Origin of the sequence: Paenibacillus sp. LBL (genome assembly GCF_029893715.1) — a bacterium.
Classification (GTDB): Bacteria; Bacillota; Bacilli; order Paenibacillales; family Paenibacillaceae; genus Paenibacillus_AQ; species Paenibacillus_AQ glucanolyticus.
Map to the genome: position 1 here is coordinate 230,686 of NZ_JARXYU010000006.1, position 108,858 is coordinate 339,543.

General features: G+C 48.1%; 101 protein-coding genes, 5 pseudogenes, 2 CRISPR repeat arrays and 1 riboswitch (1 of these 109 only partly in view). Of the genes and pseudogenes, 28 read left to right on the plus strand and 78 right to left on the minus strand.

What is annotated here, in order from left to right; translation table 11 throughout:
* The 3 genes in view from M2277_RS15915 to M2277_RS15925 are tightly spaced (at most 57 nt apart) and all read right to left on the minus strand, a layout consistent with a single transcriptional unit that may run on beyond the window.
* Window positions 1–479: the 5' portion of a carbohydrate ABC transporter permease gene (locus M2277_RS15915; RefSeq protein ID WP_006208494.1), read on the minus strand. It extends 346 nt beyond the left edge of the window; 479 of the gene's 825 nt are visible here — the first part of the coding sequence; its start codon is at window positions 477–479; the stop codon falls past the left edge of the window.
* A 57-nt stretch (window positions 480–536) separates the two neighbouring features.
* On the minus strand, window positions 537–1,502 hold the full coding sequence (locus M2277_RS15920; RefSeq protein ID WP_280755148.1) for a carbohydrate ABC transporter permease: 966 nt from the start codon (window positions 1,500–1,502) through the stop codon (window positions 537–539).
* Between the two features lie 29 nt (window positions 1,503–1,531).
* Entirely contained in the window at window positions 1,532–2,893 is a 1,362-nt protein-coding gene (locus tag M2277_RS15925) for an ABC transporter substrate-binding protein (protein ID WP_063478740.1), read from the minus strand.
* A 194-nt stretch (window positions 2,894–3,087) separates the two neighbouring features.
* Here M2277_RS15925 and M2277_RS15930 point away from each other — a divergent pair, with 194 nt between their 5' ends.
* Both M2277_RS15930 and M2277_RS15935 read left to right on the plus strand, forming a co-directional pair.
* Window positions 3,088–4,956 (plus strand): sensor histidine kinase, encoded by a 1,869-nt coding sequence (locus tag M2277_RS15930; protein ID WP_152826843.1) that lies wholly within the window; start codon window positions 3,088–3,090, stop codon window positions 4,954–4,956.
* Window positions 4,934–5,998, plus strand: coding sequence for a response regulator transcription factor (locus M2277_RS15935; RefSeq protein ID WP_148248078.1), 1,065 nt, complete (start codon window positions 4,934–4,936; stop codon window positions 5,996–5,998). Before M2277_RS15930 ends, M2277_RS15935 begins: the two co-directional genes overlap by 23 nt.
* A 16-nt stretch (window positions 5,999–6,014) precedes the next feature.
* Here M2277_RS15935 and M2277_RS15940 read toward each other — a convergent pair whose 3' ends face one another.
* Complete coding sequence (locus M2277_RS15940; protein WP_148248079.1) at window positions 6,015–6,227, minus strand: hypothetical protein; 213 nt, start codon at window positions 6,225–6,227, stop codon at window positions 6,015–6,017.
* Between the two features lie 175 nt (window positions 6,228–6,402).
* Window positions 6,403–6,951, minus strand: coding sequence for an NAD(P)H-dependent oxidoreductase (locus M2277_RS15945; RefSeq protein ID WP_063478737.1), 549 nt, complete (start codon window positions 6,949–6,951; stop codon window positions 6,403–6,405).
* Window positions 6,952–7,200: 249 nt separating this feature from the next.
* Between M2277_RS15945 and M2277_RS15950 the strand changes: the two genes are divergently transcribed.
* From M2277_RS15950 to M2277_RS15965, 4 genes are all read left to right on the plus strand, one after another.
* Window positions 7,201–7,587: a winged helix-turn-helix transcriptional regulator gene (locus M2277_RS15950; protein WP_006208486.1), complete on the plus strand. Its 387-nt coding sequence runs from the start codon at window positions 7,201–7,203 to the stop codon at window positions 7,585–7,587.
* Between the two features lie 202 nt (window positions 7,588–7,789).
* Window positions 7,790–8,335, plus strand: coding sequence for a PadR family transcriptional regulator (locus tag M2277_RS15955; protein WP_280755149.1), 546 nt, complete (start codon window positions 7,790–7,792; stop codon window positions 8,333–8,335).
* 42 nt (window positions 8,336–8,377) lie between these two features.
* Complete coding sequence (locus tag M2277_RS15960) at window positions 8,378–9,529, plus strand: MFS transporter (RefSeq protein ID WP_148248080.1); 1,152 nt, start codon at window positions 8,378–8,380, stop codon at window positions 9,527–9,529.
* Window positions 9,530–9,627: 98 nt separating this feature from the next.
* Window positions 9,628–10,254 (plus strand): DUF3298 and DUF4163 domain-containing protein, encoded by a 627-nt coding sequence (locus M2277_RS15965; protein WP_280755150.1) that lies wholly within the window; start codon window positions 9,628–9,630, stop codon window positions 10,252–10,254.
* Between the two features lie 121 nt (window positions 10,255–10,375).
* Here the strand turns inward: M2277_RS15965 and htpG are convergent, their stop codons facing one another.
* The 7 genes from htpG to M2277_RS16000 all read right to left on the minus strand — a co-directional run bounded on the left by htpG (window position 10,376) and on the right by M2277_RS16000 (window position 17,141).
* Window positions 10,376–12,253, minus strand: a complete 1,878-nt coding sequence (htpG, locus tag M2277_RS15970) for a molecular chaperone HtpG (RefSeq protein WP_036641029.1) — start codon at window positions 12,251–12,253, stop codon at window positions 10,376–10,378.
* A 254-nt stretch (window positions 12,254–12,507) separates the two neighbouring features.
* Complete coding sequence (locus tag M2277_RS15975) at window positions 12,508–12,894, minus strand: MFS transporter (RefSeq protein WP_036641026.1); 387 nt, start codon at window positions 12,892–12,894, stop codon at window positions 12,508–12,510.
* A 145-nt stretch (window positions 12,895–13,039) separates the two neighbouring features.
* The gene (locus M2277_RS15980) at window positions 13,040–13,237 is read right to left on the minus strand and encodes a hypothetical protein (RefSeq protein WP_006208479.1); all 198 of its coding nucleotides are present in this window, start codon (window positions 13,235–13,237) and stop codon (window positions 13,040–13,042) included.
* Between the two features lie 18 nt (window positions 13,238–13,255).
* Window positions 13,256–14,464 carry a hypothetical protein gene (locus tag M2277_RS15985; protein ID WP_006208478.1) on the minus strand — a complete coding sequence of 403 codons (1,209 nt, stop codon included), beginning with the start codon at window positions 14,462–14,464 and terminating at the stop codon, window positions 13,256–13,258.
* Window positions 14,461–14,928, minus strand: a complete 468-nt coding sequence (locus M2277_RS15990; protein ID WP_006208477.1) for an RNA polymerase sigma factor — start codon at window positions 14,926–14,928, stop codon at window positions 14,461–14,463. The genes M2277_RS15985 and M2277_RS15990 overlap by 4 nt, the downstream gene beginning before the upstream one ends.
* Before the next feature lie 602 nt (window positions 14,929–15,530).
* On the minus strand, window positions 15,531–16,487 hold the full coding sequence (locus M2277_RS15995; protein ID WP_280755151.1) for an NAD-dependent epimerase/dehydratase family protein: 957 nt from the start codon (window positions 16,485–16,487) through the stop codon (window positions 15,531–15,533).
* A 135-nt stretch (window positions 16,488–16,622) separates the two neighbouring features.
* A complete protein-coding gene (locus M2277_RS16000) occupies window positions 16,623–17,141 on the minus strand; it encodes a TetR/AcrR family transcriptional regulator (RefSeq protein WP_280755198.1) in 519 nt (172 codons plus the stop codon).
* Window positions 17,142–17,479: 338 nt separating this feature from the next.
* Between M2277_RS16000 and M2277_RS16005 the strand changes: the two are divergent.
* Window positions 17,480–17,766, plus strand: a pseudogene (locus tag M2277_RS16005) (TipAS antibiotic-recognition domain-containing protein); the annotation flags it as partial.
* Window positions 17,767–17,923: 157 nt separating this feature from the next.
* The gene (locus M2277_RS16010; protein WP_006208472.1) at window positions 17,924–18,394 is read left to right on the plus strand and encodes a DinB family protein; all 471 of its coding nucleotides are present in this window, start codon (window positions 17,924–17,926) and stop codon (window positions 18,392–18,394) included.
* Between the two features lie 171 nt (window positions 18,395–18,565).
* Here M2277_RS16010 and M2277_RS16015 read toward each other — a convergent pair whose 3' ends face one another.
* From M2277_RS16015 to M2277_RS16050, 8 genes are all read right to left on the minus strand, one after another.
* Window positions 18,566–19,297 (minus strand): nucleoside phosphorylase, encoded by a 732-nt coding sequence (locus M2277_RS16015; protein WP_063478722.1) that lies wholly within the window; start codon window positions 19,295–19,297, stop codon window positions 18,566–18,568.
* 1 nt (window position 19,298) lies between these two features.
* Window positions 19,299–19,973: a sulfite oxidase-like oxidoreductase gene (locus M2277_RS16020; RefSeq protein WP_036641015.1), complete on the minus strand. Its 675-nt coding sequence runs from the start codon at window positions 19,971–19,973 to the stop codon at window positions 19,299–19,301.
* A gap of 90 nt (window positions 19,974–20,063) precedes the next feature.
* Window positions 20,064–20,987: an ABC transporter permease gene (locus M2277_RS16025; RefSeq protein ID WP_036641013.1), complete on the minus strand. Its 924-nt coding sequence runs from the start codon at window positions 20,985–20,987 to the stop codon at window positions 20,064–20,066.
* Window positions 20,971–22,038 (minus strand): ABC transporter permease, encoded by a 1,068-nt coding sequence (locus M2277_RS16030; protein ID WP_036641012.1) that lies wholly within the window; start codon window positions 22,036–22,038, stop codon window positions 20,971–20,973. Before M2277_RS16030 ends, M2277_RS16025 begins: the two co-directional genes overlap by 17 nt.
* On the minus strand, window positions 22,038–23,531 hold the full coding sequence (locus tag M2277_RS16035; RefSeq protein ID WP_036641010.1) for an ABC transporter ATP-binding protein: 1,494 nt from the start codon (window positions 23,529–23,531) through the stop codon (window positions 22,038–22,040). The genes M2277_RS16030 and M2277_RS16035 overlap by 1 nt, the downstream gene beginning before the upstream one ends.
* A gap of 71 nt (window positions 23,532–23,602) precedes the next feature.
* Window positions 23,603–24,646 carry a BMP family lipoprotein gene (locus tag M2277_RS16040; protein WP_036641008.1) on the minus strand — a complete coding sequence of 348 codons (1,044 nt, stop codon included), beginning with the start codon at window positions 24,644–24,646 and terminating at the stop codon, window positions 23,603–23,605.
* A 337-nt stretch (window positions 24,647–24,983) separates the two neighbouring features.
* Window positions 24,984–26,939, minus strand: coding sequence for an S-layer homology domain-containing protein (locus tag M2277_RS16045; protein WP_280755152.1), 1,956 nt, complete (start codon window positions 26,937–26,939; stop codon window positions 24,984–24,986).
* The gene (locus tag M2277_RS16050; RefSeq protein ID WP_280755153.1) at window positions 26,936–28,897 is read right to left on the minus strand and encodes an RCC1 domain-containing protein; all 1,962 of its coding nucleotides are present in this window, start codon (window positions 28,895–28,897) and stop codon (window positions 26,936–26,938) included. The genes M2277_RS16045 and M2277_RS16050 overlap by 4 nt, the downstream gene beginning before the upstream one ends.
* A gap of 190 nt (window positions 28,898–29,087) precedes the next feature.
* Between M2277_RS16050 and M2277_RS16055 the strand changes: the two genes are divergently transcribed.
* Window positions 29,088–31,709: a winged helix-turn-helix domain-containing protein gene (locus tag M2277_RS16055; RefSeq protein WP_280755154.1), complete on the plus strand. Its 2,622-nt coding sequence runs from the start codon at window positions 29,088–29,090 to the stop codon at window positions 31,707–31,709.
* 87 nt (window positions 31,710–31,796) lie between these two features.
* Here M2277_RS16055 and M2277_RS16060 read toward each other — a convergent pair whose 3' ends face one another.
* On the minus strand, window positions 31,797–33,149 hold the full coding sequence (locus M2277_RS16060; protein ID WP_006208464.1) for an MATE family efflux transporter: 1,353 nt from the start codon (window positions 33,147–33,149) through the stop codon (window positions 31,797–31,799).
* Between the two features lie 397 nt (window positions 33,150–33,546).
* On the opposite strand from M2277_RS16060, the gene M2277_RS16065 reads away from it, so the two are divergent.
* Window positions 33,547–34,830 carry a chitinase gene (locus M2277_RS16065; RefSeq protein WP_280755155.1) on the plus strand — a complete coding sequence of 428 codons (1,284 nt, stop codon included), beginning with the start codon at window positions 33,547–33,549 and terminating at the stop codon, window positions 34,828–34,830.
* A gap of 134 nt (window positions 34,831–34,964) precedes the next feature.
* Here the strand turns inward: M2277_RS16065 and M2277_RS16070 are convergent, their stop codons facing one another.
* Entirely contained in the window at window positions 34,965–35,327 is a 363-nt protein-coding gene (locus M2277_RS16070; protein ID WP_063478716.1) for an MmcQ/YjbR family DNA-binding protein, read from the minus strand.
* A 148-nt stretch (window positions 35,328–35,475) separates the two neighbouring features.
* Between M2277_RS16070 and M2277_RS16075 the strand changes: the two genes are divergently transcribed.
* From M2277_RS16075 to M2277_RS16085, 3 genes are all read left to right on the plus strand, one after another.
* Window positions 35,476–35,865 (plus strand): hypothetical protein, encoded by a 390-nt coding sequence (locus M2277_RS16075; protein WP_231888012.1) that lies wholly within the window; start codon window positions 35,476–35,478, stop codon window positions 35,863–35,865.
* 81 nt (window positions 35,866–35,946) lie between these two features.
* Complete coding sequence (locus M2277_RS16080; RefSeq protein WP_006208459.1) at window positions 35,947–36,702, plus strand: YheC/YheD family protein; 756 nt, start codon at window positions 35,947–35,949, stop codon at window positions 36,700–36,702.
* 155 nt (window positions 36,703–36,857) lie between these two features.
* Window positions 36,858–37,787 carry a CAP domain-containing protein gene (locus tag M2277_RS16085; protein WP_280755156.1) on the plus strand — a complete coding sequence of 310 codons (930 nt, stop codon included), beginning with the start codon at window positions 36,858–36,860 and terminating at the stop codon, window positions 37,785–37,787.
* Between the two features lie 2 nt (window positions 37,788–37,789).
* Here M2277_RS16085 and M2277_RS16090 read toward each other — a convergent pair whose 3' ends face one another.
* Window positions 37,790–38,293 carry a CYTH domain-containing protein gene (locus tag M2277_RS16090; RefSeq protein WP_006208456.1) on the minus strand — a complete coding sequence of 168 codons (504 nt, stop codon included), beginning with the start codon at window positions 38,291–38,293 and terminating at the stop codon, window positions 37,790–37,792.
* Window positions 38,294–38,418: 125 nt separating this feature from the next.
* Window positions 38,419–38,883: a DinB family protein gene (locus M2277_RS16095; RefSeq protein ID WP_280755157.1), complete on the minus strand. Its 465-nt coding sequence runs from the start codon at window positions 38,881–38,883 to the stop codon at window positions 38,419–38,421.
* 201 nt (window positions 38,884–39,084) lie between these two features.
* Between M2277_RS16095 and M2277_RS16100 the strand changes: the two genes are divergently transcribed.
* A complete protein-coding gene (locus tag M2277_RS16100; RefSeq protein WP_280755158.1) occupies window positions 39,085–40,059 on the plus strand; it encodes an aldo/keto reductase in 975 nt (324 codons plus the stop codon).
* A gap of 74 nt (window positions 40,060–40,133) precedes the next feature.
* Here M2277_RS16100 and M2277_RS16105 read toward each other — a convergent pair whose 3' ends face one another.
* A complete protein-coding gene (locus M2277_RS16105) occupies window positions 40,134–41,072 on the minus strand; it encodes an aldo/keto reductase family protein (protein WP_280755159.1) in 939 nt (312 codons plus the stop codon).
* Between the two features lie 160 nt (window positions 41,073–41,232).
* Between M2277_RS16105 and M2277_RS16110 the strand changes: the two genes are divergently transcribed.
* Entirely contained in the window at window positions 41,233–41,571 is a 339-nt protein-coding gene (locus M2277_RS16110; protein ID WP_036642884.1) for a winged helix-turn-helix transcriptional regulator, read from the plus strand.
* Between the two features lie 91 nt (window positions 41,572–41,662).
* On the opposite strand, the gene M2277_RS16115 is transcribed toward M2277_RS16110, so the two are convergent.
* From M2277_RS16115 to M2277_RS16155, 9 genes are all read right to left on the minus strand, one after another.
* The gene (locus M2277_RS16115) at window positions 41,663–42,409 is read right to left on the minus strand and encodes a MerR family transcriptional regulator (protein ID WP_280755160.1); all 747 of its coding nucleotides are present in this window, start codon (window positions 42,407–42,409) and stop codon (window positions 41,663–41,665) included.
* A 173-nt stretch (window positions 42,410–42,582) separates the two neighbouring features.
* Entirely contained in the window at window positions 42,583–43,254 is a 672-nt protein-coding gene (locus tag M2277_RS16120; RefSeq protein ID WP_280755161.1) for a ThuA domain-containing protein, read from the minus strand.
* A 58-nt stretch (window positions 43,255–43,312) separates the two neighbouring features.
* Window positions 43,313–44,005: an SDR family NAD(P)-dependent oxidoreductase gene (locus M2277_RS16125; protein WP_348537786.1), complete on the minus strand. Its 693-nt coding sequence runs from the start codon at window positions 44,003–44,005 to the stop codon at window positions 43,313–43,315.
* Between the two features lie 96 nt (window positions 44,006–44,101).
* Entirely contained in the window at window positions 44,102–44,578 is a 477-nt protein-coding gene (locus tag M2277_RS16130; RefSeq protein WP_280755163.1) for a VOC family protein, read from the minus strand.
* A gap of 31 nt (window positions 44,579–44,609) precedes the next feature.
* Window positions 44,610–45,065: a VOC family protein gene (locus M2277_RS16135; RefSeq protein WP_006208446.1), complete on the minus strand. Its 456-nt coding sequence runs from the start codon at window positions 45,063–45,065 to the stop codon at window positions 44,610–44,612.
* Between the two features lie 61 nt (window positions 45,066–45,126).
* Window positions 45,127–46,011, minus strand: a complete 885-nt coding sequence (locus M2277_RS16140) for a carbohydrate ABC transporter permease (RefSeq protein ID WP_006208445.1) — start codon at window positions 46,009–46,011, stop codon at window positions 45,127–45,129.
* An 18-nt stretch (window positions 46,012–46,029) separates the two neighbouring features.
* Complete coding sequence (locus M2277_RS16145; protein ID WP_280755164.1) at window positions 46,030–46,878, minus strand: carbohydrate ABC transporter permease; 849 nt, start codon at window positions 46,876–46,878, stop codon at window positions 46,030–46,032.
* Window positions 46,879–46,950: 72 nt separating this feature from the next.
* Window positions 46,951–48,279, minus strand: coding sequence for an ABC transporter substrate-binding protein (locus tag M2277_RS16150; RefSeq protein WP_006208443.1), 1,329 nt, complete (start codon window positions 48,277–48,279; stop codon window positions 46,951–46,953).
* Between the two features lie 203 nt (window positions 48,280–48,482).
* Window positions 48,483–49,526: a LacI family DNA-binding transcriptional regulator gene (locus tag M2277_RS16155; protein ID WP_006208442.1), complete on the minus strand. Its 1,044-nt coding sequence runs from the start codon at window positions 49,524–49,526 to the stop codon at window positions 48,483–48,485.
* Between the two features lie 331 nt (window positions 49,527–49,857).
* Here M2277_RS16155 and M2277_RS16160 point away from each other — a divergent pair, with 331 nt between their 5' ends.
* On the plus strand, window positions 49,858–50,805 hold the full coding sequence (locus M2277_RS16160; protein WP_280755165.1) for an LCP family protein: 948 nt from the start codon (window positions 49,858–49,860) through the stop codon (window positions 50,803–50,805).
* 44 nt (window positions 50,806–50,849) lie between these two features.
* Here the strand turns inward: M2277_RS16160 and M2277_RS16165 are convergent, their stop codons facing one another.
* Window positions 50,850–51,629 (minus strand): helix-turn-helix transcriptional regulator, encoded by a 780-nt coding sequence (locus M2277_RS16165; RefSeq protein WP_280755166.1) that lies wholly within the window; start codon window positions 51,627–51,629, stop codon window positions 50,850–50,852.
* Between the two features lie 154 nt (window positions 51,630–51,783).
* On the opposite strand from M2277_RS16165, the gene pyk reads away from it, so the two are divergent.
* A complete protein-coding gene (gene pyk, locus M2277_RS16170; RefSeq protein ID WP_006208439.1) occupies window positions 51,784–53,199 on the plus strand; it encodes a pyruvate kinase in 1,416 nt (471 codons plus the stop codon).
* A 144-nt stretch (window positions 53,200–53,343) separates the two neighbouring features.
* Window positions 53,344–54,558 (plus strand): L-dopachrome tautomerase-related protein, encoded by a 1,215-nt coding sequence (locus M2277_RS16175; protein WP_280755167.1) that lies wholly within the window; start codon window positions 53,344–53,346, stop codon window positions 54,556–54,558.
* A gap of 64 nt (window positions 54,559–54,622) precedes the next feature.
* Here M2277_RS16175 and M2277_RS16180 read toward each other — a convergent pair whose 3' ends face one another.
* The 10 genes from M2277_RS16180 to M2277_RS16225 all read right to left on the minus strand — a co-directional run bounded on the left by M2277_RS16180 (window position 54,623) and on the right by M2277_RS16225 (window position 71,452).
* The gene (locus M2277_RS16180; protein WP_280755168.1) at window positions 54,623–56,515 is read right to left on the minus strand and encodes a cyclic nucleotide-binding domain-containing protein; all 1,893 of its coding nucleotides are present in this window, start codon (window positions 56,513–56,515) and stop codon (window positions 54,623–54,625) included.
* A gap of 73 nt (window positions 56,516–56,588) precedes the next feature.
* Window positions 56,589–57,185: a hypothetical protein gene (locus M2277_RS16185; RefSeq protein WP_280755169.1), complete on the minus strand. Its 597-nt coding sequence runs from the start codon at window positions 57,183–57,185 to the stop codon at window positions 56,589–56,591.
* A 402-nt stretch (window positions 57,186–57,587) separates the two neighbouring features.
* A CRISPR array of direct repeats spans window positions 57,588–60,085; the repeat unit is 32 nt; unit sequence ATTTCAATCCACGCACCCACGAAGGGTGCGAC.
* Window positions 60,086–60,252: 167 nt separating this feature from the next.
* Window positions 60,253–60,543: a CRISPR-associated endonuclease Cas2 gene (gene cas2 / locus M2277_RS16190; RefSeq protein ID WP_280755170.1), complete on the minus strand. Its 291-nt coding sequence runs from the start codon at window positions 60,541–60,543 to the stop codon at window positions 60,253–60,255.
* A gap of 9 nt (window positions 60,544–60,552) precedes the next feature.
* Complete coding sequence (cas1c, locus tag M2277_RS16195) at window positions 60,553–61,584, minus strand: type I-C CRISPR-associated endonuclease Cas1c (protein WP_063478704.1); 1,032 nt, start codon at window positions 61,582–61,584, stop codon at window positions 60,553–60,555.
* The gene (gene cas4 / locus M2277_RS16200; protein WP_063478703.1) at window positions 61,581–62,240 is read right to left on the minus strand and encodes a CRISPR-associated protein Cas4; all 660 of its coding nucleotides are present in this window, start codon (window positions 62,238–62,240) and stop codon (window positions 61,581–61,583) included. The genes cas1c and cas4 overlap by 4 nt, the downstream gene beginning before the upstream one ends.
* Complete coding sequence (gene cas7c, locus M2277_RS16205) at window positions 62,230–63,090, minus strand: type I-C CRISPR-associated protein Cas7/Csd2 (RefSeq protein WP_063478702.1); 861 nt, start codon at window positions 63,088–63,090, stop codon at window positions 62,230–62,232. Before cas7c ends, cas4 begins: the two co-directional genes overlap by 11 nt.
* Before the next feature lie 12 nt (window positions 63,091–63,102).
* The gene (gene cas8c, locus M2277_RS16210; protein ID WP_280755171.1) at window positions 63,103–65,028 is read right to left on the minus strand and encodes a type I-C CRISPR-associated protein Cas8c/Csd1; all 1,926 of its coding nucleotides are present in this window, start codon (window positions 65,026–65,028) and stop codon (window positions 63,103–63,105) included.
* On the minus strand, window positions 65,025–65,744 hold the full coding sequence (gene cas5c / locus M2277_RS16215) for a type I-C CRISPR-associated protein Cas5c (protein ID WP_280755172.1): 720 nt from the start codon (window positions 65,742–65,744) through the stop codon (window positions 65,025–65,027). Before cas5c ends, cas8c begins: the two co-directional genes overlap by 4 nt.
* 27 nt (window positions 65,745–65,771) lie before the next feature.
* A complete protein-coding gene (cas3, locus tag M2277_RS16220) occupies window positions 65,772–68,198 on the minus strand; it encodes a CRISPR-associated helicase Cas3' (protein ID WP_280755173.1) in 2,427 nt (808 codons plus the stop codon).
* Between the two features lie 263 nt (window positions 68,199–68,461).
* Window positions 68,462–69,562: direct repeats of the CRISPR family, unit length 32 nt; unit sequence ATTTCAATCCACGCACCCATGCAGGGTGCGAC.
* Between the two features lie 522 nt (window positions 69,563–70,084).
* Complete coding sequence (locus tag M2277_RS16225) at window positions 70,085–71,452, minus strand: helix-turn-helix domain-containing protein (protein WP_280755174.1); 1,368 nt, start codon at window positions 71,450–71,452, stop codon at window positions 70,085–70,087.
* 281 nt (window positions 71,453–71,733) lie between these two features.
* Here M2277_RS16225 and M2277_RS16230 point away from each other — a divergent pair, with 281 nt between their 5' ends.
* Window positions 71,734–72,054, plus strand: a complete 321-nt coding sequence (locus M2277_RS16230) for a helix-turn-helix domain-containing protein (RefSeq protein ID WP_280755175.1) — start codon at window positions 71,734–71,736, stop codon at window positions 72,052–72,054.
* Between the two features lie 104 nt (window positions 72,055–72,158).
* On the opposite strand, the gene M2277_RS16235 is transcribed toward M2277_RS16230, so the two are convergent.
* From M2277_RS16235 to tenA, 9 genes and pseudogenes are all read right to left on the minus strand, one after another.
* On the minus strand, window positions 72,159–72,665 hold the full coding sequence (locus tag M2277_RS16235; protein WP_348537781.1) for a hypothetical protein: 507 nt from the start codon (window positions 72,663–72,665) through the stop codon (window positions 72,159–72,161).
* A 79-nt stretch (window positions 72,666–72,744) separates the two neighbouring features.
* A complete protein-coding gene (locus tag M2277_RS16240) occupies window positions 72,745–73,761 on the minus strand; it encodes a WXG100 family type VII secretion target (protein ID WP_280755177.1) in 1,017 nt (338 codons plus the stop codon).
* Window positions 73,762–73,941: 180 nt separating this feature from the next.
* The gene (locus M2277_RS16245) at window positions 73,942–74,247 is read right to left on the minus strand and encodes a hypothetical protein (RefSeq protein ID WP_280755178.1); all 306 of its coding nucleotides are present in this window, start codon (window positions 74,245–74,247) and stop codon (window positions 73,942–73,944) included.
* Window positions 74,248–74,522: 275 nt separating this feature from the next.
* Entirely contained in the window at window positions 74,523–75,695 is a 1,173-nt protein-coding gene (locus M2277_RS16250; protein WP_280755179.1) for a dicarboxylate/amino acid:cation symporter, read from the minus strand.
* 198 nt (window positions 75,696–75,893) lie between these two features.
* Entirely contained in the window at window positions 75,894–76,553 is a 660-nt protein-coding gene (gene thiE / locus M2277_RS16255) for a thiamine phosphate synthase (protein ID WP_280755180.1), read from the minus strand.
* A pseudogene (locus tag M2277_RS16260) lies at window positions 76,550–76,828 on the minus strand (bifunctional hydroxymethylpyrimidine kinase/phosphomethylpyrimidine kinase); the annotation flags it as partial. The pseudogene M2277_RS16260 and the gene thiE, both read right to left, overlap by 4 nt.
* 342 nt (window positions 76,829–77,170) lie before the next feature.
* Window positions 77,171–77,722 (minus strand): annotated as a pseudogene (thiD, locus tag M2277_RS16265) (bifunctional hydroxymethylpyrimidine kinase/phosphomethylpyrimidine kinase); the annotation flags it as partial.
* Window positions 77,719–78,555: a hydroxyethylthiazole kinase gene (thiM, locus tag M2277_RS16270; protein WP_280755181.1), complete on the minus strand. Its 837-nt coding sequence runs from the start codon at window positions 78,553–78,555 to the stop codon at window positions 77,719–77,721. The gene thiM and the pseudogene thiD, both read right to left, overlap by 4 nt.
* A gap of 49 nt (window positions 78,556–78,604) precedes the next feature.
* Complete coding sequence (tenA, locus tag M2277_RS16275; protein ID WP_148248104.1) at window positions 78,605–79,291, minus strand: thiaminase II; 687 nt, start codon at window positions 79,289–79,291, stop codon at window positions 78,605–78,607.
* A gap of 144 nt (window positions 79,292–79,435) precedes the next feature.
* A riboswitch (TPP riboswitch) is annotated at window positions 79,436–79,539 on the minus strand.
* A gap of 1,817 nt (window positions 79,540–81,356) precedes the next feature.
* Here tenA and M2277_RS16280 point away from each other — a divergent pair.
* Complete coding sequence (locus M2277_RS16280) at window positions 81,357–81,797, plus strand: hypothetical protein (RefSeq protein WP_063478687.1); 441 nt, start codon at window positions 81,357–81,359, stop codon at window positions 81,795–81,797.
* A 173-nt stretch (window positions 81,798–81,970) separates the two neighbouring features.
* Here the strand turns inward: M2277_RS16280 and M2277_RS16285 are convergent, their stop codons facing one another.
* The 5 genes from M2277_RS16285 to M2277_RS16305 form a co-directional block, all read right to left on the minus strand.
* A complete protein-coding gene (locus tag M2277_RS16285) occupies window positions 81,971–82,546 on the minus strand; it encodes a YecA family protein (protein WP_006208423.1) in 576 nt (191 codons plus the stop codon).
* Window positions 82,547–83,115: 569 nt separating this feature from the next.
* The gene (locus tag M2277_RS16290) at window positions 83,116–83,730 is read right to left on the minus strand and encodes a hypothetical protein (RefSeq protein ID WP_280755182.1); all 615 of its coding nucleotides are present in this window, start codon (window positions 83,728–83,730) and stop codon (window positions 83,116–83,118) included.
* Between the two features lie 20 nt (window positions 83,731–83,750).
* Window positions 83,751–84,356 (minus strand): DUF2087 domain-containing protein, encoded by a 606-nt coding sequence (locus tag M2277_RS16295; protein WP_006208420.1) that lies wholly within the window; start codon window positions 84,354–84,356, stop codon window positions 83,751–83,753.
* A gap of 228 nt (window positions 84,357–84,584) precedes the next feature.
* Entirely contained in the window at window positions 84,585–84,773 is a 189-nt protein-coding gene (locus M2277_RS16300; protein ID WP_009593181.1) for a hypothetical protein, read from the minus strand.
* 224 nt (window positions 84,774–84,997) lie between these two features.
* Window positions 84,998–85,543 (minus strand): histidine phosphatase family protein, encoded by a 546-nt coding sequence (locus tag M2277_RS16305; RefSeq protein ID WP_280755183.1) that lies wholly within the window; start codon window positions 85,541–85,543, stop codon window positions 84,998–85,000.
* 190 nt (window positions 85,544–85,733) lie between these two features.
* Between M2277_RS16305 and M2277_RS16310 the strand changes: the two genes are divergently transcribed.
* On the plus strand, window positions 85,734–85,898 hold the full coding sequence (locus tag M2277_RS16310) for a hypothetical protein (RefSeq protein WP_156515044.1): 165 nt from the start codon (window positions 85,734–85,736) through the stop codon (window positions 85,896–85,898).
* Between the two features lie 25 nt (window positions 85,899–85,923).
* Here the strand turns inward: M2277_RS16310 and M2277_RS16315 are convergent, their stop codons facing one another.
* Entirely contained in the window at window positions 85,924–86,568 is a 645-nt protein-coding gene (locus M2277_RS16315) for an MBL fold metallo-hydrolase (RefSeq protein WP_040680308.1), read from the minus strand.
* Between the two features lie 232 nt (window positions 86,569–86,800).
* Here M2277_RS16315 and M2277_RS16320 point away from each other — a divergent pair, with 232 nt between their 5' ends.
* The gene (locus tag M2277_RS16320) at window positions 86,801–87,532 is read left to right on the plus strand and encodes a class I SAM-dependent DNA methyltransferase (RefSeq protein WP_280755184.1); all 732 of its coding nucleotides are present in this window, start codon (window positions 86,801–86,803) and stop codon (window positions 87,530–87,532) included.
* Between the two features lie 134 nt (window positions 87,533–87,666).
* Here the strand turns inward: M2277_RS16320 and M2277_RS16325 are convergent, their stop codons facing one another.
* The 4 genes from M2277_RS16325 to M2277_RS16340 form a co-directional block, all read right to left on the minus strand.
* On the minus strand, window positions 87,667–89,139 hold the full coding sequence (locus M2277_RS16325; protein ID WP_036640912.1) for a DEAD/DEAH box helicase: 1,473 nt from the start codon (window positions 89,137–89,139) through the stop codon (window positions 87,667–87,669).
* A 158-nt stretch (window positions 89,140–89,297) separates the two neighbouring features.
* A complete protein-coding gene (locus M2277_RS16330) occupies window positions 89,298–90,173 on the minus strand; it encodes a radical SAM/SPASM domain-containing protein (RefSeq protein WP_036640775.1) in 876 nt (291 codons plus the stop codon).
* 551 nt (window positions 90,174–90,724) lie between these two features.
* Entirely contained in the window at window positions 90,725–90,952 is a 228-nt protein-coding gene (locus M2277_RS16335) for a glycine zipper domain-containing protein (protein WP_280755185.1), read from the minus strand.
* A 366-nt stretch (window positions 90,953–91,318) separates the two neighbouring features.
* Window positions 91,319–91,729 (minus strand): hypothetical protein, encoded by a 411-nt coding sequence (locus M2277_RS16340; RefSeq protein ID WP_280755186.1) that lies wholly within the window; start codon window positions 91,727–91,729, stop codon window positions 91,319–91,321.
* Window positions 91,730–92,081: 352 nt separating this feature from the next.
* On the opposite strand from M2277_RS16340, the pseudogene M2277_RS31750 reads away from it, so the two are divergent.
* Window positions 92,082–92,541: pseudogene (locus M2277_RS31750) on the plus strand (PucR family transcriptional regulator ligand-binding domain-containing protein); the annotation flags it as partial.
* Window positions 92,542–92,763: 222 nt separating this feature from the next.
* Here the strand turns inward: M2277_RS31750 and M2277_RS16350 are convergent.
* From M2277_RS16350 to M2277_RS16360, 3 genes are all read right to left on the minus strand, one after another.
* On the minus strand, window positions 92,764–93,030 hold the full coding sequence (locus M2277_RS16350; RefSeq protein ID WP_036640777.1) for a recombinase family protein: 267 nt from the start codon (window positions 93,028–93,030) through the stop codon (window positions 92,764–92,766).
* 304 nt (window positions 93,031–93,334) lie between these two features.
* Complete coding sequence (locus tag M2277_RS16355; RefSeq protein WP_036640779.1) at window positions 93,335–94,864, minus strand: DUF4179 domain-containing protein; 1,530 nt, start codon at window positions 94,862–94,864, stop codon at window positions 93,335–93,337.
* Window positions 94,836–95,417, minus strand: coding sequence for an RNA polymerase sigma factor (locus tag M2277_RS16360; protein WP_036640780.1), 582 nt, complete (start codon window positions 95,415–95,417; stop codon window positions 94,836–94,838). Before M2277_RS16360 ends, M2277_RS16355 begins: the two co-directional genes overlap by 29 nt.
* A 142-nt stretch (window positions 95,418–95,559) precedes the next feature.
* Here M2277_RS16360 and M2277_RS16365 point away from each other — a divergent pair, with 142 nt between their 5' ends.
* Window positions 95,560–96,390 (plus strand): hypothetical protein, encoded by an 831-nt coding sequence (locus tag M2277_RS16365; RefSeq protein WP_036640781.1) that lies wholly within the window; start codon window positions 95,560–95,562, stop codon window positions 96,388–96,390.
* A gap of 362 nt (window positions 96,391–96,752) precedes the next feature.
* Here M2277_RS16365 and M2277_RS31655 read toward each other — a convergent pair whose 3' ends face one another.
* The 7 genes and pseudogenes from M2277_RS31655 to M2277_RS16395 form a co-directional block, all read right to left on the minus strand.
* Window positions 96,753–97,013 carry a DUF4241 domain-containing protein gene (locus tag M2277_RS31655; protein WP_348537783.1) on the minus strand — a complete coding sequence of 87 codons (261 nt, stop codon included), beginning with the start codon at window positions 97,011–97,013 and terminating at the stop codon, window positions 96,753–96,755.
* Between the two features lie 5 nt (window positions 97,014–97,018).
* Complete coding sequence (locus M2277_RS31660) at window positions 97,019–97,267, minus strand: hypothetical protein (protein ID WP_348537784.1); 249 nt, start codon at window positions 97,265–97,267, stop codon at window positions 97,019–97,021.
* Between the two features lie 171 nt (window positions 97,268–97,438).
* Window positions 97,439–97,780 (minus strand): endoribonuclease MazF, encoded by a 342-nt coding sequence (gene mazF / locus M2277_RS16375; protein ID WP_006208407.1) that lies wholly within the window; start codon window positions 97,778–97,780, stop codon window positions 97,439–97,441.
* Window positions 97,774–98,004 carry an AbrB/MazE/SpoVT family DNA-binding domain-containing protein gene (locus M2277_RS16380; protein ID WP_006208406.1) on the minus strand — a complete coding sequence of 77 codons (231 nt, stop codon included), beginning with the start codon at window positions 98,002–98,004 and terminating at the stop codon, window positions 97,774–97,776. Before M2277_RS16380 ends, mazF begins: the two co-directional genes overlap by 7 nt.
* A gap of 235 nt (window positions 98,005–98,239) precedes the next feature.
* Window positions 98,240–98,992: a superoxide dismutase family protein gene (locus tag M2277_RS16385; RefSeq protein ID WP_036640785.1), complete on the minus strand. Its 753-nt coding sequence runs from the start codon at window positions 98,990–98,992 to the stop codon at window positions 98,240–98,242.
* A gap of 195 nt (window positions 98,993–99,187) precedes the next feature.
* Window positions 99,188–99,628: a YhfM domain-containing protein gene (locus M2277_RS16390; protein WP_006208404.1), complete on the minus strand. Its 441-nt coding sequence runs from the start codon at window positions 99,626–99,628 to the stop codon at window positions 99,188–99,190.
* A 32-nt stretch (window positions 99,629–99,660) separates the two neighbouring features.
* Window positions 99,661–100,317: pseudogene (locus tag M2277_RS16395) on the minus strand (P-loop NTPase family protein).
* Window positions 100,318–100,520: 203 nt separating this feature from the next.
* Here M2277_RS16395 and M2277_RS16400 point away from each other — a divergent pair.
* The 3 genes from M2277_RS16400 to M2277_RS16410 all read left to right on the plus strand — a co-directional run bounded on the left by M2277_RS16400 (window position 100,521) and on the right by M2277_RS16410 (window position 103,759).
* Window positions 100,521–100,745: a hypothetical protein gene (locus M2277_RS16400; protein WP_006208402.1), complete on the plus strand. Its 225-nt coding sequence runs from the start codon at window positions 100,521–100,523 to the stop codon at window positions 100,743–100,745.
* A 254-nt stretch (window positions 100,746–100,999) separates the two neighbouring features.
* On the plus strand, window positions 101,000–102,364 hold the full coding sequence (guaD, locus tag M2277_RS16405) for a guanine deaminase (RefSeq protein WP_280755188.1): 1,365 nt from the start codon (window positions 101,000–101,002) through the stop codon (window positions 102,362–102,364).
* A gap of 42 nt (window positions 102,365–102,406) precedes the next feature.
* A complete protein-coding gene (locus M2277_RS16410) occupies window positions 102,407–103,759 on the plus strand; it encodes a uracil-xanthine permease family protein (protein WP_280755189.1) in 1,353 nt (450 codons plus the stop codon).
* A gap of 151 nt (window positions 103,760–103,910) precedes the next feature.
* Here the strand turns inward: M2277_RS16410 and M2277_RS16415 are convergent, their stop codons facing one another.
* Together M2277_RS16415 and M2277_RS16420 are read right to left on the minus strand one after the other, a co-directional pair.
* The gene (locus tag M2277_RS16415) at window positions 103,911–104,828 is read right to left on the minus strand and encodes an EamA family transporter (protein WP_280755199.1); all 918 of its coding nucleotides are present in this window, start codon (window positions 104,826–104,828) and stop codon (window positions 103,911–103,913) included.
* Window positions 104,829–105,260: 432 nt separating this feature from the next.
* Window positions 105,261–106,013 (minus strand): superoxide dismutase family protein, encoded by a 753-nt coding sequence (locus tag M2277_RS16420; RefSeq protein WP_280755190.1) that lies wholly within the window; start codon window positions 106,011–106,013, stop codon window positions 105,261–105,263.
* A gap of 600 nt (window positions 106,014–106,613) precedes the next feature.
* On the opposite strand from M2277_RS16420, the gene M2277_RS16425 reads away from it, so the two are divergent.
* The gene (locus M2277_RS16425) at window positions 106,614–107,213 is read left to right on the plus strand and encodes a hypothetical protein (protein ID WP_280755191.1); all 600 of its coding nucleotides are present in this window, start codon (window positions 106,614–106,616) and stop codon (window positions 107,211–107,213) included.
* A 434-nt stretch (window positions 107,214–107,647) separates the two neighbouring features.
* Here M2277_RS16425 and M2277_RS16430 read toward each other — a convergent pair whose 3' ends face one another.
* Window positions 107,648–108,211: an SMI1/KNR4 family protein gene (locus M2277_RS16430; RefSeq protein ID WP_152826830.1), complete on the minus strand. Its 564-nt coding sequence runs from the start codon at window positions 108,209–108,211 to the stop codon at window positions 107,648–107,650.
* A gap of 52 nt (window positions 108,212–108,263) precedes the next feature.
* Complete coding sequence (locus M2277_RS16435; RefSeq protein ID WP_280755192.1) at window positions 108,264–108,740, minus strand: hypothetical protein; 477 nt, start codon at window positions 108,738–108,740, stop codon at window positions 108,264–108,266.
* Window positions 108,741–108,858: the final 118 nt, after the last annotated feature.

The window sequence follows — 108,858 nt, forward strand, 5'->3', positions numbered from 1 at the left end:
AAAGCCTGCCTCATGAGGAAAATACCAAACGGCTGAGCCAGCCATTCGATGATCCACAGCGGCGTGAGGGTATCCAGCATGTTCAGCTTATTAAAAATAATAAAGTGCGGGATGATGATTACGACCGCCGGAATCATCATCGTGCCGAGCACCAGCACGAACAGCGCGCTTTTCAGTGGAAAGCGCAGTCTCGCAAATGCAAAACCGACCATAGAGCAGGAGATCAGGGCGCCGATAACAGACAATAACGCGACAAAGATGCTGTTTAGCGTATATCCGCCAATGTTCCCCAGCTTGAACACGTCCGCGTAATTGGACCACTGGAACACCTCGGGGATCCAGCGAGGCGGAACCGTTGTATATTCCTTATAGGTTTTAAGTGAATTCATGAGCGCCGACAGAAACGGCACGATCATGATCAGGGAGCTGATCCCGATCAGTACATATCCGAAACTCTTTCCCAGCAGCTTTTTTCTCATTCATGTCCCTCCTTCGCTCTGGCGCTGTTCCCCTGATGCGTTCTCTTGTCAACTCGATCAATCATAATGCACCCACTTCTTCTGGGCTCTAAGCTGTACCAGCGTCAACAGGAACAAAATCATGAACAGCACCCAGGCGATGGCGGAAGCATAACCCATACGCATAAATGTGAAGCCTTCCCGGTATAAATACAGCATCATCACCAGACTGGAGTTGTTGGGACCTCCCGCCGAGCTGATGTCCCCTCTGCCAGTCAACACGTAAATCTGCTCAAACGCTTGGAACGTGGAGATCGTACTCATGATGACAACCAGGAAGGTCGTTGGCGAGATCAACGGCACCGTAATATAGCGGAATTTGCGCAAAGCCCCTGCACCATCTATCTCTGCGGCTTCGTACAAATCCCCGGGAACGCTCTGCAGACCTGCCAGATAAATGACCATGATATAACCGATCCCTTTCCAGACCGCGATGAAAACGAGCAGCGGAATGGCGAGTTTCGGGTCCTGCAGCCAGCCTTGCCCCGCCAGCCCCAGCTTGGCAAGCAGTGTGTTCGCCAGACCGAAGCGAGGATTAAATACGGCATCAGCAACGTACAGGATGACGGTCCATGAGGATATGACCGGAATAAAGTGGGCCATTCGAAACCATTTAAGCCCTTTCAAGCGCTGGTTCAGCGCTACGGCCAGCACAAGCGCCAGGAAGGTCTGAAGCGGCACGAACAGGACCGCAAAATACAGTGTGTTCGATAACGAACGCCAGAACATCGAGTCGCCGGCCATGCGCCGGAAATTGTCCAGTCCGCTCCACTCGGGCGGATTCAGCATATCGTAATCGGAAAAGCTGAAGTACAGGGATGCAGCGAGAGGACCCGCCACAAAAATAATAAAGTGGAGAAGATAGGGGGAAGCCATAAGCAGCCCCCATCTCCCCTCATGATCCCATTTCCGTTTTCGGGCGGGCTTTCCTTTCGGCATCGGATCGGCTTTGAGTGCTGCATTGTCGTTTAGCATATTGCCCATTTCACTCCCGCCTTTCTTCCAGCCTTGTTCTATTTTTTATAGAAATCATCGAGGACCGCTTGAACAGCTGCGTCCGCATCACTTAAAGCTTGATCGATTCCGGTATCGCCCAGGAAAGCACGCTCCGCATTCTCATTGAATTTACCGACCCATTCTTCCCACACCGCATTGTTGTCGAGCGTCTGCGCGAACTCCAGACTATCCAGGAATGCCTGGCGGTTAGCCGGCTGTTCTCCGGCCTTCAGGAACACTTCGGATTCCGCTACGGATTTCTTCACCGGCACGGCTTCGCCAAGCTCGGTCCATTGCTTCTGCACCTCGTCCTCCGTAGCCCAGTATTTAATCCATTCCCAGGCAGCCGCCGCTTTTTCCTCACCGGACTTCTGATTAATGACCCATGAATTCGCAATCACCGGAGATACCCGCTTCCCGTCCGGACCCTTAGGCAGGAGCGCTACATCATAATTCAGGCCCGCTTCATTCGCTGCCTGCACCCGGGCGTAAATGCCGATCCGCATGGCAGCCGATCCACTTGGAAATACGGCGGTATTGCTCTGGAAGCTCTTCAGATCTACCGGATCCGTAATGATTCCGCGCTGCATGCCGTCAACCATCCATTCAAACGCCTGCTTGTTCTCGGGTGAATGGATGATGGAGTTCTCCGCCTTCTCATCAAGAGCACCGCCGCCATAGGATTTCATCACGGAGAACCAGCCTTCGGTAATGCTGAAGAAGGTAAGTCCGAACTGGTTGACACTTGCGGCGTCAAAACCGCTGTCCTCGGCCGTTTTTCCGCCCGCATCCACCGTCAGCTTGGCAGCCGATGATTTCAGGTCCTCCCAGGTCCACTCATCCGAAGGATACGCGACCCCTGCTTTATCAAACAGATCCTTGTTGTAGAACAGAACGCCAACCTGAATGCCCTGCGGTACGCCCCAATAGCGCCCGTCTGCGTCCTTGTTGAAATCGAGACCGTAATATTCATCCGCCTTCAGATCCTTGGCTATCCAATCGGTCAGATCCTTGGCCGCGCCGCGCTGGGCATATTTCATCACGTATACGCCGTCGGAGAGCCACACATCCGGTGCTTGACCGGCGGCAATCTGCGTATCCAGCTTCTGATAGAACTGGCCGTAAGGCGCGCTTTGCGTTTTCACCTTAATGTTCGGATGCTGCTTCTCGAACTGTTCGATCAGCTCCTTCATCTTGGCATCGGAGCTGTCGCTGGAATAATATCCGAGCAGGATTTCGACTTTCTTCCCATCGTCGCCTCCGGTACCGGGAGCCGATGTCCCGCCTTTTCCTTCACTGCCACTGCTGCAACCGCTAGCAATCATGGATATCAGCAATAAGGCCGTTAACCAGCTGTAGAACCCTTTTCTCTTTTTCACAAATCCTCGCCCCCTGATTCAATTGAAATGGATTAATGAGATTGTAGTTGATAAGTATCGGCAGCGCCCATGTGCTTTCTTAGCCCACTTGTGATTTCTTGCTGCGGCATCATGTATTTTTATTTACAACTTGTGTTTTTTTGCTACAATGTTCCTTACATTCCCTACTTCAATGCCAGGAAGGCGGAAGAACGATGAACATCCAAGGAATATCCATCGGTAATCTGACCATTAATCAACGCTTGTTCGTTCTGATCATCCTCTTCATCGGTCTTCCTTTCTTTCTGCTGGGCAGCTTCTGGTACCAGTCTTCTACTGAGGCGATTGAACAGTTTGCCGCTGGCGCGAACAAACGCATTATCGAGCAAACGAATGTGTCTCTGGATTCCTACATATCCAATCTGGAGAATTCCACCTATCCCTTTATCCATAACCCGCAGATCCAGCAATTTCTCTCGACCAGCCAGCTCACACCGTATTCCTACTTTCAGCTTGCCACTAAAGTGGAGAACGACTTGTTCGCCCAGATGATTTACGGCCGGTCCGACATCATTGGCATCTCGCTTGTCGCCGATAACAAGCGGCAAATCACCGATTACGAAAGTGCGCCCGGACTGCTTGATATGAGTGAAATCCGCAAACGCAATCTATCCTTCCAGGCACAACTGGACCAATTCAGCGATTTCCAGATCATCGGCCTCAGCCGGGTAGGAAAAACTCCTGCCCTTACCGTAGCACGAAAGCTGTACGACAACTCCTCATTTCTCTATAAAGGCCTGTTGATTGTCGATCTTAACCTGAAGCAAATCGGGGCAATCTGCTCCAACGATTCACTGGGCGGCTTTGACGTCTGGATTATGGGCAGAGGCGGACAGGTCATCTACCATCCAGACTCGAATCTGGTTGGGTCCATCGTCGAACAGGGGCTGTTTGCACGTATTCAGAACCAGAACTCTTCCTTCTTCCGTCATCAAGACGCAGCCTCCAGCACTGAAAAAATGGTTCTGCATGAACGTTCTCAGATCACCGGCTGGACGGTCGTCGCCGATCTGCCGCTGAACAACCTTATCGGCGGCTTGATCACCCAGCGCAATTACTCGCTTGCCGCCGCAGCTATGCTTATGATTATTGCATTGGCGCTTGTGGGCGGTTTCTCCTTATCCTTGACAAGGCCGCTCTCCATGCTGCAAAAATTAATGGCTCGTGTTGAGCGGGGCGATTTTGTTCTTCCTACCAAAATGAACCGGTTCCGCAACCATGAAATGACCGCCGTATTCCAGAGTTTCTACAGCATGACGGGAGAATTGAAGCGGCTCATCCGGGAGGTTCACGATTCCCGGCTGAAGGAACGGGAGCTTATGATCAGGCAGAAGGAATCCGAGCTCCGCTCCATGCAATCCCACATCAATCCGCATTTCTTGTACAATTCACTGGAGATTATTAATTCATATGCCATCGCGGATGATCATATGGATATCAGCCGCATGACGCGGGCGCTTGCCCACATGTTCCGTTACAATATCGGCCACGCCGGATCAGTTGTACCGCTCCGGGAGGAGATGAGGCATGTCCAGTTTTATCTGGATCTTCAAAGTGCCCGGTTCCGCAAACTGCAGATCGATATAGATGTGGATGAACACGACTTGGATCGCGTGAAGGCCGTGAGGCTCACGCTGCAGCCGATCATAGAGAATGTGTTCATCCACGGATACCGCGGTAAGAAACCCCGCTACCTCGGGATTAGCACCCGTGCGGAGGGGCACTATTTTGCCGTCGTGATTCAAGATAAGGGGATTGGGATGAATTCGGAGAAGAAACGGCATATAAGAGGCATCCTGCAAACTCCCGAGAATCCGGAAGACGAATTACGGAGCAACGAGGGGGAGGAACCCACCAGCGGAATCGGTCTCCTGAACGTCCATCAACGACTGCAGCTTACCTTCGGTGCGGAATATGGCTTGCACCTTGTGCAGTCCGTGCCTGATGAAGGCACCCAGTTTGAAGTCAGGCTGCCATATATGACTAGCGAGGAGGCACATCATGTACCGGTTAATGATGATTGACGACGAATATGCCATTCATTTGAGTATGCGAAAGCTTGTCGAAAGGTCCGGTCTCCAGGTTGAGATCACGGGAGAGGCGGAAGACGGGGCTGAGGCGCTTCAGATGCTGGAGGACAGCCGGCCGGATCTGATTGTAACCGACATTTGCATGCCTGAAATGGACGGACTGGAATTTATCCGCCGGGTCAGAGAAACTCATGCACACATGCAATTCATTATTTTGTCCGGTCACGATAATTTCGAATTTGCACGTCAGGCCATGCGCTACGGCGTGTCGGATTTCCTGCTGAAGCCCATCGATCCGGAACAGTTCCATACGACACTTAAACGTGCCTGCAAGGAACTCGATAACCGAAAGGCGAGTTTCTCCCGGCAAACGGAATGGACGCTTGCACAGCAGCGATACAAAACCAGGCTTGCTGAGCTGCTGTGGTCTGTTGAGGAACAGGATGCCTTGGAACTAACCGATGAAATGGTCACCCATTTTGAAACGATGGGACCTATTGGAGTCAGCTTATCACAGTATGCCCCTATGCTGATGCAGGAGTTGCTGTCTGCGCTTGAAGAACGCGGCCTGGTGCTGGGTATGACAATCGGCGAGCACCCGTGGTCGCAGGATGACCGTGCTGCCTGCCGCCGTCAAATGACAGAGAAGATTCAGGAGATGCTTGAGTTAATTAAGGGCTCCAGAAATCTTGGCGCTCACCACAATATTGTGAAAGCCAAGCGGTACATTGAGGAAAACTACGCGATGGAGGATTTGTCCTTGCAGGAGGTGGCAGACTCACTGGGGATGTCGGTGACGTATTTAAGCCGTACCTTCAAGAATGAAACAAATATGAACTTTGTGAAATACCTGGTCCAGATCCGTATGGAAAAAGCGAGGGAACTGCTTGCGGAGTCTGAGCTATCCGCTCAGGAAACGGCCTATCGTGTCGGTTTCTCGGACTATGTCCATTTCAGCAAAACATTTAAAAAATATCATGGCCTTACACCATCCGAATACCGAAAACAATGTAAGGCCATGAATGGAGGAAAATGAGACGGCGGGTGCTTCTTCAGCTTGTTCTCCCGTTCATCCATCTCTCAGCCCTGACAAGAAGCTGCTCAACAAACGCATTCTTCTCGTCGGAATATTGGAGCAGGCCCCGGGCCCCTTGTGAAACGATCCTTCGTTTGATCTCACTGACTAACCCCTGCTGTTCATCGATAAACCATTCCGCCCACTGCTCATCATAGGACTCCAAATGAATGGCTTCATCAATCGTCATGATGGACCCTCCTGAAAGCGCTGTAAGTGTGTGCCAGGAATTTCGATCCCAAACCGTATGGACTGCTCCAAAAACGTATAACATTGCTTCAGATCAAATCCTGTGACTCTATCATGCCCTTCATCGTTTGAGTTGGCAAGAGCCCATGTTCTATCCGTTATTGTTCACGCGTGTCTTAATATCGACTCTCCACAATGGCCGGTGCAAGTACCTGGTCCGCATACCTGTGAGCCTCTGCCTGAAGTACTTCGTCACTTATCCGATCGACGTTATACGCCACGAATGCAGGCAGATAATTCACTTTGCACCGGTTCAACGTGGCTTGAATCGGACGCAGCAGTTCACTGGCGGTATACCAATTGTCGCCACCTGCACGATACCCTTGTTCCAAGCCTGCCGCCGTGGTCGCCAGCATAAATTCCTTCCCCCTCAGACTGTTGCCTTCCGGTCCGAACGCCCACCCGAAGGTGAGCACGTCATCGAACCATTTCTTCAGCAGGGGCGGGCAGCTGTACCAGTAAAACGGAAATTGGAACACCACCCGATCATACTGGAGAATAAGCTGTTGCTCCCGCTCGATATCAATATTCCAGTCCGGATACTCCTTATAAAGATCCCGAATATCTACATTTCCATTTGTATTCTGCTTGGCTTGCTGCATCAAGGCGCGATTGGCACGCGAGTTCTCTAGATTCGGATGAGCCACAATCACCATAATTTTCATAATCAGTTCTCCTGTCCGGTTTGGTTTGTTTGACACCCCCATTATGTTTCGGATTGGCAGCTTTGAAAAGTACGCTCTTTTTATGTACTTAGTCCGGTTCATCGTACATATTCATGCCATGCATAGTACGAAAAAACGTACTAAGTATGATAAAGAATAGTACTGGGTTTAAACCGGATACTATGCTAAAGTATCAACCATCAAGCCTATCCAATGATCAAATACGGACTTCCGCTGGGAGATGAGAATATGAGAACAACGAGTCATGAGGAGTTTAAAACCAAAGGCATACTGACCACGCTGCAATTAATAGGCGGCAAGTGGAAGCCGCTGATTCTGTTTATACTGCTGCAGGACGGAACCAAGCGGTTCGGAGAGCTCAGACGTATGCTTCCAGGCGTTACCCAAGGCATGCTTACGAATCAGCTTCGTGAACTGGAACAGGATGGGCTCATTGTACGCAAGGTATATCAGGAGATTCCGCCCAAGGTGGAGTACTCCATCTCCGACCATGGGAAAACCTTGGACAGCGTTCTGGCAGACATGTGCACCTGGGGATTTCAGCATTTGGATTATATCGGCCATGTAAACCGGCAAAGGGATGACAGCCATGAGAAAAATGCGGGCGGACTGTAAACGCAGCCCCCTTACATGCGAGATGGACTCCATTCTGGCATAGGGAGGGAATGGAGAATGGATAAAGCCGGTCCCGAGGGGAGCGGCTTTATCTGCTGTTTCAAGAGCAGATATTCAAAAATTTTTTTTCTTCCAAGTATTGCTTTATATATCGTCACGATATATATTTATGTCGTAACGATATATAATTGGAGGAACTCAGATGTATGAGCTTTTTGTATTAGGTGAATTGGTGACAGGTGATAAGCACGGATACATGCTTCAGGAAATTCTTAAAAATGCGGGCGGACCCTACCGCCAGATCAGTTCCGGCACGCTGTACCCTCTGCTCTCCCGCATGGTGGATAACGGATGGATCCATCTTAAGCTCGACGAAACCGGCGGAGGGAAGCGCCCCCGAAAAATCTATCAGATCACCGATGCCGGGCAGCAAAAATTCCTGGAGCTCATGGAGAAGCCGCTGGAATTCAACATGGATACGGAGCACCATTTCCATTTCAAAATGGTGTATTTCCGGTATGTTCCGAAGGAAATCCGATTGGCCTGCCTGGAGCAGTATTTGATTTATCTCGAAACCAATCTGAAACATGTGACGGAATTTGAAGCCGAGATCACGTTTTACAAGCCTGAGCCTGAGAAGCAGCGGCTTCAATTGATGAGAGTACTGGATCATCGGAGGCAAATGGGGCTAACGAATATCGAGTGGATCAGACAAGAAATCGAGGCTGTTAAATCCACCGAAGAATAGGGGTCAGCCTTAGCAGAGATTCAATATGAGGAGGAATAAGGAATGGAACGTTTATGGACGAAGTCGTTCATTCAGATGACAATCGGGATGTTATTTCTGTTTACGGGCTTCTATCTGCTGCTGCCCACGCTCCCCCTCTATATCAAGCACTTGGGCGGCTCGGAATCCCAGGTTGGATTGGCGGCCGGTGCGTTCACGCTGACGGCGGTTGTCTTTCGCCCGATTGTCGGAGGACTAGTGGACCGGTACGGCAGAAGGATATTTTATATTTGGGGCCTTCTATTGTTTGTCCTCTCGATGTATCTCTACGATTGGGTTGGCAGCATCCTGCTGCTGCTTGCGCTGCGAATCCTGCACGGTGCGAGTTGGGCTTTCTCGACAACCGCCATCGGAACGGTCATTACGGATTTAATCCCGGCCTCCCGACGCGGGGAAGGCATGGGGTGGTATGGAATGGCAATGACGGTTGCGATGGCGATCGGCCCCTTACTGGGCACGTATATCGTGGGTGGATATTCCTTTCGGACCTTGTTCCTGATTGCGGCCGGGCTATCCCTCATCGCGCTCATATTGGCCTATATGACCAGGGTTCCTTATGAAGCTAAACCCAGTGCTGGGCGGATTCAACTGGTCGAGAAATCCGTTCTTCCTGTCACGGCTGCAATCTTTTTCCTGGCTGTCGCATATGGCGGAATCACAACCTTTCTCCCGCTGTTTGCAGATTCCATCCGGGTCAATCCGGGAACTTTTTTCCTCGTATATGCAATCGCACTTACCCTGATTCGGCCCTTTGCCGGGAAGCTGTCAGACCGTTTCGGAGAAGCATTCATCATCATTCCATCCCTTATTGTCACGGCGGCAGCCCTGGTTGTCTTAAGTTTGTCAAGCGGATTACCTGGACTGGTTACAGCCGCAATCCTGTACGGTATCGGCTTCGGCTCGGCCCAGCCTGCACTTCAAGCAGCCACGCTCCGCATTGCTCCAGAGCATCGAAGAGGTGCAGCCAACGCCTCTTTCATGACGGCTTTCGATCTTGGTATCGGACTTGGCGCAATCCTCCTGGGCCTGGTATCCGAGCATATAGGCTATACGTATCTGTTCTCCGTAACCGCAGCCTCTGTCGTCGTTTCCTTGGCGATTTTCACAATCTTTGTGAGACGACTGCTCAAGCCTACAGACGTGGAAAAAACCTAAGGGTGCCGCGCCCGTTCATTCTCTCTCGTACCCGTAACCTCCGCACCCGCTTCCGAATAGGCTAACATAACTCATGTTAGATTGGAGCGATTGTACGCATGGCTCAATATGTACCACCGGTGAATATCCATACCCTCACGCATACGGCGCCCGGCCTTGTTATTCATTATCCGCAAGTATACGGCCTCGCGAATCGGCAGGTGGAGGACGTTATCAACCGGACTATACGGCAGCAAATCCAGGATATGCAGCATGCCCAGCAGCAGGTCCAGACGGGAACCCATCCGCAGACTACCGGAACTTTTGAGATTAAAACGAATGAGCGCGGCATTCTTAGCCTTGTTCTGACCAACTACACCTACTCCGAGCCTATGGCCCACGGTTATACGGTGACAAGAGCACTTATCTTCTCCACATTCACGGGAAAATCCTATGCCTTATCCGACCTGTTCCGTCCGGACTCCAATTATCAAGCCGTATTGGCGGCCGAGGTGAACCGTCAGATCAAGGCACGCAGCCTTCCTGTACTGGAGGGCACCCCGATTACCGTGTCCCCGAATCAGGACTTCTATCTGGCCGATAAATCACTGGTCCTCTTCTATCCGCTTTATGCCATCACGCCTTACTACGTCGGCTTTCCGATGTTCCCAATCTCGGTCTACGACCTGTTGGGCATGGCACCTGAGAACGGATTGTTATCGGATCTTGCGGCGGATGTGGTGTAACAATAGCGATCTGCACAGCACAATCGGTAGCAAGTCAAAAAAACAAACCCGAATCCCTGGCACCTTACACCAGAGTCTCGGGTTTGTCTGTTATCATCTCATGGTCGTTAGCTTTCGCTGCTTACACCATGATTTTGCAAATGTCATTCGTGAATTCCACCGGATCGGCAATCGGCAAGCCTTCGATCAGCAGCGCCTGATTATAGAGCAGATTCGTGTACAGCTTCAGCTTGTCCTGATCCCCCTGCAGTGCTTTCAGGGATGTAAACACCTCGTGGTTTGTGTTGATCTCCAGCACCTTGTCTGCCTGGATATCCTGTCCGTTCGGCATTGCCTTCAATATTTTCTCCATCTCAATGGATACATCGCCCTCTGTGGACAGGCATACCGGATGGGATTTCAGGCGTTTGGAGGCTTTAACGGATTTCACCTTGCCAGCCAAGAGGCCGCCCATGGCTTCAAAGAGCTCCTTGTTGTCGCTTTCTTCAGCTTCGTTCTCTTGCTTGTCGGCCTCTGAATCAATGCCAAGATCCCCGCTCGATACCGATTTGAATTCCTTCTCCTTGTATTTCATGAGCATCTTGATGGCAAACTCATCCACATCGTCGGTGAAGTACAGAATTTCATAGCCTTTATCCAGCACCATTTCCGTCTGCGGAAGCTTCTCGATCCGGTCAATGGAATCGCCGGACGCATAATAGATATATTTTTGATCCTCCGGCATTCTCGATACATACTCATCCAGCGAGACCAGCTTCTTCTCTTGGGAAGACGTGAACAGCAGCAGATCCTGAAGATCTTCCTTGTTCATGCCGTAGTCATTGTAGACGCCGAATTTCAGGCCTCTGCCAAAAGATTCAAAGAATTTCTCATAATTCTCTCTCTCGTCTTTCAGCATGCTTTGCAGCGCGCCCTTCACCTTGTTCTTGATGTTCTTCGCAATCAGCGTCAGCTGACGATCATGCTGGAGCATCTCGCGGGAGATGTTCAGAGATAGATCCTCCGAATCGACCATCCCCTTCACGAAGCTGAAATAATCCGGCAGCAGGTCGCCGCATTTGTCCATGATCAGGACGCCATTGGAATAGAGCTCAAGCCCCTTCTCGTATTCCTTGGTGTAATAATCGAAAGGCGTATTCTCGGGAATAAACAAAATCGCATTGTATACAACGGCACCGTCCGCTTTGACATGGATGTGCTTCAGCGGTTTATCGAAGCCGTAACGCTTCTCGTTGTAGAAATTCTCGTAATCGGCGTCCGTCAGCTCGCCCTTGTTCTTGCGCCAGATCGGCACCATACTGTTGATGGTCTGCTCTTCCTGAACTTCCTCGAACTCGTTCTCGGCATCCTCCTTCGGACGCTGCGTTTTCACGTCCATCTTGATCGGATAGCGGATGAAGTCGGAGTACTTCTTAACGATGGCTCTCAGGCGGTATTCTTCCAAATATTCATCATACTGATCGTCTTCCGTATTCTCTTTGATCTTCAGCACGATCTCGGTTCCGATGGATTCCTTCTCAGCCGGTGTTAGGGTATACCCTTCCGCACCTTCGGATTCCCACTTGAACGCTTCGTCGCTGCCGAGGGCTCGGCTTGTCACGGTAACCACATCAGCAACCATGAACGCGGAATAGAAGCCGACACCGAATTGGCCAATAATGTTGTGGCCGTCCTTCGCTTCATTCTCGCTCTTGAACGCAAGGGATCCGCTCTTCGCGATGACGCCGAGGTTGTTCTCCAGGTCTTCCTTCGTCATTCCGATCCCTGTATCGGTAATGGTCAGTGTGCGGCTTGCTTTATCTGCGGTAATCTTAACGTAGTAATCTTCTTTGTTAAAGGTCAAGTTGTCGTCGGTCAGAGCTTTATAATAAATCTTGTCAATCGCGTCGCTGGCATTTGAAATCAGCTCACGCAGAAAAATTTCACGCTGCGTATAGATGGAATTGATCATCATCTCGAGCAGCCGTTTGGACTCAGCTTTAAACTGTTTTTTCGCCATGAAAAAATCTCCCTTCCAATCTGAACGAGGTTTCATTTAGCACTCTAGTCAGAAGAGTGCTAACACTTCTTCTATTTAAACATGTACCAATTTTTGATGTCAATATATTTGGAGACTTTCTGCAGAACAAAATAGGAACACGGCAGCCGATCAGCATAACACCGGACTTCTATGTGAATATCGGGAATAACCCTGTAACCGTAAAAAGGCCGCCTGAAAAGGTCAATTCGACCCTTTAGACAGCCTCTTCTTATTCACGGCTCCATACTGCTGCTTAATCTCTTGGATAGGACCGGACGAATCCACCACACGTAATACAGACCGCAGAGCAGCAGCACCCCGGCTGTGGCCAGGAAGGGGAGCCGGTAATCCTGCCGGGCCAGGATCAGGCCGGAAACCAGCGTTGCCCCGGACGATCCTAAACTCCGGAATACCGATCTCATGCCGGCATACAGATTCCGCTCCTGTTCATGAAACGCAGACATCAGCAGACTGTCCAGCAGATTGGACAGCATGGTCACACCTCCGCCCCGCAGCAGGAACAGTGCTACAAACAGCCACACGGGCAGGATCATGGATAAAGCGGCAAACAGCAAAATATTGACGATGAATACCGAAAGAACACGTAAATAGGTAACCATAATAAACAGCTGCCTCTGGACAGCTGCTCGAACTCACTTTTTTTTGCAAAAGGATCCGTTTGCCTCGCAATCAAAAATCGCCGACACGCATCGCATCGACGATTATCCGTATACATAGGTTTCCTGCTCAACCGGTTACACCGGATTAGAGCATTCTTCTTCCCATCATGATGATGGTTTCCAGTAGTGACTTCCATTTTCCATCGGCTTTACGCGCAGCCACTGTTGCGTGGTCTGTCGTCTTGCGTGTAAGACTCCATTTTGTTGCCAGCTGGCATCGTTCCACTTCCTGACGGAGGTCGAGAATATGCTGCTTGGCAATATCTTCATTATTAATATTCATGGTTCATTCCTCTTCTCTTTATAACGATAACATTCCGACATTACCAATACCCGCAAGCTCCTCTTCCGTCCCCTTCACTATAATACTGCCATTGTTCACTCTAAGGTAAGGGTACAAAATGCCTTTAATTCTTTTTTCCCCGACAACCACATCTCCGAAGAGATCCAGCGATGAGATCGAATGTTTAATATCGTCCTCCGTTACATCGTCATCAAGAATGAATGTTCCATCTACAATAAAGGTTACTGGCTGTTCCAAAGCCAACAGCTGATCCTTCGACCAAGTCTCCTCACCGCTAACGAAAATAAAAGACTGCTCATAACTTAAAATTTCGGTATTCAGATTCGGGCAGCGTTCCCATATCAAATCCTCGATATCCTCGCTGCATATGATGAATGACGTGGACTGTATCTCTGATATAGCACGGCTGAAGGCATCACGAGTCACATCAGCCTCCATAATGATCGGCTGTTTGGTGTAGAACTTGTGGCCGTTGAATCGGCGAATGGTTCTTGCGTTTAGTCTCAATGGCTTGGTTACATATTCGAAGCCTGTCGGGATAACCTCCAAGGAACCATTGATCGCCTTCGCTTTATCATAGAAATATGGGGATTGGCTCTCATGAATAACCGCTTTGCCGTTCATACGAAGACTGTCAATCCCAGCTGCAAAACGCTCCATATCCAGGTCCTTATCCAGCTCCAGCACTCCGCTCATTACCAGACTGATGGGGTCGGTGATGGAGGCCAGATAGGCATTGTTCAATTTCAGTTTTCCCGACTCGAATCGGGGCTCATACTGATAGGCGTAAATCTCCGCGCTGGCTCCTCCCACTTTAAGAAGCGCTGAGGTAACGACACCCGCCAGATGCTGGGGAGTATACACCTCGCCGTTGACCACCAGATGAAGCTTACCGCTCTGGAACGCCTCGAAGGAGACTTCTTTGTCGATGATAACCGTGCCATTAACAAATACACGATCCGGGTGATCCAGCTGCTTAAAATATTCCTCATTCAGTCGCAGCGTCCCGTTGTAATAACGGTGACCTGCCGGTATTTCAAGCGTTTTGCCGATATTGCCTGCATTCTTCAGCATCGTCAGGAGGTGCGCCGTTTCTGCCCGGTATATGACGATGCCCACGTTGCCGATCCGTTCAATGCTTTTTACACTTTCCTCCGTTGCCTGTGTCAAATCCAGCATGCCTACATTTCCAATCATTTTGCTCATTTCATATCTTCCTCCCATATTTTTCTTAATTTCTTGATGGCGGTTTGCAATTTGTAACGAACCGTTGCTGCGGGCATTCCGAGTTGTTCTCCAATTTCCTGGCTGGACATTCCGAGCCAAAAACGTTTAAATACGATGTCGCTTTGTGATTGCGGCAAGCGGGCAAGCCACTCGGTCGTCTCTATATTGCGGCTTGAAACGGGAAGCACCGCTGCATCCAGATCATCCTCCCACGATACAAGCCGCTTCTCCCGTCGGCTAATATCGATCATGCGATTTTTGATGACTCTGAAGAACCAGGCCTTTTGCTTATGAAGGGGCAGGTCCGCCAGATTTGGTTCCTTGAGGGCCTTCATAAAGGCATCCTGAACCAGATCGTCTGCTTCATAAGCGTGCTTGGCGATGGATCTGGCATAACGTGTTACGTCGTCCTTCAGGCTTTCATAGAGATCACATACTTCCATTAGCCAACCTCTCACTTTTCGAATTGTCTTTCTTGTTAATATAACGTTTGGGCAAAAGAAACTGATGGATTTTCTTTTAAAAAAATTTAATTCGGCATTGAGCCGGCTGTGAGTCTTCGTATAAAAAAAGCGCTGACCGTGTTGACGGTCAGCGCTTTTTCAACAAAATTAATCCCACATGGAGAACAGCACCAGCAGAACAGTTGCCATACCCAGCATGAATGAGTATTTAGAAAACCAAATAGAACTCATCTCTTCCTTCACCCTGTATCCCTCCTCTTATTTACGGATCACCCTAACTTTCCAGCTTGACTACCCCTAGCCCCACCAGCTGAGCGCACACAGCAGCATAACCGCTACAAAAAAACCATCCATAAATTTGAGCTGAAGTTTGGCCACCCGAATCACCTCCTTATAAAGGCACATGAGCTTAAACTGAAATAGGTTATTCTATGATTTTGCATAAATTTATTGATTGACCAATTACTTTTTAAAAAATCTGCTCCGCCTGTTATCGCAACACTGCAGCTCCGTATCTCACACCCCCGTATCCCCTCTGAAAATTCATACAATTTTCCTTCTTCCTTCTCACTTGTCATTCCTCATGCTCGCTTTTCCATTAAACCACGCATCGTTTCCGTGATAGCCAGCTCATGGGGTGTCCAGGAAATCGGGCCGATCTGTCGCTCATACTTATCACCGCTCAGCACCAAGGGCTCCTTCGTCAGATACAGCATCTCTACCACCTCTTTCATCACCGGATTGAACAACCCGATCAGGGACAGCCCGATCCGCCCCAGCGGCATAACCGCCTTCCGCTTCCCGACAGCCCTCTGCGCAATCCGCACCAGCTCATGTCCCGAGATCACGTCTGGTCCGGGAATATGCCAGTTCTGTCCGTAGGATTCTTCCCTCGCCGCCACCTCGACGATCATCCGTGCGGCATCCGGCAAATAAACGTATTCACGGGGAACCCTCATATTGCCTACGAACGCAGTTGGCTTGCCTGCGGCAATGGCTTCCATGGTCACGGATAGATAGGATGCCTGGGCAGAGGGACCGTAATAGTCGGGAAGCCGTACGATCAGTGGTCGTGCCTTATGCCACCGCGATGAGAAGATCAATTCCTCGTAAGCCAGCCTCACCTTGCCCTTGCGAGTATGAGGTTTCTTGGGGTGTTCTTCTGTTGCCCTTTCCATTAAGCGGCGACCGTAAGGATAGATACCATCCACCACCACAACCTTGGCTCCCGTCTCCTCCGCTGCCTTCATCACCGACTCGCCTAGTGGCAGCAGCCTGGACTCCATCTCATGATAGGGAATATTGGCACTGTGAAAAATAATGTCCGCTTCTCCAGCAGCCCTTATGATATCCTCCGGTTTGAATGCATCCCCCGTCTCCAATGTGAGCAGAGGGGAATGGTTCAGTTGATCAGCCAGCTCATTCAGTTTCTTCATGGAGCGTCCGAAGGCTACCGTCTCGATTCCACGCTCAACCAGCTCTGCTGTCAATGGAGCTCCTACGCCACCTGTTGCACCCAATACAATCGCTTTTTGCATATAAATCTCTCCTTTTATTCAGTTATATTATTGATTGATCAATTACAATTACTGAAAAATATCATGCTCTTCCTGCACCGCGCATACAACTTCCATCATACGCGGTGTGGCACTAAAAAAGCGCCTGAGCATGCTTTATTTTTTGGGCATTAAATCCGGCATATCCATGGCCATGGCTGCATTACACAACATGCCCCGCGCCAGAAAATCGGAGATTTTCTTATCTGCGTCTTCAAAACCTGCTGACACAAAGGCATTTCCAACAAGATCCCGTATCTCATTAATCCCCTGCTGCATCGCTTCGCGGATGGGTGCATCCTGAATCGTCTGTGCCTGCATCTGCAGCAGTATTTCACTGCGATAGGATTGCATGATCCCTTCGTAAGCCCGGATCAATCCCGATTCCAGTTCCTCAGGTGCAGATGAATCAATCACCACTTGAAATGCTTGCGCGATGCGCTTCCAGGAGACAGACAACGACTCTACAAGCAGTGACTCCTTGGTGAAGAAGCGATAGACATAAGGCTGGGATATAGCCGCACGCTCGGCTACCTGAGCCGTGGTCGCGCGATAGTACCCGATCTCGGCAAACACCTCAATAGCTGCTGCCACGATATCATTCCGCCGATTGACAGAGGTTGAAGCTCTGGCCATCATATCGACCTCCCTTTCACTTTAACTTTAACTTCTGAACATCACTTGTATTCATTCATTATTGATTGACTAATTACTATTGAGTTTAGTATATATCGCCGATTTAATTTTCGCAACAGCTTTTTCTTGACCATCACGCTACGTCGTAGTTCATCATTCAAACTAAATTAAAACAGAGGTGAAAAAATGAAATGCAATCTTACGCTCAGATCAAGTATATCGAGAGTTTTGACATGCTCCACAAAAAGAAAAAAGTCGCGTTATTCAGACAAGCCATAATGGCTCCATTTATGGGAAAATGGAACATACTGAATATTCCTTTTTAAAGCGGAGGACCCCAAAAAGCGAGCCTGTTATCTGAATTTGAACAGCAGATGGAGAAGATATTCAGAAAAATGGCATCCTGTATGAATCAATCCCCTTCTTCCGATGAAGTACAGCAATTGATCATCGAATGGAAAAGCTGTCTCGAACAATCCATTGTATGTGACTCTGAAATGTTAACATGTATTGCAAATACGTATACACGCGATAATCGCTACAAATATATATAAATCAATTCAGCGATGGTGACTTGGCCGAATATTTATATACTGCTATCTTGCATCATATTGATCATGGATAGAGGAGTTTTGCTTATCTTGTTCATCCTCCAATTTTGCGTAAGCTGCGCCCGATCGGGAAGGATTCCCGTATCTCTTGACGAACTGTTTACAAGTACTGGCACCATAAATCGCAGTTCCCAAGTTCTATATTCTATCATCGATCAAGGAGGTTAAATCATGAGTCATGAAGGTCAGCAACAATTCGAACGGTGGCGCAAGCATCGCACGGTACTCAATCAACTGCTGGAGGATGTACACACTGAGCATTTAGATTATAAACCTTGGCAGGATGCCTACACCTTGGGTGCATTGGCTGTTCACATTGCCGCCTCCTCCGAGATGTTCCTGCTGTCTATCAAAAATGGCACCTTCTCTCCACCTTCTATCTCTACCCAGTTCGAAACGATTGAGGACATTAGAAATATCGTCCAAGCTTCAACCGATGCTACAACAGCCGCTTATGCGGAGTTGTCGGATGCGGAGCTGGAGAAACCGCTCGACTTTAACGGATTTGCAGCCCCTGGATCAGTATGGCTGGGCAGCATGGTGGACCATGAAATCCACCATAAGGGGCAGCTGTTTACTTATGCACGGGCCGCAGGCGTTGCGAAGGTCCCTTTCTTCACTGTGCAGCCGGCAAAACAGTAACGGCCGCGAGGTTCGGGCTGTGGGCGCCCGGACTTGGCGATGCAAAGTCCCTATTTGGGACTTGCACGGGCCGCAGGCGCCCGGGCCGCCTGCCCTCACGCCATACCCATAAATAAAAAGCCGATTTCCCTGAGCTCTCTCGGGAAATCGGCTTTTTATCTTACCCACTGGTTACCCTTGCTTCGCCAGCTTCACCACAGCTTGCAAGGCCGTGTTAATCTCGCGTTCCACTGCGTCGGCAACTACGTTGGTGTTCGGATCGTACTCGGCCGCCAGATCGGCATCGGCAAAGCCGTCCATCGCCACGATTGCGCCAGCACGAACGCCGCGGATGGCTGCAACGACATACAATGCCGCAATTTCCATCTCCACACCCAGTGCCCCGGCCGCTTTATATTTCTGGTGCGGCACTTCTTCAACGCCGTTAAAGAACACGTCCAGCGTGACCGTAATCCCCTTGCGCACCACGCCTTCGCCGATCGCAAGTGCTGTTTCGTACAGCGCCTCCGCAACCTGGCTGTCCGCGACCGCAGGGAAGCCGTCCGGCACCAGCTGCTTCGTCAGCCCGTCCGTACGGATCGCAGCAGTGCTGACCACAAGGCTTCCCGCAGGGGTATCCGCCCGGTAGGATCCGGCGGTGCCCACGCGAATGAGTGTCTTCGCGCCAGCGCGGATCAGCTCCTCGAAACAAACCGCAGCTCCCGGACATCCAACGCCGTGGCTGGTAACCGCCAGCTCAACGCCTTCGTAGCTCCCCACAAAAGTGCGGTACTCGCGGCTGAATGCCAGCTCGCGCGCACCTGTGAGCTTACGGGAAATCGTCTCCGCACGTTTCGGATCACCGCAGACGATCACAAATTCAGGTATATCCTCTGAGTTCACTTGCAAAATAGGCATCAACATATTAGTCAAACTCCTTATGTGTCCATTCATCTTCAGGTATATCCAGTGCTTCGCCGCTGAACCGCTCTTCCTTAAACGGATCCGCTTCGTTATGGAAGCCATTGCGTTCCCAGAAGCCCGGGCGGTCTTCCTTCATAAACTCGATGCCGCGCAGCCACTTCGCGCTCTTCCAGAAATAACGATGCGGTACGACCGTGCGAAGCGGCCAGCCATGCTTGTCCGTCAGCGGCTCGCCATTGAAGCGGTAGGCGAGCATCACATTGTCCATAAGCAGATCCTCGATCGGCACATTCGTATCGTAATCGGGATCGGCATGAAACATGACGTATTTGGCTTCCGGCTTCACATTGAGGCCCGCGAGGAAATCCCGGAACAGGATTCCTTCCCAAACCGTATCGAATTTGGACCAACGCGTAACACAGTGAATATCGGTGTTCACTGTTACCGTTGGCATGGCCATTAAATCTTCATAAGTAAACGTCAGTTCCTCTTCGACCTCGCCGAATACCTTGAGTCTCCATTCCGACATGTCGTAGCGAGGAACGTCCCCTTCATGCAGGATAGGAAACTTTTCGGTCAGCGTCTGCCCCGGCGGCAGTTTGGCACGCTGTTCATCCGTCAGGTTATTAGCTGCCACCGGCTTCATTTTTTTCAAACGTTCTGCTTTTTTGTGCACCAAGTTCATCTCCTCTATGCTGGATCGTATCCACAACCGCTTAACGTCTGGAGGACTCAATTTCCGGTTATCGCGGCGCGGCGTATGCGCCTATCTGGAGCTTGAGCCCTGCTTCAGTGCATCCTGCTGGAAGCTTTTATTCTTAAAGAAGAACATGGCCAGAATCGTGACGACATAAGGCAGCATCTGCGTGAAATGTGTAGGCAGTGCGAGGCCCTGGAACCGGATGCTCAGTGCATCCATAAAGCCGAACAGCAGGCTTGCCGCCGTAACGCCAAGCGGACCCGATTGGCCCAGCATCGTTGCCACCAGCGCAATAAAGCCGCGCCCGGCCGTCATGCCTTCCGTAAACATCGTCACCTGTCCAAGAGACAGCTGCGCGCCTGCAAGCGCACATAACACGCCGCTGGCCAGCACGGCGCCATACTGATAACGTCTTACGCGGATTCCCACGCTTTTGGCAGCGAGCGGATTCTCACCTGCAGCCAGGAAACGGAAGCCGCTCTTTGTGCGATAGAAATAATACCACATCAAGCCCGCAATCAAAAAGGACAGATATACAAGAGGTGTCAGACCAGCCAGTATCGGACCCAGCACCGGAATGTCCTCGATAATCGGTATGTTCCATTTCGGCAGTCCCACCATCGTATTATCATAAAATGCGCCTTTTACGTCAAAAATAGCCCGTAAGCTAAATGTCGTCAATCCGGCAGCCAAGGCATTCATCGCGATACCAACCACAATGACGTTGGCCTGCAGATTGATGCTGAGATAGGCAAATATAAAGGAAAATATCGAGACGATCGCAATCGCGAACAAAATCGCATAAAAGACATTACCGAAAAAGTAATTCCCCACCACGGCGGAAAAAGCACCCAACAGCATAAAGCCTTCCAGACCGACATTGAACAATCCGACGCGCGAACACAGGGCACCGCCGAGGGCTGCAAGCAGGATCGGAGTAAGCACACGCAGGGCCGAGTTGATTAATGCAAGATCAAACAGCTGTTCCATCGGATTTGTTCCCCTTTCTGCGCTTCAGGAAGCTGTATGTGAATCGGGCGGAAATAAACAGAATCAGCACGGCTTGTATAATGGCTCCCACTTCAAGCGGCACTTCCGTATTTCGTTCGACGCCCATGCCGCCTGTCTGCAATGCGGCCAAAAAAATCGATGCAATCAGCGTGCCGATCGGATGCGACCCTGCCAACAATGCAGCCATAATGCCCGTCCAAGCATAGTCAGCCGTGGATAATGCGCCATCAATATAACGATACTGAGAGCCCAGTATTTCAACAGCGCCGCCAAGACCAGCCAAGCCGCCGCTGAAGAACATCGCGCCAAGCATCATGGGACCACGCTTAACCCCGCCGAACAGGGCAAACAATGGATTGCCGCCAAGCATCCGGACCTCGTATCCGATCACGGAACGCTTCAATAATACGAATATAATTAACGCGGCAAGCACAGCCAGCACAAACCCTACGTGCAGCGGCATGCCGGAGATCAGCTTCGGCAGCCAGACACTGTTGTCCAGCATTTCGGACTGTGCCATCGCAGCAGAACCTGAACGGTCCTTCAGCGGATAGGCAACCAGATAACCCGCAAACAGTACAGCCACATAATTCAGCAGCAGCGTGGAGATCAGCAGGTTAACCCGGAATCTGGCGTCAAAATATCCGGCCATCACCGACCACAGACCACCCGCAACGATACCTGCAATGATGGCAACGATGCACACCAGCCAGCCGGGTCCCGGCATATATAAACCGACCAATGCGGCGGAAAGCGCACCAAACACCATCTGTCCTTCAGCACCCAGGTTAAAAAATCCGGCGCGGAATGCAAATGCCGCACCCAGACCAATCAGGATGATCGGCGTCGCCCGGGACAGCGTATTCGTGAAGAAATACATGCCGCCGAAGGCGCCCTTCCACATCTCTGCATAGGTCTCCAGAATATCGCCTCCGGCAATCATGATGGCAATCGCCCCCGCGAGCAAACCTACCATGATCGCCGCAATCGGCTGAAGCAGCGGAAGCGTCAATTTTGTCCATTTATTCATTACAAGGTTCCTCCCGCCATCAGCAGTCCCAATTTCTCTTCTGTCGCTTCCTTCGCTGACAACTCACCTGCAATCCGACCTTCAAACATAACCAGAACCCGATCGGACAGCTTCAAAATTTCCGTTAATTCAGAAGATACCAGCAGAATACCTGTCCCCTCTTCACGCCGCTTGAGCAGTTCACCATGAATGGTCTCCATGGCGCCGATATCAACGCCGCGCGTCGGTTCGGCAGCGATCAGGAACGGGGTTCCCTGCTCAAGTTCCCGGGCAACAATCAGCTTCTGCAGATTGCCGCCGGATAAATACTGGGTGCTTGTCTCCAGAGACCCCGTCTTGATGGAGAACTTCTGAACCCAACCGGAAACAAGCGAGCGGATGTCCTTCAGTTTAAGGAAGCCGCCCTTCTGCAAACGGCGATGGTGACCCATAAGTCCGGTATCCATCACGGTTGCCGTACGGTTAGCTCCCCATACATAACGATCCTCCGGAATGTGGGCTAACCCATGCTCTCTTATCTCACGCGTAGACATACCGGTAACATCCTTGCCCGATACGGCTATCCGGCCGCTGTCGGGCTGAGCCAAGCCGGAAATCACCTGTAGCAGCTCAGACTGACCGTTGCCGGAAATGCCGGCAACCCCGACAACCTCGCCTGCCCGGACTTGTATATTCACGCCATCCAGCACCGGCTTCCCTTTCGTTCCGCGAATCGAGACTTCCGATACCTCAAGCACCTTCTCACCCGGCGTTATCGTTTTCTTATCCAGCTCCGCTAACTCGCGGCCTACCATAAGGCGGGAGAGCTGACGGGCATCCGTGTTTCCCTTCTCCACAACGCCGGTAACCGCACCGTCGCGGAGCACCGTAATCCGGTCAGCCACATCCAGAACTTCATTCAGCTTGTGGCTAATCAGAATAAAGCTTTTGCCCTGTTTAGAGAGCTGTTTAATGGCCTCAAGGAGTTCCTGCACCTCAAGCGGCGTCAGCACGCCTGTCGGCTCATCCAGAATAATGATTTCAGCACCTTGATACAGCACCTTCAATATTTCAACCCGCTGCTGTACACCCGGTGCACTGCTGCTCACGATTGCGTGCGGATCAACCTTCATTCCGTATTGCTCACAGAGTCCATCCACCGTTTTCACCGCTTGCTTGCGGTCAAACCTGGCACCGGAGCCCGGCTCATTGCCAATCACGATATTCTCGGCAATTGTAAACGTAGGAAACAGCATAAAGTGCTGGTGAACCATGCCGATGCCGCCGCGAATCGCACCCTCCGGGCTTGCAAACGAAACTTCCTTGCCATTCAGCCGAATCGTACCCGAGGTTGGCTGCTCCATCCCGTACAATATCCGCATCAGCGTTGTTTTGCCTGCACCATTCTCCCCGACAATCGCATGAACCTCACCCGCACGCAGCGAAAAATCAATGCCGCGGTTTGCGCTAAACTCGCCATACTTTTTTGTAATATTGTCCATCTGGAGTAGCATCGAAGTTATGCCTTCCTTTCGCTTCTGAATGAAAGACCGACTGCTCATGTGGCAGCCGGTCCAGGTGAGAATTAATTTTGTTCCAATGCGTTGGTTACTTTAATCTTTCCCGCGATAATATCGTCGGAAATCACCTTGAGCTGGTCCACGATGTCTTGTCCAATGAATGGATTGAGCGGTGTTTTGCTCTCATGGGTAACGTAAGTGAGACCTACGCCGCCTTCTTTCAGGCCATAGTCACGAATGTCGAATGAGTAGTTGCCTTCCGAGAAGTCTTTAACTGTTTCGTACACAACAGCGTCTGTGCCTTTCAATTGAGCAAGCACAACGTGCTCAGGATCCGTGCCCGTGTTATCCGTATCTTGTCCGGAAGCGTAGAAGCCTTTTTCCTTTGCGGCTTCAAACACGCCGAGGTCACCGACAGCAGACAGGCCAGCAACGAAATCGGCACCCTTGGAATTCTGGAGGAGTGCGAGTTCCTTCGCTTTAGCCGGGTCTGTAAATCCGCCGACATAGTTAACAAATATTTCAACGTTAGGGTTTACCGATTTTGCGCCTTCGGCAAAGCCGGTCATATATTTATGCATAATAGGAATGTCGTCTGCAACCACGTTGCCAACCTTGTTTGTCTTCGTAGCCAGTCCAGCTGCTGCACCCAGCAGATAAGCTGCTTCATGTTCACGGAATACAACGCTGCGGACATTCGGCAAATCTACCACTGTATCGATAATGGCGAAAGGCACGTCCGGATTCTCCGGTGCAACCTTCTTCAGTGCATCTTCCATCTGGAAGGTAGAAGTAATGATCAGATCATATTTCTCGGCAACGGCCGTACGCAGGTTTTGCTCGATCGAGGCCGGGTCAGTCGATTCAATCGTCTTCACTTCAACGTTGAAATCAGCAGCCGCTTTTTTCAATCCTTCATCCATTAATGCAAAGAAAGGATTAACGCCGATCTTCTCAGGAAGTACAAGTGCAATGCGTTTCTTATCTTGAGATCCTTCTGAACCGCCATTCGCTGCACCAGTGTCAGTAGACTTATCATCGTTGCCGCAAGCTGCAAGCAATCCAACGGATAATACGAGTGTTAATAGAATTGACCATGTCTTTTTCATTTCCTGACCTTATCCTCCTAAGTTGAGCACTTTTTATACTATTATCCTATGGTATAGACAAGCAGATGTCAAAACAAAAATTTTAGCTTTTTATGTAGTTTAATGTGTTTTTTAGCAAAAATTTGGTGGAAAACTGCGTATATCACAGAACATTACCTTATCCAAATGTCGAGAATGTTCGGAAATTGCCAACATTTGATCAACACTTTCTGGCGGAAATTCCAGTTGAAAACGCAATATTTTCTAATTATGTCATGTTATACGATGCTGCACACAAAAATCCATAGGGACAGAAAAAAGGACGCCTCACGGCATCCCCTTCAAACATGATTCCAGCCTATCCATCAATCAACCCTGCCGCCTTCAGTAACCGCTGCAGCATCACCGCCGCTTCACCCCGGGACAACTTCTGCAATGGCATTAACCTTGCGGCATCTCCTTGCACAATCCCTTGTTTCACTAGTGCAGCAGCTGCTGGCTTTACTCTTGCGGATAGTTCGTCATGATCCTGATATGATGACAGAACGAATACTGCTTCGTTTTCATCCACAACACGATTTAAACCAGTCAACTCCATAACCCTCGCCATCACCACCATGGCCTCCTGACGTGTGATGGCTTGATCCGGACGGAAACTGCCGTCCTCATATCCTTGAAGCAGGTCATATCGTGAAGCTAATGCAAGCACACCGCTATACCAGGCGTCTGAGCTGACATCCTTAAAGGCGGAAAGCTCCTGCCCCTCCTGCAAACCGAGTGCTCTCACCATCATGGCTGCAAACTCCGCACGGCTTACTTGGGCATTCGGGGCGAAGGACTGTACGACCACTTCAGTCTGATCCATGCTCGTGGTGTCCTTGCCGCTCCCCCGTCCGTTAAGGATCATGCGCGAGGCAAGGTCATTCACCGCATCACCGGACCAATGATGCTGAACATCAGCGAAACGGATTTCATTGAATATGAAGGCAAACGTTCCAGTTACGAAACTGTGCAGAACGACCTCAAGACTTCCATCCTTCTTCATTTCCAATCTTGTCGGAATAGGGATAAATTCTCCACGTTCACTCACCCTAACAGCCGTTGTTATAGGATTCTGCATCCCTAACGGCAAAGAAATCCGATGCTCCATATATTGCTTATGCTGCTCTAACCGCAAGGGAAAATCATTGGCTGTAGCAGTTATGTCAAAATCAACAGGGGAACCGACAAGTCTAGTGCCAGCTTGCTCAGCAGTCTGTTGAATAAACCTTAATTTCGCAGCATCGCTGGCCGCTATCGTTACATAAACCAAGATTTGATCAGCTGCAAGTGTTCTGTCAAATCCCCTCGGAGCTCTCCAGCGGGTTGAAGATACCTCCTCAGCAGGAAGATGGAAGGTTCCTAGAGATGAACGGATTTCAATCGCTCCCTGCTTAGCTTTAAGCTGGTCCATTGCCGTTCCGCTTAATTCCAGGGAGATATGATCCGCTGGTTGTGCAAGAGCGATGATGATCACCGGATTGTATTCCACAGTCTTTAAACGGGCTTCCAGCTTGGCCGTATCCAGCTTCATCGATACGACGGTATGTCCTTCTGCCTCATGGAACAAGCCTGTAACCATCCCTTCCTGAATTTTATTGTTCAGTGTAACCCTGACATTCACTCGGTTCCCTGGAGATTCAACAGGAACGGATGAACCTGTGGAATCAGCCCCTGATCCTGTGCTTCCCGGTGATGAACCTCCCCCCGGAGTTCCCGGACCGCCTCCTTCACCAGGTTCGATAGGTGTACCCCCGCCACCAGGCTCCTCGGGTGTAGTCCCTCCTCCCGAGGAAGGTGCGCGCGTTACATGTATAACGTATTTATGATGTTGACCCGAAGGTGCCGTCACGGCAAGTTCGATCCGGCTGTTCCCTACGGCAAGAGGGATATCCGGGCTCTCTTGACCGGAGATGATATCGATCGGCCCTGCTTCCAATCCTCCAGTTTCTCCATAAACACTCGCCGTTACCATGACGCTGGCATCATAGACCAGTGCAGTCACCGTGAGGCGATCTGTCTTGTTGCCTACCTGAGCCGTGTAGTCATTGTGAAATCTGCTAAACGCAGGGCTCAAATTCACTGCTTCCACGGAAGAATTCAGCGTTAATTCTTGCAGCGTGGTATCGTACACCGGAGTTGTCAGCTCCTTGGCCGTGAAGCTCCATGTATCCTCTCCTTGAATCCCCCCATAACTCCTTCCCGAGTGGCTGCCTGTAAAAGCCCCTGGCTCAATCTCGACGTAATAACTTCTGCCATAATCGAATTCAGTCAACGGATTGATGACCACCGTGTTTCCAATAACCGAAACCCTGTCCGTATCGCCAACATCGATACGTTCTGTATATGCTGATCAGAGGTGTCTCTAAGCAGAATCGATCTACCGGATACCGCCGTTACTTCTTCATTGAATGTAACCGTCAAGGTTTCATTCATCTCAACCCCTGCAGATTGATGAGCCGGTGCATACGACACGGCCTCAAGTTTCACAGGATCGGGATTCTTATTCCATTTGGCATAGAGCCTGATGTTCTCTGTACCAAATACGAGCTTGCTGCCGACAGGATAATCGATTCCGTTTCCGTCAGCCTGCGTATTCCAACCATCAAACGAAAAACCGTCCTTCGTCAGCTGACCAGTATTATCCTGTATGTCAGCTTCGTCTCCTCTGGCAAACAGCTCTCCGCTTATCGGAACATTCCCTGCCATGTTTTCGTTGCCATCGTAGGTTAGTGTATATATTTGCGGCCATTTCGTGGCAACCTTCAGCATATTGTAGGCGCTTTTATTCCCTACAGCGTCCTTCACAATTACGTTAAAATAATAGTCCGAACCTTCGTTAAGACGGTCTGCCACTACTTTGAGCTGACCAGCGGCATAACTCCCTATCGGTATTCCATTCCGCTCGATTTGGCTGACAGTTCCGATATTCGGACTGTGGGATGCATATAATAAATACTGCAATTCATCCTGCTCGGTTAAATTATCCGAGGCTCCTAGCCACTCGATCCCGATGGAATCCACCGTTATAAGATAAGGACTTAATATTCCCCTGCCTGTATCCGGCGCCGTTGTATCCAGCACGGCCTTTGTTAATGCAGGTGCATTTCTGTCGTTCCTTGTCCCATCTCCGATTTGACCCGAGCTGTTCAGACCCCATCCCCAAACTCTGCCGTCCTTTTTTAAGGCTGCGCTATGAAAGCCACCCCCCGCAATATCAAGAACATGTTCGATGCCCGTTAGTTGTTCCGGAGTTGTCCTGGAAGAGTTATGACCTAGGCCAAGCTGTCCCCGACTGTTGTCCCCCCAGCCCCATACGTTGCCCTCTTGGTCCAGCGCCAGGCTGTGGTGCCCGCCCCCGGCTATTGCCTTAATATGTTGGAGGTTTCTGACTTTCACCGGAATGGTTCGATTCGTCCGGGTACCATCCCCAAGCGTGCCATACATATTGATTCCCCATGCCCATACCGTTCCATCCTGTTTAATGGCTAAGCTATGGGAACCTCCTGCCGTGATGGCAATGACATCGCTCAAGCCGGAAACCTGAACCGGAGTATGCTTATCAACAATCGTGCCATCACCCAACTCGCCGTTTCCATTCGCTCCCCATGCCCATACGGTGCCATCCGATTTTAACGCAAGACTGTAGTACCCTCCCGCTGCAATCGCTGTAACATCGCTTAATCCGATAACAAGGACCGGCGAGTATTGTTGGACCGTCGTTCCGTTTCCGAGCTCACCGTTGTCATTTTTTCCCCAAGTCCACACTGTCCCGTTCTCCGTGAGAGCCATGCTGTGATAGCCCAGGCCTCCCGAGATTGCCTTTATTCCGCTTAACCCGCTTACTGGCGTCGGAACATTCTTATCCGCTGTCGTTCCGATCCCGAGCTGCCCATTCTCATTCGATCCCCAAGTCCATACCGTCCCATCGCTCCGGAGCGCCATGGTACTGCGAACTCCGGTGTGAATATCCATTACATCATTCAAACCTCTTGCCTGCACCGGTGTATTCCGAGCATTCCATGCAGCATCCCCTATCTGCCCTCTGTCACCCTGCCCCCATACATACACATCACCGCTGCTAACGAGCGAAGCCGTATGATAGTACCCGGCAACCAGCTTTGGAGCTGCAGCAGATGCAGCTGCAAAAGCTTGCGGGGACCCATGCATCAGGTTCAACTGCATCAGCAGCAGTGCTATACATAGCAGGATTTTTCCTGAACGTCTTCTCATAATCTCCTCCTTCATTTAATCGGCACCTATCAGCCATACTCTCAAGTGGGACCTCGGCACCAAGTATGCTATCAAATAAATGGAAGCGAAACGATTGACAAACGTTAACTTTTCATCATTTTTTTCATATAATCTAGTTATCTCGACTCAATTCCCTAATAAAAGAGTTCGTATATTGCGAGGGTATCCTATGAATCCACCGATCAATTCACCTATTCTGAAAATGAAAATCAGCGTTCCCGGACTTAGGGAGCATCTTGTTCCCCGAGATCGGCTGCTGCATAATATGACGGCCGGCCAGCAAGGACATCTGACCACCGTTATCGCGCCGGCCGGATATGGCAAATCCACACTTCTGGCGCAGTGGGCTCATGCAGTAAGCGAACGGTGCGCCTGGATGTCACTGGATGAACGGGATAACGATCCCGTCCGCTTTTGGAGGTACGTTACGGCCTCCATTGCTTCGGTTCTTCCAGAGCAGCAAGGAGAACGGCTTATGAACCATACGCAACTGCTGCCCGGCGTGTCGATTACAGCTTATCTGGATACGCTGATCAGCGACTTGTATGAGTGGAGTGAAACTCTTCATCTCATTCTGGAAGATTTGCACAGCATTTACTATACGCCAATCCATGAAGGGCTTTCGTACTTGATTGATTACCTCCCTGGGCATATTCATTTATTGATTTCATCCCGTACGGATCTGCCGTTCTCCACCGTTAAGCGGTGGGCTGATCACAAGATCAACCACATCGGAACGGATCAGCTGCAATTCACCTCCGATGAGACAAAGCGCTTTTTCCGCCATGCCACAGACAGCAGTTATCCCAAGCCAAATTCGATGCAATTGCAAACGTTGCTGGACCGAACCGAGGGCTGGATTACCGGGCTACAGCTCGTTGCTCTTTCCCTTCGCTCAGGCAGCAGGTTAGAACCTTTCATGGAGGAGATCAAAGGCGATCAATTTCATGTCTCGAGTTATTTATTTCAGGAAGTGGTAGGGAAATTGCCTTCCGAGGTGTTTCGCTTTCTGCTCCAGACCGCCGTCCTTTCCCGATTGAACGTCCAAGTCTGCGATGCCGTAACCGATTCGGATAACAGCCGATCTATGCTGGAAGAATTGCGGAAGCAGAATCTGTTCCTTGTGCCACTGGATGAACAACATACCTGGTTTCGCTATCATCATCTGTTCTCACAATTTTTGCAGGACCTGCTACAGCGTGAGTGTGACGGGGAATATGTTAAACGTCATCGACTCGCAGGCCAATATTACGCCTCCATCGGCTCCACAGATGAAGCCATCGACCATATGTTTGCAGCGCAGGATATCGAGTCTGCGGTGGGCTTGCTGGAGCAGCATGCGCAAACCGTGCTTGAGCGAGGGGAGCTTACCACCTTGCAGCAATGGTTTGATCGCGTCCCGACAAGCTTCCCAGTCACGCTGGAAACGTCATTATTGCATACCTTTGTTGTCGTTCTGATGGGGGATCTTGAACGCTCTGGGCGTATGCTCGCGAACATCGAGGAAGCGTGCAGCAACCTCCCATCATCTAGCCGACGAGAGCAGCTCCGAAGCAGCATGCTGTTTGTGCGGTCCAATCTTGTTTTTTTGAACGGGGATTTTGCCGAATGGTTTGCTTTCAGTGAGGGCATCCTTGACAATCTTACGCCCGACAATCCGATCTACTATCAGTTTGATTATAATCGGCAGGAGCCTTACGTAAGGCGCACCTCGCTTGGTATGAAGGGCGCTCTTTCCGCGGATACAGAAAGGATTGCGCATTTGTTTACCGGGGTACTGGAAGCCCATGGCTGGGATCATTCGCTCATGAATTTATATGTAAAGATGTCATTATGTGAAGGTTACTATGAGTGGAATCGCCTAGCGGAATGTCGCCAGCTGCTGATGCAGCTCCGAAAAGCCCCTCCTTCCCAAAAAACAATGGGTTTGTTCATACCTTTGCATATTACCGAAGCAAGACTGTATGCTGCCGAGGGTAAACTTCATCTTGCCCATCATGTTTTGGATGAAGCATGGGACGCAGCCAGCTGCAGAAAAGAGAGCTCGTGGCTATCTTCACTGAGAACCGTGCGCAGCTTGATTTATGTTCGGGAAGGACGTATAACCGATGCCCGAAAAGAACTCGCCGTTCTCCCCATTTCAATCAAAGATCGACCGACCTACAGCCGGGAACCTGAATATTTGGCGCTTGTCCGCCTGTTAGGCAAACAGCGCAAAGAAACTGAGGCGCTGCACCTTCTGGAGCTGTTAAAGCCCCAGGCAGAGCGTGAGTTGCAAATATCCAGCATCATGGAAATCACATGCCTGCAAGCCTTGCTGGAGTACCAGCGTGGTCAACGCAAGCAGTCTCTTCAACTTCTTCGTGAAGCACTGCGTTTAGGTGCACAGAACGGTTATGTCCGCACCTTCCTTGACGAAGGAGAGGACATGTATCAACTGTTGATGCGTTATACTTCCCACCCAGCGCAAGAAGAGGACGTGGATATGGGGCTCATTCAGACACATCATTATGCGAGAATGCTTATGGAATATTTCCCCAATCATGTCAAGGCAGATACCCCCCATATTACCTCGTCTCAATCGGCTCTACCAGAACAGCTGAATCGAAATGAGAAGAATTTACTGCGGCTTATTCTGCAAGGTGCTGCCAACAAGCAGATGGCCGCTGCACTCGGCCTGTCCGAAGGGACGATCCGGGTATATTTATCCAGATTATACGATAAGCTCGGTGTTACCTCCCGTACACAGGCACTGGTAAGAGCCCAGTCATTAAACCTGCTGGACGATTAAATCGGACTGTAACAAAAAAGGAATCCCCCTCAGTCGAACCGGGGATTCCTTTTTTGGTCTATGCAAATCAATCAGCAAATGATCTCCTCACGAACTGAAGGATCGTATCCATTTGAAACGATTGACCTTCACGATAGCCACAAAGCATTTCAGGATCTGATCAGACTTCAGACAGATGAATATGGCGAGTGGCGACAGATTGAACACAAACGCGCACAGTGCCGAAGATGGCAGTACAATGAGCCACATAAAGATTAAATCGTTGTACAGCACAAAGCGGGTGTCTCCGCCGCTTCGCACAATGCCTGTCAAAGCCGGCATCTGATAGGCCGTTCCGACTACGGTGATGGACAATACCGTCATGAAATGCAGTGCGAGTGTTTGGGCTTCATCGGAAATGGAGTATAGACCCAGCACGAGATCCTTGATGATAAACAGCACAGCTCCCGTCACTAAACCCAGGAGGATATACAGGATCTGCAGCGTTTTGGCATAGGATATGATTTTGTCCATCCTGCCTTCGCCGATCGTTTTTCCAATGATTACAGCCGTTGCACTGGCGGAAGCGTAGATGATGACGGTCACCATCTGAAAGATCGTTGTGGCGATACTGTTTGCAGCGATGGCCGATTCCCCCATATGCCCGAGAATGGCCGTCTGCGCCGCCATCGCAAGGCCCCAGATCGTGTTGGACATCAGGATCGGGGATCCTACCCGGATATACTGTTTGAAGAGTCCCATATCGAACTGCAGGAAATCCTGCAGCTTCAACCAAATTTTACGGTCAAATCGCTTAATATAAATGATGACGATGATGCATTCAATGATTCGCGCTGTCAGCGTTGCAATGGCCGATCCGGCCACACCAAGCTCCGGAAATCCCAAATATCCGTATATGAGGATATAGTTCAGGCAAATGTTGATGATCAGCGTGGATAAGGATACCACGAAACCGATTTTTACCGTCTCCACGCTCCGCAAAGAGGCCAGCAGGGAGCTGGTAATGGCAAAGAAGATATACGAGAAACAGATGATTTTTAAATATTCCACGCCGGCAGCAATCACATTCTCTTCCTTCGTAAACAAGGACAGCACCTCATGCGGGAAAAAGAAAACAATCACCCATAACACAACGCTGAGGAGTATGGCCATACGCATTCCGATGCTTGCCGCTTTTTTGATCAAGCCTAAATCCTTGGCTCCCCAGAATCTGGACGACATGATGACCAGCCCCTCACATACCCCCATAACCAGCATGTGCAGCAGGAATTGGATCTGATTTGCGAGGGCAACACCCGATAAAGCCGATTCACTATACCCTCCCAGCATGACGTTGTCTGACAAGTTCACACCGACTGATATCAGGTTCTGCATCCCGATCACAAGCGTCAGCCAGAAAAAGCTTTTGTAAAATCCCTTCTCGCGAACAAATAAACTCATGTCAGCTAACCCTTCTTCGTCTATAAGATGATTATCCTCTAATATATATGAATCTACGGAAATGAACAGAACAAATTGAAACACACCACCATTTCCATAGAATAACAGATTAATAGGATCAAAAACATAATAACATTATAATGTTTTTGGCATGGAAAACTAGTCTTCAAGTCGGAGTACACTATGAATCCGCGTATCGGTGGTTCGACGGTATCCCCATTCATTCCACAGCAAATCCCCTGCCAATCGATACATCTCCCTCCGCCCGATTGAGCACGTCAGCATCTTAAGTGTTCATTGATCGTAAACTCGTGGGATTTCCTGACTATGTACAAAACGACATACCGTATATATGATGGCAATGTAATCCATCCCAATGATAAAGAGGAGAATGTGTATGACCCTGTGGAAGTATCCGTTATCCGGCAAAACCATCCAGCGAAGTATGATTGCAGCCCTGAGTGCAACACTCCTCATGACGCCGCTTCATGCCTTTGCAGCCGATGAAACGCCTCAGGCCGCAGCATCACCCGCGACTCTGAACGTCAGCCTCGAATCCAGCACAGCTGGCACCTCAGCTCCTGCACAAGTCAGTCAGTCTCAGAGCAGCTCTCTTGCAGTCGGCGAGCACCGACTGATCAGCCGCAAGGAAATCGTTCAGAACTGGGATGATCTCGACCCGGATTATACCCCGGAGAAAGCTATCGAAGCGGTTAAAGCGCTCCTCTCGAAAGAAGATTTCGAAGCGCTGTTCCCATACCGGCTCGGCTCAGAGGAATGGTATAAGGTCGCCAAGGGCAAAGAATACTACAAAGCCGATCAGAAGGATTATTTCTCATACGACAATCTCATACATGCGGTAGCGGAAGTGTCCAATCTGAAGATCAAAATCCGCACGCGGCAAGGAACACCTTCTGCCCAAGAGATTTATAGATTGGACAAGGACGGCCGGGTAGAAACACTTGTGGTGCGTTCAGCAGATTTTCACTCGGCCAGCAACCGGAACAAAACAATTGAAACCGTTATCATTGACGGCGGAACGTTCCTGAAGGAAGGATTCAAGAAGGACCGCAAGCGTGAACTTGCCGCCTTCCTCGCTAACCTGTCCCACGAGACAGGCGGAGGCTGGTCCACCGCTCCGGGAGGTCCTCTTCGTTGGGGGCTGTTCTGGAATGAAAACATCGCCGGCCGGACAGGTGTCAACCAGGATGCCTTCGTTGATCCGGCAAGCGCTGAGCTGTACCCCGGAACACCGGACAAGCGTTATTACGGCCGCGGGCCGATCATGCTGAGCTGGAACTTCAACTATGGCCTGTTCAGCTCTATTATTTACGGAGACAAAAGCGTGCTTCTGGACAATCCGGAGATCGTTGCCGCCGATGGCAAAATCGGCTACATGACTGCTATCCTGTTCTGGATGACACCGCAGAACCCGAAGCCATCTGCTCATGATGTCATGGTCGGCAGATGGAAGCCTTCCCCGCCGGAGAAGTTCAGGGGCTTGGGAGATCCGGGCTTCGGCACAACGGTTATGGTCTTGAACGGTCTGGAAGCGAACCTTGGAGAAATCGAAGGAAGTCCGGTACAGCGGCGGGCCGGCCATTACCGCGACATTACAAACCGCATGGGCGTAGATATTACAGGAGAGAAAGTAGACACGTTAGGCATGAAACCATTCTAATGAAGAAACGGGTGCAATGGATGGGGCCGGGCTAAGCTAACTCATGTTAAATAATCGCCCTCTGGCTAGCGGATGACAGACCCTATCTGTTTCCATTCTGCCAAGAGGGGCGATTATGGCTGTTTCAGATGATATCATACCAGCCGCTGGGAGATGGCTAAACGCTGTGTTTTGGGCAGGCTCTTCAACACCAAATCATACGAATGATCAATCATATCGTGTACATCCGCTTCCGTGAGGGAGCCATCGATGGCTACCGTGTTCCAATGTTTCTTGTTCAGGTGATATCCAGGTTGTACTGCTTCATGCTGTTCACGCAAATTCTCAGCGATCACGGGATCACATTTCAGGGAGATATGACTGACCTTCTCTTCCGTTATCGTAATCAGGGCAAACATTTTGCCGCCGACCTTCATCACAAGCGGAAGCGGTCCAAACGGATAGTCCTCGGTTGCAGCTTTCTTCGAAAGACAATAGGTTATAAGCGGGTCTCGCACGGAACATTCACTCCTTCATGACAGATCTACCTGATTATAGTAGATGATGTCCCCCTATTCAATTCCGGATCCTATTTTGTTCATGCTCCGTTCATATAACTCTTGTATACTTGGGACTGATTCTTTATGCAAGGGGGAATATCTCATATTGAACTACGGCAAATGGCTGATGCGAATTGCGGCCATCTATACACTCATCGGCGCTTTAATCGGAGCGGATATGGCAGGAAGAAGCAGCTACAGCATGGTTGCAGGCCATGCCCACATCCTGGTGGTAGGCTGGTTGACCTTGTTTGCCTACGGCATGTTTTACTACGTGTTTCGGGAGAAACTCAGTATGAAAAAAACGGCTGCACTGCACTTCTGGACCAGCCTCCTGGGAGGCGGGATCATGCCCCTGGGCATGTTGATGTATTATCAGATGCAGAATACGGCTACACTGCTGGCTTTTATCATTCCAGCTTCCATACTGCTTGTCGCAGCAGCTTTATTTATCATCTTGTTGTTTTTCGATAAAAAATTGTTCTCAGGCAGATAGCTTGATTCAAGGCCATCGTGGAGGCTCGCTCTACTTTTTCGGCATATGCTGAACAAAAAAAGAGAGGTGAGCCTCTTAACTATGAAATATAAAAGCAGCACCATCAAGAGCAAATGGAAGAAAACGCAATGGTTGCTTGAAGATTCCTATTTCCGAAAATATGTACCGGTCACCCTGACGTTTAACAAAAAAAACCTGTCCACCATGCTGGGCGACTATTCCAACGTCTACTTCAAGCCAACCGGCGGATCTGGCGGCAATAACATTATTCGGATCCGCAAAACCGACGGAGGCTACCAAACTCAGCTGAACACCAAAAAAACCACGTATTCGAGTTCTTCCGAATTGTATCGGGAGTTGAACCGCTTTGCCGGTAAACGTCCCTATCTGCTCCAAAAAGGAATTCGGTTAGCCAAAAGCAAAGGCAAGCCATTCGATATCCGGGTCATGGTACAGAAGACAAGTCAGGGAAAATGGGTCAGCACCGTCCTGTTCACGAAAATCGGCAGCCCGGGCAAGGTAGCCACCAATTATAACCAGGGAGGCAGCATTGGCACTTTCCATAAAACTATGAGTGGTGCAGGATTTAATTCTGCCTTTATCCAGAAGGCAGAATCTGAGCTGAAGGAGATAGGCGTTGCCACTGGTTATAACTTTGACCGGCATTACCGCGGTTTCAAAGAACTGGGTCTCGATGTGGCTATCGATTCCAGCGGCAGACCTTGGATTCTGGAGGTTAATACCCGCCCCCAAGTGTATCCTCTCAAGAATTTAAAGGACCGAAGCTTGTACAAACGCGTCTTGTCTTACGGTAAGCAGTATGGGCGGTTTAAGTAGCATTTGATCTACACATTAAAAAAACGCGAGCCGCAGGATGGGCTTGCGTTTTTTTTTGCACATAAATGGTATGCAGGAAACGGCGAGCAGGAGAAATGAAGAAGTCCATCGAATCCCTTCTCTTGAAACTATGCTTGAGAGGAGAATTTCCATCCATGCTGCATCCCCCCCGTCGATGTGGATCTGTGATTGCACGTATCGCAGCTGCTGTGATGCTGATCACAAGCCTTGCACTAACCGGCGCTTGGCCAGGAAACGTTGAACTATCCGCCAGCACAATCGAAACTTCCAGCCTCACTTCATATTCCCGGGATCAATACGAAGCGCTCGCCTACTTGAATGAGGTTCGAGCTAAAGCCGGACTTCCTGCTGTCACCTTAAATGACCGGATCACCGAAGCTGCTGAGCTTCATGCCCGTTACTTCAATATAAATAAGGTGGCGCCCAACCTGAGCGCCCATAACGAAAAGGCTGGGCTGCCCGGCTATCGCGGAACCCGTATCCGAGATCGACTAGCGGCCGCAGGTTATGTGTCCCCCTCCAAGCAGGGGTATGCATCAGGCGAAGTCATGCATTTTCGCCAGAAGAGCAGTCTGAACGCCATGAAGGGCTGGCTGGATACCGCATACCACCGTCAAATGGTTCTGAGTCCAAACTTTCAGGAGATCGGGATCGCTCTCGTTGGCGGCACGGCTGTCGTGAACCTGGCAGGCAGCACAACATCGCCCATCGCTGGCGGCCTCGCCATCTATCCTTACGACGGTATGCAGAATACCGGAATTGGATTTTACGGGTTTGAGACGCCTAATCCCTTGGTCCAATTTGACGTGGAACATTCAGGCTATATCATTTCAGCGACGGCTGCAGGTCCGATCGATAAGTTTGAGGCCGCCATTACGGATGAGGAGGGTGCCCTCCTTCCTTTTTACGAGGAGATATCCAGAGACACCCTGTTCCTGTTCCCCAAGGAAATATTGCGAGGACTCCACACCTATACAGTTTCGGTAAAATATCGGTTAGAAGGCACACAAGCGTGGCACAGCCGCACTTGGTCTTTTACAACGGGAACGGGCAGCGGATCGTAAAGCTACGCTTCCTTGCTCACTTGCAGATCACGCCATACTTTCTTGTTGCTGTATTGTTTCTCCATACTGATATCTTGTCCGAACCACGCCGGAGGCACAAAGCCGTCTGCCGCTTCCATAGAAGGAAACTCCACTTCAAGCACAAGCATCTGGATCTGTGCGTAATCATCGATTTCAATTAAGGTATTGTCCCATCTGGCGGTTACTCTTCGCTTGGTCAGTGGAACCGCTCCAAACGCCTGCACCACCTGCTCATACAGCCCCTCCGAAATGGCGTATTCTATCTCTTCGCGGGCAATGCCCCAGCCCTTCTTGAACGTATGGGTGAACTCTAGCCGGCCGGACTTCAAATCTTGTATTTTGCGTACCCTGAGCTCCTGATCGCCGTCCAGTGCCAAATACGTCTGCTCGATGAACTGCTCTTTCTCAACCACGAGTATTCCTTCCTGAATCAAGGCATCGGGATATGCCGGCAAAAGGTATTTGCGTTCTATTTCTATAGCCATAATCGTAATATCCTCCAATCGTTATTCCAATCTGCTAATTTCATTATAGGGATCGATCATCCCAGGGGGCAAACCAAAAACGATAGAAGGCATCCGCAAGGATACCATTCTATCGCTTCTCATGATTAACGTATCATTTTCTTATAAGACTTGATGGTCTGCGTATGCATGCCTTCATGATACATGCTGAACGCAAGGAGCTCGCCCACGGTTTGGAACGTCAGTGGACCGATGGTCAGCGGATGTGCTGGAGACTGGTCCAGACGATTCGAGAAGGTTTCGCGAATACGCGCGGTTTGTTCTTGCAAAAGCGCTACCAGTTCGGATAACGCAGGCGGCTCAGTGGTCCAATCCGCAGGCTTGGTACCGGTGGCGAACCATACCTCGAAGCCTTCCGGCATTTGTACAGGCTCACCAGCCGTTGCAAAAGCGAACTGTTCATGCACGGTGTAGATATGTCCGAGGTTCCAGCGAATATTGTTCGTGAATCCCTCCGGAATGATATTGGCCTCTTGCTCCGTTACATTTTCTACCGTTTTGATCGTTCCGCCTCTAGCAAAATCCAATTGATTGAAAATAGCTTCATTCATATTATAATAACCCCTTCCTATTGGTACGTAACTATACTAACGTAGTATTCTCCCTATCGCAAGGAGCCTCAGGAGATTTCCCGCAGCCTTTTGAAGGTAGACACAAAACAGTGCCGTGCTGTTCTGACCCTGATCCATTTGGACCGCTCCCGTGAAAATGTTTATACTATAGTAAATCTGTACATAAAGGAGTCGATCAAGATGAACTACTGCCGTCTCGGAAGCAGCGGACTCAAGGTTTCGAAGCTCGGCCTGGGCACGAATGCTTTTGGCAAAAGGGCCGATCAAGAGACTTCGACACGCATTATCGACCATGCACTGGACCATGGCATCAATTTCATCGATACCGCCAACATTTATGCGGGCTCTGAATCGGAACGAATCATTGGACAAGCACTGTCCGGCAGGCGTCATAACGTCGTATTGGCTACGAAGGCAGGACTTGTGAATGGCCAGGGACCCAATGAGCGCGGCTCCTCCCGTTATCATCTGCTGCAAGAGCTTGAGAACAGCCTTAAGCGGCTGAAGACGGATTATGTGGACCTGTATCAGATTCATACCTTTGACCCCGATACTCCTCTTGAGGAAACCTTGCGCACGCTGGATGACCTGATATCGTCGGGAAAAGTGAGATATATCGGCGCCTCTAACTATGCAGCTTGGGAAATTATGAAGGCGCTTGGCATCAGCGAGCTTAAAGGATATGCCCGGTATGTGTCCACCCAGACGAGTTACTCTCTCGCGGACCGAACACCGGAACTGGAGCTGGTCCCCCTCTGTCTGGATCAGGGCGTTGGCATCATTCCGTATTTCCCTCTGGCTGGCGGTATTCTTACCGGCAAATACAGCCAAGGCAGCAGCACGCCTTCCGGCTCCCGTGCCGAGACTGATCCGAACTTCAATCGCTTCCTGGAAGATCACAATCTAAAGCTCGGTCAGCAAGTCAGTCAGCTCGCCGCAGAGCACGGTCATTCCCCAAGCGCTCTTTCCCTTGCCTGGCTGATGAATCGCCCTGCGGTGTCCACGGTCATTGTCGGCGCTACGAAAACCGAGCAGCTGGATGATAATCTGAAGAGTCTGGAAATCGAGATCGATGAGACACTAGGTTCGAGCCTGGACGAAGTCAGCAACGGCTTTGTGTATGCCAAGCCATTTGCAACGTATCGACTGGGTTAAATAAACCACGCCAAAAAAAAGCCGCTCAACGAATGGTTGAGCGGCTTTCCATTTCAAGCTGGCCTGCTGTTTTTCTATTTCAGGATCTCTTCAATGCGAGTTTGAACCTCTTCGCTGAGTTCAATGCCGGATGCCTTCACATTCTCGGTTACCTGTTCCGGACAGCTTGCGCCGACAAGCGCACTGGCAACGTTTGGTTGACGCAGAATCCAGGCAAGCGCCAGATTGCCTACGGACACCTCAAGCTCTGCCGCAATCTTCTCAAGCTCATGAACCTTCGCGATTTTTTCCTCGGTAATGCCTTTGCGCATCCAATCCAGCTTCGCAGCGCGGCTGTCGGCTGGAATATCCGAAGCGGAGGTGTATTTCCCTGTGAGCAGTCCTTGGGCCAGCGGGGAGAATACCACCTGACCGATGCCCGAGCGCTCGCTGAGCGGAATGATTTCTTTCTCGATATAACGTTCAAACATGTTGTAGATCGGTTGGTTTACCACGATACGGTCCAGCAAATAACGATCCGCTACGGTCAATGCTTCCGCGATTTGCGAAGCTTGCCATTCACTGACGCCAACATACAGCACTTTTCCTTGGCGAACGAGATCATCAAGCGCGCGAAGAGTTTCATCAAGCGGTGTTTCCGGATCATGACGGTGGCAGTAGAAAATATCAACATAATCATGGCCCAGACGCTTCAAGCTGGCATGCGCCTGCTCCATAATGTGCTTGCGGGACAAGCCACGATCGTTCGGACCATCACCCATCGGCCAGAAAGCCTTGGTCGCCAGCACATACGATTCACGCGGATACGCTTTCAGCGTTTCGCCAACCAACACTTCAGCCGCACCCTTTTCATAGACGTTCGCTGTATCAAAAAAGTTAATACCCAGGTCATAAGCCGTCTTGATGGCGTTCACCGCATTCTCGCGCTCAACATAACCGCCGTATGTAAGCCAGCTTCCCAAGCTGATCTCACTGACCTTGAGACCTGTACGGCCCAATTTTCTATATTTCATTGCAATTCCTCCTTCAATAAGATAACGATGGTGGTACATCTGTTATTCTAAATTAGTTCCTATTCTTAGGGAAGAAGTGAAATGTTCTTCACTATATTATAGAGAGGATAGCTGATATACTTGAGTATAGTTAGTAGAATATCGGAGGGAGCCTTTCATGATGGGGAATAAATCGAGCAGCTACATACCCAAAACACCCGAACATATCGAATGCAATATCGAAAAAACGCTACTGGTCTTAGGCGGAAAATGGGCATTTCTTGTCATCCGCGAGCTCTTCGGCGGCACGAAACGGTTTGGCGAGCTCCAGCGAAAGATCCCGAACGTCAGTCCGCGGGCACTGACCACAACGCTTCGTCATCTGGAAGAGCAGGGCGTGCTTGAACGCGAGGTATTCCCTACCGTTCCGGTTACGGTCGAGTACACCTTGACCCCCAAGGGCATGGATCTGCACGTCATCTGCAAGGAAATGAAGCTGTGGGCGGCGCGGTGGACCTGACCCTCTCATATAAGCCATATAAAACAAGACACCTTTCACTATAGAGAAGGTGTCTTGTTTGGCATTCGACTGACCGTTTCACCCGGCCTCATCACACTTCCGCGTACGCCTCCGCAGCAGCATGCAGATAATAAGCCAATCCCGTCTGCTGCTCCTCCAGCATTCGAAGATGAAATTCATCGCGCAGGAAGAACTTCGTCTGCCCCGCAAAATCGGCAGCCGAGAAGGTGTGACCCTGCTCGTTCATAAACTGCAGATGATTCCGAATCGAAAGCTGAACACGCTCATCATCGTGCTTGATCCCGGTTATGAGAGCATTCGCTATGGCGGACATAAAAGCGGCTGCTTCCCTCGCCTGCTCGTTCATACTGGAAACATCGACAGGCTCCCCCTCCAACAAATCCACGTCATACTGCTCTTTCAGATGCTGATTCTGCTCCGCTAACGCATCCTCCCATTCTTCTGCACTGCCGAAGCCATTAAACAGATCTTGAGGTTCCATCGCCAGACCCTCCTTCGTGTAATGAATGGAACGCCGTAAGGTCTGAAGGATGCTCTCCAGCCGATCCTGCCTCTCCTTGAGCAGCTGCTCCTGCTCTGACAAGATGGAGAGCCGCTCCGGCGTCTCCGTCAGCAGCTCTTTAACTTGCTCCAAGGAGAAATCCAGCTCCCGGTAAAACCGGATTTGCTGCAGCCGTTCCAGCTCCTTCGTCCCGTACAACCGGTAACCGGCATCACTTATTTCGGCAGGCAAGAGCAAGCCGAGTTTATGATAATGATGCAGTGTCTTGATGGTCACCTTGGACAGAATCGACACTTCTTTTACCGTATATAACATAGGTGTTCCCTCCTTCGACCTTCAGTCTAAGGCCTCCTCTTAGAGGAGAGTCAAACCGAAAAAACCTAAAAATAAGACGAGTGCTTCTGCACCCGCCTCATCTAGTTCTTACCGTATACTATATCGCATATAAGACGCCTCATGTTCTCTTGGTTTCAGGTCATGCAATTCCATTATGGCTGTTCCAGTTCCAATCCCCAAGCAACCCCTTGTCTCATTACACTTGCAAACGCCTCGTTCATCAGTCCTTCCTCCCGGTGGGCAGGCGTGATGCAGACCACTTTCCCGCTTCCGTAAGGATGAGCCCAGCCCGCGACGGACTCCCCGTCCACAGACTCCGAACGAAGGAACACTTCCGTCTCTTCTTCCCGGCAATGTACAAAGTAATGCTCATCCAGAAAGCCGAAGCGATCGCCCGCTCCTCCCAGAGCTGTCCCGGCTACAGGCGTATAGATCACCTCGCGGTGCACATCCGGATGATAGTCAAAGCTGCCGCGCAGCATGTTAACGTACTCTCCATCCTCCGCATATGACGCGAGCCCCGAGTGCCAGGCTATCCATACGCCACCGGCGGCAACATAAGCCTGAATCTGATGCTCCGCCTCGCTGGTCATCCAGCGCTTGTCAGGACTCCCTTGAGGATCAATCCGATCCTCGGCAAAGAGCACCACCGCATCCGGCTGTTCCTTCAGCCTATCGGCTAAGTCGGTCACGGTCCCATAGCGAAGCTGAACCAGGCCTTGTTCCACAAAGGGCTTCACGATTCGGTTCAGGGAATCCGTGGCGAGCTGTCTGTCATGATAAAAATCGCCAACGATGGCCAGTATGTGTTTGGGTTGTGCCATTATAAACTCCTCCTTTCCTTGGTGCAGCACTCATCCGGATCGAAACGCAGGCCCTGATCTAAAAAGGCATCGTCTCGCCCTTATGATTGATCATCCAGCCGTCCTGCTCCGGCACCATGCGGCGTTCCACCAGATCCAGCAGGCCCTTGGCGGTATCCACGGGATCACCCGGTGCCTGATCTCCGCCCATCGGGGTACGAATCCAACCGGGATGCACGGCGTACACCACGAAATTATCGGCAGCAAGCGCCTTGCGGAGCTGGGCCGTGAAGAAGATCAGTCCGCTCTTCGATATCGCATACGGATAATCGCCGCCATAGGCGCCCGTGAAGCAGCCCGCCTCCGACGATACGTTGATAATGGCGGGTGCCGAACTCCTGCGGAGCTGTGGCAGCAGATGTTTTACCATTTTCATGGGCCCATAGAGATTGGTCTGCATGCTCTTCTCGACATCGTCAAAGTTTAAGTTCTCGATGACTTGATCCCGGCCATTCAGAATGCCGGCATTGTTAATGACCGCATCCACTTGATCCCACATCTCATGGATCTCTTCTGCCGCGGACGCAATGACGGCTTCCTGATCCACATCAAGATTCATGATCTGTAATTGCGCCGGGTAGTCGGATCGCAATGCTCGAAGCTCTGGATGACTGCTCTCTGTGTTCCGTACACCCGCCACGATCTGATGCCCGCGGCCAAGCGCCTCCCTCGTCAGTTCGAGGCCCAGCCCCTTATTGGCTCCGGTGATCACGATGTTCAATATGGTTCACCCCTTTGATTGTTGACTTCATTCTATTCCTTCTCTGCGAATGGGATCATTCTTCTCGTTCCCGTTGTGCATACCTCTCTAATCCTGCTTCGGACCGAGCTCCTGCAATCCAAGCGTAACGCCAAGTTTATCTTCGGAGTCAAAATAGCCGTAACGGCCTGCCCCATACTCGCCTTTATGGTTCAGCGGATACCCTTTCCCTTCCAGGAAATCAATATGCTGATTAAAACCGTTCACGGTGAACATTACAAAATGCACGCCCTGCCCGCGGGATTGCTTGTATTCATTCCACGGACTCGGCTCATCATAAGGCTCCAGCAATTCCAGCACCATCGGTCCCATCTTCAGGACACACATCTTCGTCCGGGTCGGGCGAAGCTCCCCCCGCTGCCACGTATACGAATCCTCCGTCGGTTCCGGTGCGGCATACGGATCGGGTATCGATATAGGCGGCATCTCCATGCCGAATAATTCACAATAGTGCCGGGCCGCCGCTTCTATATCATGGACGACGATTCCCATTTTGAGCAAGTGATTATTCTCCATATGATTCATTCGGCTCTCTCCTTCATCATGAAGATAATTCTTATTTGTCGTTCTCCAGCAGCTCGATCAGTACCTTCAGCTCACTAAACGTATCCACGTAGGCGTAACGGCCGCCCGTATATTCCCCCTTCTGGATTAGAGGCATGCCGCTGCCATTCAGAATCTCAAGCTTCTCCTTCATCCCCTCAATGACAAATGCAATGTGGTGGACCCCTTCGCCATGCGTATCCAGAAATTCGCGCCAAGTCGATGGCTGCTCATCCGGCTCAATCAGTTCCACCTGCAGCTGGCCGCAGTCAATGAAAGCCAGCTTCGAACGGGCTTCCGAAGGACCGCCGTTGTATTCGGTCTGTGCGACTTCCCGAGTATCGGTCCAGAACCATGTCGGAGGCTGGATGCCGAAAAATTTAGCATAACTCGCTCCCACCTTCTCGATATCCTTCACGATAATTCCGATCTGTGTAATGACTTTGGTTCCCAGCATACTTTGCTCCATAATTTCCATATCTCCTTCTAAGATCAAGTTTGATGGCTTGGTATATTAACGCGGAGCAGAATTACTCCTCCGCTTTAAACCCGTTGGATAGCTTGAATAAAAATAAAGTGATCAGCAGCGCAATGACGAGCAGGATCCAGGCCATGGCCGAAGCGTAGCCCATCTTGGCATACTGGAAGGCATTTTGATACAGGTACAGGGAATAGAACATCGTGGAGCCGTCCGGACCGCCGTTTGTAATGATGAAGGATTCCGCAAAAGACTGCAGCGTCCCGATCATGCCCGTAATGACATTGAATACAATCGCCGGTTTCAGCATCGGAATTGTAATATGAAACACCTGTCTCCATGAGCTGGCCCCATCGATTGAAGCCGCTTCGTAGAGGGAATCCGAAATGCCCTGAAGCCCTGCCAGATAAATAATGATCATCTGTCCCGAGCCCCAGAGTGCCATCAGCACAAAAGCCGGTTTTGCCCAAAAAGGACTGGAAAACCAACCGGGTCCCTCGATCCCGATGAACCCGAGAATCGTATTAAGCACGCCGTTGTCCGGCTGCAGCACCCAAATCCAGAGAATCGACAGCACAACAAGCGGAACCAGCGTTGGCAGGAAGAACACCACCCGGAAGAAAGCCAAGCCCCGAATGCGCCGGTTATTCAGCAGAATCGCGATGAATACCGACCCGACCGTTGTCACCGAGATGCCAACCACAATCATGAACAGCGTGTTGTACAGCACCTTGTAGAATAAGGAATCCCCCGTAAACAGCTTGACGTAATTGTCCAGACCCACCCACACCGGCTCATTGATGATGTTGTAATCAGTCAACGAGTAATACAATGAACTGAACAATGGATATGCCGTAAATAGCAGGAACCCGATGATCCAGGGTGAAATGAACAGCAGCCCATTCCTCAGATTTTTACGGTCTGTCTTGGAAGACATGATGCCCCCATCTCCCCTCTATCCTTTAATTCCCGAGAAGGTAATCCCCTGGATGAAATATTTTTGAAGCAGGAAAAAGATGACGAGTACCGGCAGGGTCATACTCACGCCGACAGCCATCAGCAGCGTCCAGCGCGGATCGTTGACGGACATAATCTGCTGGATGCCAAGCGACAGCGTATACAGCTTGTTATCGCTCAGGAAGACGAGCGGACCGATAAAGTCTCCCCAGGCTCCTGTGAAGGCGAAGATCGCCACCGTTATAATGACGGGCAGGGATAGCGGCAGAGTTAACTGCCAGTAAATACGAAACTCCGATGCACCGTCCACCTTGGCCGATTGGGACAGCTCTTTGGGGATGCCCATGAAAAACTGCCGCAGCAAAAAGATAAAGTACGCATTGCCAAGGAAGGCCGGAACCACCAGCGGCTTGAACGTTCCGATCCAGCCGAACTTCTGGAACAGGACAAACAGCGGTATCATCGTCACCTGAAACGGCAGCATCATCGTCATGAGCACTACGATAAACAAGGCATCGCGGCCCTTCCATTCAATGCGGGAGAAGCCGTAAGCAACCAGCGTATTAGCTAATACTCCGCCAAGGATCGCCATTGCGCAGATGTAGAGCGTATTCTTGAAGTACAGCCAGAACGGAAACTGCTGAAATGCGGTTACATAGTTGGACCATACCGGCTCGGACGGAATCCAAACCGGCGGGTCCGCGAAGAGCTCCGTATTGCTCTTGAGCGATCCGGATATCAGCCACAGAAACGGGATGATATAAGCAAGTGCGGCCAAAATCAGAATGATATAGATGACATAGGTTTCAATAGACTGTCCCTTGAATTTGGTGCGGATAGAAACCACCTCACACTTCTTCTAACCGGAAGGTCCGGCTGACTAGTGCCTACAACTGATAACACCTTGATCAAGCCGCCCTTACTTCTTCTTGTCTACTTCCTCCTGGAGCTTCTTCTGGGCAGCCTGAAGCAATGGCTGCGGATCATGGTTGTTATAGATCACGCTGTCGCGCAGCAGCATAAGCTCGTTGGACATCTCCTTGGCAACCGCCGTCAGCGCCGGATGGCCGGAATCCGGGGAGCTTGCGACTTCACGCACGATTTTATAGATCTCATCTCCCTCTTTATCCCACTTGATTGCGTCGTTTTGCTCCTTGTATATGGACAGCGAACGCCACTGGTTGATGTTGTCGGCCATAATTTCCGGTTTCACCCCGAACAGAATGAATTTCATGGCGGCTTCGGGATTCTTCGCGCCTTTGGGAATCATGAAGATATTCGTGCCGAAGTTGGACGAGTTCTTCCGCCCTCCATCCGGTGCCGGAATCGCAGCTACCTTATAATTCACATTCGGAGCATACTGCTTCAATGCGTTGCTGAACCAATTGCCGTTGATGGTCATCGCAACCTTGCCCGAGAAGAATGGATGATCCGGAGAGAACGCCCCGCCAAAACCGGAAGAGAACGATTTGATTTTCTCGGGATTATATTTCTGTGCGTACGTGTTCATCCAGTTGTACATCTCTACCAGGTGCGGATCATCGAGCTTCACTTGTTTGGAAGCGGTGTCATAATAATCTGCGCCAAAGATATAACCCCACATGTACGACTCGTCCCCGGCGTCCAGCCAAGGGATGAAGCCCAGTCGATCGATTTTATCGCCATTCAGCTTCGTTAATTGCTCAGCCGCAGCATCCAGCTCCTCAATGGTTTGTGGTGGCTGATCGGGATCGAGACCGGCTTCCTTGAACAGGTCCACATTGTAGTACAGCAAGTTGACGTTGGAATCCTCAGGGAACAGGTACGTTGTGCCCTCCACCTTCATTAGATCCCGGTAAGCATCCAGAATTTCATCCTCTTTAAAATCCGTAGCTGCAAGCAGGTCGTCGATCGGCATCAATGCCCCCTGGGCAGCCAGTGCGTATGCGCTTGCATATTCATTCGTAATGACAACATCCGGCGGGTTGCCCCCGGAAATCGCTGCAAGCAGCTTGCCATTCGAAATGCCGCCATCTGGCGGAACATAAGTAGCATTAAACTCAATATCCGGATACTCCTTCGTAAATTCGTCCATTCGCCATTGATCCCATTTCTCCGAATCGCCGCCCCATGGATACCAATACGTTAATTTCCCTCCATTCGATGAGTTTCCGCCTGCATTCTGCTCTTCTGAGGCACCTGTGCAAGCAGTAAAAACGAGACTGAAGCATAAGACAGTCAACAGCAAGACCCATCCCCTGTTCTTCATTGGCCAATCCCTCTTTTCGTTTAGGATAAGTTTCTCGTCTCCTTATTTCTCTATTGATTTGGATGCAAATTACGCGAATGGCTGCCCTCCTTTTTTGTGAACACGTGTTTATTTTGAATCAAGAAGCAGCTTACCTGAGTAAGCCAACCTCCTGGATCAAACTGAACTTGATGGTTAACCAATCTAATACGCTGTCGTATGCATCACCGCAACGGCTGGCAGGAATCCCGGATCACCAGCTCGGTTGTTCCCACATAACGCTTCGAATCCGTCGAACTGACTTCAATCGTTTCAATCAATTTGCCGGTCAAAGCATCCATCATATCGGAAAAATCCACATGAATGGACGTCAGCGCAGGATGAATCCTCGCACTTAACAAATGATCGTCAAAGCCCATTAATGAAATATCGCCGGGCACGTTGATGTCTGCCTCGTTCAATGCACGCAGCGCTCCGAAGGCAACGCTGTCGTTGCAAGCAAAGATCGCTGTCGGTAAATCCTTTGTCACTTTGAGCCAATGCTGCACGGATTGATAGCCGCTTCGCTCCGAGAAGTTGGATGGAATGATCCAGTCGGACCGGACCTGCAAGCCATGGGCCTCCATTGCCTGCCTGAAGCCCTCCAGCTTCTCCGGTCCCGACCAGCGCAAGGGGTCTCCGGCAATATGCGCAATCTGGCGGTGTCCCAGACTGTAGAGATAATCGACACCCTGCCGCATCCCCTCCAGGTTGTTGAAATTGCTGATCACCCGGTTAGGCTCAGAGCGCCCTTCCAAATGCTGATCGACCACACCGACCACAAAGCCGTCCGCAATCAGCTCCTCAATGAACGGCTCGTGATTCGCTGCACCGATAAAGATGCCTCCGTCGATTCGCTGCTGGTAGAACGTATTCTTCACATTCCGCATGATGTCATCGTCTTTCGTATTGCGGATAATGTAGGTCAGCACGTAATATCCTCTCTTGGATGCGCTCTCAATTACGCGGGTAATGAGTGCGTTGGTGAGCGAATCGTTAAAGACTTCCTCGCGGGAAACCATGAACAAACCGATCGTCGACGTTCTCTTCCCCGACATAATCCGCGCAGAGAAATTGGGTGCGTAATTATACTGCTCGATCACCTGCATGACCTTCTCCCGCGTAGCCTGGGGAACATTCGGGTAGTTATTGATGACTCTGCTTACCGTGCTGCGAGAAACGCCGGCCATTCTGGCGATCTCCGTGCTGTTAATTTCAGACTTTTTCAATCGAGTCCCACCTCATTAACACGTGTTCATAAACGGGCGTGTATATAATATGTACTGTGTCGTCCATAGAAGGTTGTAGACAAGGTTCTATGCAGATTTCTCCGTGACATATCAATCGGATACTATCACTGAATCGTGAACACGTGTTTACATTTACAATGTAATCGCTTCAAAATGTTTTGTCAATATAAATAATCAAATCACGATGGCTCCAAATTGCCGTAATTCCTTACGCCTGCCCGGTCTCTATTAGAAAAAATGATTTTTCCTCAGTAGTTTGCTAGAATGGTCAAATATGCAAACGTATAACAGAAAGGATGTTAAACGAACTATGAAAAGAAAATGGTTGAAATACACCATGCTCCTGTTATCCATTGGAGTCTTGGGGATCGTCTCCTACTACACCTACTCTATCATCCAATTCTCAAACCATATTTCCACGGCTGTGAAGCCAGCCGAAGAAACCGATACGGCTCACAACGAAGTTGTTGAAATTCCTAAATGGGAAGGAAAAGAGCGCATCAATATCCTCCTCATCGGCGGGGATTCCCGCGGTGATGACGCTGGCAGATCGGACACCATGCTGGTTGCCTCCATCGATCCGGTTACGAAGAGAGCCCATCTATTCTCGTTATTGCGCGATACTTATGTAGAAATTCCCGGGCATGGCAAAGGACGGCTGAATTCGGCATTTGCTTATGGAGGGATCGGGCTGACCAGACAAACCATCGGCGATTTGTTAGACTTGCCCATACATAAATATGTATATACGGATTTTGTCGGGTTCATAGCACTTGTCGATTCATTAGGCGGAGTCGATATCGAAGTAGAGAAAGACATGTACTATACCAGCAAAGCCGACAAGCACATGTACGACATTGATTTGAAGCAGGGACTGCAGCATCTGGACGGTAAAATGGCCCTGCAATACGTGCGATTCCGGCATGATGCCAAATCTGATTTTGCTCGGACGGAACGACAGCGCATCCTGATGACGGAAGTTGCCAAAAAAATGCAGACCACGAACTCTCTTATCAAACTTCCGGGCATCCTGGATTCGATTGCGCCCTACATCGAGACTGATTTAAGCCCCAAAGAAATGCTGAAGCTGATGGCTCTCGGCTTTGACGTGAATCTGGACAAAATCGACCAGCAGCAGCTTCCCCCGTTCTCGCTGTTGTCCAACGAAAAGGTCGGACGAGCACAGGTGCTCGGCGTAGACAAGAATAAATTGCAAGCGTATGTGAAGCAGCTATTCGAAAATGATACGTTTCAATAAATAACACGTGCTGGGAGGGCTTAGCCCTCTTTTTTTTCACTTTTCTATATCGTCCGAGGACGCTCCTGCAGCAAATCCGACGGGGCGCTGCCCGTCACTCGTCTGTAAATCCTGTAGAAATAGGAGATATCCTGGTAGCCGAGAAATTCGGCAATCTCCTGGACCGTCAGCTGCGATTCCGTTAACAAATAGGCCGCACGCTTCATCCGCTGAGCATGCACGTATTGGCTGATCGTCTGCCCTGTGACACTCTTGAACAGCACGGCAGCGTAATTGGGTGTTTTGGCAATGGCATCACCGAGCTCCTCTTTTGTTATTTTCTCGCGGTAGTGCCGCTCGATATACGACTTCATCCGCTCCACATGCAGGTGTTTCTCCGGCGTAATTGCGCCTCTGTCGAGCTCGCGGCTGATATAAATCAGCACTTCTGTCAATAATGCTTCTATTAGGATGACATAATAAGAGGGGCGCTCGTGCCACTGCTGATGAATTACCTTCAAACGCTCGTGAATCAACTCATAACAGCCGGGTTTATGTTTCAGTGCTTCTGTCCGTTCAAGCACCGACAATCCCGTCGACAGCGCTTCGGTCCATTGAACCATGATTTGAGTATGCGTTACGGTGGGGATGCTCTTCCCATAATACGGAACACCGGCTGGAATAAGCAGCAACTCTCCCTTCTCCATAATCAGCTTATCTCCATTCACCCAATATACACATTTTCCATATGTCACAAGGCTTAAGCGCCACGTTCCCTGCTCTGGATCAGCTTCTTCATACCAATCGACACCGCTAACTTGCCGTACTTCCACCGGGGTACCCATGATTCACCTCATCTCCATACTATATTCCAATCATTGTACTATAGTTCATATCATGATTCGACAAGACAGGCTACAATGTGATCATTAAGGATGATTTAATTCAATCGAATGCTGCAAAAAAATGCTGGAGGATACAATTAAAGGAGGAGCAACCATGCAAAAAACAAAAATGATCTGTACAATGGGACCTGCGTGCGATTCCGTTGACATCTTGAGGGACATGATCCAGGAGGGAATGACCGTTGCCCGCTTAAATATGGCACATGGAGAGCTGGAGGATCATGCAACCCGTATCCGGAATATTCGCCGGACAGCTGCCGAATTAAATACGTATGTGCCCATCATGATGGACATTAAAGGCCCCGAGGTGCGTATCGGCAAGCTCAAGGAGGCTTCCTGCCTTCTGCAGGCAGGTCAGGAGCTGATCCTGACAACAGAGGAAATTCTGGGGGACGCACAACGCATCTCGGTCAATTATGCCGAACTGCATCTAGTTGTTAAACCCGGTGACCGTATACTGATTGATGACGGGCTTGTAGACCTGAACGTACTTCATGTTGACGGCAAGGATATTCATTGCAAAATCATTAGCGGCGGTACTCTCAAACCGCGCAAAGGCGTCAACCTGCCAGGAATCAAGACGACGCTGCCTGGTGTGACGGAACGGGATATCATGCATATCGGCTTTGGTCTGGAGAATGGCGTCGAGATCATCGCCGCTTCATTCGTGCGCAGTGGCGATAACATCCGTGAAATCCGCAGCATCCTGAAGGAACGCGGTGCAGAGCATGTGTTAATCATCTCCAAAATCGAGAACGGTGAAGGCATGGAGAACCTGGATGACATCATCGAAGCTTCAGACGGAATCATGGTCGCCCGCGGAGACCTCGGCGTGGAAGTGCCAATCGAAGAGGTACCTATGATGCAAAAAGAAATGATTGATAAATGCAACCTCGCCGGTAAGCCGGTTATCGTGGCAACCCACATGCTGGAATCGATGCAGGTTAATCCACGACCAACCCGCTCCGAGGTGAGTGACGTGGCTAACGCGGTGATTCAAGGTGCCGACGTTGTCATGCTGTCCGGAGAATCTGCCGCAGGCAAGTATCCGGTTGAATCCGTGCGCACGATGGCGGCAGTTGCCCGCCGTGCCGAGACGATGATCGACTACAAGGAGCAGTTTGCATTCAAATCCAGACAACAAGTGGCGGATATTACCGAAGTCATCAGTCAAGGGGCTGTCAGCTCTTCACTCGTCCTGAATGCCAAAGCCATCATTACGGCAACAGAGAGCGGATTTACGGCGCGAATGATATCGAAATATCGGCCACAAGCACCGATTATCGCGGTCACACAGCATGAAGAAGTGCTGGCCAAAATTTGCTTGCTCTCCGGCGTCATTCCGGTCAAAGGCGACAAGGTTACAACGACGGACGAAATGTTCGAATCCGCTACCCGCAATGCAATCAAGACAGGCTACATCGAAAAAGGCGACATTATTGTATTGTCGGCCGGTGTGCCGATCGGTCAATCCGGCAACACAAATCTCATTAAGGTTCAGCAAGTGTAATATGTAATCTATAAGGCCTCCAATCGATTTATTCGGTGCCAATCCGTCCCTCTGGGCATATAACTAACTCAGAGGAATCAGCGCAAGGGTGATGTGCGCTGTTTCGTATCGGATAAACCGAACATTGTATCGGAGGTCTTAAACATGTATATACCGCATCAGATGGGGAAGCCGTGGCAGCCGTCTGCAAACCCTCATCCCAAGCAAGCTCACCGTTATTCAAGTCCGTACCAGATGCTCTTCCACTGGAACCGCCTGGACTGGAATTTCCCGAATCCTTCGATGAAGCAGCGATTCGAGGAGCATCAGTATTGGAAGCACTGCATGCCCGCAGGCATCAAAGTGGACCATCAAGGACGCTTCTACGTATCGGTTCCGCGTTGGGCGGAAGGGATTCCCGCTACGCTGAACACCATTGTGATGGTGAACGGCAAGCCGGTGCTCGACGCTTTTCCAAGCTGGGAGTGGAATACGCCGGGGGATGTGCGGATGCTGCAATCCGTCCTTGGCTACGAGATCGATGAACATAACCGGATGTGGATTCTGGATCAGGGAAAGATCGCTTACGACACTTCACCCGAAGGCTCGCAAAAGCTGGTCATCTGGGATCTCGGCACAAACCGCCTGATCGATTCCATTGTCATCCCGGACGATATCGCTCCGCCCCGTACATCGTTCCTGAACGATATCGTAGTGGATAACCGGAATGGTTATGCCTATATTACCGATTCAGGCTCCGGCTTTCCGGACCACCCGGTGTATGGCGGGATCATCGTCTATCATATGAGAACCAGGAAGTTCCGGCGGGTGTTGGACAGTCATTACAGCACGCAGGACGTGCCCCGTTTCCGGTTTGAGATCGACACCGAGCCGGTCTACCGGAACAAGCCGGTCCGAATCGGTGCGGACGGCATCGCTTTATCTGCTGACAGAAGCACGCTGTTCTACTGCGCGGTTACAGGACGCAATCTGTACGCTATCGATACAGGACTGCTGCGGAATTTCAATATTCCCGATTCGATCATCCGGAATTCCGTTCAGACCCTGGGCAGCAAAGGAACGACGACCGACGGGATGCATGCGGACAATAAAGGCAATGTATTCTACACCATGCTGGAAGGCAAGGGCATCGGTTATTATTCACCCTACACCCGCTCCTTCAACAAGCTGCTGTCCGACGACAGAATGCTGTGGGTAGACGGGGTGGCTATTGATCAGTTCGGCTCCATCATCTTCAACAATAACCGCCTGCACCGCATGTTCGAGGAGCCGCAAAATATCGACTGGGACGATCCCTACAATCTGATCATCTGGAGAGCCTATATCGGGCCCGATGTGAAGTCGTACTTGTATGGTTAATGGTCCATGAAAAAAAGGGATAGGCAGACCGGGCTCTCAAGCCTTTTGCCTATCCCTTTATGTATTAGAGCTGCAAAGCCTGGCCGCAGCGGCCGCAGTAACGCGTCCCCGCAGGTGACACGGTGCCGCAAGCCGCGCAGGTCAACGGCTGCGCGGAGCCGGATGCCTTGACGCCCGCCCTGGCAGCGTTCGGGCCGACCGCATGCCGGATTCGGTCCTCCACCTGCTGGGCAGGGTTGACAGCACGGTGCATCTCCCGCTCCTCCTTCGTGCCTTGGCGAATGAGCATGATGAGCAGCCAGATCCCGACACCTCCGACCAGTACCATGCCGGCCATCTTCCATAATCCGGCGGCATAAGGATAATCCCATGCCGCGTGCAGCAGGATGCTGAGCAGCAGCAAGGATATCATCATCAGGATTGGCTTCAACGCACGATTCGTGCGGGCAGATCGCTTCGATGCCCCCCTCAGCCCGTACCACAAACCGGCAGCGGCAATGGCCGTCCAGGTTCCATGTCCGAATGGGGACAGCAGGGCTCTGACCCACAGAACAGCCAGCATCCCCGAAGTTGCATGCTGCTGCAAGTACATGTATCCGTACAGAATGCTCTCTATCGCGGCAAAGCCCATGCCTGCTGCTGCCCCGAATACCACAGCATCCATCAGAAACCGCTGCCTGCGGCCGCGGAGAAACAGGAAACACACCAGCAGCTTCGCAATTTCCTCAATGACGCCGATCATAAGAGCTGCTTGAATATGCTCCGACGTCGTGGTCTCCAGTCCACTGCCAACCGACCATAAGCGTTCCAGCATCCAGGCAATCGGCACGGCAATGATACCCGAGGCCACGAATACCGAGGCCAGCCTGATCGGCTTGAAGCCGAGCAATTGGGAGCTTCTCATATAAGCGACAAAGGACACCGGTCCCACCAATCCGCCGGAGATCATCGCAGCATATATCCACAGAGGCTGCTTCAGCCAGATGGCAAGCACAGTCAATACAACGAAGATACCGCCAAGCGCCAGCAGTACATCCATCCAGCGTTCCTTTTTCGGCGGAGTCAGGTTCATGGCCTCCACCGCAGCCGCTGCTTCCTTCGGAGCATTCGGAGCGACGGTATCCGCTGCCGTGTGGTGCAATTTAGCCAACACCTCATCCGACAGCAGATCGGGCCTGCGAATCCGCAGCACTTCATGGAACTGCCGCCGGACCGGCTCATACTGCTGCAGAACAAAATGAAATTCATCCCGGCCCATCACCATCAGCTCGCCGTTCTCCAGGGCCGTCACCGTTCCCGTATGCGCATCGCCGCTCAGCAGATCCATCTCGCCAAAATAATCCCCGGGCTTATAAATCGCTTTCTTCCGCCGACCGCTGCGCACTTCGAAGCGGCCTTCGGCGATCATGTAGAAACGGTCCGCCAGGGCGCCTTCCGCTACAATGACGTCGCCCTTGTAGACTTTCCGTCTGACCGTAACTTCCGCAAGCCCGCGCAGCTCCGCGTTCGGGATCGCGGCCCAGATCGTCGCTTTGCTCAGCATCGCATGCATCGTGCGAATCCGGGCGGAGAAGGACAAGCTTTCATGGAACATCGGACTAGCCGCGGCCAGACGGCTGAACGCGTTCTGCTCCAGCTTTAGCGCCGTCACTTCACCGATGGCCTGGGCACCCGAGGTCCTTTTTTCTTCAAGGAACAGAGAAACCTCCCCGATCAATGCCCCCTCGCCCAAGACATCCAGCGTCACTGTATGGCCGATCAAATTCCGGGACACGATCTGAACCTGTCCGCTCATGATAAAATAACAGGAATTGCCGTAGCTCCCCTCAACAATCAAGTCATCGCCGTCATGAAAATGCTCTTCATGCATCGATTGGACGGCACCTTCCAGCTCATGCAGCGGCACACCGCGAAACAGCGTATGATTACGCAAAAAATCAATTGCCAGCATCGTCATTTACATTCTCTCCATAGACGAAAAGAATCCGCCAGACGGCAGATTCCTCTCTATTCATTATGTAACGACTCTATTATCGCATATTTCCGATGATGCTGCTGCGCGAATCTTCCATTTTTTTAATGAAATTCGACATCACGTCAAAGGCTTCGTTGCGCTTGTTTGTCATCGACTGCAATTGGAGCATGTCCATCTGCTGGGAGTTCGAAAGATTGTCGATGGACCCCTTAAGCTTCTCGGTTGCTTGTATAAGCTCTTCTGCCGTGTATTCCTTCTTGGATGCGTCCGCGATTCCTTCCGCTGCAAGCTTGGCGGCGAGATCATCCGGAATCAAATACTGGCCATTTACCGATTCACCGGCCAAGGCACCGTTAATCTCCGCCATCGTATCGTTCTTCTTGGCGATTTCCTCGTTGCGCTTCTGCACGTTTTGAATCTGGTTGTTAAGCTGTGTATCCAGCAATTGAGTCCGCTGCTGCTGTACAGCCATCAATGCGGTCTCAATATCCATACTGGTGATATCGATCTGACCAATCGAGTTATTTGTTGCGCTTCCGCCTACTGCCTGCTTCACCGACTGGTAAGCCTGATCATTCATCATAATGCCTGTGCCTGCAACCACACCGACTAACAAAGAAGCGGCTGTGGTTACTATCATTTTACGGTTCATCGATCTTCAACCCCAATTCTCTGATTCTTTATACCTAATACAAAATCATAGCAGATGAAATATTCATGAACAATACATGATCTCCCATATTTCGGCAATGTATATTCAATTTCAAATAATTTATTTCGCGGCTGTGCACGGCCTATGGCTCATTATAGCGGGTTAACCCTTTCTTGAAATCCCCCTCCGGGGGGATGGACAAGTGGATGCATCCCGTACGTTGCGAAGAGCAACCCTGCCTGAGGCAGAGCAACCCGTTTGGATGGAAATCGACCTATCGCCTGATCACCACGGCTCATGATGATATACGTGGGAGACAACAGGATCCCAGCCAAGTAAAACAACCCTTGTACGAGAATCGTCATTCTCACAGGTTCACCTCTGCCATCAAATTTAGTTTCAACTTCAATTCACGCACCCATGTAGGGTGCGACTTTGAGCCAATGTTCCAAGATCAAGACCTTTACTATTTCAATCCACGCACCCACGAAGGGTGCGACACGGTCTTTTTATCGCCTACTCAACCAATCAACGTATTTCAATCCACGCACCCACGAAGGGTGCGACCACAACATTGCTATTTACGATACTGTCCTACGTATTTCAATCCACGCACCCACGAAGGGTGCGACTTTATATGCTTTTGCCTCTCCTAACGCTTGATGAGCATTTCAATCCACGCACCCACGAAGGGTGCGACGCGCATTACCTTGGAGGATTATGAGGCGGACCTTGATATTTCAATCCACGCACCCACGAAGGGTGCGACTGATGATCGATACGGACGCTGTTGCATTGCTGACATTTCAATCCACGCACCCACGAAGGGTGCGACCAGCAGCAATTGAAAGAACAACCGGAGTTAACATATTTCAATCCACGCACCCACGAAGGGTGCGACTTGTCTACGGAATTACTTTTAGCCCAGCCTGGTATTTCAATCCACGCACCCACGAAGGGTGCGACAAGGACTAAGCACAAGGAACGTGCAGATAAGGCAATTTCAATCCACGCACCCACGAAGGGTGCGACTAGACTTGATGGATGATGACGATATCCTAGAAGCATTTCAATCCACGCACCCACGAAGGGTGCGACCGGCTATGCCGCAAAATCAAAGGAGGAAATACGATATTTCAATCCACGCACCCACGAAGGGTGCGACTTTCACGAGAGGTCAAGGCTTGCAATTCACGTGTGATTTCAATCCACGCACCCACGAAGGGTGCGACCTTGCTGCCACGCAGCCACCAGCACACCTTCAATATTTCAATCCACGCACCCACGAAGGGTGCGACTGTTATGTTAAATCCCGGAAGTTTCAGTGTCAACAAAATTTCAATCCACGCACCCACGAAGGGTGCGACGTCCGTTTGCATCAGGTCCGTAGCAACATCCGTATATTTCAATCCACGCACCCACGAAGGGTGCGACAGGGGCTTTGGCGATCAACACCCGATTTCCCTCGTATTTCAATCCACGCACCCACGAAGGGTGCGACGTCTGGGGGCCGTAACATTATTCTGTTATTGCAATTTCAATCCACGCACCCACGAAGGGTGCGACGAATTAGACGGTCGTTGGGTTGTTATCAACTTTCTGATTTCAATCCACGCACCCACGAAGGGTGCGACTTGCGATTTTCGTCCTATTCAAAATTATTGATAAGGTATTTCAATCCACGCACCCACGAAGGGTGCGACCAAATATTCGCATGTATGGTCTTCATTAAATAATAATTTCAATCCACGCACCCACGAAGGGTGCGACCGGAAGCTATTCCAGGCGGGGGATATGTGCTATAAGCGATTTCAATCCACGCACCCACGAAGGGTGCGACTGAAGTTACATCGAATCCTTTTTTGCGCAGTGCGATTTCAATCCACGCACCCACGAAGGGTGCGACAGGAAGTTGCAGACGCCATCGGAATTGACCCCAAATTTCAATCCACGCACCCACGAAGGGTGCGACAACCAGGAAACAGAGCTTTGGCCGGGAGCGAAGATTTCAATCCACGCACCCACGAAGGGTGCGACCATTACTGGCAGTATTAGAGGAGGGAGAAACAACGTATTTCAATCCACGCACCCACGAAGGGTGCGACGCGAACGTCAAGAATATCTATCGTCACTTGGATACATTATTTCAATCCACGCACCCACGAAGGGTGCGACCGCTACTTAATCCGGAGGGCAGATAACAATGAGCATTTCAATCCACGCACCCACGAAGGGTGCGACTGATTATACTGCAATTGTATACCAAAAGCCTGGAATTTCAATCCACGCACCCACGAAGGGTGCGACGAAGGAATCAGCATGCGTGAACTGTGCCGGAGTATTTCAATCCACGCACCCACGAAGGGTGCGACAATTCATCTTCGAATTAAAGCAAGTGATAATCAAGATTTCAATCCACGCACCCACGAAGGGTGCGACCGCTGCAAGGATTTGAATGGAAAACCGGCTTCCAATTTCAATCCACGCACCCACGAAGGGTGCGACAGATGAAAGTCGTATGGCTCGCCACTCTCTACGATTTCAATCCACGCACCCACGAAGGGTGCGACGACCCAAAGGACCGGGAAGCCCTGGGACACGAAATTTCAATCCACGCACCCACGAAGGGTGCGACGACGGAATCCGGGTCGTCGGAGCCGACACCGGAGATTTCAATCCACGCACCCACGAAGGGTGCGACCGGTCAGGTTACGCCGTTAAACCTGATCGGTAAATTTCAATCCACGCACCCACGAAGGGTGCGACCAAAAAAGGCCGGTCATGCGTCCCGTGCAAGCAATTATTTCAATCCACGCACCCACGAAGGGTGCGACAGGGTATTGAGAAAGAACTTATACAGTAGGTCGTATTTCAATCCACGCACCCACGAAGGGTGCGACTCCGATTTTTAAACAAAAAAAGTCAAATAATCGGCATTTCGTTAAAAAAGCATTCTGTTATTGTGAAAATGTCCCGAAAACACATACTTAATTTGTTAATTTAATAAATTAATGTAATTTTTGAGGTGCGAATCCCCCAGTGAAATCATGTTCGCTTCCGATTCGCACTACAAAATTAAAAGGCCTTCCATATCCAAAGAATCCTTTATGCCTACATGTTCTACCTTATTCTTATAGTTGTTTCCAAGTTGATAGAATCTAAGGCTATCTTGTTCTTTGTCTATCGCATCTATCAGTTTCATTTTCAACACAGCAAACTGAGTAGCATCAACAATGCATTCAAAAACAGAGTGTTGAACGCGTTGTCCATAGTCTTGGCAAATTTTCGATACTTTTCTTAGCCTTCGCTGGCCCTCGCTACTCATTGTGCTCACATCATAAGTTATCAAAACAAGCATTGACTGCACCTACTTCCAGAAGAATGGAGGATACTCGTCCAAGTCATTGCGCAAATGACGTGCTAACAACAAGGCTTGTGCATGGGGAACCAGTCCCCAAGAGATTTTCTCTCCAAGATAAGGGTGTGTAATCTTCTCTTGCTTTTTGTTTTGCCATGCGGTCAGAAATTTCTTTCTTCCCTCATCCGTCATGATCACGGCTCCATTTTCTTTCCTCAGAAAATCCTCTTTGTTGATGACCTTCTTGTTTATTAATGATAGAACAAATTTATCTGCATAAACGCCACGCAGTTCTTCCATCAAATCCAGGGCCAGAGAGGCCCTGCCTGGGCGGTCCCGATGCAAAAAACCAACGTACGCATCTAGCCCAACGCCCTCTAACGCTGATGCCGTATCATTAGCCAAGAACGTATACGCAAGAGACAGCATAGCATTAACGTTATCTAGAGGAGGTCTACGAGAACGGGTTCGGAAGTAGAAATCCTCTTTTTGTTGTAAAATCATGTGGTCGAATAATTGGTTATAGACTAATGCCGCTTGCCCTTCCAACCCCCGAATTCGCTCCAGATCCTCGCACTCACGAATACTGATCATAATGGAAGATAAATTCTGTGATCCTGTTTTAAATTTCTCCACATCAATACGGAGAGGATAATCCCTTGTCATTCGCTCAAGAATCCACTTATGGTTATATATTTTCCCTACAATAAAATTGCGTGCAATCCTTGCTGAGAGAGCCTCATTTTCCGACACAAGGCACTGCTTCTTACGTAGAATTACATTGCCCTTGCTCGCACCAATGACTCTTGCCAAGAATCTGCCATTCATCGTCATAAAAACAATGGATATATTCCTCTCAGCGCAGTACCCCATTAGTGCTGGGCTTGCTCCCGTGTAACCGAAGGCAACCACCGATTCCAAATTGTGCAACGGAAGTCTGCCGAGCTTCTCCTGATCCTTCAATAGAACAATATTATCTCCATCAAGAGATAGGTACACATCCGGCTGTGTGATAAACAACGTGTTTAAGAGTTTTTTCATTCTCTGATTTTCCCCTCGAGATAGCTCCTGACCGTTCGTTTGTTCATAATCTCCGGTATACATATGGCATGAAGGGAACAGCTACGGCAAAAAGAACCAGTCTTCACTTTTGGTGTATGCTTCCGTCGATGGTAGTCATGCATTTCAGCAACAATGGATTTCACTTTGTCTTTGATTTCCGTTGTTAGAGGCACCTCGACTCGATGCTTGATTTCATTGTAAAAAAGAAAACCAGTAGTCATTCGACACAATAGCATTTCTTCCAGGCAAAGGGCTTGTGCAGCTAATTGCAAAACATCGGCATCGCTAACTTTAGGCTTCCCGCGCTTATACTCAACGGGATAAGCCAAATAATGGCCTTCTGCACCATGGATCGAGACACCATCATCGTCTCTAATGAACTCAACAACATCACAGATCCCTGTAATTTGGAGTTCCTCCGATTTTACAGGCATCCCACGAACGGTAAGCTTGTCTCCGCGTTTCTCACGGATAAAGGGCTGATCTGCCTTACGATGAAGGTATTGGCCCTCTACTGTTTTCACGTTTTCTTCCCATTGCTGCTCGATATGAATGAGTGCCCACTGTCGTTTACAGAATTCAAAATGCTGAATGCCCGAGAGCATCAAATAATCTTCGTCTTGATTACTGTCCATCCAGAACTTCAGCCTTTAGCCCATCTAGTGCATACACTTCAACCGCATAATCTTCAAATGATCTCGGTTCGTCCGTCTTGGATGTTATATTCAAGGAACGATGTACCTTTGCGGATGAATATTGACCTAATTTGGAGCTGTGCTCCCACCAATACACCTTATGCACTTCCATACTGCCATCCGGTCTGGCCGAAGATAAATCATTCTCAAAAAGGGTAACCAATGCCTGTTTGATTTTATCCGCATCCTCATTGGTGAATCCGGTTTTCTCTGCCAGCTGCGTATTCACACTTCCATAGAACACATACAAGCCAAAATCCACCCGATGCTTCATCCCCATCGTATCCGATCCACGATCCTTGCCTGACTCGGAATTGACACTCTTCGTAATCTGCATGCTGCTTATATCAATGGGATCTACACTTCTTGCCGTATGAATGGATACCGGCCCTCTTACGCCGACAGAAACACCTCCGGAGCCTGAGCCTTTGAACGCAAACACCTGCCCGAAACTGCGGACATCAATCCATTCCTGACATGCCACTCTAGCAAAATCATCACTGGATACGGACTTTGACTTCAAAATCTGACTCAGCTCAGCATTGCCGTCTGCACGCTCACGCAAGCTATTAAATTCATCGTTCTTACGATCGTTGGATTGTACAAAAATGGTCTCCCCCATATCCTGCAGACGGTTTCTGATTTTGCGCTTAATCGCAACATCGGAAATCTCGCCATAACCGTCATAATTCTGTCTTGGACGGTTTCCATTAAGCGGGTCTCCGTTCGGGTTAGCATTATGTACAGATAAAATAACGGCAAAATCAATTTTATGATCCAAATTGCTCATTCCAATCACTCCTTAATCGTTAGATGTTTCTGATGCAGTAGCATCGTCAGTTTTATTTTTCTTCTGGTAGAGCTCATGACGCTGACTATAAAAGCCGAGCAGATATTGGCCGCTCAAAGATTTATTGTTAAACTCTTCGGGTTTGAACGCATACCCGATTTCATCAATGATCTTACTCCAATAGGTCGCGTCCCTTCCCAATCGGGCTTGATAAGGCTGTAAAGCTGCTTGAATGACTTGCCATGTGCGCTCAGGATGCTTAGCAAAGGCATTCATGTATCGTATGGCATTTGTCGCCCGCTTCTCATCGCCTAAAGCTCGTCGTTCCAGTACATCCGCAACCGCAAGCATTCGTCCGAACAAATAACTGCGGTCATCGTTATTCACATCTAGTGCCAATCCAAGTCCCTCCTGTCGATCTGTAAAATCTTTATTAATCAATGCGCAAGCAATACTCAGCGTTTTCTCCCATTCCCAAGTTTCCATGGATACCGGGTTAGAAGCACGAATATATACACTTTTGATGATGTCCTGAGGAACTTTGGTGCCATCCACAATACATGGAAGCATACGCTCCATCAATCCTTTGACCAGCTTGTCCCCGGCTCTTGGCCCATAAGCGGCAAAAGCGATATCCTTTGTTGACGGCGCTCCATAGAAAGAAACGAATTCGCCCTGTTCATTTTTTCGGTACCGATGGAGCCACGCGCACGAGGTGTGCCATTTCACTAGCCTATTTAAATAAATTTCCATGTTTAAATTACGATAATACAATACAGCCATACGCCCCGTAGTTGCCGAGTCAAGAATCATAATATTGACCTCTCCACTGAATGGATCCGATTTCGAAACCAATTTGTTCCGGTAACCGTCCAAGGCTTTAGCTACTTCGCTCGCAAGTGCTGTATTCGTACTCGATTTAATGATGGCCTCTGATATGGCCTCAGGATCAAGGGCAAAGGTGTCTTCTGAAGGATCAGGAAGAACTAAAGCATCGTTCCCCCATACCAGAAATACCCGCTGATCCATAGTTTTACCTTGCCGATTAATGAGCCATTTCAATGCATTATGTGCTTTTTGCGACACGTCATAACTGATACTTGCAGCATCCCTACTGTGGATAAATCGTCCTCGAAAAGTAAAACCTGTCGTATCATTCGCCGAGATCAGTTTGGCTTTATCAGCAGCATTTCGAATTTTATTCGCATGTTTGTCCGTACTCGGCAACCTCTTACCGGACACATAACAAAGATCTTCGCTACCCAACTGCTCTTGGTAATATTGGATAAATGAAAGATACATTTCAGAATCGTTCCAAACCTTTGTGAGAATTCGATCAGGCGAATACACATTAAAGCGGATAAATGCGCTTGTCTGTTCGCCAGCCACAACACTAAAAATCGCAGGCTTCTCAGGATACAAAGCTTCATATTTCTTATCCCATTTTTCAATAAGCTGATTGGCCCCGTCCACACAAAGAATACTGCACCTCACCAAATCATGAATTAATTGCTTCTTGCTTAAATATTGATAGATACTCTTCACCTTGGAGTGTGTATAGGGTGAATCAGCCCAGTTCTGAAGTTCTTGTATGTAAGTTGCAAAAGGCTCCTCTCCCTTAATCTTACCGCCGTAAGCGACGTAATCTCCGGATACATAACTCAGCTTGTCATGCAGCGGATAAGGAGCAATCACCGCCCCGGCACGGCTTGCTGATTTTTCAGTGCATGGGATCAGTGTACTCATATCACTTTTATCAACAATAACCTCGGCAGAATGAAACTCTCCACTTTCGGTTACAGTGACTTCTATATGAGCATTCTGAGTTGTGTGTGATACAGGCAGTAGTGTAAATTCACGATTATATCGCTGCTCCGTTTCTCCGACACAATCCAGATTCGATTCATACGTTTCATATAATTTCATGAGCCAGCTCATGGATTCCCCTCCTCTCCCCAACTGGCTAACAATTGATCTGCAGATTCCACATTGGTATGATCAAAATGCTTCGGCTTCATATCCGAGATAGTGCGGACCTGAGTACACGCCTCTGGCCTAGGGAAAGTAATAACCCCATCCTTCATAACAGCGTTCCAGAGTCTTACCTCTAATTGCTCTCTACCGGTTTCATCCGGATAATTAATCCCATGCACCATATGACCCAGATGAATATCCCCATAGCCACCGTAAAAACTTTCGCCTTCGCCAAAAACACACGGCTCCACGTATCCTTGACACTCACGTGCACCTAAAAAGATATCTCTGCGACCACCAACCTGAAGCGAACGTTTTAATATGTTATGGTGTTTATGTTCGTTACGATCAAATTCCAGATCCGGTCGGTTCATGTTAAAAACAAAGTGAGCACGCACTTGATATTCTACGTCCTTTAAGTACGTGTAATTAGCAAGCGTGTTGCCTCCGCTATAATCGATTGGTCGAATGCCTTTCGACTCCATACGGATCGCTTTCATGACACGAATCTTATCAATGACCATAATTAGTGTGGGTTTCCAATAAATTGACTCTACAATGCCTTTAATAGCCTGATACGTCGGCACCTGATAGGAAAGTTTCTCCCCGCCCAGCTTTGTCAGAGGATCAGTAAATAATGCGTAATCACCATAAACCTTAAACTCTACGGAGTTTCTCATAGATTCACCTCCTTTCAAAAAATATGACTAATACAATTCCAAACCCGACCAGCTATCATTCTCCATATCGAGTCCAAATTCTTCGCTATATGCTCCGTCACGCAGCACCATCATTTGTCCATCCAATATCCGTTCTAATCCACCGTTCTTGTCTAAGGTCCGCAATTCATGATCAAATAAATTGATAGTGAACTGCTGCGCTCTTCGCAATAGTTTCGAGAAGTCGTCAATACGCTCAGCCCCGTTAAGCTCTGCTATAATGTCCTTACCTTCTTCTCCGTAAGGGACGATTACTGAAGTATTACGGTCATCAATCACATTGAAATGCTCTGCCGCAGTCTGATAACTGTTGACTATAAACAAAGGCAGCCTGACCTTCTTGTTGGTAGCGTACTCTTGATAGTATTTGTTATTAGCTAATCCCCCGAATAATAAGTTGGTCATACTCTGTCCTAATTTAGGAATCGAATAGTCCAATGCCGATTTGAAATCCGTATAGAACTCCTGAAAATATTTTTCCATTGCTTGCACAGACAATAGGTGACCGCCATGACACAAGGAATCCCGTTTCAAATCGATCAAAATTTTCTTGGAAATCTGTTTTCCCTTCTGAATCTCCTTAAGATGTCTCAAGTTCTCCTCTTCGTGATCAATCACATACACCTGTCTCAGAACATGTTCCCCATGACGGTTACATCTTCCGGCTGCCTGCGCAATCGAATCCAAGCCTGCTAAGGAGCGAATGACGCATTCAAAACTGACATCGACGCCGGCTTCAATTAATGGCGTGCTGACACAAATCACTTTGTCTCCATTCTTTAGAAGTTCCCGCACTTCATCCAGTTTCTTTTTTCGGTGAGCAGCACACATTGATGTGCTTAAGTGGTAAATAGGAATCTCGGAGATGCCCGTTAACAGTTGCTGATACAAATTTTTGACAACGGATTTCGTATTCAAAATCACTAAAACACTTTTTGTTTCGCCCATCCGATCAGTGATAAATTCTACTAGGCTCTCATTATTAAAAAAATGATCTGTTGCACAATCCTGTATCTCTACTCTTTTGAATGCCGTAATTACTTGTTGTATATCCTTGATCATTTCCGCATCTGGACTGATACTCAGTTTGTGCTCCACGAAATCAAGTGCTGGTTGCGTAGCCGTACAAAGAACAATGCTAGAATGAGCGTACAGATTCAGAAAGTTCAGTGCTGTATTAAATAGGGATACACATGAAACAGGTACCTTCTGCACTTCATCAAAGATAATGACGGATTCGCTCAAATTGTGAAGTCTGCGAATATTTCGACTCCCTTTGTCATAAAACACATTCAAAAACTGCACCATCGTAGTAAAAATAATTGGAGAGTCCCAGTTGTCTTTGGCTAACTTCAACTTTTCCCGAACGGACAACATACCTTCCATATGTTCATCATCTTCATCAGATTCCTCAACCACGTTGGAATGATGCTCCAGTATATTAGCGTCATCCTGAAGAATCCGTCGCACTTCAGCTGCATTCTGTTCTATTATTGTCGTGTATGGTAAGACATAAATAATATGCCTTTTGTTATAAGTTCGAGCATGCTTGAGTGCATATCGAAGACTGGCCAATGTTTTACCGCCGCCCGTTGGGATCGACAACGTATAAATACCCGAGGGTTTTTCAGCAAAACGGTCGCATTGCTCTGACATCTGATTTCGAAGTCGATTAATTGGTGAAGAACTATAACTTGCAAAGGAATCTATCTCTTTCATCAATCTGCTGTAGTAGGTATCAAAGAGACCCTCGAAGTGCGGCCTCTTGTATTCATCTAAACTTTTTTCCTCAAAACACCTGGTATTGGTTCGATCCGCATCAATAAGTGCACTAAAAACAAACTTAGTGAGGAACATACATTTATTCTCTAGGGTGATTGATGAGTTTCTACCCATGAATTCACTTAATTCAAGTTCTGCTTGGTTAACATATAGACGGAAGTCATCTTCACCGATTGTATATTCAAAGAAACGTTGTACACTTTCCTCATACTCCTCTATCTCTTTGTCCCGAACACGATTTAAATAATTCGATTCCAATTCAGGACTCAAAAAATCCTTTAGATAAGAATGATGAGATATGATCGCGTTACCTACAATCTCTGCTAAAATGCCCTTGTATCTATCAATTCTCCCAGTATGAAATAACTTATAGAGCAGACGCCCCCCAGCGGTAGAGTGATCAACACTGCCTCTTTTCGGAGGAGACTCAGGATTTTCTAAAGCTTCGTATAAGTAATTTTTGAATTTATCCGTGTACTTCCCCATATCATGAAGCATCCCAGCAAGCCCCGTAATATGCTTAACACCTAAAGGCTCCCCATACATCTCGGCTAGAATTTTGACACCGAGTAGATGCTCCTCAACAGACTGATGCTCCAGGTCACTTTTGCGAATATGGGCGATATAGGCCATCTTATGCCCCCTTTATTTGCCTTGTATATACATACAACATAGTTCTTTATTCCTATTAAAATACTAATATTCCTAACATATATAATTCTGCAGGCGCATCTCCAAGACCTTCCTGAAATATACAATTTTCTATCATTTATAACTGGATTAGCTAAAAAACAACGGATGATCGCAAAAAATCTGCGACTTACCGTTGTTTTTATGTTAAGTATGTTATTTACATTGTAAAATGTACTACTTTTTACTCATCTTTGAGTGCCGCCATTTCAAAGCACACACCTATGTAGGGTGTGACTTCTACGACATTTGCGGAGCAATAGATTACGTGAAAATTTCAATCCACGCACCCACGAAGGGTGCGACTTACAAGAGATCGGACCCCGTTGGTTTATTGGTATTTCAATCCACGCACCCATGTAGGGTGCGACATTTCGATGGGGATGCGCCTCCTTCCGCTTTATCATTTCAATCCACGCACCCATGTAGGGTGCGACGGTCCGGGCCAACCTGCCGGAGTTGTGCACGGGATCCGATTTCAATCCACGCACCCATGTAGGGTGCGACGAAATCTCCGGGCTGCTAACTCTTCCGGAATGTGCAATTTCAATCCACGCACCCATGTAGGGTGCGACCCGACTCCGTAGCGCCCTCCGTAATTCAGCCAGATATTTCAATCCACGCACCCACGAAGGGTGCGACCTGGCACAGTCATGAGCCGCCGCCCGAATGGCAAATTTCAATCCACGCACCCATGCAGGGTGCGACATTAAGCGATCTTGAGTATACCAAGTATCTCAATATTTCAATCCACGCACCCATGCAGGGTGCGACGGTAATAATTTCTCCAAGTGCCTTGAACACTGTATTATTTCAATCCACGCACCCATGCAGGGTGCGACTTTCTAAACACCCTGTACGGCAAGTTTGGTCAGACATTTCAATCCACGCACCCATGCAGGGTGCGACAAGAAAAGCTATTTGATGGTGATATTACAGAGGTATTTCAATCCACGCACCCATGCAGGGTGCGACCTAAGAAATTCCAAGGCTCGCGGCTTCAGTATACGAAATTTCAATCCACGCACCCATGCAGGGTGCGACGCGTCACGCGAAGCTGTCAAAGCGGCAGCCAAGCGATTTCAATCCACGCACCCATGCAGGGTGCGACACAAAAGGTTTTAATGGGCGATGTGTACCGGAATATTTCAATCCACGCACCCATGCAGGGTGCGACGGGGATACCCACCCCGGATAGCAAGCCGAAATCATTTCAATCCACGCACCCATGCAGGGTGCGACAAGAAAGGAGACAATGCCCGTGTGGAACCTTTGATTTCAATCCACGCACCCATGCAGGGTGCGACTCCGTTTTTCGGTAAAAATATATTAAAAAACGAAAATTATAGAGAAAAAAACAGCTTATTAATCAATAAAGGTATCAATAAAAAAATACATGTATTTAATAATTTTATATAATATGGATATAATGTGGTGCGAACCCACCTGGTTTTTCATGTTCGCTTTACATTCGCACTAGATACTACCCCTGATAGAATCATAACATAAACAATTTACTTTGCTGGGCAAGGTAAGGTCTGTTCATAACTGTCTTACTTGAAATTAACTCTATTCTCTATTTTGATTTTGGCAGTAACTGCCTGTAATTTTGTGTTTTTAGAATAAATTTTTCAAGATAATTATTCTGAGCTTGTGAAAAAATAGACGCCCTATGACAATAGGAACGTCTGTATATATAAATTACTTCAATTAATACGCGCCCCCACCATGAGTATAAAGTTGAACATAAATTGGCTCAGCAGCATGTAATGGAATGCTAATAGAGATAGTAACAATTACAGTAACTAACCATAGTGCAATTTTTCTTTTCATTTCTTTGGCACCTCGCTAATTAAAGTATTATATTTATTTTGTACTTCAACAGATGTAAAATCTCTAAATTTCTCAAACATTCTTACACAATTAAGAATAGCACTATCACTATGAATTTCAATGGCTGATGCCAAACAATCCAATAAGCAATTTATACCGATATCATATCGCTGACTGCGTAAATAATAAAGAGATAGCTCACTTAAAAAATGAGTATACCGATCGGCTACTACTTGATAGGTATAAGTTCCAATATTAGCTTGTTTAACTGCATAGGAAGAAATTTGACTTTCGAATTTTTCCAGAACAAAATCAATGTTGAAATTATACTTATTAGCAGCTTGAATAATTTTGATTAGTGCCGGAAGGATCTCAGCTTCTCTCGATTCAACATAAGCTACATATTGCGGCAGTACTTCAACTTGTCCCATCATAAGCTGATATAAACATGTATTTACTAGAGCCAGTATTTTAAATTCTTCTTTGATACGAAGTGCTTCTGCTGTATCCTCTTTGACCCAACTCAAATCCGAATATAGTGAAACATACTTTAATGCTAGCTCGTAATTACCCATTTCGTCACAAACTGCTGAACGTAGTAAGTGCGAGTATATGATATACAAAAACAACGGTCGCTTAGGTTTTTTAAGTAAATTATATTTAAATCTACTGTTTTGATTATATTTATGATGATATTGAATAGTTGCCTTTCTGCCCATTTCTTTTGACATCTCATCTACTTTGCCCCATTGACGAAGTGATAGATATGTATTAGCTAAGTCTTTCAACGCATCCAATTGATCTATTTCATCTAACCGCTCGACGAATCCCTCAAATTTGGTGGCTGCCCGAAGATTTTTTTCCTGGTCATGCCCTATGGATATTGTAAATAATCGGTAATGACATAGTGCTAATCGCTCTGAATGTTGATACTTCTCACTTTCAGCTACAGATTCGTATATGATTGCTGCTGCTGAACGCTTTTCTTGGTTTAATAAAACTTCAGCTGTATCAAAAAGTAACGGCACATAGGCTAGGTTATCTGTCATGTATCGTACAACCTTCTGAATTAACATCAGCTTATCCAGTTCGGCACAACGATATAAAAATGGCTTCAGCCTTCTCCAATTGAGTGGATAACTGAAACATTCCTCCAGATATAACTCATAAAAGCTGCCCTCAGGCAATCCCATAGCTGCAACAATACGATCCAACTGCTGCATGGCAATGGGTCGAACCCCCTTAATGATAGTACTTAATGTTCCTGAGTTAATTTTGGATAGCTCTCCAAATTGATTTATCGTTAATCCCGTCTTCTTGAGGTAAGTCTCCAGTTCTGATCGTATCGTGGTTGTATGTATCATTTCAAAAACCTCCAATAAGAATATTCTCGCTTTGGAACATCCATAATTTGGTTTTAGAATCAATAGTAATAGTATAGATGAATCGAACACCTGTCAATTAATGCAAAAATCTCACTTGTAAAAAGAATAACTTTTGTTGTCATCTCTCATACTAGAATATATTTACAATTTACCATATGAAACTTTTAAGGACAATAATTAATATAAAATGAAACTTTTAGTGACTCCAATATTAACTTCCTTTTGTCTACACTTCATATATAAGAGGAGTCGATACATGTATGCATAAATCGGTTACAGAGAGATTGGGCATTGCTATACGAGAAATCAGAAAAAACCAGAACTTAACTCAAGAGGAGCTTGCCGAGAAAATCGGGTCCTCATTTAGCTATATAGGCAGGCTGGAAAGAGGAGAAGGCAATTTCACTGTTCAAACCCTCGAAAAAATTACAACAGCGCTAAATATCGACTTCTTTGACTTTATGTCACTAGGTAAAAAAGATAATGACATTATCCTTGAAATTAACTCGCTGCTATTGCAGCAGGATGAGGAAAACCAATTAAAAGGATTGAACATCCTTAAGGAGTTATATCGGAATTAGATAGCATACATGAAAAAAGAGATTCCTCAATTGATGGGAATCTCTTTTTTCTTCCGGCTCTGACAGCTATGTGCTCGAAGTTGCGCTCCTTAAGGAGTTGGGTACTATCTAAAAATAAGTTCTACTGCACTTTCTAGATCAACTGCTTCCCGACCAATCTCCACTAGGCAAGTATCATCGTCAGATGCAGGCTCAAAACCGATTCTGATTTTTGGAATATCGAATTTATCTCTCAGAACCACAAGAGATTCTAATATTTTTTTGGCTTTTAGCCTTACATCCGAACTTTTTCCATCAAATAGCTCATTCTCCGGAAAATTAAATGTAATATCTCCAAATTCTTCATCAAAGGAAAATATTATCATCACATCTTTTAAGCTACATCCTATTTCCATTTGGTTCAGAAACACATTTCCCGTTCCAATCGGTGAAAGCACATCCATGAGACTTTTGATTTGATGGAATTCAAAATCTGCTCCACTGATGTTGTCAAAGAAATGGGAAGACTTAACTTCTGACGAGTTAATTTTAAGTTCATCAGATACTAACCTATCTAACTCATTTTTTCGGATGTCCTCTAGTATTATTTCAAGGTTCTCCAAACTATCCACTCCTTTTATTGGTCAATAAAGCCCTTAAATGTTCCGTCTTGATTGAGTCTTACTCCCCGACCATCAGGCAATTTCTTTTCTAGGAATGTGATTCCCCTATCGTTTGTAACTGTAATAAATCTCCTGGGGCATCAATAATGTCCTCCAAATGCTTCTGTGCTGTCTGATTAATTTGGTCTGAGCCACCCTTAACTTTGCCCCAAATATCAGGATTTCTTCCTGCATGTTTTTGTAGAGCATGTCCTGCAACAGTCTCTCCACCCTTTTTAGCCTGTGTTGCTGAGTTAATAATAGTATCACTACTAACCCTGACACCAATGTTCTCTCCCCTACCGCCATCTCCACCCGCATCATGCCTAAGATTAGGCGTCTTCTTCACCCCAACCCGGTTAAGAGCAACGCCGCCAAGGATCAGGGCACCCTGCTGCCCAAGATAGGTCGACATCCCCATCTCATTCATTCGCTCTTGCTCAGTCTGTATCCTCTCATCGAATTTTTCTCGGGTATCCCCGACATCAAATGCCATTTTGGCACCCCATACAGTCGTATTCACGATCTCCTCAGCCGTTCCGACCGTAGCATCGTACGCCATCTGCTTACCGGTGCCAATTGGGTCCTCAATCAAGGAGCTTGTCGTATCTTTAACCGAGCTCCACAGCGCAGTTGCCCCTGATTTGGCTCCCTCCGCGAAGGCTTTGGCTTCATCCCCCAGATCCTTCAGTTGATCTCCAAACGACTTTTCCTCTATCCCCTTCCCAGAATGGACTTCGCTCATCCCGTCTGGGAACACTAGTTGTGGAGCCAAACATCTGGGATCTGTATGGTCTGCCTCATTATCCACCTGCATGAATCTATAGGCGATTCTCTTCAATTCCTGACTGGTCACCTGCATGTGCTCAATCGTCAACTTCATGTCTCGGTAAGCTTGCTGGAAATCATAATAAAAACGAGAACACGTCGTGCCATCCCAACAGGATACCAGCATCTGGATCTGTTGATTCAAAGTATTTTTATTGGTTTCCAGTTGATCGGAGGCTCTATCAAATTGATCCGACACTGCGAGCAGCACCTCAGGAGGCACAAGTATCTTGGTCATAAGTCAACCTCTTCGTCATTTGTTAACTAGTAATTTTACTTCATTTCAAATAACTGGAAAAGGTTCTGAGGTCCTTCATATGTCCATGATACACATACACCATATCGTGATATAGTCATTTCTTCCTATTATTAAGTCTATTAGATTCTGTTTGGAAGTTATAAGGCTATAATCTTACAGTCAATGCACAGTCCCCAAAAACGAAACGAAAAACTTGCCGTTCGTTTTCTCCATTTCTCCGTTCGTTGTTGGAGATAGACCGCAAGCAAATGCCAACTCCACGTTCCGGCCAAACATCACCTTCTTGGAACTTAAAAACCCGCAGCCCGAGCAATTAAATCCACAACCGTCCGAGGTGCTTTCCCATTTCTTCTCAAAGTCTGTCATGGCTCTTGTCTTTGCGAAAGACTCCGTGATCCAAGGGGAAGATGCCAATATTGCTATTAACAAAATAACAGATAGAGACAAAGATATTTTCTTTTTCATAATAGGTTGTTCTCCTCTTCATAAAAACACTGCTTGCAACCGCTCTATGATTTAGTGAAATTATTTGATGCTAGATGGGATGCATTGCTTTCTTCTTTCGTAATTTTACAAGTTAACTGTCAGCGAGATTATCCATAAAATTTTCCCCTCCAACATCCTCAACCCCTCTAATTTTACCGAAAAAAAATCCAACGTCCGCAATAAGCCATCGATGCCACAAAAAAACCAGCCCAACACACGAATAGGTGTTGAACTGGCTCTTAACGTACAGCATGCTACGCAGGTTCCGACCTGCTCACGCCGTCCGTGATCACGGCAATCGCTCCATCTCCTGTTACGTTACAGGCTGTGCCGAAGCTGTCTTGCGCAATATAAAGGGCAATCATGAGCGAGGTCAGCGTTGTATCGAAACCCAGCATCGACTCGAGCAAACCCAAAGCTGCCATAACAGCACCTCCAGGAACGCCGGGAGCGGCGACCATCGTAATTCCGAGCATCAGGATGAACGGGAACATCGTCCCGATGGAAGCTGGCATACCCGTGAGCAGCATAACCGCCATGGAGCAGCTTACCAGCGTAATCGTACTGCCGGAGAGGTGAATGGTTGCACACAATGGGATAACAAAATCAGCCACCTTCCCACGGACCCCGTTCAGCTTGGTTTGACGCAGTGTAACCGGAATGGCCGCAGCCGAGGATTGAGTACCTATAGCCGTAAAATAGGCCGGCACCATGTTCTTCAGCAGGGTAAACGGATTCTTGCGCGCGACTTGACCTGCAACGAAATATTGTATGACCAGGAAAAGCACGTGCAGCGCAATGATCATAATGAATACTTTTGCGAATACCGACAGGATCATAGTCACTTGCCCGCCATAGGTCAAATTGGCAAACACGCAGAGGATATGATACGGCAGCAGCGGAATGATGACCGAGGCGATCAGCTTCTCAACAATCTCCCGGAAATCCACCATCACCTTCTGCAAAGCTTGTCCCTTGATAACAGCCGCGCCCAGCCCAAGCGTGAAGGCCAGCAGCAGAGCCGTCATGACGCCGAATACGGGAGGCATCTCCACCTTGAAAAAAGGTTCCAGCAGCGCCTCTTCCGGATTGGTATAGGAATTGATCAGGCCGCCAACCTCCAGCACATGCGGATACAATAATGTCGCTGCTACAAACGCTAACAGACCGGCTAGAACCGTGGAGATATACGCAAGCCCGGTAGTGACACCTAACAGACGACCTGCTCCTTTTCCGAGCTCTCCGATCCCGGGAGCAATGAATCCGATAATAATTAATGGAATAGCAAAACCAAGGAAGTTCCCGAACAACCCGCTAAACGTAGCCAGGGATGCAACCAGCCATTCCGGCGATAATGAGCCGATCACAATACCTAGGATAATGGCAATCAGGATTTTCGGCAGTAAGCCGAGTTTATTCTTCTTCATGTCACGATCACCTACAGATGTTTTTTCGTTTATTGTCCACTCCGAACGGACGATATTCCGTCGGAGACGGAATAAACAAACTTTATCATATTTTGGATATCATTGTCATTAGTCAAAATATGACATCTGCATCTTTCGGTGGATTGTGCCGACCCACACTACGCTTTAATAATGGAATGCCTCGTCTCCGATTCAATTCTAGATAACGTCAGCCTTGGCTCTGATGCTGGCAGCTGCATCCCGAACAGACCCTGCAGCAGTCACGGCGGATATCACGGCAACACCATCGGCTCCCGCTCCAACCACTTCTTCCGCCTTCTCTGCCGTTATCCCGCCGATCCCAACGATCGGCATATCGATTCCGGCTGCGCGCATGGCCCGCAGAAGTCCTGGGCCCTGCACCGGCTTGGCATCCTCCTTCGAGACGGTCGGATAGATCGGACCAACACCGATGTAATCGGCGCCGTGGTGGATCGCCCGGCGAGCTTCTTCTATTGTATGCGCGGAGACGCCAAGAATCCGCTTACCGATCCGCTCACGGACGGAAGCCGCGGATTCGTCGTCCTGGCCGATGTGCACGCCGTCGGCGTTCAGCTTGAGAGCCAGCCCCACATCGTCATTGACGATGAACGGAACACCGGCCTGGCGGCACAGATTCCGGATTCGGCGTGCCAGCTGAATCCTTGGCTCGCCGGTAAGCGCAGCTCGCCCTTTTTCCCGGAACTGGACCATGGTCGCACCGCCGACTATGGCTTCCTGCACAACCCATTCGGGTTCTGCGATGCAGTTCACACTACCGAGTACGAGGTACATTCGCAGATGCTGTCTCATCATCTCGGGTGCGATTCTCCCCGTCATCGGAGCACCCCCTGACGACGTTGATACGCCCAATGATTTGTCGGCCCATGTCCTTGCCCCAAGTTCAAGCCGTCCTCAATGGCCGCCTGAATGAATGAGCGCCCGCTTCGAATGGCATCGAATGCGCTCATGCCCTGGGCCAAGCCCGCAGCGATCGCCGCTGAGAAGGTGCAGCCGGTCCCGTGTGTATGAACGGTATTCACCCGCTTCCCGCTGAGTTCCGTGAAGGCAGCACCATCATATATAAGATCGATGACTTGAGGATCTCTATCATTTCCTACAGCCTTGAAAATGGGGAAGTTCATGTGACTAAACTTTTCCGTGTACATGGCTGTTCTCGCTTGATCATCGGGATGATTCACAACGTCCAGATGCACTTCCATGTGCTTTTCCGTGGACTCTTTCAAAATATCTTCCATGTGATCGTTTATGTGATCCTCCTGGTGTTTGTCCATGTGTTTTTCCATCTGCTCTTCTGTGTGTTCTGCCAAAATCTCTTTCACGTATTTGTCCGAATGTTCTTCCGAATGTTCTTCCAAATTCTCTTCCCGATCCGCCCCTGCGCTGATGCCATATATCCGGGCTTCTTCGTGATCCCTATCTTCTCGGTCAGGTCCTCCCTCATCATGGCCGCCTTTAATAACAACGATCTTCGGACCGAGCGCATGAATACGCCTTGCAGCCTCTCGCCGGTCCTCCATCGTCCGAATGCGCATCCCTGCCAATACTTCCGCCTCCGGGATGTTAGGGGTAACCACCAACGCCAGTGGCAGGAGGTGCTCTTTCATTGCAAGCACCGCTTCGTTCTGCAGCAGCTCGGCGCCTCCCTTGGCAATCATCACCGGATCAACAACAACCTTCTCCCAGCCAAATTTATGGATCTGATCAGCAACAAGACGGATGATCTCAGCGTTAAACAGCATCCCGGTCTTCAATGCGTCTACCCCAAGGTCCGAGCCTACCACTTCGATCTGCTCCGCCGCAGCTTCCGGGGGCAGCGGATAGACGCCGTGAACCCCCAAAGTATTCTGTACGGTAATGGCGGTTATAGCCGACATGCCGTACACGCCGAGCTCCTGGAAGGTTTTCAGGTCCGCCTGGATTCCGGCACCGCCTCCGCTGTCCGATCCGGCAATGGTCAACGCCCGAGGTACGCGAACCTCTGTCATCGGGCACCACCTGCAGCAGCAGCTTCACGGATGGTCGCGTAGCCCTGCAGCGAACCTGGATGAAGCTTGGACAGCTCATCCAGAAAAGCGTTCTGGAAGCTCCCCGGCCCAAGATCAGCCGTACGCTCCGCTGCCCGGGAGGCGGCTGCGCCATAGAAGGCGAGGCCCGCTGTGCCTGCAAGCAGCAGGTTGGATTCAACTGCGGCAAAAGCACCCAGCACCGAGGTCAGCAGGCAACCTGCTCCGGTGACCTTTGTGAGCAGCGCATGGCCGCCGGTAATGATGCGAACATTAGTCCCCTCGGTGATCACGTCTTCTTTACCCGTGATCACCACCAGGGTGTCCAGCTCCCGCGCAGCCCGCACCGCAAGCTCGGCATTGCCGATATCTCCGCTGCTCTCTGCATCAACACCCTTGATCTCGCGGGCCTCCCCAACAAGGTGAGCCACTTCAGCCGCATTCCCGCGCACCAGCGAAACCTTCACTTCGCGCAGGATCCGCTGCGCCGACTCCGTCCGAAAGCGGGTCGCGCCCGCACCGACCGGGTCCAATAGGAGCGGTACGCCATGGGCATTCGCCGATAGCCCGGCGGTAATCATCGCGTCTACCAGCTCGCGGTTCAGCGTGCCGATGTTTAGCACCACGGCACCCGCGATGGCAGCCATATCCGCCACTTCCTCCGGCGCATATGCCATTACCGGCGACGCGCCCAGCGCGTACAAGCCGTTAGCCGTAAAATTCGTAACCACCACGTTTGTCATATTGTGAACGAGGGGGCTCGTCTGCTGTACCTTGCTCAAAAGCGCCGAAACCTCTTTTTCCCATATATTCATATGAAATCAGCCTCTCTTATCTATGCTAGATCGTTACAGACACTACTCTTTACAGCACCGCAGCCTGCATCTGCACCGGCCACTCCTCCTGCTTGTAAGCCATGTCCCAGAACATGTACTCCAACTGGCAGCTCAGCATAAAATGCTCCGTCATCCGCTCCCGCTCCGCCGCTGTGGCGCTTTCCGCCCACAGGTCAACACCGTTACAAAACTTCGCCGTCGCCTCTTCCCCGCGGTTGCCGTAAAAATAAATCCAGTCATAGAACGGGTGAGATTCATCCGGCTTCACTTCATCCAGCAGCTTGCGGCCAATCTCCAGATACGTCCAGGGACATGGCAGCAGCACTGCCATAATCTCGCCAAGACTGCCCTCATGCGCCACCGTCAACATGTGACGGATATAATGATGCGCGGATGGCGCAAGCGGATACCCCTGAAGCTCCTCGTAGGTCACCCCTGCGGCAGCGCAAAAGTTCTGATGCGGATGAATCTCGCTGTTCAGAATAAAAGAAATCTGTTCATTAAAAGTCGCAATCTCATTCCTGCTGGTAGATTTGGATATGGCGATGCCATAAATCCGCATGTAGGCGTTTAAATACTCAAAATCTTGCTTCACATAGTGAATCAGTTGTTCCCTCGATAATGTTCCTGCAGCAATCCCTCTCACAAAGGGATGATCAAAAATCGCTTGAAAAATGCCATCCGACTGCCTGCGAAGCTCTTGCGTGAAACTCATACTTATCCCCACCTCTCATGAATTGAAAAGCAGGAAGTCCGGTTACGCACACAGCCTTCAAGGCAACGCTAAAAAGCCGCCCCCGAAACTGGAGCGGCTTCGTCAACAAGCCCGGGTACGATAGAAAAACGTACCGAGGCCTTATATACGAAGGCTCCACTTTCCTACGCTAGTACGAACTAGATCAGGTTCAAAGGGTCCAAGATACACTCTTGTCTCAGCCGCCAACGGCTCCCCTAGTGGACTTCCTATTCTTTTGTCTATTACTGTACATAGGTTTTTGGATGGTGTCAAACGTTAACCGTTGGTTAACGAAATTCTTATGCACGAACCTGTGCAATATTGGGTGACCTCGTTGTTGAGCGATTTAGCGAAGGATTTTAGGCTGAGATAAGGTGTACTAGGGCCAACGGAAGGAACGGCGGAGTCAACGTTAGGACACCGCACTTACCGGAATAGCCATATTCGCATAAAAACTGATCTCGATACACTGAAACACAGACGCTTCAAAGGCATATCCCCATAATGAGTACATCCGAGCAATTCAAATAAATACATGATTTGAAGAGGAGCCTATTGATGACGAACCAATCGAAAGCTGTTAAACCCATTCGGGATGGCTGCACCTCGTAACGCAGTCTTAAGAAATTTCGCTGTGCTGAAATGGTGGTAGTTGTGATGGTTATGGGTGTGGGTGTGGGCACAATCAACTCACCTGGGTCTACGGTAATACCGGGGGTTTGTGATGGTTATAGGTGTGGTTATGGGCACAATCAACTCACCTGGATCTACGATAATACCGGGGGTTTGTGATGGTTATGATGGTTATGATGGTTATGATGGTTGTGATTGTTGTGGGCATGCTGCTCTTGGGGCTAACGGACAGAGGATACGTTATTTTCCTAGAAAAGTGTTACTTTTGAGATTAACGGACATGAGATGCGTTATTTGTGATATGAGTCGGTAAATTAGCTGTTTTATGAGGTAATAAGGAATCCTGAGTCCGTTAGATTCAAAAAAGGAACTAAATGAGGCAAATAGCGGATCTGATGTCCTTTAATATGTCGAAGACATCGCCAAGAGCCAAGGTTACTCGTGAAATAGTGTCGTGAAATAGTGGTATTGGCGCAGCAGAGCTCACGCCCATTCCGGATGGCTTGACGTCCGTAACGCCGTGCATCATCTGAAGTCTGCTGCGCTGTAATGATGGTAGTGTGATGGTGTTATTCATGGTTATGGTTATGATGGTTATGATTGTTGTGGGCATGCTACTCTTGCGCTAACGGACAGAGGATACGTTATTTTCCTAGAAAAGTGTTACTTTTGAGATTAACGGACATGAGATGCGTTATTTGTGATATGAGTCGGTAAATTAGCTGTTTTATGAGGTAATAAGGAATCCTGAGTCCGTTAGATTCAAAAAAGGAACTAAATGAGGCAAATAGCGGATCTGATGTCCTTTAATATGTCGAAGACATCGCCAAGAGCCAAGGTTACTCGTGAAATAGTGTCGTGAAATAGTGGTATTGGCGCAGCAGAGCTCACGCCCATTCCGGATGGCTTGACGTCCGTAACGCCGTGCATCATCTGAAGTCTGCTGCGCTGTAATGATGGTAGTGTGATGGTGTTATTCATGGTTATGGTTATGATGGTTATGATTGTTGTGGGCATGCTACTCTTGCGCTAACGGATAGAGGATACGTTATTTTGCTAGAAAAATGTTACTTTTGAGACTAACGGACATGAGATACGCTATTTGTGATATGAGTCAGCAATTTGGTTGTTTTATGATGTAATAAGGGATCCTGAGTCCGCAAAATTCAAAAAACGGGCATAATTGAGGTAAATAGCGGATCCTGAGTCCGATAATATGTCGAGGACATCGCCAAGAGCCAAGGTTACTCGCGTAATAGTGGTGTTGGCGACCAGGCTAGTATATTAGGTTATCTGATTATGTTCATTGCGCTTCCCCGCGTAGTCGGCTTCGCTCTTATCTACAGTGAAGATTCGTTTCACTCCAATAGACGAGTGTTATACAATGGCAACTAAAGGGGGAATGTCGCTCATGTGGCGTAAGTACAGGTTTACTCAATCGGTCTGGGCAGGCATTGCCGCCGGTATCATCCTTGGACTGATCTTGAATATGGTAGAGCATTTCACCTCATACAAAGTCTACACGCTGCTCCTGAACGTTGATTACGTGCCTGTCCTGAAGGAACTGCAGCTATCCGATCTCACCGAGTTTATGCTGCACCTTCTAATCTCCGTCCTGCTGAGCATGGCTCTAACCCTCTTCCTGCAGCAAAAAGCATGGTCTCGTAAACGCAGCATGTCTTTTGTTATCCTGGTCTGTCTTGCCGTTGGACTTCTTCTGTTCCCCACCACGGCGTTGTCTGTTCGCACACCGGCGTTGTCCGACCTCGCCGCCCTGGCGTTCTGGCTGACCGGGCATCTGGCGTATGGCCTTGCCCTGGGCTGGATGCTGACAGGGGCACGCAGGGGGTAAGGTTGTGCTGCTCACTCGAATCCACCATAGGTGATCAGATTGTAATATCCAGTGCCTTCATGTGATCAGCCTGGCTTATTCAACGCAAAGTGGCCGCTCCCATTGGAGCGACCACAGCTATATACCGGAATGCGAGGAATCCGCATTCAATTCGATTTCATTTTAAGCGAATTCTAGCGTCCCAAGGACAAGTCCTTGTCTTCCCCATCGGATTCTTCATCGTCGACGTTCGCGTCGTCACCGGATGCCGCTACTCCATCCATAAAGTCTTGAATCTGACCGCTGTTGCGCGTCAACGTGGCGACGGAAACCTCGTGCTTCTTCGCAATATCAGCCTTCGTCGTTGAAATGTTCAGCGATGAGGTTACTATATATTCTAACGCACTTGCATATCCGCCCTGTTTGCGGTACTTCGGATTGGCTTCTCTGGAGAAGCTGTTCCAGACCATCAAGAGACTGAACACTTGAAACAGCTGCTGCTCATCCTGCAATTCGTAATCCTTGCAAATCTGAGGAAACACGGACTCTGCAAGCTCGCGATGCTCATCGTCGTTCCAATCCATCCACCCCAGCTTGTCGTTAATCATCTGCTGCAATTGATCGACCTGTAGCTTAGGCTCTGCTGCTTTCGCACCAGGGAACTGGATGACTTTACCGTAAACCGTGCGTTCATCTCTTTCAAGACAACATCTTTTGTACTTTTTGCCGCTTCCGCAGTGACATAGATCGTTTCTTCCTAGCTTTTTCATTTCCTAGCTCCTATTTGAATGATTTCTTCTATTATACATGGAAAATATAAAAATGCGCATCTCAAGCCTGTCGAACTTAAGGCATGCCGGCCTTACTCGTCATCACACTCTCTTATAGGGGGGCTTCCGATAAGGAGGTACTCAGGCAAGTTAGATAGCAAAAAAAGCGCGAGTTTTCCACTATGAAAGCCGCGCTCTTTCATATTATTCTATAATATCGTCATAGCGCAAGTAGGATGTAACAAATTTGTTAGAACCTATAATAGACTTGTACCATTTTTGGTAAAGTTTCCATAGATCCGCATCATATGGCACATTTGGCCCGGCCCAATGGTCACAGACAGCGATCCCAATATCCCCTGACGCCGAGTCGTCACATGCGCAGCCTAGCTCGATTCCTTTCTCTATGAAGTTGCCCCCAAGCGATAAACAGCTCCTTGACTCTTGTTGTTTTTGCCAGCTCGAGCGCCTCTTTTGGGAGCTGCAAGTCCCTTTATGGGACTTGCGCGAGCCGCGAGCGAGCCTTTGGAGCCTGCAAGACCCCCTAAGGGACTTGCACTGGCCGCGCCCTACCTCAGCGGATATACCAGCTGGATATCCTTTACCGGGGCCAGCCCTTCATACAGCGCATGATTATGGTCTGCGCCTACAATACATAAGAGCCGTTTTCCCGCATGCTGCCCAATAGCATTCTTGATTCGCTGATTCATGATCAGATGCCGGCATACCCACCTGAGTAGATGGGCCTGCGGATTGATTCGCTCCAGCCATTCATACTTCTCCTTCGTAACCCGATCGTACGCTGCTGAATTTAGAGGAATCGGACCCGATGCCCAAGTCGACAGTTGCCGCTCAAACCACTCATCCAGCTCGGCATTTAACTGCTGCTTTTGCAGCTCGCCGTAACTGTGAAAAGGGTCAAAATCGTTCCACACATCAAGCTCTACCCAATCGATCGGCACGAACTCATATTTCTTCTCTTCGCATAACGGAAAGATCAAATCCCAATACTCGCTGGCTGGCTCACCCCAGTATCCACGATGGGATCTGTCCTGCTGGTACTGCTTCCAACTGCTCGGAAGGACCTCTCCACAAATAACATCCGGTTCGAACTCAAGAATGAGCTCCTTAATGACATCCAGGGTCAAGTTGTACTTCTGCCTCAGCCCCTCGTCATGGGTCACTCACAATATGCCAACCGTGGTCACGATAAATCCTTCCACCTTGCCCACATTTCTTGCGGATTCAGCACATACACCCCGTCATTCCTGAACATGAAATGGTGCATGATGAACTCTCGGCGAAGGGTCGCAAAATCCTCATGATAGCCCTTAATGAACTCATTGATCTCCTTCTCGCTGTACTTTCGTTCCTTTTCAAGCTGAGATACCATATGCGTGAGCACGATGAGTTTCTTCTTCAGTTGGGCAGGAATACTCTTCAATTTCCCATCGGAAGTGAAAAAGCTCTTCATAACGGAATCCTTCATCCGTTGATCCTCATCCAACACGCGCTCCGAGCCGCCAGTTGAACGTACTCTTTGATAGATCAGGTTTTCCGTCGCCGTCGCGGTATTTCTAATAAAATAATCATTCAGCGAAAAAAAGATCGTGTTCTTGTCCCTGCGCTCATTAATGAGACTCGCTTCCCGCAGCTTGGCAGCATGATGGGTGATCGTCGCCGGTGTGACGCCAATCTTCTCAGCCAGAAGCTGTCCGTTCAACTCCCCTTCGGCAAGCAGGATGAGCATCTTGATTCGGGTCGGGTCCGCCAGCGCTTTATGATAACTGACCACTTTGTCCAATTGCATAGCCAATCCTCAGCTCCCTAAATAATTTAACAAACATCTAATTTATCAATCATTAAATTAGATGGTAAACCATGAGGAATAAAATGTAAACCTATCCATGATAAATAGGCTTCAATAGCAAAACTAAGAAACCCGCCCTTCTATCGAAGGAACGGGTCTCTAATGACTCTGGTTGTTACTCGGCGCTCGGCCTGATTTGCACACTGCGGCTAATCGCTGCGTCCCAGCTTACACAACCGCCGCGTCTACTCTGCTCTGATCGGCATTTTGGCATCTCTTGCATACCTTAAGCGCCGTGCCGTCAGACTTGTTGGCAACGTAGAGCAGCTTAATGCGCGAAGTGCTGCATACCGGGCATGTGCCGCGACCGCGTGATGGCATGTTCCATAGTGCGCGGCCCCGTTTGGTTTTGGCCATGATTCATATCCCCTTTATTTCATAATCTCTCTAATGATCTTGCGAACCCATACACATATATAGCTCGTCCACAATGCGCTTCACCTTTGTTATATGAAGTCTGATCTTTAGGATTCACGCGCTGCTATACCTGTGCAATTCCATTATAGAGGAAGGCGTGCCGCCAAATATAGGGAATAAATGCTTATGAATTCTTTTTTACATACATGGCTTCGTGCCTGCCGTTAAGGGCTCCATATTCGGTGTATATCCGGAACATCTGATTGTTGGAAGCTAAGCTGGTACACGTCAGGGTTGGACAGAGCCTCCCACTCTCGGAAACCGATTCGGTTATCGTAATACTTCAACAGGAGCGAGATCAGATTGCCATGTGACACGATGACGGCATTTTGGCTGGGACTCTGCAATATCTCCTCCACTACACGAACCGCACGATTCATCGCCCTGTTGCTGGATTCTCCGCCCTCATAACACAGGTCCAAATCATCATAGGTTCTGCGCAGCATCTCGCGCCATGCAGGAACGTTTTTGCCCGATAGAACTCTCTCCATTAGCCTCTCGTCCCGTTTAATCTGTATGCCCATGCGATCCGCCAAAGGCGATATGGTGTCATAGGCTCTGCGATAAGTGCTCGAAACCATATGGTCTATCCCTTTGTCGGACAGAAATTCCGCAAGCGCATGCGATTGCCGGACCCCCTCCCTGGTTAACGGAGCATCCGCAGCTTGTCCCTCCGCTTGGCAATGCCGCACGACGTATATTTTTTTCATGGAATTGGCACCTCCTTAACCCATTAATCCTTGTGAACCCTTGATAAGGCTCATGGCTGCATGACCGGTCAGATTGAGGTCACCATCATCCAACATAAGGCGAACTCTCTACGGTTAAAAAAGGCGGGCAATAAATTCGGTTTATCTCACAATCAGCCCAACCCAAGTTTCCGATAGGAGGAATCATTCGATGCCAAGCTTCATCCGCCTGCTTCCGAACAGCTTTATCCGCGCGATCTTCATACCCGGACGCGGTGAGGCAACCGACAATCAAAATCCAAACGCATTGACGGATACTAGAAAACCGAGTGATAACGAGGGATTCCCCCCTTTTTCTCACTCGGTTATTTACTAGTGCACTGCAGAGCTGCCCGGTTGTCCTAAAGCTTGCTCAATATCTGTTCTATGATCTGCTGATCCAAAACGGTATTATGACCCGATATACAAGTGTCAAAATCCATTTCTTTATAGTTCAGCAGTGTCCGAATATAAATTTCCTTGTCTACGTATAGGCTTGGAATGATTTCATCCATGGAGTCTCCGACATTATCGCCAACATGGATCACCCTGTCCGCTTCATCCAGTACACTTATGGAATCCACAGTATGTCCTGGCGTATACATGATTCGTATATGGTCCTCAGGGAAATATAATTCGTTATCGAATGTCAGATTGGGAAGGACCAATTCTGCTTCACCCTCAATGAATCTCTTGTTTTTCTGGATCATGTCTTCCCAGCCGGAATCCATCATGTCCCTGCATAGCTTGTGAGATACGATGGTGCAGTCCCGGAACGAACCATTCCCCCATATATGATCCCAATGATGATGTGTATTGATCACAATGATGGGCTTGTGGTCGTGCTTTATGTATTCTTTAACTGGTTCGATGTTCAAAGATCCCAGACCCGTATCAATGATGTAATTATTCCGGTCTCCCATAATAAGCTGGACATTTAAATCCCATCCCGAGGGGATATGGTTGGTAAACAAAACGCTTCTATTCTTTATCTTTTGAATTTTCATCGTTCACTCTCGCTATCTGTCATTTTTTCGATCATGACGCTTACTCGTAATTGTGTTCTTATCAGATTCTATGACGCGTGTTATTCTAAAGTCAACATGGAATGCGCGTGTTTACTCTAACTTGTTAGTCGCTTCGCTCTTAACTTTTTTCCCGGAATATGGTTTATACCACCCTCCGATATGTTACCATACACCATGGTAGATCCAGGAAGGTATTTTGAAGGAGGTACTTATGAGCTATCGCGGATCAGAGTTTTACGATAACGAAAGTAACTTCGAGAAGTACATGTTGCGGAGGCAATGGCAGGAGAACGCCAACGATACGTTAGAGAAGCCCGTCATCTCGCAGCTGCTCGGGGATATCTCCGATCAGCATATTTTGGACCTCGGGTGCGGAGATGCCGGATATGGCACCGAGCTGCTGGATAAGGGCTGTTCCACTTATGTCGGCATCGAGGGTTCCCGCAATATGGTCGAAGCCGCCTCCAGTTCACTTGCAGCTTACAGCAATGGTACCGTAGTACACACGATGATAGAGGATTATACGTACCCGCCAGATGCCTACGATCTGGTGCTGTCCAGACTTGCCATTCATTACCTTCAGGATATTGAGCATGTCTTCCGCTGCATTCATCAGACCTTGAAGCCAAGCGGCCGGTTGATCTTCTCCGTCGAGCATCCCGTCATCACCTCCACCCTTCAGCCATCGGGTACAAGAACCAACTGGGTGGTGGACCATTACTTTAACGAGGGCTACCGCGAACAACAATGGCTCGGCGGCACCGTTCATAAATACCATCGTACCGTCGAGGCTTACTTCCGAGCGATGCAGGAAGCCGGCTTTATCGTCGAACAGCTTCGAGAGTCCAAGCCGGTGCGAGAGAATTTTACGAACGACGAAACCTATGAGCGCAGGCTCAGAATTCCGTTGTTCCTGTTTCTTGTGGGAAGAAAGAATGCGTAATACATACCATTTCGAATAAAAAAGCACCCGTCCACTTCAATGAAGGGAACGGGTGCTTCTTGTTCTTCTGTTTAGGATGATTGTGGAATAGCGGGAACGCCTGCATAAACTCATCCGTTAATCGTCAACTCCTCTTACGAGGTTCTGCCTGCCTTGCTGCCTTTATTGAATCCTTCAGACCTGCGTTTACGGGCTTGGCCATCCTTGGGCTTATTCGTTACTTCCGCCTTTAGCTTACGTGCCATCTCTGAATACGGATTACTAACTGCGTCCACCTTGGGTTTACGCGCGGTATCCGTGCTCGAATGGCGCACTGCGTCCGGCTTCGGCTTGCGTGCCGTGTCGGCCTTCGGCTTGCGGGCTGCATCACCCTTGGGCTTAGCAGGTCTGGCCGCCGCCGACTTGGCATTGCCCGGTCTTGCCGAGCCCGATTTCGGGGAACGGTCCACCTTGGCGGATCTTAATGAACTCGACATCGGAAAGTCATGATCTTTAACCTCGGGAATGGGCTTTCCGATGAGTTTTTCAATATCGCGGAGAAAAGGAATCTCGTCCACTTCGCAGAACGAAATCGCCGTCCCACTAAGGCCAGCACGCCCTGTGCGGCCAATCCGGTGAACGTACGTTTCCGGGATATTAGGAAGATTAAAGTTAATGACATGCGACAATTCGTCAATGTCGATGCCTCTGGCGGCGATATCCGTCGCCACCAGCACCCGGGTCTCCCCGCTCTTGAAATTTTTCAATGCCGTCTGGCGGCTGACCTGGGATTTGTTGCCGTGAATGGCTTGTGCCGTAATATTCACCTTGGTCAGATCGCGCACAACTCGGTCAGCGCCGCGCTTCGTACGAGTAAAGACCAATGCGGACACGATGGATGGATCCTTCATCAGCTCATTCAATTGCTTCTGTTTATTCCCGGTTTCCAGCAGATACACCGATTGCTTGATTCGTTCAGCCGTAGAAGATACCGGTGTGATCTCAACTTTTACGGGATTCTGCAGCAATGTTTTTACAAGCTGGGTGATCTCCGCAGGCATCGTGGCCGAGAAGAAGAGCGTTTGCTTTTTGCTCGGCATTTTGGAAATAATTCGTTTCACGTCATGGATAAAACCCATATCCAGCATACGGTCAGCCTCATCCAGCACCAGAATCTCCACATGCTGCAGATCGATACGCTTCTGATTCATGAGATCCAGCAGTCGGCCCGGGGTCGCAATCAGGATGTCCGCACCTTGCTGGAGCGCCCGTTCCTGCGTCTTCTGCGAAACGCCGCCAACAATAGCGGTAGAACGCAATTTCGTGAACTGGCTGTAGGCCTTGACGTTATCCGAAATTTGCAGGGCAAGCTCCCGGGTCGGCGACAATACCAATGCACGAATGCGTCGCGCCATGCCCGGTTTAGGGGGTTGTTCGTTCAATAACTGGATCATGGGTACCGAAAAAGCGGCTGTTTTCCCTGTTCCGGTCTGGGCACAGCCCAGCAAGTCTCTGCCGGCCAGCACAGCCGGGATCGCCTGAGCCTGGATCGGCGTTGGCTCCTTGTAATTCTCCTTCGCTAAAGCCTTAAGAATTACAGGGGATATATTTAAATCTTGAAATGTCATGGAATCTCCTTTATGGTGAATAGCTATATTTTTCGCATCACGTAACATGGGGCATCTCTTCTTAGAGTCTCCACAAGCCGTTCCTTTACGTCATAACACATAACGATACCACAGATTGGTACAAAAAAAGAAGCGGAATTTTTCTCCGCTTCTCTGGTTTAAGCTCCAAACCGCTGCCGATACCCGCATTTTCTGCATAATTCCTCAACGGCTTCCCGCCGCGAAAAGCCATCCACGAGATTATTCGCCCGCTCCCCGTCCACGATGTCCGAGAAGGATTTCTGATGAATATTCCCCAGGTTGATGACACCTTCCCCATCCAGACAGCATGGCACAACCGTGCCATCCACAAGAATGGCCGCCTGGCTGCGAAGCGCATGACAGAAGCCTTTTCCTTCATCCTCCGGCGCTGTCAGGCTCGGCCACTGGAACTCGTAATCCTGGTTCAGATAGACGTGATCCGCCACCCTCACGCCCCCGCCGGGTTCAACCCTCTCCTCGATTCGGTAGTCCAGATTAAATTCCTGCTCCAATATTTCGAGCGTCTGGCGATTTCGGCTCTTGTCCAGATTGGTTGCATTGTCCTGCGTCAGGTTCCATAAACGGAATGAAAAGATGACCTTAAACTCCTCTGCGGCACGGACAAAGGATAGAATCTCCCGTAAATATCCCTCGCGGTTCGTTGAACCTTCGTGTCCATCAAAGCTGTGGAGGGAAAAGTTCATCTGTCTCAGCGCTGGCTTGCCCAGCAGCTTATGCCGGTTCTTCGCGATCAACGTGCCGTTGGTCGTGATGTTGACCTTGAATCCTTTTTCATGGCTGATATCCAGCAGTTCGTCGATCTTCGGATGGAGCAGCGGCTCCCCCTTCACGTGCAGATAAATATAACGGGTGTGCGGCTTGATCTCGTCCAATCTTCTCGCAAAATCCTCTACCTTGATGAAGTTGGCCTTGCGCTCCGTCGGCGGACAAAACGTGCAAGCCAAGTTGCAAATACTCGTAATCTCTATGTAAACTTTCTTAAACGTCTTCAAGATGTTATCCCCAATCCAGATGTCTATGATTGCATGGTGATTTGCTAGCTTACTAGCTTACTAGCTTGCCAATCCCTCATATCGTACCATAGGCGGGCCTATACAGCTACAACTACAGATGCTATCAGATGCCATTCTGTCTTCCATTTTCCTTCTTCTTCATTCAAGGCAATATAATACCAAAACTTACGTTCTTCAAGTAGCATTTTATCTTCAAGTGATTTGACGGTTACTATTATCGACCCCTTTTGAGCGCCTTCATAGTTACTTTCATTAAGCGGTGTGAATTGTGGTACATCATTTTCTCGTTCAGGAACCTCTGTCCCGGTTTTCTGTTCCGTATTAGTAGGTATCGCTGTTGCATTCTACAACCGCTAAGTAAAATACTAAAAACAATGATAGCAGCGCATATCTTTCTTCATACGGTCCCTCCTATAAAAGAACCGCGCGGGAGCGCGGTTCTTTTAAACATGCAGCTACAAATAATCGAAGGCACGGGAATCCCCGGGTCCGCTTATTTTTACTCACGCAGATGGTTGTACTAACGCAGCTTATTTTGAATCGTTGTCGTCATTCTCTGCAGCATCGCCAGCTTTGTTACCCAATGCTGCGCCTGCGATACCACCTGCAATCGTGCCGATTGGACCCAATATGGAACCAACGGCAGCACCTGCGACGCCACCGCCTGCAGTTCCTAAGGCTTCTCCAGCGTCAATATCCATGTTGGTCGTGTCGCGGTCAGAATCAACCTTTTGATTACGATCATTTTTATTAGCCATCCATCTCACTCCTTCGACATTGTGATAGGAACAGCTCCATCTTGCCAGACGTTGTTCCAAACCATATCTTGCCCTAACGGATCTGAAAGAATTCTTAAAAGTATAACCTGCTCAGATCTTTGTCCACTCCAAAATAGGTTGCGTATTTTAGACGATGTTTGCGGATTATGGGATTATGTAAACGGTACCAAGACTGCTACAATGAACAAGCAATTACGAAATGAATGCAAGACTGACTTCGCCTTTGGATAACGCTTCAAGAAGCCCCGCAGAGCGCTCTCTCAGCAATCTATCCATTTCCTGATCCAAAGGATTTGCGGTCTCTGCCGATCGCTTCATCCCGCCGGCCTTGCCATGAGCTTCAATTCATAACTGGGCTGCAGCTACATGGTTTCTTAAGATTTCTTCTTCTTCCGAATAGGATGGGAGCTTGCTCCGCCATACATGGACTTGCTGAAGCATAACAGCTGCATTCTTCCCTACGTATAACCGCTCTCCCTCCGCATAGACCTGATCTCCAATCGCCAGCCCCTTTTTCGAAAAGCTGTCGATGTCCGTGATCAGCGTATTCGGAGCATTGTCCACACTGTCAGTGGCAATCGTATATAATTCACCGTTCGGACACTTCAGGTTCACCGTTCGATCAAAGATGGTGTGTACCGTCCCATAAAATTTCAAGCTACTTATTTGTTGAAGGAATCCCGCATCGCAAGAGATGGCTGCGCTTACAACACAAACGGCTTCAGTACTGGTTTTCTTCCCGCAGCTTCCCGTCATATCGCCTCCTTAGCTTACAAATGGACCAGTGCTGTCTTTTGTCAGGCTATCCCCTTTGAATGTTCATTCACCTTGAATCGGCTATGCCTTAGTTGTGGATAAATGACCTTAGATGCTATACTGAATTCAAAATTAGCCAATATATAAACGTCGAACATATAACAGGTGAATGACTTTCCACTGCCAAAAGGATATTTTGTGAATTATATCACAGTTGAAGTTGCAAACCGCTCCTGACACCCTTATTGTAATCCAGGGCTACACTCCGATCATTGTACAGCGAAACTAAAAACATCGCATATTCACTGTGCACATTGCACAATGAGAACAAAAACAAAGGTGTGTGTTAAGAATGCTTACCATCAGGGACATCCTTCAGATCAAAGCGATCGAAGGCATTAAACTCGTTGCAGGTTCGGCAGGAATTGATCACCAAATATCCATTGTGAATATTATTGAAAATCCGGATGTATTCGATTGGCTGGCTTCGAATGAGCTGCTCTTATCCACCGGATATATTTTTAAAGATAGCGAGTAGCTGCAGAATCGGGTCATTCATGAATTGGCGAGAACAACTGCGCGGGCCTGTGCATCAAAATGAAACGTTATTTTGACCGTATTCCGCAAAACATGATTGATCTAGCGAACAAGTATATGGGCTTCCGCTGCTGGAGCTCCCTTTTGAATACACGCTGTCCAAGGTGATCGCGATCATTAATGAGAAGACCAATGCCGATTATGACACGCTGAATCGCAGATCGCTCGACCTGCATAATGCGCTGTTCAAAATTCCGCTGGAAGGGGGCGGTATATCCTAGCTGTCTTCTCGTCTTGATTGAGCTACCGTTTCCGGTTATAGCATAGCGAGACGAATTTTTATTTAGGGTTTTGCATTATTAACTACATTGCGTATTTCCTGGTGGTTCTTCCGAATATCTTGTCTCACGGGGAAGAATCCCATTACCTCGTACACAAGTACTTCTCTAGTTCATCTCCAACTTCTCCTTCTTAACCTAGTCGATACTTCGGACACCCTATACCCCACCAGCCAATTTCCCTTCAGTCGATACAAACTTGACTTCAACATTCCTTTTCCCATCCGTCAGGTTGGACGGGATTTCATATGACACATTCCTTCGGATCAGAAGACGCACGGCCTGATACTTTGGTCTCTCAAAATCCTTGCCGCTTAACTTATCCACAGATATGTACCGTTCCTCTACACCCAGCTCCCGAAATTTGACGAGCTGCCTTTCCGAATTTTTGTCCCTCGTAGATACTCGACCATATGCCAGTTTCAACAGTCCCACTCCCATCTTGTCGTTTCAAAAAGTGATTAAATATCTTGGAACATTCCTAAAGTCATTTTAATGGTTTTGAACGTAGAAACATAGGGATTCTAAAGTGTCCCAAAAATCATACTTTATGGCACTAATTGAAATTCACCCCACCTCAAAAGAAGAAGGCCAAACGGAGGATCCGTTCGCCTTCTTCTTTTGAAGTGGTAGGTAGGGTTTCTTTTGTTGCTGTTCGTTAAAGTCAATACCGCAATGCTTTGGTAACTGAATGAATACCGTCGTTACTAAATATCCGACTATCACTAAGTTATTTTTCATTTAAATCTATTTTCCAATCAACAGAAGTATATATTCTTTCCATTAATGTCCGGACTACCTTAAATTCTCCTTCAATATGCGGAAGTCCCTCTATAACAAATTCAGAATTATCACTAATCTCAGTCCCATTTCCTGAAGGAGATAAGCCACCTCTGAATTGAACTGGATATTTCTTTATGTCACCAATAGGCTGAATAAACCATTGATCATTTATAAAGTTACTGTTGCTAAAGCCATTAATTTTAATTATAGTTTGACTGTTTTTATCCCCTCCCTCAGTGGATATAGTGACATCATTTAAATGAATCTGATCTTCGTTGTTTTTTCCTTTGAACGTTATTCTGTTTTGTCTCAATTCATTTGTATTAAAAACAATCGAAGAACCATCTTCCTCCAATAGTGAAAGACCATCAAATACAAAAACAGCGTCATCTGGAATATTTATAAAGGAGTAAGACCAATGTGTGATTTTTTCATCTTGGGGGTCAGTATAATGATGTACTTCTAGCAATCCCTGCTTATGCCCACCCTTGGTACTTCCTACACTATGGATTTCATTTCCAGTATCATCTTCAAAGTGAAACATAAGACTTCCAACTTTTAATCTATGGGAGGTCGAAGTGGTTTCCATCTCTAGTCTCGTTGATGAAGGGGTTTGAATTAACCTATTCATCTGAACAGTAATATTTGTGTTAGGAACAATATAGGACTGATTAATTTCTTTTACAGTGGATATCTGATTAGCTTTATTTAAATCCAACGCAAAATTGAAATTCCAATCTCCCTGTATCGTTTTTTGATTACTGACCGTACCTCCAAGATGATTAATTTCACCAACTACCTTAATGCTTTCTGATTCAATAATGTTAGGAAATATCACAGATAACTGGTAGTAATCGTTGGTTTTGCCTACATTGCTAAACTCACCTAATATATTTCCTTTCTCATCTTGAACATATATGCGGTTTTCTTCACCTAATTTCAGCATACCTTCTGAACTTAAACCATTAGAATTAATAAGCTGAAGAGCCATTACCATACGTCCGCCGTCTGCACTAACTTCGTTTATTTTTAAGGTATAACCATGATCTACGACTAACACGCCAGGATCCAGAATAGTTCCATAATTTTTTGCATCTAACAATCCAATGTCAGTTGTGCCCCCTGATAAAAGTGATTTAAACGTGTCAGCAATAGTTGGCCCAGATATATAGAGGAATGACCCAATAATTAATATGACTGATGTGAACACAGCCAATAACCTTTGTTTTTTCCATCCCTTTTTTTGACGAATTGGATCCTTCGTTCTAACATGATTATAAATGGAATGCATAACGTTTTCATTTATTTGTTCTTTGGGGCTCTCCACACTAAATAAATAACGTAGATCACGATGCTCATTAAGAACTCGTTGATAAACTTGTGTGCAGTGAAGGCATGTTTCAATATGGAGTTTTTGGAGACTATTATCCTCTTCAAAAATTAAATTTTCAATCTCCGAAGTTTCTAAGCATTTCATTTAAATCATCTCCTTTTTCCTGAATTGTTGAACGAAGCTTCTTTTTAGCACTAAATAATTCATTTCTTACTTTCATTGAAGATATTTGCAATATGTCAGCAATCTCTTGATAACTGAGTTCACCCAGATAACGAAGTATCAGTATTTGTTTTTTTTTCATGGGCAAAACATTCAATAAATTCATTATGGATTTTTTTTGATCCTCATATATAAATTCACTTTCCGGTGTCCTGTAATCTGCTACGTTTTCATTCACGGCAAAAGGAAGTTTTAGCATCCACTTTTGTTTTCTTTGAAAATCCCTCATTAAATTGATAGCAATACTAAAAAGCCATGTTGAAAACTTTTTCGATAAATTATGTTGATCAAGTTTTGTGTATGCCTTGAAGAAAGTTTCTTGGGTAAGTTCCTGTGCATCACTATAATTCATGCCCATTTTAATAAAATAACTAAATATTCTGTTCTGATACTGATCGATTATAATTGAGAATTTATCTATTTCTCCGTTCATTATCTCTAAAATCAACTTTTTTTCATCTGTAAAATTGTCCATCCTAACCTCACCTCCAAACTTTTTTCTTTACTGTAAGACGTATATAAAGCCAAACATGTCTAAAAATAGTGAAAATATTATTGAAAATATTTTCCTATTATTGTAATATAAGCGTGTACAAAAAATATTGGGAGGGGAAATTGTGAACAAGTTAAAACAAATCATGCCCTTATTTCTTTTACTTAGTCTTTTTCTGAGTACTTCAATCTTTGCCACCTCAGCGAACACGGTTGAAAAAAGCAATGAAGCATTGGATGTTGCACACCTCTATTTTAAGGCTTTACTTAAAAATGATGTAAATGGAATGATTGAGTATTCTAATGATCTAAATTACATTGACAATAAGAGTAGAGAAAAAGGATATAATGAATTTGCAACAGACACTTTAGTTAGCTACGAAATTCTCAAAGTTGAAAACATTAATGATACGGAATATCAACTCCAAGTCCAACTTACATATACAGACGTAGATAATTACCCTCCTCTCCCATACACCGTTTCAAAAACTGAACAGGGGTGGAAGGTTATAATAAAGCCTTTAGAAGTTAATCTTGACCCAGGTTCATCAGATTATCTTAAAGTCAAAGCTGGAACACCAATTCATAAAATGATTCAGGAACCTGAAACAACTATCCAGCCATTTGCTGAATTAGTATATTATTCTTTTGACCTTTTTGGTCAACAACCTTTACTTGGACAAACAAATTTCAATATTTCTAGAGGCTCTGTAACTGTACATGGTTGGCAGAATGATAGAATTGGTACAGCGTCAGTTCGTTACGAAATTGTTAAACCTTTATCAGGAGGAAATGTTAACTGGTATGGACAAAAAACGGTAAATGGTAACTATCCACAAAATGGAACGTGGTACAGTGAAAGCATATCTCTTAGTGCTTCGCCAATAACGAATGCTCGTATAAGAATTACAAATATGAGTTATGATGTATTTGGAGCAGGTAATGTCTACGAGTAATTACAAAAAAGCGTGAGTTTCCTGGGACTGATCCTATAACGTGAGACAAATTAAAAACACCTTCAATAGAAAGCAACCATCTCGTAAGAAATGGGGACAACTTTGGAGGTGTTTTTGCGTTGGCAACAAGAGTCAGCTATCCAGTAGAAATGAAAGAGAAAGCGATTAAAATGAGGTTCGATAGCATCCCGGTGAATATGTATGTTATTGGTTAATAGGTAGGCTCATTCGGCTCAGTAGCCCCTTACGAAGCCATTTTACTCCTCCTCAGGTGGATACACGGACGACCAGCCAAACAGCCATAAAAGAATCCCCTTCCATGGCTGTTCACTCTTGCTTATTTTCGTTTCATTGGCACTCCGCTAACTCTTGATAAACACAATTTTTACGCCAACCACCTGTTCCAACTCATTCACGGCCTTATACACGCCGTATGCTCCATCGCCCATGCCGGTACGAGATACGACGCCCCCATCCAGGACGCCCGCTTCTTCCCCGCTCTCGGTAATGTCGCAGCAGGCATAATACCATTCCGTATCCGTGTCCGAGCTATCCGATACTGAATCCGCATCCGGAATTCGATACTTTTGAATATCAAAAATACCCGCCTGCCCGCTATCCACCCCAGCTATAAAAGGACACTTGATCCACTCCAGGAATGCCCCTGTTCAACTGCCGAATGATGGTAAGCCGTTAGCTTGGCGTTGGCTTCGCCCCAATCCGGGATCTCCACCTTCTCCACTTCGGAAGCCCACGTTCCATTCAATACGGGTTCCAACACACCCATGATGACCATGTGCTTGTCCAACTCATAACAAGGATCCGCGACAACCAATTGCCCCGAATTCACTTCAAAATGGCCCAGTTGAATGTTCAATGAAGATACCTCCAATAACAACGTATGATGGTTCTATTTTAGCATGTATGGTGCGGGGAGTTTAAATGGGGTTCCTAGATGTTTACTCAATGTATTTCTTGATTTCGATTGTAGAAAAACCGCTCCAATATAACCGAAACGAAGGAGCGGTTTGTATACAATAATTTTCAATTAATGAATCAATAAATCTACCTTAGACAAAACCTCATTCAAGGTCTCCTTAGGAACTCTGCAAATAAACTTGGCTTGGCGAGATTGCCAATCGAGACTCTTGATTTGATCAGAAAGAATAACCCCTTCTATCGGTAAATCCTGAGGAATAACAACCTCAAAGGGGTAGCCTTTAGCCTTGGAAGTAACCGGACAAAATAAGGCTAAACCGACCTTACCGTTATACGTTACAGGTGAGAGTACAAGAGCTGGCCGTTTCCCCGATTGCTCATGACCAGATTGAGGATTAAACTGAATCCATACCAAGTCGCCACGATCAGGAATGTATTGTTCTTTTACCATGACTCCCGTCCTTGCGGCTCACCCGTTTGAACCTCGGAATGGATATTATCAGGCGTTATTTTCGAAAGTAGATCTTCCAGTGTGTTGGTCCGTGGTTTGATGACGAGATGACCATCTTCAACGTCAAGATCGATTTCTGATCCCTCCTCAAGTCCTATCTCCATGGCCAGTGCCTTTGGGATGCGAATGCCTAAACTGTTTCCCCATTTTTGAACTTGCGACATGCTACCACCTCACACAAATGTTTATACAAAGTATAAACATTATTCGGAATGAAGTCAAATTATCGACCTTTAATAAATTATACAAGATCCTTTGATTACCTCCTGAAGGCAGGATTCGTTTTCTTCTTCTTCGTCCCGCTACACAATCACCACAAAAAACGCACCTCCCTATAGAGATGCGTTTTTCACTGGCTCTCATATGCTACAAACTACATGTTACCTGTTGCTTGCAGGGTTACTCCGGGATATTCCCCCCGGCCACCCGGTCGCCGGAATTTCCGGATGGATCGGTTACTTCGTCATCCTCGCCGGCATGAATGATCAGCGAGCGTCCCAAAACGGAGTTCGGCTGGTTCTTTCCAAGAGTTCCATGCTGGATGATCATCTCCGCTTCCACGGTACCGTCTGCACCTACGACCAGATTCGGCATATCGCCAACATGGCTTCCTTGTGGATGCTTGAGGCCATGATGCTTGTCGGTCGGATTAAAATGCCCACCAGCAGATTTGAAATCTCTATCTTTGATCGTGTTCTCATGTACATGGAACCCATGTTTTCCTGGTGTGAGGCCAGATGCGGTAATCTTCACCTTTACCCCGTCATTGATCTGCTCCAAGGTAGCGGAGCCAACAGACTCTCCTGCCGCATTGTACAGCTTGACTACAAGATGCCCCAGAGTTTCCTCCCTGAAAGCCTGGTCCCAGAACACCGGTTGGTTAACCGGATCCGAAACCATGCGAGCGGGTACATCGCTGCTGCCGGTAGGAAACTTAGAATCCGAAGCCGCCGTTCCTTGTTTCGCAAACGGGCCGTCAGCGGTGAAGTTGTCCTTGCCGTTAACATAGTGGCTTATTTTAGACATCGAATGTTTCATCGCATCTAAGGTTCCTTCGGGATTCGCAGCAGCGAACAAAATTCCTGTAAACAGCAGGGCTCCGGCCACAAATGCGCCAGCCATATATTTTAACTTGTTGGTCTTCTTTTTCACTTCATCGCCTCCTGAATAATGTTATTCATTCATCTCCCAATCCCCTGATTTTATACGTCTAAGTCGTTATTTTATGGGATGAGGCGTTCGGTAATAGTCATTAATTCCAAAGATATTTACAATCAATAAATAAACTCATACTTTCTATAATATCCAGCTACTGAACAGAAAAAGAGAGGGGCTCCGATAACGGCTTTAACGCCCCTCTGGCAAAATGAGTTCTCTCATCCGATCCGTATGTTTGGCCGAAACCACATATACATCTTCTCCCCAATCCTTGAAACCGTAGCTGAACACACTTTCATGACCCTCTTCTCCCAACCACAGCTTGATGGCATGAATCGGAGATTGCTGGGCATAGATGACCATCACGTCGTAATCCGGGTCCGTTCGTTTGGCATCATCCGGCTGCTTGCGAGCGGCAAGGATCGCTTCCTCAAATGCGATTACAGCCTTCTCATCCTTGAAAGACAGCAGTGTATCCCCATTCATCTCGTCCCATGTCTCGAACGCTGAAATCCGGATTTCGGCAACCTGTTCGTCTAGAAGCTGCATCGTCTCCCAACCGGGTTCCTTATCGCAACCTACCAATAGAGCCGTTATGTAGAGCATCATGATCATTAATAAGCGCTTCATTAAACCGTCCTTCCTTATCTACGAAAATAACATTATTGGATGACCCCATGCAGCTTCAGCTTGTCCATCAGCATGGTTCTGTACGTCTCTTGATCATAAAGGGAGTTGTTGATTCGCTCCTTGTTCAGTCCGAGACTGTCCAAGATCCGGTGCTCCAGCTTGCGCCGGGCTTCCAATACTTCCAGCGTCCCTTCAACGCCCTCCAGCGCATCGTGCTTCACCATGCCGACGGTCACCGGATTCTGGATGAAGCAGCACTCAAAAATCATGACAACAGGTTCATGCAACGCCTGCTCTGCAAATGCCTCCCACCGCTCGGTGATGAGTCTCCTATTGAGATCCAGCAGGAGCTCGTAAACATCCTGCTTGGACAAGGAATGATATTTAGGTCATCCGGAAAAGAGGTACCGTATTCGTTCTTCAGCTTCTGGTAGGGCAGGAGATACCAGCTGCCTTTTTTGGCGGCCCGCTCGATCAATATTAAAGGCGCCTGCGGCTTGCGGCAACTGCCCAAATTCTTCTTCAGTCACACACGCCGTTCCCTCATAATCCGCCGGATGGTCAACATCCCCTTCCAACACAAGCCGGGCCTCGATGTTTCTTTCGGTTAAAATATCATAAATCATACGGGACGTCGTCGATTTGCCGAATCCCGGCAGACCTCCGACCATGATCAATTTTGTCTTCATTACAAATCCTCTTCAAATCTCAAAAATAATGGCAGCTTCAAGTTATTCTGTGTGGGCCAGTTGATATCCTCTTGTTTATACAAAAAGACTCCGGACGTATTGCGTCCGCAGACTTCTTTCATGAAGATCCACTCATCTCAATGGTTATCGGGCCGTAGATCACTCATTTAAATGCATATACAACAATTGTTAAAGCGCATACGGTGGAGACAGATATTGAGCAGGACGGAACCAATGAGATTGTTGCTACAGTTGGTACTGCTGCCCAAACATCAATTTACAAAATTAAGAATGCTCATATCGTAGCAACAAATCTAAACGAAACGCTGGAGGCACAGGAAGTGACATATGATAAAGAATCCAATACTTTTGTAAGCGGTGTGAAGATTTGGAGAGTCAAAGGTGAGGAATTAGTGAGTTCAAAATAATTCGAGCCTTGGCTCTTTTTTTGACTAAAACATATTATCAATTACTTAAGTTTCATTAAACGTTGGATAAAGGAGAATCCTGAACTCCATACTCATCATAGCCCCTATTTCTCTCCAAGGACAACCCTTCATACTTAGTGATCACCCTACCAGACAAGTGCTCATATCTATTCGCCTTTATACTATAGACATCTCTTTTTTAACGGACTATAATGACAAAAGCGCTCGAAAAAACGAACATTAAGGCGGTAAACATGAGTAAATATATGCAATTGTTTCAAGGGACTTCTTTTTCAAGCAAATCTCCCACCGAAATTCAAGTGTTAATAGACTGTCTATATTGCATCAATGCGGACGGAATGATTGAGCGAGTCGTGGCACCGGAAGACACCGAATATCAATCCTTGCTGGATTCGTATCAGGGCAGCGACAGCTTTCATCGATTAGAGGAGGGACAGTATTTCCTGCCAGGTTTTGTTGACTTGCATGTTCATGCCCCGCAGTGGGCTCAATCTGGAACCGCTTTGGACATTCCGCTTTATGACTGGCTCAACACCTATACCTTCCCGCTGGAATCGAAATTCTCCGATCTCGAGTTTGCGCAAAAGGTCTACGAGGATTTGGTAAGCACCCTGCTAGCCAACGGAACCACGACGGCGCTTTATTTTGCCACGGTGCATAAGGAAGCCAGCCTGCTGTTAGCCGAAATCTGTGCGGGCAAAGGCCAGCGCGGACTTGTTGGGAAGGTCGTCATGGACGATCCCGAGCAAAATCCGGATTACTACCGCGATGCAGACACATCCACAGCATTGGTGGATACGGAAGCATTTATTATCGCTGTCAAGGAACTCGCCAAGACCACGAAACAAGGCGTGTATCCCGTCGTCACTCCACGCTTCATTCCAAGCTGTACCGATGCGGGGCTGAAGGGTTTGGGCGAGCTGGCAGCCAAATACGATACGTATGTGCAGTCCCACTGCAGCGAAAGCGATTGGGCACACGGTCATGTGAAGGATCGATTCCAGAAAAACGATGCGTTTGCCTTGCATGATTTTGGCCTGCTGCGTGATAAATCGGTCATGGCTCATTGTAATTTTCTCGATGATCAGGATGCCGAATTATTCGCTGACACCGGAACCGCTATCGCGCATTGCCCGATATCCAACGCCTATTTCGCCAATAGCGTCATCCCGGTTGCTCGCTTCCATGCCCACAATGTTGAGATTGGTTTGGGCTCTGATCTATCCGGCGGCTTCTCGCCCAGTCTCTTCGATAATATAAGACAAGCCGTGATGTCTTCGAGGATGCTGGAGGATGGCGTGAACACCTCCCTTCCGGCTGCCGAGCGCGGCGTACCCAAGTCGCGGATCACGGTCCATGAGGCATTCTATCTGGCTACGGCCGGAGGCGGTGAAAGCCTAAGCTTGCCGATTGGCCGTATTCAGGAAAACTACGTATGGGATGTGCAGGTGATCGATACGAGACTGCCGTCCGCGAAGCTGCCGATTTTTGATGAGTTGGAGGACGTACAAGATATTTTTCAGAAGATTATGTATCTCGCACGGCCTGAACATATTCGCGAGGTCTGGGTACAAGGAGAAAAGGTTCATTCACGCTAAGATATATCGCAATTAATCCAAACATTCGAGGTGTCCATCGGAGTGAAAACACAAGCAGACAAACAAGATAACACGCAAACGAACTCACAGCATTTAACGGTTCCACCTGACGGTAAAATATCTGTCGGGAAATCCGCCATTCTCGGTTTACAGCATGTCGTCGCGATGGACGTTTATGTTGTTCCTTTCCTAATTGCCATGTTAATCGGCTTATCGCCCAATCAATCCAGTGCATTAATTCAATCCACGTTTATTGCAGCCGGGCTTGCCACGATTGTGCAAACGTATTTCTGCATGAAGCTGCCGATGGCGCAAGGTCCATCCTATGTTCCTCTTGGTGCAATTGTTGCGATTTATGCCGCCAGCGGAGGCGGGGAGCTCGGTTGGAGCTCCGTGCTGGGTGCCAGCCTGGTGGGTGCAATCCTCGTGGTGATTTTGGGGTATACGGGAGTTTTCAATAAAATCGTGAAATCCTTCATCCCGCCCATTGTCGGGGGCACCATCATCTTCATTGTAGGTCTGTCTTTATTGCCGGTTGCCATCCGGGACAATATTTACGGCGCCACGGACGCAACCATTAATCAAAACGTGCTGCTGGCCCTGATCTCAGCGGCTGCACTCATCCTGTTTGTCATCCTGGGATCCCTGTTCCGAACGCGAGGCGCGATATTCCGGGTTACGTCCGTCATGATCGCGTTAATTATCGGCTGTATCTCGGCCAACTTGATGGGTGTGCTGGATTTCAGCGCTGTCGCCAGCGCCAGCTGGTTCAGCATGCCGCAGATACCATTTAAGGATTTTGGCTTTTCGTTCGACTTGTCGGCGATTATCACCATGGTCATCATCTATCTCGTCCTGCTGGCGGAGACGACAGGTACATGGTTTGCCATCAGCAACGTCATTGATAAACCGTTAACGGATAAAAATATTAATCGGGGCGTCATCGGCGAAGGAATCAGCTGCCTGATTGCTTCAGGACTCGGCTCCACGCCGGTCACCGGTTACTCTACCAATGCAGGCATTATCTCCATCACGGGCGTGGCAAGCCGCCGAGTCTTTCTTGCGGTAGGCGGATGGTTTATCCTCTTCGGTTGTTCAGGCAAACTGGCCGCTTTGATCTCCTCAATTCCAACCGCCGTCATCGGAGGCGTATTCGCCATCGTCTGCGGGATCATCTCGATTAACGGGATCCAGGTTATGAAGAACGAGAAAATCGGTGAAAAAGAAATGTACATTATCGCCATACCGATGATTTTGACGTTAGCGTTAGTACTCATTCCTAAAGACTTCTTATATACATTGCCTACATTCGTGCAGTATTTGTTCGGTTCACCCATACTAGCGGCTGCTCTTGCAGCGATTGTATTGAATAAATTGCTGCCTAGCGCGAAGTAAAATGGTAAGGCCATCGTAATCACACATGCTAAACACGACTGCCCCCAAAGGAACTACGTCAGCGTAGGCTTTAGGGGCAGTCTTTTACATATGAGCCTTGCGGTTGAGCGGGAATTACCGTCCCATGCAAAGCTACGATTCAGTTCGCAGTTTATAACTCTTCTACCTTGGGAAGTAGGGGGGTTGTGGATTTTTTCCGTATCCATATCGGCAGAAGCTGCGGCGTAGCAATGCCAAGCAGAACAACGATGATCCCAACCCATCGAAGCAGCGACACCTCTTCATTCAAAATTAACACCGAAGCCACCACGGCTGCCGGAAGTTCCGCCGCACCCAGTATCGCGCCCAGACCTGAGCCCAGCTTCGGGACACCAATGGAAAAGAAAAGGACCGGAATCACGATGCCCAGCAGCCCTAAAGGAAGACCAAACTTCCAAAGTCCGTCTGGAATCGCACCATCATAAATGAAGGAAGGCGAGAAAGCCATCAAAATAATGATCAGGGCACTAGTGGTCATATACAAGCTTTTATTCACCGCAGGCACTTGTGTAGCCACCCTCCCGCTTACGAATATATAGAAGGCAAACGACACGGCCGACATTAAGCCGAAAATAACACCTTTGGCCGTAATCCCACCAACACTTGGTTCAAGAATCCCCCCTGCTAAGATCGTACCGATAAGAAGGATGAGCATCGAAATGCATTTCTCGCGACTCGGGAACTTTCTATCAACGATAGCCTCCAGAATGACCCCAATCCAAGTAAATTGAAATAAAAGAACGATCGCAATCGAAGCAGGCAATTCCTCCACAGCAAATCCGTAGAATATGCCCGTCAAACTGATCGTGATGCCAGCAACTAATAACGAGAGGCCCAGCTTCATCCCCAGCTTTTTTCGCGAAAATAACAAGACCAACAGGAGCAGCATGACCCATCCAAAAAAGTACTGTGATCCTACCAGCTGCTGCATGCTGAATCCATCTTTCATTCCAAGCTTGATGATGGTAGAGAGCGATCCATAACTGCATGCCCCTAAAAAAACAAGTAAAGCATATTTCAGTAACCTCATATTCATGGTAAACCTCTTCCCTTTCTGGTCCATAACAACATAAAGCCCCTTGTCATTTCACTGACAAGGGGCGAATGAAACCAAAGAATATTTCTTTGACAAAGTTCCGCCACTCCATCCACAGGATAGAGTTTGGTTTATTCAATTCAGCAAGCCATTCATTTACAACAAGAGATATAATATGATAGATCACATACGATGTCAACTGGAAAATCGAACAGGCCCTTCATTAGAATAACCGCTGCACAATAACGGGTGCCCATGCCCCGCCAGGCCGCCGGTTCTAAGATGGTTCCTTCCATAAAAATGCTCATCCCGTCATTTTATTAGATATGGATGCACCATCATTAGAAAAAAACGCATCTCCCTGTGGAGATGCGTTTATTGATGGCATGCCTATGCTGCAAAAGCCATCCCCGAGCAGCTTACCAACTATTCGGGAATATTCCCGCCGGCCACACGGTCGCCGGAATTCCCTGATGGATCGGTTACGCCATCATCTTCACCGGCATGGATGATGAGCGAGCGGCCCAGCACCGAGTTCGGCTGACCCTTTTCAAGGGTTCCATGCTGAATGATCATCTCCGCTTCCACGGTTCCGTCAGGGCCTACGACCAGATTCGGCATATCGCCAACATGGCTTCCTTGCGGATGCGCAAGGCCGTGGTGCTTATCTGTCGGGTTAAAGTGACCGCCGGCAGATTTGAAATCCCCACCCTGAATCGCATTCTCATGCACATGGAATCCGTGTTTGCCTGGCGTGAGACCGGATGCGGTCATCTTCACCCTCACCCCGTCATTGACCTGCTCCAGGGTAGCGGAACCAACCGACTCGCCCGCCGCATTGTACAGCTTGACCACAGGCAGCCCCAAAGAGATCGTCCGGGACGCCTGCTCCCAGTACACCAGCTGTCCAACCAGATCGGAAACCATTCGCACAGGCACATAGGTCGTGCCGTTCTGAACAATAGAATCCGGGGCTGCCGTCCCTTGGTTCATAAATTGACCGGCAGGTGTCGAGTGGTCCTTGCCGTTAACGTAGTAGCTTATTTTCGACGTTGTGCGTTTAATTGCATCCAAGGTTCCTTCGGGATTCGCAGCCGCCAACGAAAATCCTGAAAACAGCATGGCTCCGGCAAGAAATGCTCCGGCCATATGCTTCAACTTGTAGGTCTTCTTGTTCACTTCATCGCCTCCTGATGATGGTATTCATTCATCTCCCAATACCCTGCTTTTATACGTCTCAACCGTTGTTTAGGGGATTTGGGGCTTTCGGCGTTGGTCATTGATTCCGAAGACACGTACAAGATAAACCATAAACTTAGCACCCGATTGTAATCTGAGCCTGCCGGAACATATAGGAAGAGCCGCTAACAGCTTTAACGTCCCTCTGGTAAAATGAGCTCTCTCATCCGATCGGTAAGTTTGGCCGATGTCACATATACAGCTTCCTCCCCATCACTCGGACCGTAGCTAAACTCACTTTCCTGGCCCTCTTTCCCTAGACATAGCGAATGGCATACGCCAGCGTCTGAATCAAAAACAGGATGCTTGGTAACTTTTTTCTATAAGTCGAAAGTATTCAGTAATATTTCTTTCTTTTTAAAAAAACGTAGCTTTTTATAATTGCATTCTTTAACTATATATACAAATTATGTAGTATTATATTGTGATGAAAAAAACAAAAAATTGTGTAATGACTCTAATGCATTAACTAGTATTGCACCTAATACAGAGGATAAAACACAGTTAAAAAATAAATGGGGTAACTAAGGAGGATCAGATATGAAAACACAGATAGGAAGTAAAATGAAATATACAGTATCGGCTATTGTATTAATACTTGCTTGTTTTTTTATATTTTTCTTAATTAAATTAAATAACCAGGAATTAAAAGTTATTAATTTTCCAGCCTCATATATTAGTTATGATTCTGAAAGTGATCTCAGTAAAAGTGCCGATATTATTGTGCTTGGAACACCTGCTGAAGAATTTCAATCAAGAAAGCACCAGGAGGTAAGACATGAAGATGGGTCTTTAGCCGATTTCTATACTCTAACTGATTTTAAAATTGAAAAGTTTCTAAAAAAACCAGAAATCGTTCACCCTAATACTATTAACGATGATACTATCACATTCACTGAACCAATCAGCATTATAGATAATAACGGTGAAAGAGCAATAATCTCCTTAGATGGATATCAAGAACTTGAGTACGGAGAAAATTATATTGTCTTTTTAAAGGATAATGGAATGGGAAATTATAGTGTGATTAATATGAATGAGGGGAAATTCAATCTTCAAAAAGATGAAATTTCTCAATTAGTTCGCATGGGGATAAAGAAGCTTCTGACAGACATTCGCAAATTCGCAGAGAAGTTCTAAAAAGATACATTAATAATTAAATTTCAAGCCGTTGTTCATATTATATTTATCTCAGGCCCGTCAAGTAGACAGTGCAGAAAATTAAAATTAATTAAGCGGCCTTTCCCTGATTTCCATTGGACTAAGGCTGTTTAATTTTTCTTTTGGCTTAAGTGCCGTATACCATTAGTTCGTTCCGGAGAAGCTTCATTAACGATCTCTCTTATTTTCATATGACGAGTAGTTTTTGAGCATCATATCTAGTCGTTTAATTACTTCTTTGAAGTATAAATTTTGGATACGTATGTTCCTATCAATGCCTATTAAGTAAGCAATAATAATAACTGCAAGTATTATAATTAAAATGTCCATAATTTCTCCAATTCTCCGTCATTTAGTAAATCATAAATCGACAATCTTTTTTCTCACAAAAAATATAAATGAACTCCCCGCACTTAATCACTTAATATTTCCAATCTATCATCCAACGTCGAATAAAACGTATTGAATACCGGAACAGCTTGTTCATCCTCGTTGTCATGATCCCAAAAGATCGTCAACCAATCTTCGAAGCTGGATAATGTCTTCACAATGGCTTTTGAGCTTTGACTAATAAACCCTAATCTGTATTCGTTATTAGGGGTTCCATCCTCACATATGAATACCCAGTGATCATTGGAGTTAGCAACGGCATCAAACATAGTAAGAGAAATAAGACGATGGGAGGCAATAAATTCATCTGTCTCTCGAATGTGTACTTTATCGGGAAGATCCGGAAGAATCACTTTACTCTTACTTACTGTTCCACAAGGGGATTTCTCGCTAACCCCGCCGATAGGTTCACAATCCAGTAAAAATATCCCATTAGAGAATTCGCTTACAAAAGTACAGAACGATTGTGGCAGCTTCATCCCTAATCTATCCTCGAATTCGCTAATATCCTGATGATCTGCAACCTCATATCTATCCACATCAGGATACCTTTTTTGAAAGCGATTCGCAAACTCTCTAACGTCCATTGCAATCACCCCTCTTATATTTAATTACTCGAGAAGTAGATAATAACTAGCTTTATTTTTCAAAAACAGAGTGATATGTTTTATAGTGCAATTCCAGCTGGCTGGCGATTTGAAGAAGGAGCGCGTCCGCTCTCTTGATCAGGTTCATTAAATATGTAGGTTGTATTTTGCTGATGAGGGAGCTCTCATGTGATAAATAGGATATGGTCTGTATAAATATCAACGATTCTACGTTTAGCCCTGAATGCTTAGAAAACATCCGCAGTATGTCGTCTAACACAATATTGGATGTTGGTCGCCTTCTCTCCTTCTTTATATATAATGCATTGAGCATGGATTCTAGTGCCCTGTTGCATAACAATAAACTGACATGAAGCAAGTTTTTGTCCAGGAAGTGCAGGGATAGGTTCATATATTCTTGAGAGGAAATAGTACAAAGAATCATCGTATCGTGGTAAGAGTAATCGGCTTCCTTCTGGAATGGTGGATTCACATTTGGGTCGGTCTCACTTGCTACCATCGATTTCATGAATTCCTTCGCTCCCTTTTAACTGAGCATTTTGCATAATTCGAAAATTGACGTAAAGACAACAGGATCCAATAAGGATCAAGCTTATATGGTGGCTCCATTCTAAAAATGGACAGAC

Excerpts from the sequence above, each read along its gene's own strand:
- M2277_RS15920 (WP_280755148.1), bottom strand. The coding sequence starts at position 1,502 with ATGGGCAATATGCTAAACGACAATGCAGCACTCAAAGCCGATCCGATG.
- M2277_RS15930 (WP_152826843.1), top strand. The coding sequence starts at position 3,088 with ATGAACATCCAAGGAATATCCATCGGTAATCTGACCATTAATCAACGC.
- M2277_RS15935 (WP_148248078.1), top strand. The coding sequence starts at position 4,934 with ATGTACCGGTTAATGATGATTGACGACGAATATGCCATTCATTTGAGT.
- M2277_RS15940 (WP_148248079.1), bottom strand. The coding sequence starts at position 6,227 with ATGACGATTGATGAAGCCATTCATTTGGAGTCCTATGATGAGCAGTGG.
- M2277_RS15945 (WP_063478737.1), bottom strand. The coding sequence starts at position 6,951 with ATGAAAATTATGGTGATTGTGGCTCATCCGAATCTAGAGAACTCGCGT.
- M2277_RS15950 (WP_006208486.1), top strand. The coding sequence starts at position 7,201 with ATGAGAACAACGAGTCATGAGGAGTTTAAAACCAAAGGCATACTGACC.
- M2277_RS15955 (WP_280755149.1), top strand. The coding sequence starts at position 7,790 with ATGTATGAGCTTTTTGTATTAGGTGAATTGGTGACAGGTGATAAGCAC.
- M2277_RS15960 (WP_148248080.1), top strand. The coding sequence starts at position 8,378 with ATGGAACGTTTATGGACGAAGTCGTTCATTCAGATGACAATCGGGATG.
- M2277_RS15965 (WP_280755150.1), top strand. The coding sequence starts at position 9,628 with ATGGCTCAATATGTACCACCGGTGAATATCCATACCCTCACGCATACG.
- htpG (WP_036641029.1), bottom strand. The coding sequence starts at position 12,253 with ATGGCGAAAAAACAGTTTAAAGCTGAGTCCAAACGGCTGCTCGAGATG.
- M2277_RS15975 (WP_036641026.1), bottom strand. The coding sequence starts at position 12,894 with ATGGTTACCTATTTACGTGTTCTTTCGGTATTCATCGTCAATATTTTG.
- M2277_RS15980 (WP_006208479.1), bottom strand. The coding sequence starts at position 13,237 with ATGAATATTAATAATGAAGATATTGCCAAGCAGCATATTCTCGACCTC.
- M2277_RS15985 (WP_006208478.1), bottom strand. The coding sequence starts at position 14,464 with ATGAGCAAAATGATTGGAAATGTAGGCATGCTGGATTTGACACAGGCA.
- M2277_RS15990 (WP_006208477.1), bottom strand. The coding sequence starts at position 14,928 with ATGGAAGTATGTGATCTCTATGAAAGCCTGAAGGACGACGTAACACGT.
- M2277_RS15995 (WP_280755151.1), bottom strand. The coding sequence starts at position 16,487 with ATGCAAAAAGCGATTGTATTGGGTGCAACAGGTGGCGTAGGAGCTCCA.
- M2277_RS16000 (WP_280755198.1), bottom strand. The coding sequence starts at position 17,141 with ATGGCCAGAGCTTCAACCTCTGTCAATCGGCGGAATGATATCGTGGCA.
- M2277_RS16010 (WP_006208472.1), top strand. The coding sequence starts at position 17,924 with ATGAGTCATGAAGGTCAGCAACAATTCGAACGGTGGCGCAAGCATCGC.
- M2277_RS16015 (WP_063478722.1), bottom strand. The coding sequence starts at position 19,297 with ATGTTGATGCCTATTTTGCAAGTGAACTCAGAGGATATACCTGAATTT.
- M2277_RS16025 (WP_036641013.1), bottom strand. The coding sequence starts at position 20,987 with ATGGAACAGCTGTTTGATCTTGCATTAATCAACTCGGCCCTGCGTGTG.
- M2277_RS16030 (WP_036641012.1), bottom strand. The coding sequence starts at position 22,038 with ATGAATAAATGGACAAAATTGACGCTTCCGCTGCTTCAGCCGATTGCG.
- M2277_RS16035 (WP_036641010.1), bottom strand. The coding sequence starts at position 23,531 with ATGCTACTCCAGATGGACAATATTACAAAAAAGTATGGCGAGTTTAGC.
- M2277_RS16040 (WP_036641008.1), bottom strand. The coding sequence starts at position 24,646 with ATGAAAAAGACATGGTCAATTCTATTAACACTCGTATTATCCGTTGGA.
- M2277_RS16050 (WP_280755153.1), bottom strand. The coding sequence starts at position 28,897 with ATGAGAAGACGTTCAGGAAAAATCCTGCTATGTATAGCACTGCTGCTG.
- M2277_RS16055 (WP_280755154.1), top strand. The coding sequence starts at position 29,088 with ATGAATCCACCGATCAATTCACCTATTCTGAAAATGAAAATCAGCGTT.
- M2277_RS16060 (WP_006208464.1), bottom strand. The coding sequence starts at position 33,149 with ATGAGTTTATTTGTTCGCGAGAAGGGATTTTACAAAAGCTTTTTCTGG.
- M2277_RS16065 (WP_280755155.1), top strand. The coding sequence starts at position 33,547 with ATGACCCTGTGGAAGTATCCGTTATCCGGCAAAACCATCCAGCGAAGT.
- M2277_RS16080 (WP_006208459.1), top strand. The coding sequence starts at position 35,947 with ATGAAATATAAAAGCAGCACCATCAAGAGCAAATGGAAGAAAACGCAA.
- M2277_RS16085 (WP_280755156.1), top strand. The coding sequence starts at position 36,858 with ATGCTGCATCCCCCCCGTCGATGTGGATCTGTGATTGCACGTATCGCA.
- M2277_RS16090 (WP_006208456.1), bottom strand. The coding sequence starts at position 38,293 with ATGGCTATAGAAATAGAACGCAAATACCTTTTGCCGGCATATCCCGAT.
- M2277_RS16095 (WP_280755157.1), bottom strand. The coding sequence starts at position 38,883 with ATGAATGAAGCTATTTTCAATCAATTGGATTTTGCTAGAGGCGGAACG.
- M2277_RS16100 (WP_280755158.1), top strand. The coding sequence starts at position 39,085 with ATGAACTACTGCCGTCTCGGAAGCAGCGGACTCAAGGTTTCGAAGCTC.
- M2277_RS16105 (WP_280755159.1), bottom strand. The coding sequence starts at position 41,072 with ATGAAATATAGAAAATTGGGCCGTACAGGTCTCAAGGTCAGTGAGATC.
- M2277_RS16110 (WP_036642884.1), top strand. The coding sequence starts at position 41,233 with ATGGGGAATAAATCGAGCAGCTACATACCCAAAACACCCGAACATATC.
- M2277_RS16115 (WP_280755160.1), bottom strand. The coding sequence starts at position 42,409 with ATGTTATATACGGTAAAAGAAGTGTCGATTCTGTCCAAGGTGACCATC.
- M2277_RS16120 (WP_280755161.1), bottom strand. The coding sequence starts at position 43,254 with ATGGCACAACCCAAACACATACTGGCCATCGTTGGCGATTTTTATCAT.
- M2277_RS16130 (WP_280755163.1), bottom strand. The coding sequence starts at position 44,578 with ATGAATCATATGGAGAATAATCACTTGCTCAAAATGGGAATCGTCGTC.
- M2277_RS16135 (WP_006208446.1), bottom strand. The coding sequence starts at position 45,065 with ATGGAGCAAAGTATGCTGGGAACCAAAGTCATTACACAGATCGGAATT.
- M2277_RS16140 (WP_006208445.1), bottom strand. The coding sequence starts at position 46,011 with ATGTCTTCCAAGACAGACCGTAAAAATCTGAGGAATGGGCTGCTGTTC.
- M2277_RS16150 (WP_006208443.1), bottom strand. The coding sequence starts at position 48,279 with ATGAAGAACAGGGGATGGGTCTTGCTGTTGACTGTCTTATGCTTCAGT.
- M2277_RS16160 (WP_280755165.1), top strand. The coding sequence starts at position 49,858 with ATGAAAAGAAAATGGTTGAAATACACCATGCTCCTGTTATCCATTGGA.
- M2277_RS16165 (WP_280755166.1), bottom strand. The coding sequence starts at position 51,629 with ATGGGTACCCCGGTGGAAGTACGGCAAGTTAGCGGTGTCGATTGGTAT.
- pyk (WP_006208439.1), top strand. The coding sequence starts at position 51,784 with ATGCAAAAAACAAAAATGATCTGTACAATGGGACCTGCGTGCGATTCC.
- M2277_RS16175 (WP_280755167.1), top strand. The coding sequence starts at position 53,344 with ATGTATATACCGCATCAGATGGGGAAGCCGTGGCAGCCGTCTGCAAAC.
- M2277_RS16180 (WP_280755168.1), bottom strand. The coding sequence starts at position 56,515 with ATGACGATGCTGGCAATTGATTTTTTGCGTAATCATACGCTGTTTCGC.
- M2277_RS16185 (WP_280755169.1), bottom strand. The coding sequence starts at position 57,185 with ATGAACCGTAAAATGATAGTAACCACAGCCGCTTCTTTGTTAGTCGGT.
- cas2 (WP_280755170.1), bottom strand. The coding sequence starts at position 60,543 with ATGCTTGTTTTGATAACTTATGATGTGAGCACAATGAGTAGCGAGGGC.
- cas1c (WP_063478704.1), bottom strand. The coding sequence starts at position 61,584 with ATGAAAAAACTCTTAAACACGTTGTTTATCACACAGCCGGATGTGTAC.
- cas4 (WP_063478703.1), bottom strand. The coding sequence starts at position 62,240 with ATGGACAGTAATCAAGACGAAGATTATTTGATGCTCTCGGGCATTCAG.
- cas7c (WP_063478702.1), bottom strand. The coding sequence starts at position 63,090 with ATGAGCAATTTGGATCATAAAATTGATTTTGCCGTTATTTTATCTGTA.
- cas8c (WP_280755171.1), bottom strand. The coding sequence starts at position 65,028 with ATGAGCTGGCTCATGAAATTATATGAAACGTATGAATCGAATCTGGAT.
- cas5c (WP_280755172.1), bottom strand. The coding sequence starts at position 65,744 with ATGAGAAACTCCGTAGAGTTTAAGGTTTATGGTGATTACGCATTATTT.
- cas3 (WP_280755173.1), bottom strand. The coding sequence starts at position 68,198 with ATGGCCTATATCGCCCATATTCGCAAAAGTGACCTGGAGCATCAGTCT.
- M2277_RS16225 (WP_280755174.1), bottom strand. The coding sequence starts at position 71,452 with ATGATACATACAACCACGATACGATCAGAACTGGAGACTTACCTCAAG.
- M2277_RS16230 (WP_280755175.1), top strand. The coding sequence starts at position 71,734 with ATGCATAAATCGGTTACAGAGAGATTGGGCATTGCTATACGAGAAATC.
- M2277_RS16240 (WP_280755177.1), bottom strand. The coding sequence starts at position 73,761 with ATGACCAAGATACTTGTGCCTCCTGAGGTGCTGCTCGCAGTGTCGGAT.
- M2277_RS16245 (WP_280755178.1), bottom strand. The coding sequence starts at position 74,247 with ATGAAAAAGAAAATATCTTTGTCTCTATCTGTTATTTTGTTAATAGCA.
- M2277_RS16250 (WP_280755179.1), bottom strand. The coding sequence starts at position 75,695 with ATGAAGAAGAATAAACTCGGCTTACTGCCGAAAATCCTGATTGCCATT.
- thiE (WP_280755180.1), bottom strand. The coding sequence starts at position 76,553 with ATGACGGGGAGAATCGCACCCGAGATGATGAGACAGCATCTGCGAATG.
- thiM (WP_280755181.1), bottom strand. The coding sequence starts at position 78,555 with ATGAATATATGGGAAAAAGAGGTTTCGGCGCTTTTGAGCAAGGTACAG.
- tenA (WP_148248104.1), bottom strand. The coding sequence starts at position 79,291 with ATGAGTTTCACGCAAGAGCTTCGCAGGCAGTCGGATGGCATTTTTCAA.
- M2277_RS16280 (WP_063478687.1), top strand. The coding sequence starts at position 81,357 with ATGTGGCGTAAGTACAGGTTTACTCAATCGGTCTGGGCAGGCATTGCC.
- M2277_RS16285 (WP_006208423.1), bottom strand. The coding sequence starts at position 82,546 with ATGAAAAAGCTAGGAAGAAACGATCTATGTCACTGCGGAAGCGGCAAA.
- M2277_RS16295 (WP_006208420.1), bottom strand. The coding sequence starts at position 84,356 with ATGCAATTGGACAAAGTGGTCAGTTATCATAAAGCGCTGGCGGACCCG.
- M2277_RS16300 (WP_009593181.1), bottom strand. The coding sequence starts at position 84,773 with ATGGCCAAAACCAAACGGGGCCGCGCACTATGGAACATGCCATCACGC.
- M2277_RS16305 (WP_280755183.1), bottom strand. The coding sequence starts at position 85,543 with ATGAAAAAAATATACGTCGTGCGGCATTGCCAAGCGGAGGGACAAGCT.
- M2277_RS16310 (WP_156515044.1), top strand. The coding sequence starts at position 85,734 with ATGCCAAGCTTCATCCGCCTGCTTCCGAACAGCTTTATCCGCGCGATC.
- M2277_RS16315 (WP_040680308.1), bottom strand. The coding sequence starts at position 86,568 with ATGAAAATTCAAAAGATAAAGAATAGAAGCGTTTTGTTTACCAACCAT.
- M2277_RS16320 (WP_280755184.1), top strand. The coding sequence starts at position 86,801 with ATGAGCTATCGCGGATCAGAGTTTTACGATAACGAAAGTAACTTCGAG.
- M2277_RS16325 (WP_036640912.1), bottom strand. The coding sequence starts at position 89,139 with ATGACATTTCAAGATTTAAATATATCCCCTGTAATTCTTAAGGCTTTA.
- M2277_RS16335 (WP_280755185.1), bottom strand. The coding sequence starts at position 90,952 with ATGGCTAATAAAAATGATCGTAATCAAAAGGTTGATTCTGACCGCGAC.
- M2277_RS16340 (WP_280755186.1), bottom strand. The coding sequence starts at position 91,729 with ATGACGGGAAGCTGCGGGAAGAAAACCAGTACTGAAGCCGTTTGTGTT.
- M2277_RS16355 (WP_036640779.1), bottom strand. The coding sequence starts at position 94,864 with ATGAAATGCTTAGAAACTTCGGAGATTGAAAATTTAATTTTTGAAGAG.
- M2277_RS16360 (WP_036640780.1), bottom strand. The coding sequence starts at position 95,417 with ATGGACAATTTTACAGATGAAAAAAAGTTGATTTTAGAGATAATGAAC.
- mazF (WP_006208407.1), bottom strand. The coding sequence starts at position 97,780 with ATGGTAAAAGAACAATACATTCCTGATCGTGGCGACTTGGTATGGATT.
- M2277_RS16380 (WP_006208406.1), bottom strand. The coding sequence starts at position 98,004 with ATGTCGCAAGTTCAAAAATGGGGAAACAGTTTAGGCATTCGCATCCCA.
- M2277_RS16390 (WP_006208404.1), bottom strand. The coding sequence starts at position 99,628 with ATGAAGCGCTTATTAATGATCATGATGCTCTACATAACGGCTCTATTG.
- guaD (WP_280755188.1), top strand. The coding sequence starts at position 101,000 with ATGAGTAAATATATGCAATTGTTTCAAGGGACTTCTTTTTCAAGCAAA.
- M2277_RS16415 (WP_280755199.1), bottom strand. The coding sequence starts at position 104,828 with ATGAGGTTACTGAAATATGCTTTACTTGTTTTTTTAGGGGCATGCAGT.
- M2277_RS16425 (WP_280755191.1), top strand. The coding sequence starts at position 106,614 with ATGAAAACACAGATAGGAAGTAAAATGAAATATACAGTATCGGCTATT.
- M2277_RS16430 (WP_152826830.1), bottom strand. The coding sequence starts at position 108,211 with ATGGACGTTAGAGAGTTTGCGAATCGCTTTCAAAAAAGGTATCCTGAT.
- M2277_RS16435 (WP_280755192.1), bottom strand. The coding sequence starts at position 108,740 with ATGAAATCGATGGTAGCAAGTGAGACCGACCCAAATGTGAATCCACCA.